This window comes from Mixta tenebrionis, assembly GCF_006517625.1.
Taxonomy (GTDB): Bacteria; Pseudomonadota; Gammaproteobacteria; order Enterobacterales; family Enterobacteriaceae; genus Mixta; species Mixta tenebrionis.
Genome location: NZ_VHQI01000002.1, coordinates 115,005 through 230,347, shown reverse-complemented (window position 1 = coordinate 230,347; position 115,343 = coordinate 115,005). Strand labels below are relative to the sequence as shown.

General features: G+C 52.5%; 100 protein-coding genes, 1 tRNA gene and 1 pseudogene (2 of these 102 cut by a window edge). 53 read left to right on the top strand and 49 right to left on the bottom strand.

The features are described 5' to 3' along the window. A protein-coding gene (locus FKM52_RS03980; RefSeq protein WP_141174899.1) for an amino acid permease crosses the window boundary here: on the top strand, positions 1 to 66 show its 3' end. 1,323 nt of this gene lie to the left of the window's left edge; only the last 66 of its 1,389 coding nucleotides appear in the window; the start codon falls outside the window, past its left edge; the stop codon is at positions 64 to 66. Positions 67 to 68: 2 nt separating this feature from the next. Here the strand turns inward: FKM52_RS03980 and FKM52_RS03975 are convergent, their stop codons facing one another. From FKM52_RS03975 to FKM52_RS03960, 4 genes are all read right to left on the bottom strand, one after another. Beyond that, entirely contained in the window at positions 69 to 3,671 is a 3,603-nt protein-coding gene (locus tag FKM52_RS03975) for an AAA domain-containing protein (RefSeq protein WP_141174898.1), read from the bottom strand. 443 nt (positions 3,672 to 4,114) lie between these two features. Next, positions 4,115 to 7,078, bottom strand: coding sequence for a type III restriction-modification system endonuclease (locus FKM52_RS03970; RefSeq protein WP_141174897.1), 2,964 nt, complete (start codon positions 7,076 to 7,078; stop codon positions 4,115 to 4,117). A 9-nt stretch (positions 7,079 to 7,087) separates the two neighbouring features. Continuing rightward, positions 7,088 to 9,019: a site-specific DNA-methyltransferase gene (locus tag FKM52_RS03965; RefSeq protein WP_141174896.1), complete on the bottom strand. Its 1,932-nt coding sequence runs from the start codon at positions 9,017 to 9,019 to the stop codon at positions 7,088 to 7,090. 288 nt (positions 9,020 to 9,307) lie between these two features. After that, a complete protein-coding gene (locus FKM52_RS03960) occupies positions 9,308 to 9,913 on the bottom strand; it encodes a hypothetical protein (RefSeq protein WP_141174895.1) in 606 nt (201 codons plus the stop codon). 942 nt (positions 9,914 to 10,855) lie between these two features. On the opposite strand from FKM52_RS03960, the gene FKM52_RS03955 reads away from it, so the two are divergent. Beyond that, positions 10,856 to 11,092: a hypothetical protein gene (locus tag FKM52_RS03955; RefSeq protein ID WP_141174894.1), complete on the top strand. Its 237-nt coding sequence runs from the start codon at positions 10,856 to 10,858 to the stop codon at positions 11,090 to 11,092. Positions 11,093 to 11,320: 228 nt separating this feature from the next. Here the strand turns inward: FKM52_RS03955 and FKM52_RS03950 are convergent, their stop codons facing one another. Further along, on the bottom strand, positions 11,321 to 12,679 hold the full coding sequence (locus FKM52_RS03950) for an MFS transporter (protein WP_141174893.1): 1,359 nt from the start codon (positions 12,677 to 12,679) through the stop codon (positions 11,321 to 11,323). Positions 12,680 to 13,167: 488 nt separating this feature from the next. Between FKM52_RS03950 and FKM52_RS03945 the strand changes: the two genes are divergently transcribed. From FKM52_RS03945 to FKM52_RS03915, 7 genes are all read left to right on the top strand, one after another. Next, entirely contained in the window at positions 13,168 to 14,805 is a 1,638-nt protein-coding gene (locus tag FKM52_RS03945) for an FGGY-family carbohydrate kinase (protein WP_141174892.1), read from the top strand. Next, a complete protein-coding gene (locus FKM52_RS03940) occupies positions 14,799 to 16,448 on the top strand; it encodes a signal transduction protein (RefSeq protein ID WP_141174891.1) in 1,650 nt (549 codons plus the stop codon). Before FKM52_RS03945 ends, FKM52_RS03940 begins: the two co-directional genes overlap by 7 nt. A gap of 154 nt (positions 16,449 to 16,602) precedes the next feature. After that, entirely contained in the window at positions 16,603 to 18,060 is a 1,458-nt protein-coding gene (locus FKM52_RS03935) for an MFS transporter (protein ID WP_141174890.1), read from the top strand. A gap of 61 nt (positions 18,061 to 18,121) precedes the next feature. Beyond that, positions 18,122 to 19,225: a mandelate racemase/muconate lactonizing enzyme family protein gene (locus FKM52_RS03930; RefSeq protein WP_141175202.1), complete on the top strand. Its 1,104-nt coding sequence runs from the start codon at positions 18,122 to 18,124 to the stop codon at positions 19,223 to 19,225. A 24-nt stretch (positions 19,226 to 19,249) separates the two neighbouring features. Further along, positions 19,250 to 20,077, top strand: a complete 828-nt coding sequence (locus FKM52_RS03925; protein ID WP_141174889.1) for an SDR family oxidoreductase — start codon at positions 19,250 to 19,252, stop codon at positions 20,075 to 20,077. Continuing rightward, the gene (locus FKM52_RS03920; protein WP_141174888.1) at positions 20,071 to 20,982 is read left to right on the top strand and encodes a dihydrodipicolinate synthase family protein; all 912 of its coding nucleotides are present in this window, start codon (positions 20,071 to 20,073) and stop codon (positions 20,980 to 20,982) included. Before FKM52_RS03925 ends, FKM52_RS03920 begins: the two co-directional genes overlap by 7 nt. Beyond that, entirely contained in the window at positions 20,969 to 21,400 is a 432-nt protein-coding gene (locus FKM52_RS03915; protein ID WP_141174887.1) for a GlcG/HbpS family heme-binding protein, read from the top strand. Before FKM52_RS03920 ends, FKM52_RS03915 begins: the two co-directional genes overlap by 14 nt. A gap of 29 nt (positions 21,401 to 21,429) precedes the next feature. On the opposite strand, the gene FKM52_RS03910 is transcribed toward FKM52_RS03915, so the two are convergent. Continuing rightward, on the bottom strand, positions 21,430 to 22,440 hold the full coding sequence (locus FKM52_RS03910) for a LacI family DNA-binding transcriptional regulator (RefSeq protein ID WP_141174886.1): 1,011 nt from the start codon (positions 22,438 to 22,440) through the stop codon (positions 21,430 to 21,432). A 174-nt stretch (positions 22,441 to 22,614) separates the two neighbouring features. On the opposite strand from FKM52_RS03910, the gene FKM52_RS22170 reads away from it, so the two are divergent. Further along, positions 22,615 to 22,887 carry a hypothetical protein gene (locus FKM52_RS22170; protein ID WP_377092337.1) on the top strand — a complete coding sequence of 91 codons (273 nt, stop codon included), beginning with the start codon at positions 22,615 to 22,617 and terminating at the stop codon, positions 22,885 to 22,887. Positions 22,888 to 22,984: 97 nt separating this feature from the next. Here the strand turns inward: FKM52_RS22170 and FKM52_RS03900 are convergent, their stop codons facing one another. After that, positions 22,985 to 23,911: a LysR family transcriptional regulator gene (locus tag FKM52_RS03900; protein ID WP_141175201.1), complete on the bottom strand. Its 927-nt coding sequence runs from the start codon at positions 23,909 to 23,911 to the stop codon at positions 22,985 to 22,987. Between the two features lie 159 nt (positions 23,912 to 24,070). Here FKM52_RS03900 and FKM52_RS03895 point away from each other — a divergent pair, with 159 nt between their 5' ends. The 16 genes from FKM52_RS03895 to FKM52_RS03820 all read left to right on the top strand — a co-directional run bounded on the left by FKM52_RS03895 (position 24,071) and on the right by FKM52_RS03820 (position 45,374). After that, complete coding sequence (locus FKM52_RS03895) at positions 24,071 to 25,138, top strand: 4-oxalomesaconate tautomerase (RefSeq protein WP_141174885.1); 1,068 nt, start codon at positions 24,071 to 24,073, stop codon at positions 25,136 to 25,138. Between the two features lie 134 nt (positions 25,139 to 25,272). Next, the gene (locus FKM52_RS03890; RefSeq protein WP_244316876.1) at positions 25,273 to 26,493 is read left to right on the top strand and encodes an MFS transporter; all 1,221 of its coding nucleotides are present in this window, start codon (positions 25,273 to 25,275) and stop codon (positions 26,491 to 26,493) included. Between the two features lie 70 nt (positions 26,494 to 26,563). Next, positions 26,564 to 27,427, top strand: a complete 864-nt coding sequence (locus FKM52_RS03885; RefSeq protein ID WP_141174883.1) for a fumarylacetoacetate hydrolase family protein — start codon at positions 26,564 to 26,566, stop codon at positions 27,425 to 27,427. Positions 27,428 to 27,484: 57 nt separating this feature from the next. Beyond that, the gene (citC, locus tag FKM52_RS03880) at positions 27,485 to 28,558 is read left to right on the top strand and encodes a [citrate (pro-3S)-lyase] ligase (RefSeq protein WP_141174882.1); all 1,074 of its coding nucleotides are present in this window, start codon (positions 27,485 to 27,487) and stop codon (positions 28,556 to 28,558) included. 23 nt (positions 28,559 to 28,581) lie between these two features. Continuing rightward, entirely contained in the window at positions 28,582 to 28,875 is a 294-nt protein-coding gene (citD, locus tag FKM52_RS03875) for a citrate lyase acyl carrier protein (RefSeq protein ID WP_141174881.1), read from the top strand. Next, entirely contained in the window at positions 28,872 to 29,747 is an 876-nt protein-coding gene (citE, locus tag FKM52_RS03870) for a citrate (pro-3S)-lyase subunit beta (protein WP_141174880.1), read from the top strand. Before citD ends, citE begins: the two co-directional genes overlap by 4 nt. Before the next feature lie 32 nt (positions 29,748 to 29,779). Next, positions 29,780 to 31,300, top strand: a complete 1,521-nt coding sequence (gene citF / locus FKM52_RS03865) for a citrate lyase subunit alpha (RefSeq protein ID WP_141174879.1) — start codon at positions 29,780 to 29,782, stop codon at positions 31,298 to 31,300. Continuing rightward, positions 31,297 to 31,845, top strand: a complete 549-nt coding sequence (gene citX / locus FKM52_RS03860; protein WP_141174878.1) for a citrate lyase holo-[acyl-carrier protein] synthase — start codon at positions 31,297 to 31,299, stop codon at positions 31,843 to 31,845. Before citF ends, citX begins: the two co-directional genes overlap by 4 nt. Continuing rightward, positions 31,820 to 32,692 carry a triphosphoribosyl-dephospho-CoA synthase CitG gene (gene citG, locus FKM52_RS03855; protein ID WP_141174877.1) on the top strand — a complete coding sequence of 291 codons (873 nt, stop codon included), beginning with the start codon at positions 31,820 to 31,822 and terminating at the stop codon, positions 32,690 to 32,692. The genes citX and citG overlap by 26 nt, the downstream gene beginning before the upstream one ends. Positions 32,693 to 32,718: 26 nt before the next feature. Beyond that, on the top strand, positions 32,719 to 33,291 hold the full coding sequence (locus tag FKM52_RS03850; protein WP_141174876.1) for an RBBP9/YdeN family alpha/beta hydrolase: 573 nt from the start codon (positions 32,719 to 32,721) through the stop codon (positions 33,289 to 33,291). Positions 33,292 to 33,348: 57 nt separating this feature from the next. Next, the gene (locus FKM52_RS03845; protein ID WP_141174875.1) at positions 33,349 to 35,958 is read left to right on the top strand and encodes a bifunctional aconitate hydratase 2/2-methylisocitrate dehydratase; all 2,610 of its coding nucleotides are present in this window, start codon (positions 33,349 to 33,351) and stop codon (positions 35,956 to 35,958) included. 107 nt (positions 35,959 to 36,065) lie between these two features. Further along, a complete protein-coding gene (locus FKM52_RS03840) occupies positions 36,066 to 37,499 on the top strand; it encodes an anion permease (RefSeq protein ID WP_141174874.1) in 1,434 nt (477 codons plus the stop codon). Between the two features lie 553 nt (positions 37,500 to 38,052). After that, complete coding sequence (locus FKM52_RS03835) at positions 38,053 to 39,759, top strand: class I SAM-dependent DNA methyltransferase (protein WP_141174873.1); 1,707 nt, start codon at positions 38,053 to 38,055, stop codon at positions 39,757 to 39,759. After that, positions 39,749 to 41,035: a restriction endonuclease subunit S gene (locus tag FKM52_RS03830; RefSeq protein ID WP_141174872.1), complete on the top strand. Its 1,287-nt coding sequence runs from the start codon at positions 39,749 to 39,751 to the stop codon at positions 41,033 to 41,035. The genes FKM52_RS03835 and FKM52_RS03830 overlap by 11 nt, the downstream gene beginning before the upstream one ends. Beyond that, positions 41,028 to 42,224: a DUF4268 domain-containing protein gene (locus tag FKM52_RS03825; RefSeq protein ID WP_141174871.1), complete on the top strand. Its 1,197-nt coding sequence runs from the start codon at positions 41,028 to 41,030 to the stop codon at positions 42,222 to 42,224. Before FKM52_RS03830 ends, FKM52_RS03825 begins: the two co-directional genes overlap by 8 nt. Before the next feature lie 15 nt (positions 42,225 to 42,239). Beyond that, positions 42,240 to 45,374 carry a type I restriction endonuclease subunit R gene (locus FKM52_RS03820; RefSeq protein ID WP_141174870.1) on the top strand — a complete coding sequence of 1,045 codons (3,135 nt, stop codon included), beginning with the start codon at positions 42,240 to 42,242 and terminating at the stop codon, positions 45,372 to 45,374. Between the two features lie 74 nt (positions 45,375 to 45,448). Here the strand turns inward: FKM52_RS03820 and FKM52_RS03815 are convergent, their stop codons facing one another. The 17 genes and pseudogenes from FKM52_RS03815 to FKM52_RS03725 all read right to left on the bottom strand — a co-directional run bounded on the left by FKM52_RS03815 (position 45,449) and on the right by FKM52_RS03725 (position 56,227). Beyond that, positions 45,449 to 46,327, bottom strand: coding sequence for a phosphorothioated DNA-binding restriction endonuclease (locus tag FKM52_RS03815; protein WP_141174869.1), 879 nt, complete (start codon positions 46,325 to 46,327; stop codon positions 45,449 to 45,451). Between the two features lie 214 nt (positions 46,328 to 46,541). Beyond that, a pseudogene (locus tag FKM52_RS21885) lies at positions 46,542 to 46,825 on the bottom strand (integrase); the annotation flags it as partial. 320 nt (positions 46,826 to 47,145) lie between these two features. Next, the gene (locus FKM52_RS03805; RefSeq protein WP_141174868.1) at positions 47,146 to 47,943 is read right to left on the bottom strand and encodes a helix-turn-helix transcriptional regulator; all 798 of its coding nucleotides are present in this window, start codon (positions 47,941 to 47,943) and stop codon (positions 47,146 to 47,148) included. Between the two features lie 114 nt (positions 47,944 to 48,057). Continuing rightward, positions 48,058 to 48,333, bottom strand: a complete 276-nt coding sequence (locus tag FKM52_RS03800; RefSeq protein WP_001683517.1) for a type II toxin-antitoxin system RelE/ParE family toxin — start codon at positions 48,331 to 48,333, stop codon at positions 48,058 to 48,060. 3 nt (positions 48,334 to 48,336) lie between these two features. Beyond that, the gene (locus FKM52_RS03795; protein WP_141174867.1) at positions 48,337 to 48,585 is read right to left on the bottom strand and encodes a CopG family ribbon-helix-helix protein; all 249 of its coding nucleotides are present in this window, start codon (positions 48,583 to 48,585) and stop codon (positions 48,337 to 48,339) included. A 76-nt stretch (positions 48,586 to 48,661) separates the two neighbouring features. Then, positions 48,662 to 49,495, bottom strand: coding sequence for a DUF4942 domain-containing protein (locus FKM52_RS03790; protein ID WP_141174866.1), 834 nt, complete (start codon positions 49,493 to 49,495; stop codon positions 48,662 to 48,664). Positions 49,496 to 49,609: 114 nt separating this feature from the next. Then, positions 49,610 to 49,951: a TA system toxin CbtA family protein gene (locus FKM52_RS03785; RefSeq protein ID WP_141174865.1), complete on the bottom strand. Its 342-nt coding sequence runs from the start codon at positions 49,949 to 49,951 to the stop codon at positions 49,610 to 49,612. A 57-nt stretch (positions 49,952 to 50,008) separates the two neighbouring features. Beyond that, positions 50,009 to 50,365, bottom strand: a complete 357-nt coding sequence (locus tag FKM52_RS03780) for a type IV toxin-antitoxin system YeeU family antitoxin (protein ID WP_141174864.1) — start codon at positions 50,363 to 50,365, stop codon at positions 50,009 to 50,011. Between the two features lie 22 nt (positions 50,366 to 50,387). Further along, positions 50,388 to 50,609: a DUF987 domain-containing protein gene (locus FKM52_RS03775; RefSeq protein ID WP_000691982.1), complete on the bottom strand. Its 222-nt coding sequence runs from the start codon at positions 50,607 to 50,609 to the stop codon at positions 50,388 to 50,390. After that, positions 50,593 to 51,102 (bottom strand): RadC family protein, encoded by a 510-nt coding sequence (radC, locus tag FKM52_RS03770; RefSeq protein ID WP_104868305.1) that lies wholly within the window; start codon positions 51,100 to 51,102, stop codon positions 50,593 to 50,595. Before radC ends, FKM52_RS03775 begins: the two co-directional genes overlap by 17 nt. Before the next feature lie 11 nt (positions 51,103 to 51,113). After that, a complete protein-coding gene (locus FKM52_RS03765; protein WP_181407892.1) occupies positions 51,114 to 51,509 on the bottom strand; it encodes an antirestriction protein in 396 nt (131 codons plus the stop codon). A 332-nt stretch (positions 51,510 to 51,841) separates the two neighbouring features. After that, the gene (locus FKM52_RS03755) at positions 51,842 to 52,660 is read right to left on the bottom strand and encodes a DUF932 domain-containing protein (protein WP_141174862.1); all 819 of its coding nucleotides are present in this window, start codon (positions 52,658 to 52,660) and stop codon (positions 51,842 to 51,844) included. Between the two features lie 82 nt (positions 52,661 to 52,742). Continuing rightward, on the bottom strand, positions 52,743 to 53,084 hold the full coding sequence (locus FKM52_RS03750) for a hypothetical protein (protein ID WP_141174861.1): 342 nt from the start codon (positions 53,082 to 53,084) through the stop codon (positions 52,743 to 52,745). A gap of 20 nt (positions 53,085 to 53,104) precedes the next feature. Then, entirely contained in the window at positions 53,105 to 53,569 is a 465-nt protein-coding gene (locus FKM52_RS03745; protein WP_141174860.1) for a hypothetical protein, read from the bottom strand. Positions 53,570 to 53,694: 125 nt separating this feature from the next. Beyond that, positions 53,695 to 53,853 (bottom strand): hypothetical protein, encoded by a 159-nt coding sequence (locus FKM52_RS03735; protein ID WP_141174858.1) that lies wholly within the window; start codon positions 53,851 to 53,853, stop codon positions 53,695 to 53,697. A 211-nt stretch (positions 53,854 to 54,064) separates the two neighbouring features. Continuing rightward, positions 54,065 to 54,952: a GTPase family protein gene (locus FKM52_RS03730; RefSeq protein ID WP_141174857.1), complete on the bottom strand. Its 888-nt coding sequence runs from the start codon at positions 54,950 to 54,952 to the stop codon at positions 54,065 to 54,067. Positions 54,953 to 55,048: 96 nt separating this feature from the next. Beyond that, the gene (locus FKM52_RS03725; protein WP_141174856.1) at positions 55,049 to 56,227 is read right to left on the bottom strand and encodes a hypothetical protein; all 1,179 of its coding nucleotides are present in this window, start codon (positions 56,225 to 56,227) and stop codon (positions 55,049 to 55,051) included. Positions 56,228 to 57,453: 1,226 nt separating this feature from the next. Between FKM52_RS03725 and FKM52_RS03720 the strand changes: the two genes are divergently transcribed. From FKM52_RS03720 to dndE, 7 genes are all read left to right on the top strand, one after another. Continuing rightward, positions 57,454 to 58,029 (top strand): inovirus-type Gp2 protein, encoded by a 576-nt coding sequence (locus FKM52_RS03720; RefSeq protein ID WP_141174855.1) that lies wholly within the window; start codon positions 57,454 to 57,456, stop codon positions 58,027 to 58,029. A 102-nt stretch (positions 58,030 to 58,131) separates the two neighbouring features. After that, the gene (locus tag FKM52_RS03715) at positions 58,132 to 58,338 is read left to right on the top strand and encodes a helix-turn-helix transcriptional regulator (RefSeq protein ID WP_141174854.1); all 207 of its coding nucleotides are present in this window, start codon (positions 58,132 to 58,134) and stop codon (positions 58,336 to 58,338) included. Between the two features lie 262 nt (positions 58,339 to 58,600). Further along, positions 58,601 to 59,050 (top strand): putative zinc ribbon protein, encoded by a 450-nt coding sequence (locus tag FKM52_RS03710; protein WP_246085491.1) that lies wholly within the window; start codon positions 58,601 to 58,603, stop codon positions 59,048 to 59,050. A 311-nt stretch (positions 59,051 to 59,361) separates the two neighbouring features. Then, positions 59,362 to 60,447, top strand: a complete 1,086-nt coding sequence (gene dndB / locus FKM52_RS03705) for a DNA sulfur modification protein DndB (RefSeq protein WP_141174853.1) — start codon at positions 59,362 to 59,364, stop codon at positions 60,445 to 60,447. Continuing rightward, complete coding sequence (dndC, locus tag FKM52_RS03700; protein WP_141174852.1) at positions 60,444 to 62,078, top strand: DNA phosphorothioation system sulfurtransferase DndC; 1,635 nt, start codon at positions 60,444 to 60,446, stop codon at positions 62,076 to 62,078. Before dndB ends, dndC begins: the two co-directional genes overlap by 4 nt. Then, positions 62,068 to 64,077, top strand: coding sequence for a DNA sulfur modification protein DndD (gene dndD / locus FKM52_RS03695; RefSeq protein ID WP_141175199.1), 2,010 nt, complete (start codon positions 62,068 to 62,070; stop codon positions 64,075 to 64,077). The genes dndC and dndD overlap by 11 nt, the downstream gene beginning before the upstream one ends. Beyond that, positions 64,077 to 64,430, top strand: coding sequence for a DNA sulfur modification protein DndE (gene dndE / locus FKM52_RS03690; RefSeq protein WP_141174851.1), 354 nt, complete (start codon positions 64,077 to 64,079; stop codon positions 64,428 to 64,430). Before dndD ends, dndE begins: the two co-directional genes overlap by 1 nt. A gap of 70 nt (positions 64,431 to 64,500) precedes the next feature. On the opposite strand, the gene FKM52_RS03685 is transcribed toward dndE, so the two are convergent. The 7 genes from FKM52_RS03685 to FKM52_RS03655 all read right to left on the bottom strand — a co-directional run bounded on the left by FKM52_RS03685 (position 64,501) and on the right by FKM52_RS03655 (position 75,924). After that, positions 64,501 to 65,664: a DGQHR domain-containing protein gene (locus FKM52_RS03685; protein WP_141174850.1), complete on the bottom strand. Its 1,164-nt coding sequence runs from the start codon at positions 65,662 to 65,664 to the stop codon at positions 64,501 to 64,503. A 5-nt stretch (positions 65,665 to 65,669) separates the two neighbouring features. After that, the gene (locus tag FKM52_RS03680) at positions 65,670 to 66,212 is read right to left on the bottom strand and encodes a hypothetical protein (RefSeq protein WP_141174849.1); all 543 of its coding nucleotides are present in this window, start codon (positions 66,210 to 66,212) and stop codon (positions 65,670 to 65,672) included. Beyond that, positions 66,205 to 71,292 carry a DNA phosphorothioation-dependent restriction protein DptH gene (gene dptH / locus FKM52_RS03675; protein WP_141174848.1) on the bottom strand — a complete coding sequence of 1,696 codons (5,088 nt, stop codon included), beginning with the start codon at positions 71,290 to 71,292 and terminating at the stop codon, positions 66,205 to 66,207. The genes FKM52_RS03680 and dptH overlap by 8 nt, the downstream gene beginning before the upstream one ends. After that, the gene (gene dptG / locus FKM52_RS03670; protein ID WP_141174847.1) at positions 71,273 to 72,595 is read right to left on the bottom strand and encodes a DNA phosphorothioation-dependent restriction protein DptG; all 1,323 of its coding nucleotides are present in this window, start codon (positions 72,593 to 72,595) and stop codon (positions 71,273 to 71,275) included. Before dptG ends, dptH begins: the two co-directional genes overlap by 20 nt. Positions 72,596 to 72,599: 4 nt before the next feature. Further along, positions 72,600 to 74,249, bottom strand: a complete 1,650-nt coding sequence (dptF, locus tag FKM52_RS03665; protein WP_141174846.1) for a DNA phosphorothioation-dependent restriction protein DptF — start codon at positions 74,247 to 74,249, stop codon at positions 72,600 to 72,602. Between the two features lie 125 nt (positions 74,250 to 74,374). Next, a complete protein-coding gene (locus FKM52_RS03660) occupies positions 74,375 to 75,640 on the bottom strand; it encodes a tyrosine-type recombinase/integrase (RefSeq protein WP_141174845.1) in 1,266 nt (421 codons plus the stop codon). A 199-nt stretch (positions 75,641 to 75,839) separates the two neighbouring features. Further along, a tRNA-Leu gene (locus FKM52_RS03655) sits at positions 75,840 to 75,924 on the bottom strand. A 240-nt stretch (positions 75,925 to 76,164) separates the two neighbouring features. Here FKM52_RS03655 and FKM52_RS03650 point away from each other — a divergent pair. Next, positions 76,165 to 76,683, top strand: a complete 519-nt coding sequence (locus FKM52_RS03650) for a YjjA family protein (RefSeq protein WP_141174844.1) — start codon at positions 76,165 to 76,167, stop codon at positions 76,681 to 76,683. Positions 76,684 to 76,755: 72 nt separating this feature from the next. Here the strand turns inward: FKM52_RS03650 and FKM52_RS03645 are convergent, their stop codons facing one another. From FKM52_RS03645 to FKM52_RS03630, 4 genes are all read right to left on the bottom strand, one after another. Then, positions 76,756 to 77,700 carry a fimbrial protein gene (locus FKM52_RS03645; protein WP_141174843.1) on the bottom strand — a complete coding sequence of 315 codons (945 nt, stop codon included), beginning with the start codon at positions 77,698 to 77,700 and terminating at the stop codon, positions 76,756 to 76,758. A gap of 26 nt (positions 77,701 to 77,726) precedes the next feature. Next, positions 77,727 to 80,201: a fimbria/pilus outer membrane usher protein gene (locus FKM52_RS03640; RefSeq protein ID WP_246085490.1), complete on the bottom strand. Its 2,475-nt coding sequence runs from the start codon at positions 80,199 to 80,201 to the stop codon at positions 77,727 to 77,729. Between the two features lie 78 nt (positions 80,202 to 80,279). Continuing rightward, positions 80,280 to 80,948, bottom strand: coding sequence for a fimbrial biogenesis chaperone (locus FKM52_RS03635; protein ID WP_141174841.1), 669 nt, complete (start codon positions 80,946 to 80,948; stop codon positions 80,280 to 80,282). Positions 80,949 to 81,001: 53 nt separating this feature from the next. Continuing rightward, positions 81,002 to 81,520, bottom strand: a complete 519-nt coding sequence (locus FKM52_RS03630; RefSeq protein WP_141174840.1) for a fimbrial protein — start codon at positions 81,518 to 81,520, stop codon at positions 81,002 to 81,004. Positions 81,521 to 82,117: 597 nt separating this feature from the next. On the opposite strand from FKM52_RS03630, the gene FKM52_RS03625 reads away from it, so the two are divergent. Further along, complete coding sequence (locus tag FKM52_RS03625; RefSeq protein ID WP_160250855.1) at positions 82,118 to 82,600, top strand: winged helix-turn-helix domain-containing protein; 483 nt, start codon at positions 82,118 to 82,120, stop codon at positions 82,598 to 82,600. 96 nt (positions 82,601 to 82,696) lie between these two features. Further along, on the top strand, positions 82,697 to 83,965 hold the full coding sequence (locus FKM52_RS03620) for a DUF445 domain-containing protein (protein WP_141174838.1): 1,269 nt from the start codon (positions 82,697 to 82,699) through the stop codon (positions 83,963 to 83,965). A 27-nt stretch (positions 83,966 to 83,992) separates the two neighbouring features. Here the strand turns inward: FKM52_RS03620 and FKM52_RS03615 are convergent, their stop codons facing one another. The 4 genes from FKM52_RS03615 to lptF form a co-directional block, all read right to left on the bottom strand. After that, positions 83,993 to 85,180, bottom strand: a complete 1,188-nt coding sequence (locus tag FKM52_RS03615) for a YsnF/AvaK domain-containing protein (protein WP_141174837.1) — start codon at positions 85,178 to 85,180, stop codon at positions 83,993 to 83,995. Between the two features lie 28 nt (positions 85,181 to 85,208). Beyond that, positions 85,209 to 85,616, bottom strand: a complete 408-nt coding sequence (locus tag FKM52_RS03610; RefSeq protein ID WP_141174836.1) for a DUF2382 domain-containing protein — start codon at positions 85,614 to 85,616, stop codon at positions 85,209 to 85,211. A 408-nt stretch (positions 85,617 to 86,024) separates the two neighbouring features. Beyond that, on the bottom strand, positions 86,025 to 87,101 hold the full coding sequence (lptG, locus tag FKM52_RS03605) for an LPS export ABC transporter permease LptG (RefSeq protein ID WP_141174835.1): 1,077 nt from the start codon (positions 87,099 to 87,101) through the stop codon (positions 86,025 to 86,027). Continuing rightward, positions 87,101 to 88,201: an LPS export ABC transporter permease LptF gene (gene lptF / locus FKM52_RS03600; RefSeq protein ID WP_141174834.1), complete on the bottom strand. Its 1,101-nt coding sequence runs from the start codon at positions 88,199 to 88,201 to the stop codon at positions 87,101 to 87,103. The genes lptG and lptF overlap by 1 nt, the downstream gene beginning before the upstream one ends. A gap of 261 nt (positions 88,202 to 88,462) precedes the next feature. Here lptF and pepA point away from each other — a divergent pair, with 261 nt between their 5' ends. The 4 genes from pepA (at position 88,463) to FKM52_RS03580 (ending at position 94,150) form a co-directional block, all read left to right on the top strand. Next, positions 88,463 to 89,971 (top strand): leucyl aminopeptidase, encoded by a 1,509-nt coding sequence (pepA, locus tag FKM52_RS03595; RefSeq protein WP_141174833.1) that lies wholly within the window; start codon positions 88,463 to 88,465, stop codon positions 89,969 to 89,971. Positions 89,972 to 90,090: 119 nt separating this feature from the next. Beyond that, on the top strand, positions 90,091 to 90,549 hold the full coding sequence (locus FKM52_RS03590) for a DNA polymerase III subunit chi (protein ID WP_141174832.1): 459 nt from the start codon (positions 90,091 to 90,093) through the stop codon (positions 90,547 to 90,549). Between the two features lie 5 nt (positions 90,550 to 90,554). Continuing rightward, positions 90,555 to 93,410 carry a valine--tRNA ligase gene (locus FKM52_RS03585; protein ID WP_141174831.1) on the top strand — a complete coding sequence of 952 codons (2,856 nt, stop codon included), beginning with the start codon at positions 90,555 to 90,557 and terminating at the stop codon, positions 93,408 to 93,410. 236 nt (positions 93,411 to 93,646) lie between these two features. Continuing rightward, the gene (locus FKM52_RS03580; RefSeq protein ID WP_141174830.1) at positions 93,647 to 94,150 is read left to right on the top strand and encodes a GNAT family N-acetyltransferase; all 504 of its coding nucleotides are present in this window, start codon (positions 93,647 to 93,649) and stop codon (positions 94,148 to 94,150) included. 59 nt (positions 94,151 to 94,209) lie between these two features. On the opposite strand, the gene miaE is transcribed toward FKM52_RS03580, so the two are convergent. Both miaE and rraB read right to left on the bottom strand, forming a co-directional pair. Continuing rightward, the gene (gene miaE / locus FKM52_RS03575) at positions 94,210 to 94,983 is read right to left on the bottom strand and encodes a tRNA isopentenyl-2-thiomethyl-A-37 hydroxylase MiaE (RefSeq protein WP_141175198.1); all 774 of its coding nucleotides are present in this window, start codon (positions 94,981 to 94,983) and stop codon (positions 94,210 to 94,212) included. Positions 94,984 to 95,051: 68 nt separating this feature from the next. After that, on the bottom strand, positions 95,052 to 95,471 hold the full coding sequence (rraB, locus tag FKM52_RS03570) for a ribonuclease E inhibitor RraB (RefSeq protein WP_141174829.1): 420 nt from the start codon (positions 95,469 to 95,471) through the stop codon (positions 95,052 to 95,054). A 161-nt stretch (positions 95,472 to 95,632) separates the two neighbouring features. On the opposite strand from rraB, the gene argF reads away from it, so the two are divergent. The 5 genes from argF to treC all read left to right on the top strand — a co-directional run bounded on the left by argF (position 95,633) and on the right by treC (position 100,929). Beyond that, the gene (gene argF, locus FKM52_RS03565) at positions 95,633 to 96,652 is read left to right on the top strand and encodes an ornithine carbamoyltransferase (RefSeq protein ID WP_141174828.1); all 1,020 of its coding nucleotides are present in this window, start codon (positions 95,633 to 95,635) and stop codon (positions 96,650 to 96,652) included. Positions 96,653 to 96,889: 237 nt separating this feature from the next. After that, positions 96,890 to 97,822 carry an aspartate carbamoyltransferase gene (pyrB, locus tag FKM52_RS03560; RefSeq protein WP_141174827.1) on the top strand — a complete coding sequence of 311 codons (933 nt, stop codon included), beginning with the start codon at positions 96,890 to 96,892 and terminating at the stop codon, positions 97,820 to 97,822. A gap of 10 nt (positions 97,823 to 97,832) precedes the next feature. Further along, a complete protein-coding gene (gene pyrI / locus FKM52_RS03555; RefSeq protein ID WP_141174826.1) occupies positions 97,833 to 98,294 on the top strand; it encodes an aspartate carbamoyltransferase regulatory subunit in 462 nt (153 codons plus the stop codon). An 80-nt stretch (positions 98,295 to 98,374) separates the two neighbouring features. Beyond that, positions 98,375 to 98,761 (top strand): 2-iminobutanoate/2-iminopropanoate deaminase, encoded by a 387-nt coding sequence (gene ridA, locus FKM52_RS03550; RefSeq protein ID WP_141174825.1) that lies wholly within the window; start codon positions 98,375 to 98,377, stop codon positions 98,759 to 98,761. 500 nt (positions 98,762 to 99,261) lie between these two features. Further along, positions 99,262 to 100,929 carry an alpha,alpha-phosphotrehalase gene (gene treC, locus FKM52_RS03545; protein ID WP_141174824.1) on the top strand — a complete coding sequence of 556 codons (1,668 nt, stop codon included), beginning with the start codon at positions 99,262 to 99,264 and terminating at the stop codon, positions 100,927 to 100,929. Positions 100,930 to 101,067: 138 nt separating this feature from the next. Here the strand turns inward: treC and celB are convergent, their stop codons facing one another. The 4 genes from celB to FKM52_RS03525 form a co-directional block, all read right to left on the bottom strand. Continuing rightward, complete coding sequence (gene celB / locus FKM52_RS03540; protein WP_141174823.1) at positions 101,068 to 102,441, bottom strand: PTS cellobiose transporter subunit IIC; 1,374 nt, start codon at positions 102,439 to 102,441, stop codon at positions 101,068 to 101,070. A gap of 44 nt (positions 102,442 to 102,485) precedes the next feature. Then, complete coding sequence (locus tag FKM52_RS03535) at positions 102,486 to 103,787, bottom strand: 6-phospho-beta-glucosidase (protein ID WP_141174822.1); 1,302 nt, start codon at positions 103,785 to 103,787, stop codon at positions 102,486 to 102,488. Continuing rightward, positions 103,780 to 104,106 carry a PTS lactose/cellobiose transporter subunit IIA gene (locus tag FKM52_RS03530; protein ID WP_141174821.1) on the bottom strand — a complete coding sequence of 109 codons (327 nt, stop codon included), beginning with the start codon at positions 104,104 to 104,106 and terminating at the stop codon, positions 103,780 to 103,782. Before FKM52_RS03530 ends, FKM52_RS03535 begins: the two co-directional genes overlap by 8 nt. A 99-nt stretch (positions 104,107 to 104,205) precedes the next feature. Next, positions 104,206 to 104,511, bottom strand: a complete 306-nt coding sequence (locus tag FKM52_RS03525; protein ID WP_141174820.1) for a PTS sugar transporter subunit IIB — start codon at positions 104,509 to 104,511, stop codon at positions 104,206 to 104,208. A gap of 327 nt (positions 104,512 to 104,838) precedes the next feature. Between FKM52_RS03525 and FKM52_RS03520 the strand changes: the two genes are divergently transcribed. The 3 genes from FKM52_RS03520 (at position 104,839) to nrdG (ending at position 108,766) form a co-directional block, all read left to right on the top strand. Further along, positions 104,839 to 105,960, top strand: coding sequence for an SIS domain-containing protein (locus FKM52_RS03520; RefSeq protein WP_141174819.1), 1,122 nt, complete (start codon positions 104,839 to 104,841; stop codon positions 105,958 to 105,960). Positions 105,961 to 106,175: 215 nt separating this feature from the next. Further along, positions 106,176 to 108,296 carry an anaerobic ribonucleoside-triphosphate reductase gene (gene nrdD, locus FKM52_RS03515; protein ID WP_141174818.1) on the top strand — a complete coding sequence of 707 codons (2,121 nt, stop codon included), beginning with the start codon at positions 106,176 to 106,178 and terminating at the stop codon, positions 108,294 to 108,296. Next, positions 108,293 to 108,766, top strand: coding sequence for an anaerobic ribonucleoside-triphosphate reductase-activating protein (gene nrdG / locus FKM52_RS03510; protein ID WP_141174817.1), 474 nt, complete (start codon positions 108,293 to 108,295; stop codon positions 108,764 to 108,766). Before nrdD ends, nrdG begins: the two co-directional genes overlap by 4 nt. Before the next feature lie 72 nt (positions 108,767 to 108,838). On the opposite strand, the gene FKM52_RS03505 is transcribed toward nrdG, so the two are convergent. Continuing rightward, positions 108,839 to 109,486, bottom strand: coding sequence for an NAD-dependent epimerase/dehydratase family protein (locus FKM52_RS03505; RefSeq protein WP_141174816.1), 648 nt, complete (start codon positions 109,484 to 109,486; stop codon positions 108,839 to 108,841). A 153-nt stretch (positions 109,487 to 109,639) separates the two neighbouring features. Between FKM52_RS03505 and FKM52_RS03500 the strand changes: the two genes are divergently transcribed. Then, the gene (locus tag FKM52_RS03500; RefSeq protein ID WP_141174815.1) at positions 109,640 to 110,161 is read left to right on the top strand and encodes a type 1 glutamine amidotransferase domain-containing protein; all 522 of its coding nucleotides are present in this window, start codon (positions 109,640 to 109,642) and stop codon (positions 110,159 to 110,161) included. A gap of 50 nt (positions 110,162 to 110,211) precedes the next feature. Here the strand turns inward: FKM52_RS03500 and FKM52_RS03495 are convergent, their stop codons facing one another. Next, complete coding sequence (locus FKM52_RS03495; RefSeq protein ID WP_141174814.1) at positions 110,212 to 110,643, bottom strand: YhbP family protein; 432 nt, start codon at positions 110,641 to 110,643, stop codon at positions 110,212 to 110,214. An 89-nt stretch (positions 110,644 to 110,732) separates the two neighbouring features. Between FKM52_RS03495 and FKM52_RS03490 the strand changes: the two genes are divergently transcribed. Next, a complete protein-coding gene (locus FKM52_RS03490; RefSeq protein ID WP_141174813.1) occupies positions 110,733 to 111,035 on the top strand; it encodes a GIY-YIG nuclease family protein in 303 nt (100 codons plus the stop codon). Here FKM52_RS03490 and FKM52_RS03485 read toward each other — a convergent pair. Next, the gene (locus FKM52_RS03485) at positions 111,016 to 111,525 is read right to left on the bottom strand and encodes a GNAT family N-acetyltransferase (protein ID WP_141174812.1); all 510 of its coding nucleotides are present in this window, start codon (positions 111,523 to 111,525) and stop codon (positions 111,016 to 111,018) included. The two genes, FKM52_RS03490 and FKM52_RS03485, sit on opposite strands and share 20 nt — an antisense overlap. Next, entirely contained in the window at positions 111,519 to 112,043 is a 525-nt protein-coding gene (ubiT, locus tag FKM52_RS03480; RefSeq protein WP_377092339.1) for a ubiquinone anaerobic biosynthesis accessory factor UbiT, read from the bottom strand. Before ubiT ends, FKM52_RS03485 begins: the two co-directional genes overlap by 7 nt. A gap of 214 nt (positions 112,044 to 112,257) precedes the next feature. Here ubiT and ubiU point away from each other — a divergent pair, with 214 nt between their 5' ends. From ubiU to FKM52_RS03465, 3 genes are all read left to right on the top strand, one after another. Continuing rightward, positions 112,258 to 113,253 carry a ubiquinone anaerobic biosynthesis protein UbiU gene (ubiU, locus tag FKM52_RS03475; protein WP_141174811.1) on the top strand — a complete coding sequence of 332 codons (996 nt, stop codon included), beginning with the start codon at positions 112,258 to 112,260 and terminating at the stop codon, positions 113,251 to 113,253. 10 nt (positions 113,254 to 113,263) lie between these two features. Continuing rightward, positions 113,264 to 114,142, top strand: coding sequence for a U32 family peptidase (locus FKM52_RS03470; RefSeq protein WP_141174810.1), 879 nt, complete (start codon positions 113,264 to 113,266; stop codon positions 114,140 to 114,142). Positions 114,143 to 114,340: 198 nt separating this feature from the next. After that, positions 114,341 to 115,343: the 5' portion of a luciferase-like monooxygenase gene (locus FKM52_RS03465; RefSeq protein WP_141174809.1), read on the top strand. Its footprint extends 8 nt past the window's final position; the window shows 1,003 of its 1,011 coding nt (coding positions 1-1,003); it begins with the start codon at positions 114,341 to 114,343; the stop codon falls past the right edge of the window.

Sequence of the window (115,343 nt, the reverse complement as noted above, 5' to 3'; positions counted from 1 at the left end):
CTGCTGATGCTGCTGATTATCGCTTCGTGGTTCTGCTTCCGCCCGGATTTGAAAAGCAACGGATAAAACTACGCCAGCTTCAGCCGCGCTTTCAGCTCGCTGACCAGCGCGGCGTCATCCAGTTCAGCGCTGATTTCATGGCGAATGGCGAAGTTAAACGCCTCGCCTTGCTGGCAGGCGCGGCTATAGCTATGGGAGAGCCAGTTCCAGCTGCCGAGTACGATGTAGCGCCCATCGATCATTAACACTTTTTCATGGGTGCCTTCCGGCAGGCGGATAACATTCTCCTTACCCAGCCTTTCCCTGTATTCCGCCACCAGCGATTCGTCATTATCGCCTGGGCGTTCGAAGCGCTGATGGTAATAGCCATAACAGACTTTCACCCTGACGCCGCGCTGCTGCGTCGCCACCAGCTGCGCCAGCTCGGAACGCTGGTATTCGTTACCGCTACGTCTGATCCAGGGAGTAATGATAATCAGCTCGTTTTCACTCTGCGCCGCCAGCGCGCCGAAGGCGGCAATATGCTCGCAGTCGCGATAATAGCGCTGTAAGCGCGGCGTCTGGCTCAGGCTATCAAACTGCGGATGCTGGCTGCCCTGCTCCAGGAAAAAATCATCCGCCACGCTATCGGCAAGCGTTTTAAGGAACCCGCCCGCCTGCCGCAGACGATGATAATTGCCCACCACAATAAACTGCTGCTTAGCCCGCGAAACCACCACGTTGAGCATATTCGGCACCGTGTTTTGAAAGCTTGCGCTGTCAAGCGGATGGAAAATAACCGGGCTGTAAATAATGACCTCAAAGCCCACGCCCTGGAACTGGTGCACGGTGCCGATACAGTTTTTCTGTTGGTGATTCATGCGCCCGGCCAGGCGTTTAATCAGCAGCGCTTTTTGATTAGCGTAAGGCGTCACGATGCCGACATCCGCGCTCAGGTTGTAACCCGCCTCCTCCAGCTTATCCAGCAGCTGTTCGATCGCCTCAACCTCATCAAGATTGGTATTAACCACATCGCCTTTGCGCCCTTCCACGCTGTAGAACATCAGATGATGGCCGCCTGATTTTTCAAAGGCGCGGGCAATTCGCTCATCAGGCGCCGCCGTTTCCACCGTAACGCCGCGATAGCCGGCCAGACGGATAAACAGGTCGGCAATCGGCTTCTGGCAGCGTCGGTGCTCATCGAGAATAATGCCGTTGCCGATCTCATCCGGCCTGCCCGTCAGCGTGCCGGCAGCCCGATGCCAGCCGGTAACGGTGGCGGGAGAGACGCGTTCATACAGCGCGTCATCATCGGCGAAGTAGCGCGCGTGCAGCCTTATCTGCACGCTCTCCGACAGGTTGCGAATCGGTTCGATCTGCAGGGGATCGCCGACGATCATCGCTTTTTCACTGCGGCTTAATAAGGGCACCAGCGATTCCACCGAGATCATGCCGGCTTCATCGCACAGCGCCAGACGCCAGGGCTTATGGCCCTTAAGCTCTTCCAGCTTACGGTAGCCCGCCATCTTCCAGGCGGAAACCAGCGTCGTCGCCATCACCGGATAGACCAGCGACAGCGCCCGATAAAATTCATCCAGCTTAGCCAGCCAGCTGTGGTAGCCCGCGCTGCGCCGCCCGCTTACCAGCGCCCGCCAGTGGGTGACGACCTCTTCCAGTTCGGTTTTGCGCTTTAGCTGCTCCTGCCACAGATAGCCGATAGCGGCCTCAAACATTTCGCGATGCTGGCTGATAAAACGCTTGCGCAGAATGTCGCACCAGCTGCCTTCCGGATAGCGCTGCTGATGGCTGGCTACCGTGCGTTGCGCATAGGCGATCTTATGCCGCAGCGCCTGCAGCATGGCCGCTTCTCTGACCAGATCCGGCAAATATTCATCTTCCTGGGTATCGCTTGCAGGCTGCATAAGCAGTTTCAGCAGCTGCAGGTTATCGTCTTGCCGGGAGAGCCGCTCTGCGGCATCCGCCAGAGCGGCAAGCTGAGAATGAGTAAGCTGATTGAGTTTGAAATAGAGAAAATCTTCCGGCACGGCGGCCTGCATCTGCTGTAAGCGATCCCGGTATTTTTCTTCAAACATGCGCGCCAGATAGCGCCTGATGCCGCTACGCGGATAATCGCGGTAGTGCAGCTCAAGCGCCGGGCTTAAAGGCGAGGCCAGCCAGCGGAAAATCTGCTCCAGATTATGCGGCTGCGGCCAGGTTGCCTGCAGGGTTTGCCAGATTTTTTCCGCCTGCCGACGCTGCGTTTTTTCCTGCTGCCTGGCCTGCAAACGCTGCTGCAGCTGGCGGGCCAGCGCATCAATATCGCCCGCGCTGTCGGGGGAAAGCTCAATGTTCCGCCGCGCTATGCCGGCGGCGAACCCGGCAACCTTATCAGCGAAACGCTGGGGAAGTTCTTCAACCCTGGCGGTATTCAGCCCGCAATCAACAATGCTCTGTTGCGCAACCGCCTTCCCTTCGCGGTAGGCCTGATAGCAGCTATCCAGCGTATTACGATGCAGCAGCAAAACCGTTAAGTCGCGCTGCTGCGCCTTTTCGTCGTAATCCTCCTGCCGCCAGCGGCTGATAAGCTGTTCCAGCCGCCCGAATTCATTCTGTACCTGTTCCTTAGAGCCGCCGTGGAACCAGAGCCAGTCCAGCTTTTGCGTAAGCGGATCGTTACGCAGATCGTCGATAATGTTTTCAACCGCTTTGATTGCGGTGGAGGTGACCAGCATGCCGAAATTGTCATCTTTACCCGCAGCGATAGCGAGCGCGCGGGCAACCAGCTGCTGGGCAATCAACGATTTAAACAGCGTCGTTTTGCCGGTGCCGGGCGCGCCCTGCACCGCAATCAGGCGCTGCTGCTGGTTAATCGCCTGGATGGCCGCCATCTGTCCATGCCCAAGCGGGTAGTGCGTTTCAAACAGCCCGCCGGTAACAATTTCAGCCTGTTCGGCAACGCTATTTTCATTGTGAGCCTGATTAAGGTATTGCTCCAGCAGGGGAAAGCGATCTTCGGCATGCCTGCACAGCCAGTCATAATCCTCCGCATCACGTTTCAGCTGGTAATCTTCATTATGCAACGGCGCAACCAGGGCGTTAAAGGCGGTTTCCAGTGGCCGCTGTTTGCCGCCCGTTCGCTTACCAATCCACGTCTGCAGCCCGGCGAACGCCTGCAGGAAGGTGTCATATTTTTCTCCGGTCAGCGCGCTGACGATGCTCATCATATGACGGTTTTCGCCCAGCTCGGCCAGCTGAATGCCAAAGACTTCCCGAAAAGCGAACGGCAAAGCGCTAATCTGCTGGCCGTCTTTCACCGGCAGCAGCAAAGAAGGCTGCCCCTGCATAAAAAACGCTTTAGGCAGGGGAAAAGAGAACAGCGGCAGATATTTCACAATATCTTTGCCGCGTTCCTGTTCAACGCAGCGTATCAGCGGAAAGAGTAAATTAACCGGTTTAATCTGCGTTATTTTTCCTTCGTCGTCATATTTTACGAACTGCTTGCGCCAGCTATGATAAACCTGCGACGGAATGGCAAGCTGCACGCCGTTTGGCATCTCCTGGCAGTTATTCCCGCTCAATACCAGCTGATGATCCTCATGTACCTGGCTGGCCGATATTTTACTTTTTTCTGCGCCGCTACATTTCAGATAATCTTGCCATGCGGTAAGGATTTTTTTCGAACTCTTTTTCATTATTGAGGGTAAGCCTTATCGTTCCAGAGGATTTCGCAACAGAAATAGAAAGAATAATATCGCCACGCAGTTATTTACTTTCGGTTCCGCAATTATGTTCGTTATTTTAATTTCTGTTTTATTGGTCAACCCGTTAAAAATAAAGCAATTGCCGCTCCCTTTTCCACTTTTCGGCATAAAGTTAACTCAGGAACAAATTAAATATTTATCAGCAGCGCTGGCTGGCAATAAATTTTTACGAGGCATGCCAGGGACGCAGCATGGTTGCTAAAGCTGCTGGCGGGATAATGAAAATAACGGGGAAGGAAATTGCGAACCGGCGGCGGCTTGCGCTCCTGAGCAAAAGCCGAAGCGCCTGAGATCATCTGTTGAAAAAATCGCAGTACAGGTAGCGTACCGCCCGGCTGATAGCGGACAAATAAGGGCTAAACAGCCCTTAACTGTTACAGAGTGCCGGAAATATCGCTAAGCGCCGTCACATGTCGGTAGCGCGCCGGATTAGCCTGTTCGGCGGCCAGTGAAGCAAAATGCGCCGCGCCGCAGCGGATTTTGGCGGCCTCTTCCTCTCTTAAACCGAAGTGCGCACTCTTGGTTTCAGCGACGAAGTAAAGCTGCTCTTCATTATCATGCTCAATAACTAACGCCCAGTCGGGGTTATAGCTGCCAAGCGGCGTCGGAATTTTAAACCAGCCGGGAAGCTTCACATACACCCTGACCTCATCCTGACGATCCAGCGCGCGGGCGAACCGCTCTTCCGTCTCAGAATCCTTCGGCACATATTCATACAGGGACTTTTCTGAGGTTTTCAGCAGGTTGCGCGCGTAGCCGGTAAGCTCTTTATCGGTAAATAAACGCTGCGCCCAGGCTTCTCCCGGCAACGGGTAATATTTAATTCCCTCCACCATCGCCAGCCGCCTGCAGTAATTAATCCGCCCGATCGCTTCGCTGATAAACTGCTGCGGATTTTTAGCAAAGTCGGCCAGCCGCCCGCTGTTTTTCAGGATAACGCCCAGGCTGCGCCGCGTTAAACCGGTTTTCTCCTGCAGCACGCCAAGAATATCGGGCAGCGGCAGCGCTGTTGTTTCCACCAGCCCGTTGGTGGCGCCGTTAGCCTGGGCGGCAACCTCCAGGCCAGCCTGGGTTTGCGTCAGGATCGCTTTGCTGAAGCTGACCATCGCTTTTGCTGGCGGCGGCATCTCCGCCAGCGATGCGGTGCAGGCCGCGATCAGCTTATGTTCGTCAAACGCCAGGCAATAGCGCGTTTTCTGGCAGATACGCTGCCACAGCGCGGTAAATTCCGGGCTGTCGATCACGGCCTGCCGATATTTGATCGCAACGCGCTCGTCGGCGTTATGAATGGTTAACCGGCCCGCCGATTTGCGCAGAATCCCTGCAATCTGTTGCCGCAAAGCAGCATACCGTTCCGTTACGCACAACGTATCTTCGCGCAGCGCAGACTTTAAGGCTGCGGTGATGCGCCCCGATTTATCAAGATAGCCTTGCGCCAGCAGCCCGTTCCATATCTCCTCTGACGCGCCGCCGCCGATCGCCCCGGCCGCCTCATCGGATATCAGCAGATGGGCAAACGCATCCTTTTCGACGACGCCGAAACGGATCCCCGTTTCGTTCTCAATTTCGAGCTGTAAACGTTCGGCGTAGGCCTGGTAATTTTCACCGGCGATCACGGTCAGAACGTTAATATTCTCATCGCGCACGCGTTCGCCCTGCTGGTTAACGCATAAACGCAGGCCGCGCCCTAAAGTCTGGCGGCGCTCGCGCTCGCTGCCCATTTCACGCAGGCTGCAAATCTGGAAGACGTTGGGATTATCCCAGCCCTCTTTCAACGCGGAATGGGAAAAAATAAACCTTACCGGGCTGGAGAAGCTCAGCAGCTTTTCCTTGTTCTTCATAATAAGGTTATAACCGCGCTCCGCATTTTCGCGTCCGGCATTATTACTTTCGCTGGTTTCCGCCCAGGCGCCCTTTTTATCCACGGAGAAGTAGCCATCATGCACATCCTGCGCCAGCGGCGGATGAGTGGAAGCCAGCGCCTGGTAAGCCGGACTTTTTATCGCCTTCAGGTATTCCTCTTCGAATATACGCGCGTACTCGCCCGGCACGCGCGCGCCATCCTCGCCCGGCTGCCGATAGAGATCGACCTTATCAATAAAGAATAGCGTCAGAACCTTAATTTGCTGGCCGTTAAGGCGCAGCTCTTTATCCAGATGTTCACGAATGGTGCGGCGAATCATATGACGTTGGATCAACAGCGGATTAATATCGCCGACCACATCGCCGCTTTTTAAATAGTAAATCTCCGCCGGCGTTTCCAGCGTCATAAAACCGGCTTTACCGGCGCGAATCTCGCCAATGCGAAACCCCTGATAGATATCCCGCCCGGTTTCGCTGGCCAGCGAAGTGCCGTCATAAACCGTTATTTCAGTACGCTTAACCGCCTCTTTTTTATCCGCCCTGTCAACCAGCACGGTAGCGCTAATCTGGTTTTTCCTGCTGTTAATGCTAACCAGTTTTACGTAAGGGCTGTTGCTGGCGTTCTGCACCTCAAGACCGGCGATTTCAATCTGTTTTACCAGCTTCTGGTTATAAGCATCGATGGCGTCCAGACGATAAACCATATGATGCTTATGGATATGAGTCGCGGAATAGCGCAGGGTAAATAGCGGATGCATTGCGTCCAGCGCCGTTTTTCCCGCGCCGTTCAGGCCGCCATCCACGCTTTGCGGTTCATCCACGATAATCACCGGGCGCGTCGCTCTGATAAGATCGATCGGCTTATCCAGCTCGTCAACGGTGGTTTTTTCGCTGGACTGATAGAGCTTATTTACATCCTTTTTATTTATTGCGCCAACGGTCATCACCATAATCTGCATAACCGAACTGGTGGCGAAATTACGCACGTCAGCCGGCTTTGCCGAATCATAGAGATAATATTCACAGGGCACGCCGCCATACAGGTTTTTAAAATGTTCCCTGGTAATCTGCAGCGTTTTATACACCCCTTCTTTAATGGCGACGGAGGGCACCACGATAATAAACTTGCTCATGCCGAAGCGTTTATTCAGCTCCATGATGGTGCGCAGATAAACGTAGGTTTTACCCGTACCGGTTTCCATCTCAACGGTAAAATCATGACTATCCAGCGACGGCGATGGCGGAAGCTGATTACGCAGCTGCACCCTGTTCAGGTTGTTCAGCAGCATCGCATCGGGCGGAATGGGCGGGTTAACGGGCATGGAGCCGGCGGCGCCCTCAAACGCCAGCGCTCCCTGCGCCGGCGCCAGCACGGTGGTTTCGCTTTCCCACTTTTCCAGGCCGGTAAACAGATCGCAGACGGACGCTATCGCCTCCTGCTGATAAGCGAGGTCAGATTCAAAATGTAATTTCATAGTAAGCTCTTACAGACTGTGCAGGTTGGTCAGCCCCTGCTGTTCCAGCGCGGCGCAAAGATTGATTTTGGCGACGTTATCTTCAAAGGCCTCATCAAGGAAATAGCAGACCGTATCTTTAGCCGCGTGCAGCTCGCGCTGCCAGCTGATAATCCCCTGCGCCAGCTCTTCCACCGACGAGGCCGGGATGGTTTTAGCAAAGCAGGTAAAGAGTTTGCCGTTATCGGCGCAGGAAACCGTTAAGCCGGCAAACTGCCGCTGCTCAACGTTGACGCTGAGATCGATACCGCGCTTAAGCAGCAGCTCGGTCAGCAGGTCATCCTCGCTACGATCGTTGAGGATCGGGCTGATATGCGCCTCCAGCTCCTGTAATAACGAATCAGCCGAGGCCTGCCAGGGACGAATGTTAGAGCTGTCCAGCCTGAACACGCGGAACCCGGTATCGCCCTGCCATTCGGGATTTTCCTGACGCAGCTTTTTCCCCGCCCGACGCAGGCGCTCTTTGGTTAGCTCGGAAATTTTCGCCGGCACGCCCAGCTGTTTGCAGTAGTCGAACGCCGTTTTTTGCTCTTTATTACTTTCAATTAAAGGCTCAGGCAGCTGTACCAGAATAAAGCGACGCGATTTCAGCTCGCCGGCGCAGGCTTTCATTACGGCATGGCCCGTGGTGCCGGAACCGGCAAAGAAATCCATAATCAGATCGCCCTCGTTGGTCATATTTTTAATAAAAAATTCAATAAGGGAGACCGGCTTGGGATAGGGAAACACCTGAGATTCGAAAAGGGCCCTGATATCTTTGGAGCCATGTTCCGTTCTTCCCACCTCTTTTTCCGGCAGATAAGTCGAGACGGACATTTTCAGGCTGTCAGCGCCATATTTTTTCATGGCTTTTTCTTTATCTTCGCGTTCGAAAACGCGGAAGGCGGGCCGCGATAATTTCAGAAAATCGTAATCGCCGGGGAAAACAATTTTCCCCAAGGCTAAATATCCAGGGAGGGTATCTGGCGTAACCGACCAGGTGCGGGTGGCGCTGGCTGGATATCGATCGCCGTTTTTCGGGTTGACGATAGTGAAATAGGAATTAGGGCGCTGCTCTCTGGTGGTATTTTTAGTTAAATCCTGCAGGCGCCATCTGTCTGCGAAATCATCGGACTGATAATATTTCCTTTCGCCCTCTCTGCCGGCGATAAAGCCTTTATTGGCGAAGGCGATAATCCATTCCACATCGTTAGAGACGCCGTAGGGCACGTCGGCTTTTGCCGTCCTCGAACGCCAGGGGAAGATCCCGACAAAGCACTCCTCGCCGAAGATTTCATTTAATATCAGCCTGAGGTTAGAGGCTTCGACATCATCAAGGCTGACTAACATCACGCCGTCATGGCTTAAAAGGTTTTTAGCCAGCTTTAAACGCGGATAGATCATATTTAACCAGTCGGTGTGATAGCGCCCGCTGGTTTCGGCATTAGTGCTAAGACGGGCGCCGCCTTCCGACTGCCCGGTTAATTCGAGGTAATTTTTTATATTGTCCTGGAAATCATCGGGGTAGACGAAATCTTTACCGGTATTATAGGGCGGATCGATAAAGATGAGTTTGACCTCTCCCGCGTAGCTTTTTTGCAGAAGCTTCAACACCTCAAGATTGTCGCCCTCAATCATGATGTTTTGCGTGGTGTCCCAGTCAACGCTGTCAGCCTTACAGGGGCGTAACGTACCGCGTGAAGGCGTCAGGGCAAGCTGCCGCGCCCGGCGTTTACCGTGCCAGTTCAGGCCATAGCGCTCTTCTTTGTCGCTGACGTTATCACCTAAAAGCTGTTGCAAAACCTCAAAGTCAATTTGATTATCGGTAAAAGCTTCAGGAATTATATTTTTGATTTTTTCCAGCGTTTCATCGGTTAAATTTATTGACTGTAGCTCAGGCATGTCAGGTGATATTTTTTTCATAGGAATATTCCGCTATTAACCGCTAACTGTGAACACCAGATTCACGACCCTCTCTTTTACCATGAATATTATTTTTTTTCAATTGTTATTATTTTTAAAACGCAGTTTATTACGCCGCCGGGGGAAAATTAATGGCTGCCATCAGCTTTTTTCGGCGTTAATAAGCAATAAAAACCGATTTCATTCACCAAACCTGACAAAGCGCCACAATATTGGAAAAACGCTGTGAGTTTAATAAACCTCTCTCTTAGCAGGTTAAACTGGCGACAATAATCGCAGAACACCCCGTTAAGTTAAATGTACTAAAAGGCTATTCATCGACCTTGCGCTTTGCAGCGAGAGAGCAGGAACTTCTCTTCTTTCATGATTATAGGTGGTAAATTTAGTAAAATCATTTTTACCAAACCAGCCAATAATCGCCGCCTGCTTCAGGCTGGGAACCGTTACCCGGTTCTGGTTATTTCCATTAGGATCAATGGTTAACCAAAAATAGACCTGTATATTAACGGCTGTAAGCTCGCTTTTCTTGGTTGCCAGTTTGAAGTTATTGATGATGTTCGTTAAATCATATTTTGCCGAAAGCGACGATTTAACCGAGCAGTAAATATCCTCGCCGTGTTTATTTTTAACTAAAATATCGTGACCGCGATCCGGCCCCTGAGATCCCTTATCAACGGTTGATACCGCAAATTTTTGCTGTGTGTGCAGCCATTTTATTACCATCTTTTCGGCGACTTCTCCCATCAGGATATTATTAAATCGCTCAAGGATATCACGCTTATGTAAATCTGCCCTGTCCCGGATATGAAAACAGATATCTTTGGCGTTATTGACGCACGCTGCAAATTCGTCCGTGTTCAAATTAACATAAACAACATCGTGTTCAGTAATCATAATAAATTAAGCTCATTAAAAATGATTAAGGTAATGTTTAAGGCAGTTATTTAACCGGTGCCTGTTCACTTTTTATACTGAAAATTTTTGTTAGTTATAGCATGCCAGTAGCAGCCAGCTAATGCCGCTGAAACAGCAGAAACTACAACAGGAACAGGCCTTCCTGCCTTTTTCCCGCTTAGCCACGGCTACCGCACCAACCATGTTTAGCGCCGGTTTGTTAAGCTCTGCGTTATGCAGCAAAGCACATGATAACAGCAACATGCAACCCATGAAATGGGCTGTACAGCAGTGAATATCAGCAAATACGCCATACCATAGCCATCGTCTATCGCGTTATCCGCATGAACGAAAAAAATATTTTACTCGCCCAGCCAGGTACTGTTCATCAACTACATCGTAGGTAGAAACTTCCCATCTATTTTCGCGATCCACTTAGTAACGTCATCATACAAAACAAACAGTACCTGATACTTAATTAAATAAATAATCTCAGCTATCAAATCACTTGCCATTTTTACTGTTCTTATGTTTATTAAGTTTATAAAAAAGGCATTATTACAGCTAGCTGAGAGTCAATCTGAACAACCCGTTAATTTAAAATTTTCCCGCTTCCAGTCTGAGATTATATTAGCGACGGTAGCGAATAAAGAGCCGCTAAATCAGGAAAAAATAACTTATGTTCCTCATGCAAGTTGGTTTGCGCTTTATCGGTACGACGGCATAATTAACGATCATACATGGATTGACATATATGCGTCGGGGAGCATTCAGACTGCATCCAGGAACAATATCAGAGGAGCGTATCATCCTTGCTCACGTTACCGATTTTATGGCTATTCGTAATGCCTTACTGCGTACCCGCTCTATTTCTGTCCGAAACAGTGATTTACAAGCCTACGGCACGACTGATGTTATCCACGCAGGAGCCAAAAATTACTTATGAAATCACCGCTACGGATGATACTGAAAGCCCTGTTATTTTTCGCCATCTTCATAGTATGTGCGTTTCTCATTCCCTATGGCTGGGCTGTTGATCGGCTTACCGGTGAGATGAACCTTGATACGGCAATAAATCTGTCGCGAATATTATTAGGGGAAGATTACCCGGAACCTTATGATCTTATTGATAGCCTGGTGAAAATGGGACTTAATATTCTGGTCACTGTTGTTGTTTAATGGATTATTACGAAAGGAATTAAATGCAGGAAATTATAATTAACACTCGCTCACAGATAACGAAATAAACTCAGAATAATTAATCCGGGCAGCTCCGGCTATTCTGTCGTTCTGTATTTCGGGTTTTGCCTTTCTTCCGGAAATAAAAGTTCACTAAGTATTTAGTATCGTTTACCGCGCCGGCAGCCTGTTGCCTTTAAGCTGCCGGACAGGTTTCTTCGGTAATCGCTATTTCTTCAGCGCGTTAAGCTCATCGTTATAGCTTTCTCGCGTCATACAGACGCACAGAATAGTAACCAGCGCCATGCAGGCCAGGAACAGCGAAATCGGCCAGGATGCGCCGCCGGACCAGGCGATCAGCAAGGTGGCGATCATCGGCGTCAGCCCGCCGACGATATTCGCCAGCTGAAAGCCCAGCGAAACCCCGGTATAGCGCACGCTGGTATCAAACAGTTCGGAGAAAAAGGCGGGCTGAACGCTAAACATCATGCCGAGACCGACGGAATAGCAGAAGGTGGTGGCAAACATAAACATCTTCACCGAGCCGGAATCAATCATCCAGAACAGCGGAAAGGCAAAAATCAGCGTAATGGCGGCGCCGGCGAGATAAACCGGGCGACGGCCAATCTTATCCGACAGCCAGCCGAAAAACGGAAAGGTAAAGATACCGACGAAGCTCGCCAGCAGCAGCCCGTTCAGCGCCGTTTCGCGGGTAAAGTTCAGCTCACGCGTAACGTAGGACATAAAAAAAGCCACCGTTAACCAGCCCAGCACAATTTCACCCATGCGCATGCCCATCGCCAGAAAAACCGCTTTACGGTGGTGCTTCAGCACCGTCAGAACGGGAAACTTCTGCGTGACGCTTTGCGCCGCCTGCCGCTGCTGGTTTTGTTTAAATACCGGCGTCTCTTCAATGCGCGAACGAATAAACATACCGACAAACAGCAGCGCAATGCTTAGCAGAAACGGCACCCGCCATCCCCACGACATCAGATCCTTTTCCGGCAGCATTACCACCAGCGCAAAAACAGCGGTGGCGATAAACAGCCCCAGCACGTTGCCCAGCTGCACGAAAGTGCCAAAAAATCCGCGCCGGTTGCGCGGCGCATATTCAGTGATCAGCGTGGTTGCGCCGCCCCACTCGCCGCCAATGGCAAACCCCTGACACAGGCGCAGAAAAATCAGGATTAACGGCGCAGCGTTGCCGATGGCGTGATAGCTGGGGATCAGGCCAATCAGAAAGGTGGAAATTCCCATAATCATTAACGACAGCACCAGTGATTTTTTACGCCCGATCTTATCGCCGTAGTGACCAAAAACGATGGCGCCGATTGGACGGCTGACAAAGGTGATCGACAGGGTCAGAAACGAAACCAGCAGCGCCATCAGCGGCGAAAGATTCGGGAAGAACAGCGCCGGGAAAACCAGCGCGGCGGCCGTGCCGTAGATAAAGAAGTCATAGAATTCGATAGTGGTGCCGGAAAGCCCGGAGCCCAGCACGGTAATCAGTTTTCTTCGTTCTTGTTTATGCAGCGATAATGGTTCGTTTTCCGCAGGGGTAATGGCTGGCGAGGTAAGCATAGTCATCTTTCAATCCTCTGTCCTGAATAGTTACTGTCGAATCGGTCTGCACCTGACTAACAACGGCGACGAGGAGCTATTGCCACTAGCTAACTCGAATTAGCTAATTATATCAGCCAATAAATATTCACAACGTAAATAATAATAGAGTGTGAGCAGGATCGGCTAAAATTTGTCAGCCCGTTGTACTTCTCGCTACTATCTCCTTAGCGGGCGCCTGCTGATAAAAATCATAATTACAAACAGATAACTAAGAAAGCGCCGCCTGTTTTCATCTGATAAGCCCTTATTGCCCTGCCTTCAGGCGCCGCCGATGTTGTTCGCTCTTATCCACATGACGATCCTCCACTAAAACAGTCCGCATAAAATAAATTTTAAAAATCAAGATATTAAAAAAAGCATCTTGATAGCCATCACAAATTCCTGGTAAAGCAATTGTTCCTGCTTATCTTTTAACCTAATTTGCTAAGTCGAGTTAGCAAAGAGAAAAAATCATGAGCGGATATGCGTATCTTGGCGTTGACGTCGGCTCCGCCAGCGTCAGGGCAGGAATTTTCGCCAGCACCGGGGAAAGGCTGGCTTTTGTGGTTAAACCTGTCAGTCAGTTTCATGGCGCTGACCAACATGTGGAGCAATCCTCCGGCGAGATCTGGCAGGCCGTCTGCGACGCCGTCAGCGAATCTGTTAAGGCTTCAGCTATCGATCCGGCGCTGATCCGCGCCGTCGGCTTCGATGCCACCTGCTCGCTGGTAGCCGTCGCCCACGACGGCAGCGGCATCTCCGTCTCGCTGGAGGGCGCCGCTGAACGCGATATCATCATGTGGATGGATCACCGGGCGCAGCAGGAAGCGCAGACGATCAACCAGACGCACGACGACGCGCTGCGCTACGTTGGCGGTGAAGTCAGCGTCGAGATGGAGCTGCCGAAGATCCTCTGGCTGAAGCGCCGTTTTCCCGATCGCTACCGGCGCATCTGGCGCCTGTTCGATCTGGCGGATTACCTGGTCTGGCGCGCCTGCGGCAGCGATGTCGCCAGCGTGTGCACGCTAACCTGCAAATGGAACTATCTGGCGCATGAGCGGCGCTTCAGTCTCGCTCTGCTGCGCGCCGTCGGCCTGGAAGATGCGATCGATAAGATCCCGCCTGCCGTGCTTAACCTCGGCGAAAAAGCAGGCCGCCTGCAGCCCGCTATCGCCTCGCAGTGGGGGCTGGGCGACGATGTGGCGGTCGCCGGCGGCATTATTGACGCCCATGCCGGCGCCCTGGCGCTCAGCGGCGCCCAGCCGGCGGGCAGCCTGGCGATCGTCAGCGGCACCTCGAACTGCCATATGATCGTCAGCCGGCGGCCGATCGAGATCCCCGGCGTCTGGGGGCCTTACTGGGGAGCGATGCTGCCGGAGTGGTGGCTAAACGAAGGCGGGCAAAGCGCCGCTGGCGCGCTGGTGGAGTGGACGCTGCAACAGCACGCTTACTGGCCGGCCCTGCAACAGGAGGCCAGCGCCCAGGGCGCTTCCGTTTTTCAGCTGCTTAATCAGTGGGTGGAAAAGCTGGAGGCGCAGGAACGCTGGCCGACTCGCCAGCTGCATGTGCTGGGCGATCACCACGGCAACCGCTCTCCGCGCGCGAATCCGCAGGCGCGCGGCGCCATCTACGGCCTGACGCTGGAAAGCGGCCCGTCAGGGCTGGCGCGTTTATACCTCGCCACGCTGCAGGCGATCGCCTACGGCACCCGCCAGATTATTGAGGCGATGCGCACCGCGGGCCATCAGGTTTCACGCATTATGATGTGCGGCGGCGCGACGAAAAACCCGCTGTGGCTGCGGGAATACGCCAACGCCACCGGCTGCGATATCCACCTCGTCCGTGAAGATGACGCCGTGACTCTCGGCGCCGCGCTGCTCGGCAGCGTCGCCTGCGGCGATTTCGCCACCCTTCCTCAGGCCGCAGCCGCCATGAGCCGCCACGGGCGCACCGTCCAGGCCAGCCGCGATCCTGACGTTCAGGCCTTCCATCAGGCGAAATATCAGGTCTGCCTGATGATGTACCAGCAGCAGCAGGCCCGGCAACGCTTTAATGAAATCATGAACCCGACGCGACAAGACCCGCCCCTACAGGAGAACGTCTTATGCTGAATTTAACCCTGCCCGATGCAGCCGAAGCCATTACGGCGCAGCCCGGCGAAGTATTGATGGTAACCAATGCCGATTTACGCGAACCGGCCAACGTTACCTGCTGGCCGACACAGCAACTATTCGAACAGCGCCTTGCCAGCGCGCTGGAAAAGCTGGGATACCGCCTGCGCCGCGCGCACCCGATCAGCGAAAGCCGCGGCCACGGTTTTATCAGCAGCCAGCAGGAGGGCAGCGCGCTCTTCGCCAGAATCGATCCCGATGCCCCGGTTATCGTGCTGCTCACCGCCTGGCAATATTCGCACCATATCGCCCCTTCGCTGGTTCACCACCGCGGCCCCGTGCTGCTGCTGGCGAACTTCGACGGCACCTGGCCGGGGCTGGTGGGGATGCTCTGCATGGCGGGATGCCTGACCAGCCTTGAGCGCCCTTATTCGCGCCTGTGGTCGGAAACCTTTAACGATGAAGCCTTTATGCGCGGGCTGGAAACCTGGCTGCGCGACGGGCAGCTCAGCCACCGGCTCAGCTATCTGCATCCCGTCGCCGCCAGCGCGCCGCTGCTGGCCAGCGAGGCCGGGCAGATCGGCGTTAAAGTCGGCCAGTCGATCCTGAAACATAAAGCGATTATCGGCCTGTTCGATACCTTCTGTATGGGGATGATCAACGGCGTTTTTCCGCAAAAGGCGATGATCGATATCGGCATGCCGGTAGAGTCGCTGTCGCAGTCGGCGCTGCTGGTGGAGATGAATAACGTGCCGCAGGCGCTGCGCGAAGCCTGCCTGGCATGGTATGAGAGCCGCGGCATGCAGTTTCATTTCGGTCAGGATAGCGCAAAAGAGCTGACGCGCGAGCAGGTGCTGGAGCAGTGCGCGATGATGATCGCGATGGCGCGTTTCGTCCGTCGCTTCGGGCTGTCGGCGGTAGGCGTACAGTATCAGCAGGGCCTGAAGGATAGCTGCGCCGCCTCGGACTTTGCCGAGGGCGCTATCGGCAACGCCGAGCGCTTCCCGATCCCGGATGAACAGGGCGAGATTATCTGTCCGGGCGCGCCTATTACCTGCGTTAACGAAGTGGATATGGGCAGCGCTATCCCGCAGGTGATGCTGGCGAAACTGCTCAGCGCGCTGGGGATGGCGAGCGAAACCACCCTGCACGATATCCGCTGGGGCAGCGACTATAACGGCACCTTCTACTGGGATCTGGAGATTTCCGGCGCGGTTCCCTTCGCCCATCTGAAGGGCGGCATTGCCGGCGCAACCGGCTACCGTCAGCCGGCGATGTTCTTCCCCTACGGCGGTTCCACCATCGCCGGCCAGGGCAAAGCCGGACGCTTTATCTGGGCGCGCGCCCACTATGAAGGCTCGCAGGTGATTATGCATATCGGCACCGGCACCGCGGTCGAACTGCCGCAGGCGGAGTTTGAGCGCCGCCGTAAAGCAACCAACTATGAGTGGCCGCTGCTTAACGCGGTGCTCGATGGCGTATCCCGCGACGACCTTATGGCGGGACACCAGAGTAATCACCTTAGTCTGGCTTATACCGAGGAGGATTTATTACCCGAAGTGCTGAACGCATTTATTGCTCAGGCGCTGACGCAAAATATCAAAGTTTTTATCGCAGGCGATGCGCATTTATTAATGAAATAAAATCTGATTCGCTTATGTAATTTTTACGTTGTTAGCGATCCTGGCAAACATCCGGTTAATCCGCCGCCTTAAATAACAGGCAGGCGCGGATCGACACATATCTGTTCTGGCGCCAGCGGGGAAAATCCCCGCCGCCGGAATAAGAGAGGATTATATGTACCAGCAACAACATATTGAATTTATTATTCAGAAGGCAAAGAGACGGCTCGATTTGCAGGAAGCGCCCGGCTGCACTAAAGCGGGCTGGTTAATGATCACCGCATTATTAATCGAATCATGGGATATCTATTCCATGGCCTTTATTTTATTCGCGCTCAAAGATATTTATGAACCCAGCAGCTGGCTATTAGGTTTTACCGCAGCGGGCACCCAACTCGGCGCGGTGGTCGGCGCGCTGCTCGGCGGCTGGCTGACCGATAAGCTGGGGCGGCGTAAAATTTTTCTCTGGTCGATGATTCTGTTTGCCATTTTCGCCGTACTGCAGGGGCTGGCGCCCAATATGTACTGGCTGGCGATCATTCGCTGCCTTGCCGGTATTCCGGTAGGCGCCGATGTCGCTAACGGTTTCACCTATATCATGGAAGTGATGCCGAAGGGCAAGCGCGAGGTGATGGCAAACCGCTGGCAGTTTATGTTTGCGCTCGGCATCATCGCCGCCATTCTGCTGGTGACGACGCTGGTTACGCTGGGCGTTCATCCAGATTATATCTGGCGCATCGTGCTGGCGGTTCCCGCTATTCCCGCCTGCCTGCTGCTGTTTATGCGGCGCGAGCTGCCGGAAACGCCCGTCTGGTTCGTGGAGCGCGGACGTTTTATCGAAGCGAAACGGGCCTCGCGCGAATATTATGGCGCGCAAGACGGACGTTTACTGGACGATATTCTGCCTGATGAAAACGTCGCTATCGCCGATCCCACGCTAAAAGAGACGCTGCACGATCTGTTCCGCCGACCTTTTACCCGCCGTACCACGCTGTTCGGCTGGTTCTCCTGCGCTGTGCAGTCGTTTGAAAACTACGCCTTCTCTTTCTTCCTGCCGCTGATCCTCGTCACCATCGGAATTTCCGGGCAGGTGCAAAACAATCTCGCCCTGCTGGCGGTGAACTGTATCGCGGCGCTTTCGGCATTTGTCGGGCCGCTGCTGCTGCCGAAGCTGGGGCATAAAGGGCTGAGCAAATATGGTTTCCTGCTGGTTACCATCGGTATTTCGATTTCGGCGTGGGGCGTCTATAGCAGCAGCTTCGCTTTTATCATCTTCGGCGCGGCGCTGATGCTGTGGGGCCACTACTGGGATTCCGAAAGCGGAATGACGGTGATTTCTCTGGTGGCGAAACCGCGCTATCGCGGCGTGGCCTCCGGTATCGGCTACACCATCGTCAAGGTGACCGCTTTCGTCACCACTCTGGTGTTCCCGGCGCTGTTTGAAGCGCTCGGCGTGCCGCTGGCCTCGATGATTATCGCTATCGCGCCGTTCTGCGCTTTCCTCGCCTCCATCTTCCTGCTGCCGGAAGTCTTCGGACATACGGTGGGCGACGAACCGGAGCCGCAGCCGGCGGCAAGCGCCCAGCCTGGGCTACAGCCCCGCCAGTCTTCGATCTCCACCTCCAAACAGTGATCCCTGACCGCCGGCGATGCGTCACAGCAACCATCGCCGCCAAAAAAAGGAAGCCTTAATGATGAACAGTAGCAAAATGCCCGTGATTGAAAATATCGAACTGATGACCGCCCGCGTTCCGTTGCCGGAAGGGCCGTGGGGCGATCAGATCCATCACGTTACCGATATCGAAGTGGCGATTGTCGATGTGTATGGTTCAAACGGCCAGGTCGGCACCGGTTTTAGCCATACCTCCGGCTGGTGCGGTAAAACCATTTCGGCGCTGATTGCCGAAATTATCCCGGATGTGATCGGCCAGCCGCTCTCGCCGCGCGGGCTGTGGCATCGCGCTTATAAATATATTCACGACGTCGGCGGCGCCGGAGTGACCACCCATGCGCTGGCGGCGCTGGATATCGCCTACTGGGATCTGCTGGGTAAAACCCTCAATGCGCCGATCATCGATATTATCGGCCGCGTGCGCGATCGCGTACCGCTGTACGGCAGCGGCATTAATCTGCATCTCTCCATTGAAGAGGTGATTGAACAGGTTAAGCGCTGGAAAAGCGCCGGCTACCTGGCGGCGAAGGTCAAAGTGGGCAAACCGACGCTGGAAGAGGACGTGGAGCGGCTGCGTAAGATTCAGGAGGCGGTGCCGGGCTTCCCGCTGGCGGTAGACGCCAACCAGGGCTGGAACTTTCCGCAGGCGCTGCGCGCGTTCAGGCTGTTTGAACCGCTTAATCTGCTGTGGATCGAAGAGCCGCTGCCCTCCGACGATATCACCGGCCACCTGCGGCTGCGCGAACGCACTACCACGCCTGTCGCGCTGGGAGAAAACGTCTATAACTTAAACCAGTTCACCCAGTATATCGAAAACGGCTGCGCCGATTACATCCAGGCGGATCTCGGACGCGTCGGCGGTATTACCGGCTATCTGGATATCGCCGCCGTCGCCCGCGCGCATAACCTGCCGATGACGCCGCACTTCGTAATGGAGCTGAGCGCCAGCCTGCTGGCGGCGGTGCCGAATATCTCCTGTGCCGAGATGACCGACGGCGGGCGCTGGAAAGATCTGCGCATTATCGCCGAAGCGGGCGAAGAGGTGGATGGCTACTACGTGCCGAGCGAACGTCCGGGCCACGGCATTATTCTCGATCGTGATTACCTCGCATTACACAAAATCTAACCAGGCAGTGAGGGGGAACAGGCAATGGAAGAGACGTTATTCTCGGTTAAAGACAAGGTTATCATCGTAACCGGCGGCCTCGGCCAGCTGGGCGCGCAGTATGTGCAAACCCTGCATCAACGCGGGGCCAGGGTGGCGGCGCTGGCAACCCATTTGGATGAGGCGCGTATCGACCGCGTGCTCGGCGGGATAAAGGATTCCCCTCGCCTGTTCTGTGCCGAAATCGACATTACCGATCGGGCCAGCATCAATCGCGTGCTGGATGCGATCGAGGCCAAATGGGGCGTGCCGGATGGCCTGGTTAATAACGCCGGCGTCGATACCCAGCCCAGCGCGCCGCCGGAGGTCTCCGGCCCGTTTGAAGATTTCCCGGAAGAGGTGTTCCGCGAAGTGGTTGAGGTAAACCTGGTCGGCACCTTTCTGATGACGCAGCAGGTGGGCAAAAGGATGCGGCAGACGGGCAAAGGCGGCTCTATTATCAACGTCGGCTCTATCTACGGCGTAGTGTCGCCGGTGCAGGATATCTACAACTACAAAAAAGAGGATAGCGGTATTCCGTTTGTGAAGCCGGTGGCCTACTCCGCCGCCAAGTCAGGGCTGTATAACTTCACCCGTTATTGCGCTACCTACTGGGGACGCGACGGTATACGCGTCAATACCCTGACGCTATCCGGCGTTGAGCGCAGCGATCAGGATCCGCGTTTCCAGAAGAACTACACCAGCCGTATTCCGATTGGGCGCATGGCGAAGCCGCACGAATATAACGGCGCGGTGGTGTTTCTGCTATCGGACGCCTCGGTCTATATGACCGGCTCCAACCTGGTGGTCGATGGAGGCTGGACGGCATGGTAAGCGATAAATGGCACACCTTTCGCGGCATTATCTCCGCGATAGTGACCCCGATGCACGCGGATGAATCCGTTAACTATGCGGCGCTGGAAACCCTGGCCCACGCCCAGCTGGCGCGCGGCGTCGAAGGCTTTTACTGCTGCGGCTCCTCCGGGGAGGGGCCGCTGTTGCGCTTTGATGAACGCCGCCAGGTGCTTGCCGCGCTGGTGAACGCCGCCGCCGGCAGAGTACCGGTTATTTCGCACGTCGGCACGCCGCGCACGCTGGACGCCGTGGCGCTGGCAAAAAGCGCCGAGCAGGACGGCGCCAGCGCGGTTTCGCTGGTGCCGCCCTACTACTACAAATACAGCCGCGAAGAGATTATTGCCTACTATCGCCGCGTGCTGGATGCCATCTCAATACCGGTAATTTTATATAATATTCCGCAGTTTACCGGCGTTGAGCTCGATAGCCGGAGCGCGGAGGCGTTGCTCGACGATGAGCAGGTGCTCGGCGTGAAGCACACCTCGCATAATCTTTATTCGCTGGAGCGCATGATCGCCCGCTATCCGCATAAGGTGTTCTTTAACGGGTTTGATGAAATCTTCCTCTCCAGCCTGGCGGCGGGCGCCACCGCCACCGTCGGCACCACGGTCAACCTGCAGCCGGAGCTGTTTCTTGCCCTGCGCAGCGCCTTTCAGCAGGGAGATATAGCGCGCGCGCAGCGTCTGCAGCAGCAGATTAACGAGGTGGTTGCGGCGCTGGTCGCGCAGGGCGTGTTCCAGTCGGCGAAATATCTGGCCGGGAAGGAGGTTGTGGATACCGGACCGATTCGCGAACCTTTTGTCGCGCTGAATGCCGCGCAGCGCGTCGGGCTGGACGCGCTGCATCTGCGTTTACGGGGGTATATCGCCGATGCCCGCCAGTAACAGCCTGGCGCTGCATAAGCGCCTGAACGATAGCGAGATATGCCGACAGGTGGCGCTATTTTTAGAGGAGACGGAGAAGCAGCCGTCAACCTGCGGCCTGGCGCTGGCGGTTATGGGCCCTGATGGCGAGCCGATCGCCTTCGGCGCCCATGCCCGCTGCCCCGCACTCCCCCGCCAGCTGGCGCAGCGCAAGGCCTGGAGCGCCCTGCGCTTTCGTCGCGCCACCGCGCGCCTGGCGCTGGAAGTGGAGGCCGGTACGCTACGGTTAGAGATTTTTAACGATGCGCGCCTGCTGGCGATGCCGGGAGGCGCGCCGATTATCGTCGATGGAATAACTATTGGCGGCGTGGGCGTCAGCGGGCTGCCGCCGGAACTGGACGTTGAGATGGCGGAGCGTTTTATCGCTCGCCTGCTATAAGCGGCGCCGGGGCTGAGAGGCTGCCGGCGTTACGCTTTATGCCGCTCTACCGAAAGCGGGCGATGGATCAGCGTCATCGGCACGGTGATTTTGACATCCGCGTTTTCCCCCTGCAGCTTCTGCTGCATCAGGTGGAAGGCGTGCTGCGCCCAGGCATCTTCATCCTGACGCATCGACCACAGCGCATTCGGCAGAAAGCCCAGCATCTGATGTTCATCGAAGGTGCCAATGGAGATATTCGAGGGGATAAAACCGTAGGTTTCCCGCAGCGCGCTGAGCGTGCCTTCCAGAATCGGCAAGGATGAGGCGATAAAGGCTTTGGGCGGCGCCTGGTGCGCTTTCAGGAAATCGAGCATCAGCTGTTTCCCCTCTTCCTGGCGGTTATGGCTGGCGGATAAGATCCACTCGTTGCCCGTCGGCAGCTCGCTCAGGTAGCCCTGCAAACGACGCTGTATCGATGGCTGCTGCGTATCGCCGGCGATAAAAAAAATCGGCGACGCCTGCACCGCCTGCGTCATCGCCTGTACCAGCTTCTTGCTGCCGTTATAGTTATCGCTTACTACCAGAGAAATATCGCTTTCGCCAAAATCACGATCGAGCAGCACCAGAGGCCGTTTACGCGCCACTTTTTGGTGGTGAAGCTGGGTTTGCAGAGTGGATGGCGCCACAAACAGGCCATCAACATTGCGCGCCAGCAGCCCTTCCACCAGGCTGTTTTCATGCTCGCTGTCGCTGTAGGTGCAGGCAATCATCAGCTGATAACCCGCCTGACGGCAGCAGGATTCCAGCTTTTCCGCCAGGGTAGAGAAAAACAGGTTCGACAGGCGCGGAATAACCAGCCCCAGGGTTTCGGTTTTATTCAGCTTCAGGCTACGGGCGATTTGATTAACCACCAGTCCATTTTCAGCAATGTAATCGTTAATACGCTGCTGCGTTTTGACGCTGATGCGATAGCGTTCAGCCTTTCCCCCCAAAACCAGACGCACGGTGGTAATTGAAATATCCAGCGCCCTGGCGACCTGCTCAACCGTCTTAGCCATAAAATATCATTTTCCATAACGAACAGAACGTCTTAATCATAAACTAATTCGAGTTAGCAATATATTAGCAGCACTTTTAATTTCAACCTACAGCACATTTCGCCACCGCCATAACGGCATATTTTCCCTGGCGATGTTTGTTGCCGGGTAAGAGGTTTTGTTTTTAGGCGGGCGATGCCCCTGAAAATTATTGCGATAGCCGTCACGCTTTTACATCAGCGGCTATGTCAGCTCATCGGTGTAATTGTGAAGCCTGCCGCTATTGTAGTAGTTCAATATATAGCCGCCTGTTTGTCGCCGGGCGTCGTTCTTGCATCAGTGCCGTATCTTGCTTCACTGGCTTTCCGATATGAGCAACCTTTATCAACCGCATTCCAGCCTGAATCCGGGAAAGAAGGTGCGCTTTGCTTTCCTGATCATCAAGCCGCCAGCTTTGTGTTGGGGTGAGGTTATCACCTCTAAGCGGGCAAACAAATTCACCAGCCCGGTATAAACTTCTGTCTAATCAGCCGTATAAATTAAAAACACAGAGTGAAGCCCTGGCTTATGTTGTAAATTTTCCAATCCACGGGCTATTTGCGTCCTGGAACCAAAGTTGTAAAAGCATTTCTCTGAACTTTTCGGCCGCCGGGCTCAGCGCCGTTTCCCTCCGCTGGGCCAGCCCTAACGTGCGGCGAATAACAGGTTCAATCAGGGGGCGACTGACAAGAATATGATGTTCATCGGTTGGCATCGCCAGGCTCGGCACCACCGCGACGCCCAGCCCAGCCTCCACCATACCGAGTGAGGTCGACAGATGCCGGACTTCGTAAAACCAGTTGGGTTTCCATTCGGCCCCTTCCAGCGCCTGGTCTACCAACGACCGGTTGCCGCTGGAGCGCCGAACGCCAATCAACCTTAACCCAGCCAAATCTTCCCATAACACCAACGTTTTTTGTGCCAGCTCGTGGTCGCGCCGACAGGCCAGAACGAAAGGCTCATTCACCAGCGGTGTAAAATCGATATTCGGATGTGTGATGTTAATCATGTTTATACCAAAATCCGCATCACCATTTAGCACTGCTTCAAGGCAGTCGCTGGCGCTGTGCTCCAGAATGCGGATGCGGATATTGGGGTAATAATTGTTATAATCTCTGATAACCGAAGGCAAGAAATAAAACGCGGCTGTAGGGAGGCATGACAGGGTAATTACTCCACTCTGGTGTGTCGCCATCTCCTTAATACTCAGGATAGAGCTTTCATAGAAATCAATTAAATTCTTTGCCTTAGGTAAAAATTCCCTGCCTACCGCGGTGAGCTTTACGTTTCTCGTCGAGCGTTCAAATAAGGTTGCGCCCAGGCTCTCTTCCAACTTTTTAATTCTGCGCGTTAACGCCGGCTGTGATATGTGAAGAAAATGAGACGCTTTTGTAAAACAACCAATTTCTGCAATTTTAACAAAGGCTTGTACACCCTGAAGCTCATGCCGCATGAGATTCCATTCCAACTTTTTTCCGTGTAAAAACCACTCTAGCTCAGTATGTATTTATGCGCAAAGCGTATTAATCATTTGTTTTTTGACATTAGAGTTATCGATTGGCTTATGAAATCCTGACCCTGTTCTTACCAATAAGGGAAACGGAAAAACAAAATGTTGAAGATTCCTTGCGTACTGATGCGTGGTGGTACTTCTAAAGGCCCGGTTATTCTGGCCAGCGATTTACCGACAAAGGTTGAGGAGCGCGACGCAGTGCTGCTTGATCTAATGGGCGCAGGCCATGAACTTGAAATTGATGGGATTGGCGGGGGCAGCCCCCAGACAAGCAAAGTCGCCATTGTTAGCCAGTCGGACAGCCCTGATGCGGATGTCGACTATTTATTCGTACAGGTTATGGTTAATGAGCGCCGCGTGGATACGACTCCCAACTGCGGCAACATGCTGTGCGCCGTTGGCCCCTTCGCCATTGAAAAAGGCCTCGTTAAAGCCAATAACCCCGTCACCACAGTGCGCATCCGTAACCTCAATACCGGAACGCTGGTTGATGCCGAAGTGCAAACGCCTGACTTTTGCGTAAATTACGAGGGCGATACCAGTATTGACGGCGTACCCGGCACCGCCGCGCCTGTTGGCCTGACATTTCTGAACTCAGCGGGCTGCAAGACAGGTAAATTGCTGCCCACCGGTAATGTGGTTGACCTTTTCGATGATATAGAAGTGACCTGCATCGATATGGCAATGCCGATGGTACTGATGAATGCCGCGCAGATGGGAAAGACCGGCGGCGAAACCCCGGCAGAGCTTGAGGCGGATCGGGCGTTTATGACGCGGCTGGAAAACATTCGCCGCCAGGCCGGCGCCGCAATGGGGTTTAGCGATGTCAGCGATAAAGTGATCCCCAAGCCGGTTCTGCTAAGTAAACCGGGCGCGGGCGGTACGCTCAGAGTGCGTTACTTTATGCCGCATAACTGCCATAAATCACTGGCAATTACCGGTTCGATTGGTATTTCAACGGCCACTCTTATTGAAGGCTCCGTAGCACATAAGATTATTACAGAACAGCCCAGGGCGCCTGACACTAATATCATTAATATTGAACATCCAAGCGGGAAAATTTCTGTTGCGTTACTTAAAGAGGGAAATGAAATTGAGAAAACACGCGCGACGGTAATTCGGACATCCCGCAAGCTGTTTGAAGGGATCGTGTGCGTTCCTGAATAAGTTTAACAGCAGTGGTTTAAAAACATTTTTACTATTGCAATTAATAATACCCCTGGCTCCATGGAGCTACTGTACTCTGCCCCTAAAAAAATAATATTGAGGATATTATGCCTGTAACACATAAGATAAATAATATGAACGGTCCGGACCCGGCTAAAGTCAGTAACTATATACGTGTCATCCTGGCGCTGGCTTTATCCGGGCTGGCGGAATTAGCCTCGCTTTTCTTTATTCAGCCGCTATTGCCTGTTCTGGCCGTTGAATATGATGTTCCGGTCAGCCAGGTTAGTATTATTCTCTCCGCAGAGACGGCTCTGCTGGCTATCGGTCTTTTATTTACCGGCACGTTATCCGACCATTACGGCAGAAAAAAACTGATTATTGTTTCCCTGCTCCTGGGCGGCTTCCTGACCCTGCTGTGCCCGCTGGTGGAATCATGGGCGATGCTGGTTGCTTTGCGCGCCGTTATCGGGCTGGCTCTTAGCGGTATTGCTGCCGCGGCGACCGCTTATATCAGCGAGGAGGTCGCCCCCGTTGTAGCCGGGGTTGTCACCGGCTATTTTGTCTTCGGTAATTCGATGGGCGGAATGTCCGGGCGTATTGTCGCCAGTCAGTTAATTGAACATATTTCAATAAATACCATCTTCTACGGTTTTGCCGCCAGCCTGATTGCGGTGGCGATTCTGGTTAACTTCCTGTTACCAGCTTCTAAAAACTTTAAACCTACGCAAAATCTGAACGTACTGCGCGTAGTGAAAGGCGGCGCGGCGCATTTTAAAAATAAAAAACTGGCTCTGGCCTTTATTATCAGCTTCATTATATTTGGAGTATTTACCTCCCTGTATAACTACCTGGCCTTCTTCCTGAAAGGCGAACCGTTTCATATTTCCCCGGCCAATGCTGGTCTGTTATCGTTTAGCTTCGCACTGAGTTTCTTCACCGCGCCTCAGGCGGGCCGGCTGTCCGCCAAATATGGCAGCATGAACGTTCTGCGGGTGCTGTTCATCCTGATGGCGTTGGGTATGCTGCTAACGCTGACCCCGAACGTTATCACCTTTATTATCGGTTCGGTTATCTTCACCGGCTGCTTCTTTGGATGCCACTCCATCGGTCTGAGCTGGGTCAGTAAAAACGCCGCTCAGGCGCGTGGTCAGGCCGTTGCCCTGTACCTGTTCTTCTACTACATGGGCGGTTCGGTTATCGGTTTTGTGAACGGTTTCGTTTTCCACTCTATGGGCTGGCAGGGTATGACGGCATTCATCATCGCCTTACTTGGCGTGGGAGCTATTGTCGCGACCTGTCTATCCTCCAGTGAAAGAAAGGCGCTGGTCGCCGCTGAATCTTTAAATAATTAACCCCTCGTTCACGCCGCGCCTGCGCGGCGTGAACAAAAACTGAATGAGCAAGAGATAAACAGGTTTCATTATGAAATTAGCAAGCTACCGCTATCATGGTCGTAAGAGCTACGGCATCTTTACTGATAAAGGTATTATTGATCTCGGTAATAAGATTGGTCATCAATACCCTTCTCTGAAAGATCTGCTGCAGTGGAATGCTATTGACGTTGCCAGACAGTATATCGATTCTCCTGTTGATATCCTGGCTGAAGATATTACCTTTCTGCCGGTGATTGAATCGCCAGGAAAAATATTCTGCGTGGGCATGAATTATGCCGATAAGCGTAAAGAGTTTGCTGAAACCAACAACGCACCCACCCTATTTATTCGCTTTCCTGATTCGCAAACCGGCCACGGTATGCCCGTGGTTAAGCCCGCCTTATCAAACGAATTTGATTATGAAGGAGAGCTGGCCGTTATTATTGGCAAGCCAGGGAGCAATATCGACGCAAGCGTCGCCCTGACGCATGTCGCCGGATACAGCTGCTATATGGATGGCTCAGTACGCGACTGGCAGCACGCCTGGTTTACCGCCGGGAAAAACTGGCCGCAGACGGGAGCATTTGGCCCGTATATGACTACGGTAGATGAAATCCCCGATCCGCATGCCTTATGCATTCAGACCTACCTGAACGGCATTCTGGTACAGAATGATTCAACGGCCAGCATGATCCATAAAGTAGCGGATCTCATTAGCTACATTAGCACCTTCACCTCGCTCAGCGCAGGTGACGTCATTATTACCGGCTCTCCCGGCGGCGTCGGAAAAAAACGAATCCCTCCCCTTTTTATGCGCGAAGGCGATCGGGTCGAAGTGGTAATTGAAAATATTGGGCGCTTAACGAATACGATTGTGGAATCTCAGCCTCAGCAGGACCTGCTGGCATCGTAATACCCGGCGAAGCCGGCATATTAAACAACCCGTAATAATATTTTCAGGAGAGATAAGATGTACACCGACCAGCCGCTGGAGTTCGAAACAATTGAAGCTAGCAACGGTGATCACAGAGAGGAGATTATCTTTTTTCTGAAGAGCAATGGATTAGACATCGATGAAGATATTGAGCTATTCGTCATTGCACGCTGTCATCGGCAACTGGTCGCCTGCGCGGGCCTGGCAGGAAACACTTTAAAATGCATTGCCGTCGCGAAAGCGTGGCGTGGCACCGCTTTATGCCTGAAGATTGTGCATGAAGCGGAAATTCAGGCGGCCCAGAACGGCGAGCATCATCTGTTTCTTCTGACCTGTCCGGAAAACGTTAAAACCTTCCAGGGATGCGGATTTTACCCGCTGGTGACGCTCAATAACCGGGCGACGCTGATGGAGAATACGCCCGTTGGCATTCAGCGCTACTGTCGGCAACTGCGAAGCCAGCATCTGGTGCCGGTTGAAAACGTAGGCGGAATTGTTATGAATGCCAACCCCTTCACCCTGGGGCACCAGGGTTTGATTGAACAGGCGGCAAAAGCCTGCGACTGGCTTCACGTTTTTGTCGTTGAGGAAGATTTGTCCGCATTCTCCTTCCGGGAGCGTTTCGCAATGGTGCGCGAAGGTTCGCGTCATCTGCCAAATATTACGGTTCACCCTGGTTCGAAATATATTATTTCGCGCGGAACTTTCCCAGGATATTTCCTCAAAGACAAACAGATCGTTAATGAAGTGTATGCTGCTATCGATCTGATTATATTTCGTCGCTACATTGCCCCGGCGTTAAATATTACTCAGCGCTTCGTTGGCACCGAGCCTTTCTGCAAGGTGACAGCACAATATAACTGCGCAATGCATCGCTGGCTGGAAGATGAGACAGCAATACCAACCGCCAGCATCAAAGTTAACGAGATCAAGAGAATAACCGATGATAATAATTTCCCTATTTCCGCCTCTGCGGTCAGGAAATTATTGAGCACAGAACACATTGAGACCGTTAACAGTATGGTGCCAGCCAGCACTATGCCTTACCTGCTTAAATGGCTATCGGCGAATCAATCAAAGCAGCCAGATTTAGATTTGGCCGGTGCTTAATAAATATTTTTAGGGAAATCAATATGAAAATAGTAAAAGCGGCAATAGCCGGAACGCTGGAATCAAGCGATCTGATAGTCAAAGTCAGCCCCTGTGAAGATGGCCTGGATGTCACTATTAATAGTGAAGTGTACAAGCAATTTGGTGAACAAATTGGCGCAGTCGTGTGTGAGACGCTTCGCGCGTTTAGCGTTACCCAGGGGCAGATTATTGTTGAGGATAAAGGCGCGCTGGACTGTGTTATCCGCGCCAGAATGCAGGCGGCGATCCTCCGTGGAACGGAAAGCCAGCACATTGACTGGGGAAAATTAAAATGAATAAATTACGTCGCAGTATGCTTTTTATACCCGGCTCCAGCGCCGCCATGCTCTCTACCGCGTTTATTTATAGACCCGATTCTATTATGTTTGATCTGGAAGACGCGGTCTCCCTGAAAGAAAAAGACAGCGCCCGATTATTAGTTTTTCATGCTTTGCAGCACCCAATGTATAAAGATGTTGAAACGGTGGTGCGAATTAATCCGCTGAATACCCCTTTTGGTTTAAAAGATCTTGAAGCGGCGGTGCGGGCTGGCGTTGACGTTATTCGTTTGCCCAAAACTGATACGCCGGAAGATATTTATCAACTTGAGCGTGAAATTGTCCGCATTGAAGAAAGCTGTGGCCGTCCGGTTGGGTCTACGCAATTAATGGCGGCCATCGAATCTGCGCTGGGCGTTATTAATGCCGTCGCTATCGCCAGATCCTCTCCACGTCTGATGGGCATTGCGCTGGCGGCGTTTGATTACGTCATGGATATGCAAACGGAACGCGGGGACGGCACCGAACTTTTTTATGCCCGTTGCGCTGTATTACACGCCGCGCGCGCTGCCGGTATTGATGCTTTTGATGTGGTTTACGCCGATATCAATGATGAAGCAGGCTTCTTAAAAGAAGTGGATTTAATTAAGCGTATGGGCTTTAACGGAAAGTCTCTGATTAATCCACGGCAAATTGAAATTCTGCACAACGCCTATGCCCCAACGCAGGAAGAAGTTGATTATGCAGAACGCGTTATCGCGGCGGCGGAAGAAGGCGAACGTAATGGACTTGGGGTCATTTCACTGAACGGAAAAATGATCGATGCGCCAATCATCAACCACGCCCGCGTAGTCATCGAACGCCGCAATGCCTCCGGCATCCGTCAGTAATTTCTATTCAGCCTAACGCAACAGGATTTTAGATGAACAACGTAACCGAAGCACTTTTAACCTTAGCCGACACCCAGCGTCAATATGAGGTATTTAGCGGCGCGAATACGCACACGCCCTACCTTGCGGATAGCCAACAAAAATATCAGCGCAAAGTTTTCGCCACCTTAGATGACCTGTTAAGCTGCTGCGAATTACGTGACGGCATGACCGTTTCATTTCATCACGCTTTCCGCGAAGGCGATAAAGTCATTAACTACGTGATGGCGAAGCTGGCGGAAAAAGGCCTGAAGGGGTTAACGCTGGCCTCCAGTTCGTTGATGACCTGCAACTCGCCGCTGGTCGAACACATTAAAAATGGTGTTATTCGCAAAATTTATACCTCCGGGATGCGCGGTGAATTAGCCGATGCGATTTCACACGGTCTGATGGAGGAGCCGGTACAGATCCATTCCCACGGCGGCAGGGTCAACCTGATTGAAAAAGGCGAAATAAATATCGATATCGCCTTTTTAGCCGTCTCCTGCTGCGATGAATACGGCAATGCCAGCGGCAGCGGAGGCAAATCCCGCTGCGGCTCGCTTGGCTATGCAATGGTGGATGCCAAGTACGCTAAAAAGGTGGTGTTGCTGACCGAAAGCATTGAACCGTTTCCCTATATGCCCGCCAGCATTATTCAGGATCAGGTAGATTATATCGTCCGGATCGACAGCGTGGGCGATCCGGCCAAAATCAGCGTCGGCGCCGCCCGTGTCACCAGCAACCCGCGCGAGCTGATGATTGCCCGCTCGGCCGCCGATGTCATAGAGCATTCCGGCTACTTTCGTAACGGCTTCTCGCTGCAAACAGGATCGGGCGCGGCTTCTACCGCCTGCACGCGCTTCCTCGAAACGCGGATGCGCAAAAAGAATATTGTCGCCAGCTTTGCCCTGGGCGGCATCACCGGCAGCATCGTGGATCTGCACGAGAAAGGACTTATCACCAGGCTGCTGGATACCCAAAGCTTTGATGGCGCTGCCGGGGATTCGCTGGCGAAAAACCCAAACCACATTGAGATTTCAACCAGCGTTTATGCTAACCCGGCCGCTAAAGCCGCCTGCTGCGACCGCGTTGACATCGTCATCTTAAGCGCGCTGGAAATAGATACGGCGTTTAATGTCAATGTGCTGACCGGCTCCGACGGCGTAATGCGCGGCGCATCCGGCGGCCACTGCGACGTTGCCGCCGCTGCGAATTTAACCATCGTGGTCGCTCCCCTGATCCGCAGCCGCATTCCTACCGTCGTTCGTCGCGTCACCACGCGCGTTACCCCAGGCGAAAGTATCGACGTACTGGTTACTGACCACGGTATCGCCGTCAACCCTGCCCGTCCGGAGGTGAAAGAGAGGCTGGTCGCCGCTGGTTTAGCGGTGATTGATATCGAAGCGTTGTACCAGAAATCGCTGGTCATTTCCGGCGAGCCTAAACCCATTGAGTTTACTTCCCGCATTGTCGGCGTGGTGCGTTATCGCGACGGCAGCGTCATTGATGTGGTAAGGCAGGTAAAACAATGATTAGCGAAACGACAAAGGCGTCATCCGCAGCCGTCACCCTTGAGGATGTTCTGCTGGCCAGGGAAGCCCGCGCCAGCGTGCAGCAAAAGTGGCTGGACCGCTTCGCCCAGCCGTTGGTGTCCGCCACCCTCGTCTGGCCGGGAGAGATAAAAGATACGCCTCTCGCCCGGCAGGTAATGGCGCAGGCGATTGAAAGCCTGAACCAGCTGCTGCGTAAACACTGCTGGCGGGTCACCAGACAGGAAACACGTTTTCTGCCAACGGGGCCGGAGGCGTTCTGGTCTGTCTCTGCACCCGCCTGGATGATCAAACATGTTACGGCACACCTTGAAGATAACCACCCTCTTGGCCGTCTGTGGGATATCGACGTGTTTTGCCCCAGCGCCGGACTGGTTAAGCGCAGCGCGATAAACCAACCGATGCGCCGATGCTTTATCTGTCATGAACCCGCTCATGTCTGCTCCCGTATGCGCCGGCACTCTCCTCAGCAACTGGCGCAGGTGATTGAGGATTTAACCTATGGCTACTTTAGCGGTCAGCGTTAAGCGGAACGAGCCGGTAGCCGACATCGCCGGGCTGGCTGGCGAGGCGATGTACCGGGAAGTGATGCTTACCCCGAAACCGGGGCTGGTTGATGGCGCCAATAACGGCGCGCACCGTGATATGAATCTCGCGCTCTTTATGGCCAGTATTGCCGCCGTCTCGCCCTGGTTTGCGCGCTTTTTTGCCCAGGGGAAAGCCACCGCACACTTTCCTGCCCCGCAAACCCTGGCGGCTATCCGCCCGGTTGGGCTGGCGTGCGAACAGGCGATGTTCAACGCCACCGGCGGCATCAATACCCATAAAGGCGGCGTGTTTTCACTGGGTCTGTTGTGCGCTGCCGCGGGCCGTCTTGCCAGCGGCGGCAGGCCGCTTAATCAGCGAGCGCTGTGCCGGGAAATCAGCGCGATCTGTACAGGGCTGGTTGACGGCGAGCTCAAAAAATCCACCCAGGCAAACACCAAAGGTGAGCATATTTTTCAGACTCTGGGGCTTACCGGCGCGCGGGGCGAGGCGGAAAGCGGCTTTACCACCGTCACGCGTTTCGGATTGCCCCAGTGGGAAAAGGCGCTGCGGGATGGGTTAACGGAACAGGATGCGCTGCTCAGAATGCTCCTCGCCCTGATGGCGCACAACCCCGATACCAATGTGGTTTCGCGGGGCGGGCTGAACGGGCTGAAGTATGTGCAACGCTACGCCGGGCGGCTCCTGCAGATACGCAACCTGTCGGGCGAGAGGCTCAGAAAGGCGCTGATCGATATGGATAACGCCCTGATTGCAAAAAATCTTAGCCCTGGCGGCAGTGCGGATCTCCTTGCCGTTGGCTGGGTACTTTCCCACTACCCGGCCTGATGGAGTGTACTGAAGAGGATGACATTATGACGACACAACGTCTGGAACAGTTAAGCGAGCAGTTCACGATTATTCTGGTGCCGGGCCTGAGAGACAGTGACGAGCATCACTGGCAAAGTTGTTGGGGGCGTCGTTGTCCTTTTCTGAAGCGGATAATGCAACGCAACTGGCTGGAGCCTGATATCGAAACATGGATTTCCGCGATTCGTCGCGAGCTGGCTACCTGCCAGCTGCCCGCCATTCTGGTTGGACACAGCTTTGGCGCGCTGGCTTCCTGTCGGCTGGTGCAGACGCAAAAAATGAATATTGCGGGCATCGTTATGGTTGCCCCGGCCGAGCCATCCCTCTTCGAACTGGATGAGGCGGTGCTTCCCGAAAAACTGCCGACCGCCAGCCTGATGTTTGCGAGCCGCAACGATCCGCTAATGACCTTTAAGCGCGCGCAGTTTTGGGCGCAGTGCTGGGGGGCGCGCGTCATTGATATTGGCGAAGCCGGGCATATCAATACCGAGTCCGGATTTGGCGAGTGGAATTATGGTCTGGAGCAGCTGGCAGAATTTGGTGAAAGTCTGCAGCACGATATTAAAGAACATTTTTAAAACATCAACTATTAGGTGACCACTATTCAGGTAGGCAATATCTGATTCGGAGAGCATATGTTAGACGCTTATAATAAGCATGTACAAGAACGCGCTTTGCAAAATATTCCGCCTAAACCGTTAACGGCTGAACAAACGTCGGCATTAATTTCGGCGCTAAAGCACGGCGACGGTGATAATACAGGAACGTTGATTGAATTATTAATGCATCGCGTACCGCCGGGCGTCGATCCTGCGGCGAAGCTGAAAGCAGAATTCCTCGCTCAACAGATTAAAGATGAAACTTCGACAGGAATTATTGCTCCGCAACAGGCCATTGCTCTGCTGGGCACGATGCAGGGCGGTTATAATATTCAGCCGCTCATCGATTTGCTCGACCATCCGCAATGGGCCAGCCAGGCGGCAGAACAATTATGTACCACGCTGCTTATTTTCGAAAAGTTTAAGGACGTTGAAAAAAAAGCACAGCAGGGTAATGTCCATGCGCAAAAGGTTATTCAGTCGTGGGCCAATGCCGACTGGTTTACCCGCCGCCCGGAACTGGCTGAAAAAATCACCCTGAAAGTGTTTAAAGTCACTGGTGAAACCAACACCGATGATTTATCCCCTGCCCCGGAGGCCTGGTCACGCCCGGATATACCGCTGCACGCGCTTTCAATGTTAAGCAACCCACGCGACGGCGTAACGCCAGATGCGCCCGGTAGCCGTGGGCCGATAGAACAGCTGGCAACGTTGAAAAAAGCGGGTTACCCGCTGGTCTACGTTGGCGATGTTGTGGGTACCGGATCTTCACGTAAATCCGCCACAAACTCTATTCTCTGGCACATCGGCAACAATATTCCCTGGGTGCCCAATAAGCGAAACGGCGGCTTTGTCTTTGGCGGAAACATCGCTCCTATCTTTTTCAACACCCTTGAAGATTCCGGCGCGCTGCCTGTTGAAATGGACGTTTCCGGGCTGGAAACGGGGATGCTTATCGATCTCTATCCTTACCGGGGCGAGGTACGCGAAACCACCAGCCAGCGCCTGCTTGCCTCATTCTCCCTAAAAACGGACGTTTTACTCGATGAAGTCCGCGCCGGGGGGCGTATTCCGCTGATCGTTGGCAGAAGCCTGACCGCAAGGGCGCGTGAGTCGCTAAAGCTGGCGCCGTCCGACGTCTTTCGGCAGCCAAAAGCGCCGGCGCCGTCCAGTGCGGGCTTTACGCTGGCGCAGAAGATCGTTGGCCGGGCATGCGGCGTGGACGGAGTTCGTCCTGGGCAATACTGTGAGCCGAAAGTTACCACGGTTGGCTCTCAGGATACCACTGGCGGGATGACGCGCGATGAACTAACCGATCTCGCCTGCCTGAGCTTTTCCGCCGACCTGGTGATGCAATCTTTCTGCCACACTTCGGCCTATCCCAGGCCGGTAGATGTGAAGCTGCATGAAACGCTGCCTGAGTTTATCAGCCGCCGCAATGGCGTTGCGCTCAGGCCCGGCGACGGCATTATCCACTCCTGGCTTAACCGAATGCTGATTCCGGATACGGTCGGCACCGGAGCCGACTCCCACACCCGCTTCCCGCTGGGGATCTCTTTCCCCGGCGGTTCCGGACTGGTGGCTTTTGCCGCGGCTACCGGAATTATGCCGCTGGATATGCCGGAGTCTGTGCTGGTGCGTTTTACCGGTGAGATACAAAAAGGGATCACCCTGCGCGATCTGGTGCACGCCATTCCGCTCTATGCCATCAAACAGGGGTTACTGACGGTGGAGAAAAAAAATAAGATCAATATCTTTTCTGGCCGTATCCTGGAAATCGAAGGGCTGGGCATGCTGAAGGCGGAACAGGCTTTTGAACTGGCCGACGCCTCCGCCGAACGCTCTGCCGCCGCCTGCGTACTGCGTCTCGATGAAGAAAACGTGGCCGAATATTTGCGCTCCAATGCCGCCCTGCTGCGCTGGATGATCAGTCAGGGTTATCAAAACGCAGCGACGCTGGCGCGGCGTATCGCTGAAATCGAAGCCTGGCTGGAAAACCCGTCATTGCTGGTTGCCGATGACAACGCCGAATATGCTGCGGTAATTGAGATCGATCTGACAGAGATTACCGAGCCTGTCGTCTGCGCGCCCAATGATCCGGACGACGCCCGCCTGCTCTCCGACGTGGCAAATACCCCGATAGATGAGGTATTTATTGGTTCCTGCATGACAAATATTGGTCATTTCCGCGCCGCCGGAAAAATGCTTGCTGACGTCAGCAAAATTCCTGGCCGGCTTTGGCTGGCGCCGCCGACGAAAATGGATGCGCAGCAGCTTTGCAGCGAGGGATATTTTAATAAGTTTATTCATTCCGGCGCCCGCATCGAACCTGCCGGATGCTCGCTGTGCATGGGCAATCAGGCGCGGGTACGGCAAGGAAGCTATGTCGTCTCAACATCGACCCGTAATTTCCCGAACCGCCTGGGTACAGATGCGAAGGTATTTCTGGCATCGGCTGAACTGAGCGCCGTGGCGGCTATTATTGGCAAAATGCCGACCGTTAAACAATATTTCGAATATATGGATAAAATTCACGAAACGCGCGATGATACCTATCGCTATTTGAATTTCGATCAATTACCAGAGTATCAGTTAACCCCTCAGAAAAATAATATTATTAAAAGTTTTACCGAGCGGGATTTTTAAAGTAACAGATTAATTAAGCGTTAGTAAACCGCACTATAATACAGCAGAGACTTCTTTTGCACTGAAGCATCTGCTGCCAATGGCATAGCTTTTAGCTGAGGTGACTCATGTTGAAATCTAAAAAAGTTAAAATCATTATTCTGGTTTTTATAGTTTCATTAGCATTAATAATCCCTCCACCCGATGGATTAACGAAAGAAGCCTGGATTCTGGCGGGGATTTATCTGGCAGCGATTGTCGGGCTGGTAAGCAAGCCTTACCCGGAGCCGGTTATTATACTTTCGGCGATGGCATTGTCCTGTTTTACAGTAGGGCGCTTTGCCGATTCCCCCGTAAAATCGACGGATGTGTTGAGCGGTTATGCTTCAGGCACTACCTGGCTGGTTTTTAGCGCTTTTACGCTAAGCGCCGCCTTTGTGACAACGGGACTGGGAAAACGTCTGGCTTACTGGTTTATTTTAAAATTTGGTGGTACAACCCTGCGGCTGGGATACGTCACGGCTTTATTGGATTTAATTCTCTCCCCGGCCACGCCATCAAATACCGCGCGCGCTGGCGGCATCGTCTTCCCGATTATTAACAGTATTGCGCTGGCATTAGGCTCCACACCAAATGAAAGCCCGTGTAAAGCCGGACGTTTTCTTATGGTGAATGTTTATATGGTCACCAAAACCACCAGCTATATGTTCTTAACTGCTTTTGCCGGAAATGCCCTGGCGCTACAGTTAATTTCTGATATTTTCCAAATTCACCTGAGCTGGGCTGGCTGGGCGATAGCCGCTGTGCCGCTGGGACTATTGATGCTGGCAATTATTCCCTGGGTTGCTTATAAAATCGCGCGTCCGCAATTAACCAGCATCGATAATGTACAAATCGCTACGGCGGGTCTGAATGCACTGGGGCCGATAAGCGGAAAAGAGAAAGGACTAATTGTGGTGTTCATCTCAGCGCTGTTGGGATGGATCTTTTGCCGTTATCTGGGGCTTCATGAATCTTCCGTTGCCGTCATCGCCATGGCTGGAGCGCTTATTTTTAGTATCATTTGCTGGAATGATGTTCTGCAAAATAAGGGAGGATGGAATACGCTTATCTGGTACGGCGGAATTATTGGTCTCAGCGCCACCCTGAGTAAAGAAGGCTTTTTTAAGTGGCTGGCGGCGTTTATGTCTGAGCGCCTGGATTTCCTCGGTGCGGGGAACAGCACCATCGTCATTATTGTTTTTATAAGCATTATTGTGCGCTATATGTTCGCCTCCGGTGGCGCTTACGTGGCCGCAATGGTTCCCGTATTTGCCACCGTCGGACTGGTGACCGGAACCGCTCCCGTCCTTCTTGCTCTGGCAATTCTGTTTTCTAACTCCTACGGTGGTTGCATTACTCACTACGGCGGCGCGGCCGGCCCTATTATCTTTGCTGCAGGGTATAACGATATTAAATCATGGTGGATTATTGGTACTATCACTGCTTTACTGACGTTTATTCTCCATATGCTGATTGGTATTCCATGGTGGAATTTTTTAATAAACAATAAATTAATTTGAGGATGTAACCTTTTTCCAGGGTTATGTATCCGTTCGATATAATATAATTCCTCCACAAAGAATAAGCATATAAAAAGTAACGTAATTACAGTTAAAATCAAAAAATATTAATTTAATAGTGCTGATTAAAATGATTGATATGTTAAAAAAATGGGATTATTTTGATCACAGAAAAATTGAGATATTGCTGTGTCTGTTTGTTAAATCAGAATGCTTCCTGAAGAAGAGAGCGAGCTGGCAAGCCTGTGGGCAACCTTGAGATATTAAGCCTGCAACAGGCGGCGATTTACTACCGGCTTAAATGGAGTCAGGTTGCATCTATGGCTATCGCAAGATCTACCTCGACCTGCACAATACCAGGTAGCGAAATAAAAATACCGACATTTTGCGCTGAAAGTGCAAAAGAATAATCCTCCTTATCACAAGGTGTTGGTTCGGAATCTTGCCCTGCATCTTGGTATCGCGCTGACGTCAGGGTATGATCTCTGGCAATTTCCCTGCTTCTCCGCAACCTGGATCCCGAACCAGACACAAATGATTTCTTGAGGTTTTGATGAACAACGCTGAACAGCAATTTCTGAACGATCTGGATACTAAGTTCTGGAAAGCCGCAGATAAGCTACGCGCCAATATGGACGCGGCCAACTACAAGCATGTGGTGCTGGGGCTGATCTTTCTGAAGTATGTTTCAGATGCCTTTGACGCCCGTCAGAAGGAGCTGAGAGGGCTGTTTGAAGACAAGTCCAACCCGGACAACATTTACGCGCTTTCTCGTGATGATTACGACACGGAAGAGGCATACCAGCAGGCGATCGCAGAAGAGCTGGAAGTTCAGGATTACTACACTGAGAAAAACGTCTTCTGGGTGCCCAAACTGGCTCGCTGGGAAACGCTCAAAACCAACGCAGCTCTGCCTGTAGGGACGGTTCTGGGGAAAGACGATAGCGGCAAAGATATTGTCATGACGTCAGTATCGAAGCTGATTGATATCGCTCTGGATACTATCGAAAACAGCAACCCGAAACTGAAAAACATCCTTAACCGTATCGGGCACTATCAGCTTGGCAATGACCTATTAATCAGCCTGATTAACGTTTTCTCCGATACCAGTTTCAGCGAACCTAAATACAATGGCGTGAAGCTCAATTTGAAGAGCAAAGATATTCTCGGTCACGTTTACGAGTATTTCCTCGGTCAGTTCGCGCTGGCGGAAGGCAAGCAGGGCGGCCAGTACTACACGCCGAAAAGCATCGTCACGCTGATTGTTGAAATGCTTCAGCCCTATAATGGCCGTGTTTATGATCCAGCGATGGGTTCCGGTGGCTTCTTCGTTTCCAGCGATCGCTTTATCGAAGCGCATGCTGATGAAAAGCATTACAACGCTGCCGAGCAAAAGCGCAATATCTCCGTTTACGGGCAGGAGTCCAACCCTACCACCTGGCGTCTGGCTGCAATGAACATGGTGATTCGCGGCATCGATTTTAACTTCGGTAAACAGAACGCCGATACGTTCCTGAACGATCAGCACCCGGATTTACGTGCCGATTTTGTTATGGCGAATCCGCCATTCAACATGAAGGAGTGGTGGAGCAAAACGCTGGAAGAGGATGTTCGCTGGAAATACGGCACCCCGCCGCAGGGCAACGCCAACTTTGCCTGGATGCAGCATATGATCCACCATCTGGCCCCGAAAGGTTCAATGGCGCTGCTGCTGGCGAACGGTTCGATGAGTTCCAATACCAACAGTGAAGGTGAAATTCGTCGGGCGATTATTGAGGCGGATCTGGTGGAATGTATGGTAGCGCTGCCGGGTCAACTGTTTACCAACACCCAAATCCCGGCCTGTATCTGGCTACTGACCAAAGACAAATCAGGTGGTAACGGCAAAGCGCACCGTAAAGGTGAAGTGTTGTTTATCGACGCTCGCCAGATTGGCTTTATGAAAGACCGCGTATTACGCGACTTTTCGTCGGATGATATCAGGAAGATTGCCGATACTTTCCATGCCTGGCAGACGGATAAGGATTATGAAAATGAGGCTGGGTTCTGCTTTGCTGCCACGCTAGATGATATAAAGAAAAATGATTTTGTCTTAACCCCTGGGCGCTATGTTGGTGCTGCCGAGCAGGAAGAGGATGATGAGCCGTTTGCGGAGAAAATGACGCGACTGACGGCGCAGCTAAAAGAACAGTTTGAAAGCAGTGTGAAACTTGAAATGCAGATTAAGGCAAACCTTAAGGGACTTGGTTATGAATGCTAATTGGGAGATAAAAAAACTTGGAGACATAATAACATTACAGAGGGGTCATGATCTTCCTTCTCAGGATCGAACACATGGTCAAATACCAATTATGGGATCTTCAGGGATCACTGGTTATCATAATCAATTCAAAGCGAAAGGCCCCGGAGTAATTATCGGACGCAGTGGTAATTCCATGGGGCAGGTTTCTTATGTCTCAGAAAATTACTGGCCTTTGAATACTTGTCTTTATGTTTCTGATTTCAAGGGTAACTGCCCAGAGTTTATTTATTATTTTCTTAAACAAATAAATTTTGAACAGTTTAATTCTGGAAGCGCCCAGAAATCTTTGAATAGAAATGCTGTTTACCCTTTCGAAGTTAAATTCCCTACTTCCTACAAAATTCAGTCAGAAATTGCATCAACTCTCTTTGCTTTAGAGAATAAAATAAATTTAAATCAAGATATTAACCAAACCCTCGAACAAATGGCACAAGCCCTTTTCAAAAGTTGGTTTGTCGATTTTGAACCGGTAAAAGCCAAAATCGCGGTGCTGGAAGCAGGTGGTTCGCAAGAAGATGCAACGCTTGCTGCCATGACGGCGATTTCCGGAAAGGATACTGATTCATTGGCTGTATTTGAGCGAAAACATCCTGTAAAATATGCTGAACTTAGAGCTACAGCAGAGTTGTTCCCATCTGCAATGCAGGAAAACGAGTCAGGAGGGATTCCTGAGGGCTGGGCGTTAGAAAGCCTAGGGACAATCCTTGAACCTAAGAAAGGGAAAAATATAACAAAAAAAACTATCGAAGAAGGTGGTATTCCTGTCGTCGCTGGAGGTTTGGTACCAGCTTACTACCATAGTAAATATAATGTTACTGCGCCTGTGATAACTATAAGTGCTTCTGGAGCCAATGCTGGCTTTGTTAATTTATATCATTGTAATATTTGGGCTTCAGACTGTTCATATATAAATAAAATTCAAACACAGTTTGTATATTGTTTTTATACTCTACTCAAAATTAGACAGAAAGAAATTACCCATATGCAACAAGGAGCAGCCCAGCCTCATGTTTATCCTAAAGACATTATGAGGTTGAATATTGTGACACCGATAACAGCGCTATGGCAAAAACTAGAGGAAATTCTAACCAGTATCTATGAGAAGGTTGGTGTTAATACAACTCAAAATATGTACTTGGAACAACTCCGCGATACCCTACTCCCCAAACTCCTCTCCGGTGAAATCACCCTGCCGGAAGCCGAAGAATTAGCAAAGGAAGCTGACTATGTTTAAAGTCGATCAGCCCAGCAATAGCCTACAACCGCTCCAGGAAACCACTTTCACTAACGCGGGTTTCACCGAACGCTATCACTTGCAGGAATGGCTGGCGAAGCATCCGCAGGCATTGACTCGCAACAGTGATGATGAACTACTTATCATCCAGAAAGAGTTTGCCGGGTTTGACGACACCAAAGAGCGGCTTGATCTACTGGCGATCGATAAAGACGGTAATCTGGTGATCATTGAGAACAAACTCGATGATTCCGGGCGCGATGTCGTCTGGCAGGCGCTTAAATATGCGGGTTACTGTGCGAACCTGCGCAAAGAACACATCGTAGAGATCTTCCAGCGTTACCTTGATCAGAACGAACCAGAAGAAACGCGTCCTGCGGCTGACGTGCTGGCTGAATTTCTTGAGCACGATAGCCTGGAAGAGGTGCAAATTAACCAGAATCGTTCACAGCGTATCATGATGGTCGCAGCAAATTTCCGCAAAGAAGCAACCAATACCGCACTCTGGTTAATGCAGTTCAATATTCGCGTGCAGTGCTTTAAGGTCACACCTTACCGTTATGGTAACGATGTATTTATTGATATCAAGCAGGTTATCCCAACGCCGGAAGCGGAATCTTACATGATCGATATGGCGCAGAAAGAGGCTGAGGAGCAGTCCACGACTGGAGAATCCAAAGCTCGCCACCATTTACGTAAGGCGTTCTGGACCCAGGCTCTGGAGAAATTCCGCGTTAGCTCATGTTCACTCTACAATAATATCAGCCCATCAACCGACCACTGGTTAAGCGCGGGTTCTGGCATCAGTGGCGTTTCGTACAATCTTATCTTCAGCAAAAAAGAAATGAGAGTTGAGCTTTGGATTGCCAAACCTTCTGCGCAAACCAATACATTCGCATTTGACTGGCTTCATGAACGCAAATCTGCTATCGAAAATCGTTTTGGGCATGAAATAGTTTGGCAGGCCTTACCGGATAAGAAATCCTGTCGTATTACTTACAGAAAACCCATCAATGGCATCGCAGATCAGGAAAAGTGGCCGGAGATGGTCGACTGGTTGGTAGAACATATGACGACATTTGAAAAAGCCTTTTCAACATGTCTACCGGAACTTAATCAGTTGATTAAGCAGACCTTTAACGGGCATGATGAAGCTGAAATTATCACTGAAGAAGCCGAACACGTTTAACACAGGACGTTACCGATGCTAACCGAAGACGACTTAGAACAGCTTTGCCTGGGCTGGTTTGCCGAACAAGGCTGGGAAATTAATCACGGGCCGGATATTGCCCCGGATGGCAGTAACCCGCAACGCGCCAGTTATCATGATGTGTTCCTCACGCCCGTGTTGGCCTCCTGCCTGCAAAAAATCAACCCGCATCTGCCCGCAGACGTCTTCGAACAGGTTATCTCCCGTATTACTCGCGCTGAAAGCCCTGATCTGATTGCCAGTAACAAAGCCTTCCATCACTGGCTGCTGGAAGGGGTTCCGGTACAATACCGCCGCGACGAAGAACTTATCCACGATCACGCTCTGCTGGTGGATTTTAACCAGCCGCAAAACAACCGTTTTATGGTGGTCAATCAAATGACCATCAGCGGGACGAAACAGCCTCGTCGCCCGGATATCATCTGCTTTATTAACGGACTGCCGCTGGCGGTGGTGGAACTGAAAAGCCCCATCGACGACAAAGTAGATATCTGGGATGCCTACCACCAGTTACAGACCTATAAAGATGAAATTCGCGATCTGTTTATCAGCAATGAAGCGCTAATTGTCAGCGATGGCTATCTGGCGCGTGTGGGTTCCCTGACGGCCACGGAAGAACGTTTTATGCCGTGGAAGACCATCAGCAATGAAAATGATAAGCCGTTGCTGGAATGGCAACTGGAAACTATGGTGCGTGGGTTCTTTAACCGGGAGCTGCTGCTCGACTATATCCGTTACTTCGTCCTGTTCGAGAACAACGATGAAAGGCTGATTAAAAAAATAGCCGGTTATCACCAGTTCCATGCGGTGCGCGAGGCCGTGCAGGCGACAATTGTCGCTGCTACCGGTAAGCAACTGGCCCTGCACAGCAACATTCAGCCTGGCAGTAAGAAAGCAGGTGTGGTCTGGCATACACAAGGTTCCGGTAAAAGCATCTCCATGTGTTGTTATGTCGGCAAACTGCTACAACAGCCGGAGATGGGCAACCCAACGATTGTGGTCGTAACCGATCGTAACGATCTGGACGGCCAACTTTACGGCACATTCTGCCAAGCGCAGGAACTGCTCAAACAGATGCCGGTGCAGGCGGAGGACCGCGAAGCACTGCGTGAACTGCTTGCGACCCGTGATGCTGGTGGCATTATTTTTACCACTGTGCAGAAGTTCTCCCCGGAGGAAGTGGAAAACGCCCATCCGGTACTCAATGGACGCAGTAACATCGTTGTTATTTCCGATGAAGCGCACCGCAGCCAGTACGGCATGAAAGCCAACCTGGACCGGGAAACCGGCATCTATAAATACGGTTACGCTAAACATATGCGCGACGCGCTGCCTAACGCCTCGTTTCTGGGATTCACCGGAACACCGGTTTCGGCAGAGGATCGCGATACCCGCGCTGTATTTGGTGATTACGTCTCAATTTACGATATTCAGGATGCGGTGGACGATGGAGCAACGGTGCCTATTCACTACGAATCCCGGCTGGCGAAACTCGATCTCAATCATGAAGAACTGGCGGCGCTCTCCGATCAAGTTGATGAGTTGATTGAAGATGATGAGCTGGACCTGCGTGAAAAAACCAAAGGTGAATGGAGCCGTCTGGAGAAACTGGTTGGTGCAAAACCACGGCTTCAACAGATTGCCGCCGATCTGATTTCCCACTTTGAGAAGCGCAATACCGTAATGGACGGCAAGGCGATGATTGTCGCGATGAGCCGAGAAATCTGCGTCCATCTTTACGATGAAATTATCGCGCTACGCCCGGAGTGGCACAATGACGATCCTGAAAAAGGACAAATCAAAATCGTGATGACCGGTACAGCGTCCGATAAGGCAATGCTGCAACCGCATATCTACAACAAGCGAACTAAAAAACGACTAGAGTCACGCTTCAAGAATGTGAACGATCCGCTGAAGCTGGTGATTGTGCGCGATATGTGGCTGACCGGCTTCGACGCCCCTTGCTGCCACACTATGTATATCGACAAACCAATGCGCGGACATAACCTGATGCAGGCCATTGCCCGCGTCAACCGGGTATTTAAAGATAAACCCGGCGGGCTGGTGGTTGATTACATCGGAATAGCCAATGAACTGAAACTAGCGCTGAAAACCTATACCGATGCAAACGGTAAAGGCGATGCGACCATTAATGCCGAAGAAGCGCTGGCAATCATGCTGGAAAAGCTGGACATCATCCACGGTATGTTTGCCAAAACAGCAACGTCAGCGGGTTTTGACTACACCGGCTTTGAAGCTCACGCACAAAAGCTGTTGGTGCCTGTTGCAAACTACGTGCTCGGCCTTGAGGACGGTAAGAAGCGTTTTCTTGATAACGTACTGGCAATTACTAAAGCCTGGTCGCTTTGCTGTACGCTGGACGCGGCGCAGCCTTATAAACTGGAGATTGCTTTCTTGTCTGCGGTGAAGGCCGCTATCAGTAAATTCACCAGCGTGGACAAAAAAATAAGCCAGGCCGAGAAGAACTCCGCACTGAAACAGATTCTGGATAATGCCGTAATTGCTAATGGCGTGGATGATATTTTCACGCTAGCCGGGCTGGATAAGCCCAATATTGGCTTACTTTCTGATGAGTTTTTGCAGGAAGTCCACGATATGCCATATCGCAACCTGGCGGTAGAATTGCTGGAAAAACTGATTAATGATGGTATCCAGTCCCGAACTAAAAATAACGTAGTGCAGGAGAAGAAGTATTCTGAACGTCTTCAGGCAGTGTTGATTAAATACAACAACCGAGCTATTGAGACGGCGCAGGTGATTGAAGAGCTGATCCAGATGGCGAAGGATTTTCAGTCCGCAATGGCGCGTGATGATGCACTTGGCCTGAATCCTGACGAAATCGCCTTCTACGACGCACTGGCAGAAAACGAAAGCGCCGTTCGTGAGTTGGGGGATGAGGTACTTAAGAAGCTGGCGATAGAAGTGACGCTGAAGCTGCGGCAATCCACAACGGTGGACTGGCAAGTGCGCGAAAGCGTTCGTGCAAGGTTGCGTATTCTGGTTCGACAGACTCTGCGTCGGTATAAATATCCGCCAGATAAAACAGCGGGTGCGGTGGAGTTAATTTTAAAACAAGCGGAAGTTATTTCGAATCATTGGACGATGTGAATTTCAGGTTGACAGCATCTTGCTGTCAACCTCGTTACTGACCTAATAATATAACGAAAAAAAATCAGTCCATTTCAGATTCTCTCTCCTCTGAACACCTCTTCCCTATGCCACTCCACAAACCGCTCGCCCGGATAATTTTCTTTAATCGGTGGCAACGCAATCGCCTTTCCCGCAAAATCCCAGAACAATCGCTGTACCACCCCACCACCATTTACCGCGTCGGAAACCATCACACGCATATTTTCATCCAGGCCAATCGAGCCACGATCAAACGCTTTATGATGGATCGCACACAGTGCCAGGCCATTGGATACTTCACAAGGGCCATGATGTTGCTTCCATCTGATATGGGCAGCTTCAAGAGCAATCGGCGCATTATCGTGACGCATGTTGAAGCCGCAGATCGCGCACTGATAATTGTAAGCACGTAGCACCATCTGGCGGAACTTTGGATCACGTTTACGGAGAGAGGTGCGAATATCAAAACCCATCTCATCAGCGATGTCTTCCTGAATACTGGCCGGGAAATGCTCCTCCAGGAGCTGCTGCGCCAGCGTATCAATTAACCTGTGATTTTTTGCCACCAACGCAAAATTATCGGCATCAAACCCACCCGCGACATTATATTCGATCAGTTCACGTCGGGGCGGCTGGCGGCTACCATTGGTTGAGCACAGTTCCGCGTTTTGTAGTTCCCAGAAGCCATCGCCCTTCAGACGCCAGAACGGCATGTCTGGGCGCTGGTCACGGCGCTGCGGTCCATAACGTTCCAGGAGATCCAATAGGGGCTCGTAGATTTCAGAACCATAGTTAAACAGGCGATCGTGACCCTGCCGATAGTGTGAGAGGACGTGCAGCAGCAATAATGGCTTATGTGGCGCACGCTGTTCGCCTTTGCGCCAAATAGTAATATTTGATATCGCTTGCTTTAGGGTTTTGTCAGAGGTCATCGCGTTGGAGAATCCATGAGCACATATTTGCGATGATGCTTGCAACTATATGTACATTCAAGGCGTTATTGCAGACATCTTTTTTGTCTGTCGGCTCTTTACCTGGCAGGTAGTTTTCTGATAACACGGTAAAAAATACTGTTACCAACCAGTCCTAATTGGGCAGGTTGGTCGTTTTTATTTAAGCATCAACCGAGAAATAAAGGCACTCAACTCATTCGTCATTACCCCGGTTGCTCTTCAAATAGTCAAACGGCGTAATCCCTTTTTCCCGGTTCGCATTCAGAAAATCAGCCCACCACTGCAACATTAACTTGCGCTCATCCAGATGTTCCGCTTTATGGATACGCTGCCCTCACCGAATTGCATGCCATATGGCTCATCTGCCTTTCCAAAACATCTCTTGACCACACCCCCTGACTCAATCAACGAACTACAGGCCATTGTGCGAAAGCCGTAACCGCAAACCTCAACTTTAGCGTCATGGCCCATCACCTGAGCGCACTGTTTACTCCCTGTTGGTACAAGCATTATCGAACCGGAAATACCATCATCTGTACCAACATGTGTTGGCGGATGTACGTTGAAGCCGGTTGATCTTGAGAGAGTTAATATAGCGAAAAGATAGGTAACTGCTGGATTTCAGGCACAAAAAAAGACGTCCGTTGACGTCTATTGATGTTCCGATGGTGCGAAGGCCGCACCGCGATTATCAACATAACCCGTTGAAGTAAATAAGATTACAAAACAAGAGAACCGCTACATATACTCACATGTATACTCATGCGCGATTCTCTGAAAACGCAGCTAACTTAAAATCACTCCTCATCTTCTTCCACAGGCTCCAACGCATCAAATGCGACTCGCACCATAGCGATTGAACCAATACGGATAAAAGCATCCTCTCCATCTTCGTCGGTTATCATATAACGATCCGTTGTTTCAGGCTCACAATCCAGCGTTTCAAAGAACGCATTCAACTGACCGATTTCGTCCATCTCTTCATTTTCTGCCACATCAGGTTCAACACTCAGCGGTATCTCTGGTCCACCGTTTACCAGCGTGATATGGACATTAAAATAATCGTCTTCGTAATCCTCATCTTCTTCGCTCACAATAGGGGCAAAGCCATCAGACAGGAACTGATGAAATACCACTTCACGCATATTTAACGCATAACGATACTCAGAAGAATCAAAAACGAAGAAGCGTTCTGTGTTTGGGGCGGCTTTTTCCTGAAAATAATAATAAAACCTCCGTTTATCCGCAGCTGAAATGGGCAACAACAAATAGTCCTGTTGTCCCTGTAGCCAAAGTTTTACGGTCCAGAGACCGCTATCCATTTCAATGCCGCTTGTGGCTATCACCTCAAGATCTTCATCGGTTTTACGGCGCTTCTTGCGGAAGTCGTTTATCAACCGATCGCTTTCCGGAAACACTACATTTAGAGGCTTATCCAGGGCATTGGATATTGCCTGTGCGAGACTCAGCTTTGCAGCGACTTTCCCGGTTTCGATACGCTGTATTTGCTGCTGGCTGGTGCCAACCATAAACGCCAGCTCGCGCTGGGTGATAGATAGCTCGGTACGGAGCTGTTTGATGTTGTTCTGTAACATGGCATCCATCCTTCAGAAGGAGTAGAAAGTGCCATTAAAACACAAAATTGAGTAAAAACACAAAACCGTGTTTTTACTCGCTAATCAACACTCGTGGACGAAAAGAAAATCTTTTCATCGTTCTTCTCTGGTATGCCAGAGATCCACAATATAGATATCATTGTCACGGAGTTCGTAGTGAACCTCGTAATCATCGAATAATACTTTTCGAACTTCCCGAGGTTCATACCGAGTCTGCTGTACGCCGATTGCCGGATGCGCTGTAAGGCCAGCGCAGCCAGTAATCAGGCGATCCAAAACGTCATCGGCGTGCTGGCGGCTATACTGAAGGGCGAAACGGTAGATACGTTCCAGGTCATCCTGAGCTTTAAGCGTCCAGTAAATTTCCATCTATCAGGCTTTCTTTAAACGGTTAGCGAAATCCACCATGTCCGAATGACTCACCACACGACCGGCATCCACATCGGCAAGACCGGCCTGGATGCTCTGGTGACGCCGTTCTCTTTCGGCCAGCATACTGGTCAACGCTTCCTTAATAATCCAGCTTTTAGAACGATCTAACTCAATTGCCAGATTTTCAACGGCAGCAGCCAACTCAACGGGTATCTGTGCGCTGATGGTTTGTTTAGTAAGCGAACCCATAGGGATTACCTCCTTTAATAACATTTAATAACTCCTATTAAGATTAGCATAGAGGTGCCTATAAAAACATCACATCTCATTTCGCAGGCAACATCCCCGGAAAGTGCTTCGCCACGATGTCATTCATCTTCTCCACCAGATCAAGGCGTTTAAACGTGATATGTCCGCTGCCCTTCTGAAAGTAGCGAATAGTAAATAGCTCATCCTCAAAGACCTGCTGATGCGGGTTATCGCGAATAAAATCCATCAGCCGGATAGTCACATCGTGCCGGTTATCGGGAATGGTTTTACCATCCAGCAGGAACAACATGCGCTCCAGATCGGCTAACTGATCGCGCCGCCAGCCCCAGTTCAGACTGAAGCCCCATCTGTCATACTTCACCAGATTGTTGACGATAATCTTCTTACCGAAACAACAGGGATTGTTGGTTTTGTAGTCCCAGCTTAACCCTTTAAATACATTGATAATCCCACGTTCGAAAACATCCTGCTTATTGTGGTGGAGTTGTTCAAATGTACTCAGGATGTTGGCTTCGCTAATAGCCGGGAGATCGCCCTCCTCCAGGTTCTTCGCCCACTGACTGCGGGCCTCGGCATCCATCAGAGTCAACAACCCGGACTTCAGCATGAGATCGCGCCAGATACTGCGGTCGATATTGCGGGTAATCACCGGCATCGCTTTATCTACTGGCTGCATCAGCCAGCAGTCAAAGGAATGGCCCTGTCGCATCGCCCAATGCTCCGCCACATCACCACCGATGCTGGAAGTTAGCCGTGAGATATCATCAAGCTTATGGATCAGGATTTCTATCAGACTCAGCGCAGCATCACGTCCTGTGACGATGCGTTCAATACTGGTTGAGCAAATTAGCTCATTATGGTCAGTTAAGACTTCAGCTTCTGTTTGCATGATTTTTGTCCGTATAAAAGCAAACACGCCTGCCGGGAGTGGCAGGCGCATTATGCAATGAGTAAATAAGGAAGACAGATCGGGAATGTAATTCGGGAAGGAGGCTCGCAAGATTTACAATGCTGCGATGTTACGGCTACGCCGTAACAGACCCGTTGCCTGTCGCGCCCGCAAAATGTCTACAGCCCGCAGGTAGGGCGATTGTTCCTGCCAGCTAAATCCCCTGCGATCGATACGAACCAGCTCGTACTTTTCCACCAGAAAGTTAACGGCATCAGCCAGTGTGATACCGGCGTCGATATGCTCCTGAATCACGCCGTCGTTGCCAAACGGCGTGTCGTTGAGCGTCAGACCGTAGTGGCGATCCAGCAGGTGGCCCAGAAGCCGTTGCCAGATCTCTACGGGGGACGGGCGTGAAGAAGCCTCCCGCGTTGGGGATAATGACTGGGTTTGCATAAGGTAATGCTCCTGAATTAAGGCGGTTTGAAAAGAGTGATGGTTCAGGGAAAGGGATTAACGGGTTACGCTGTTGCCTGGTGTTGGATAAATCGCGATATAGATATAGCCTTGCGAGCCGAGCGAATCGGCCTCACAGGTCAACCCTTTCGCATATAGCGTGACACAATGCTGATGGCGTGGAGTCAGCTCACCGGTGGTAAGCATCAGCTCCATCTGCTTCAGCAGAAGAGGAAACGACTGGTCGAGATGGCGTAAATCCGCATCACTGAATGTTCCGGTGATACTGGACCGGTCAGCCAGATAATGCAGCCGGTTGCCTTCCTGCACCAGTCGTGCGCCAAAGCACGGCGTGATGGTGGGTTTAAGTCCCCACCAAGGTTCGGCAATATCATGGTTTTTGGTGTTTTTCATTTAGGTAATCCTCAGGAATAGATTAATTCAGGGTAACGCTGCGCAATACGACATACGGGCCGTTGCGGTCCTGGCGGCGTTCAGCGAATACGGCCAGTACACCACTGATATCCTGCACTTCCCGACCGGCATAGTGGCAGATACTGCCTGACCACTGATACCGGCCGGTACAGAAGCGAAACAGCCTGGACTGCGGATGCTGACGGTATATCGCCATCGCCTGGCGCTTACTGATGATTTTCATCAAGGCTTATTCCCTGTAACCAGCCGCGTTCGGCAAACGAGGCGATATCCATTCCGCCGATAACCAGGTGGTCCAGCAGACGAATATCGACCAGCTCAAGCGCCTGCTGCAGGCGCTCTGTAATCAGCCGGTCGGCTTTACTCGGTTCTGCCTCACCCGACGGGTGGTTATGCGCAAGAACGACAGCGGCGGCATTATTTTTCAGACCGGATTTAACGACCTCACGTGGATAAACGGTGACAGCGTTGACCGTTCCCAGAAAGAGCGTGTCGTGGGCTATCAGGCGATGCTGGTTATCCAGCCACAGGACGGTGAAGGCTTCACGGTCAAGGGTGGCAAGCTGTAGACGCAGCCAGTCCCGGACCGCCTGACTGGACGTGAATGACGCGCCGGGTTCACGTAGCTGGCACGCCAGCAGGGTTAACGCATCCCTGATAGTCTGCTGTGCGGATGCCGGTAGTGCGGTGGCAAACAATGGTAGCTGTTGTTCCATAGTGGCTGGCCTCAGTCGATGATGTGCATGATGGCGTTGCATTCAGGATGATTCAGCGCGTAATCGCGCAGGCGGTAATAGTGCTTTGTCATGGCATCGCATTCCGTCCGGCAGGCGTGATGGCTGTAAGCCATAAGGCAGACCGCAATCCCTGCCGCTTCGGCGCTGAGTTCACCGCCGTTACCGTTCATGCTGTTAAACAATGACCACTGTTCATCGCTGCCGGCATCGGGAGCCATGAACGCGCCACCGTTGCTGAGTGAGTAAAAATTCCAGATACCGCCGCTGTAATCCGCGCAGAAGCGGTCCATCCAGGCAAAGATTCGCGGCTCAAGGGTTATCCACAGCGGTATGCGGCCAAAGTGCTGCGGCCAGAAGGCGGCACGCTGCTCATCGGGTACGGGCATGCATTTGATGCGGTCTGCATCAGTACGTGGTGAAGTGAGAGATTCAGTCACCGGGCTGGTCAGGGTGAGTATGTTGTTCATTTGGTTTCCTTTGTATTTTGATGTGGGTTGTTGTGAAGAAGTGAAGGACAGAACTGCACATAGCCATCATCATCACAGCGCGAGGGCCAGTGCCCCTCAGGGATGCTTAAGCTGCACAGGCTGAGTTCACCGGGGCGATAAAAGAGATGAGGCGCACAGGTCGTCGTCACAGATGGAGCGGCAACCAGACTGGTGGCTCACGGAACATTAATGTGGCGTGACCTGAATCACGCCATCGGGGATGTGCGGCATTACTTCAGGCTCTCCAGCAGGCTTTCTGCCATCACCCACAGGGCACGGTTAAGCTTCACGTCACCGTCGATACCTTTAACCGCACGGGTGTGGGCCCGTTTACCTTTCGTTGTTCTGCCCGGCAGGCCGCCTTTAATCAGGTTCTCCTGAATGCGCTGGTATGTCGTCCACAGGTCACCGCTTTCGTCCTGCCAGCGGCGCGGAGACAGGACTTGTGTTTCCGTCACCGGCTGGTGCTCTTCACCAAAGCGGTATGTCAGCGCGGCTTTTGCCAGTGCCTGCTGCGCTGGTGGAGGTAATATCAGCGACTGCATGGCGTCGCGTTTCTCTTCCACGCGGTCAAATATCCCCAACACTTCGTAAGCCCCTTCAATAACCTTCTCTACTACGTTGCCTTTATGCGGCACACGCACCTCCCCGAAAGACTCACCGCAAATCAACCCATTTTGACAAACCGATCTGAATAATCCCGGCAACATCTGGTAAGAGCTGGAGCCGTCGTGACTGTTAAGCAGGATGATTTCCGGCACCTGCTTGCCGGTGATCTGTCCTGCGCGGCGAAGTCGCAACATGTGTTTGGTGTGTTCGCGCTTATCGGGATTACGCACTCGGGTCTGGCAGGCAAAGAATGGCTGAAAACCTTCCCGCTGCAGATTATCAAGCAGGGTGATGGTGGGAATGTATGTGTAGCGTTCTGAGCGTGATTCATGTTTTTCCTCGCTGAACACACTGGGCACATAGTGTGCCAGTTCATCACGGGTCAGGGGGCGGTCACGGCGAACCAGGTTCACCGCGCCAAAACGGCTGGCTAAACGCATGGTAGTTTCCTTTCTGAGAGACAAAAGAAAACGCCCCGCTCGGATGAGCAGGGCGTTGGTAAGTGGGGAATTAAAGTAAGTGTTACTGGCTGGTATTAAAGGACCAGGAGCCCTGGTCAGTATCTACTGCAATTTCCAGTATTCTGCAGGCCGACATAAACCCTTTACCGACGAACAGCCGGTCCACTGAATTACCGAATCCCAGCCTGACTGGTTTCCAGGGCATGGCTTCGGCATCCTGGCAGTTGCCACGGTTAACGATAATTTTCTTTATCACCACCGAATCTGACCGGGAAGTGATATTGACCTTGCTGTAAAGTGCCCCCGCATTGCTGGGACCGGCACTTACTGTAAAAGGTGCTTCAGCCGCCACAGCAGAATACGAAACCAGGCCGAGTAGTGCGGCGAGTAATATACGTTTCATCAGCAATTCCTTCAGCGATATCAGCGGGCGAATTCAGCTACACAGGAAGAATCTTTATATGCAGGTAAAGTTTTGCCCGCGCCTTTCAGGGTAAAGGTGGCAGGCTTCACGCCATCGCCGGAGACAGTTACTTGTTTACCTGTGCGTAGTTTGTCCCACATCCAGGCAAAATTATCCGCCCCTACATGACTTGCTGTTTCACTGACGTCAGCGGCCTCTTCCCTGTCAATTTTCACCATGATGCGCTGATTACTGTCCGTGCTGACCTGTCGCCCGGATTCATCAGTAAAAATGAGCATTTCAGGTTTGTCACCGTAGCTGTCGCAGGCCAGGTAAAGCTGTGATTGCCATTTTCCGAGGATGATGTATTCCGCAGTGCCCTGTGCATAGCCGCTGACCCAGGCATCACGGTTGCCAAAAGCCTGAGAGACAACAGGCATCAGAGCTGTAGTCACCAAGGTTGTAATTAAAAGTGCTTTTTTCATGAGCTATTCCTGTCAGAAACCCGCCATATCACCAAGAGTGGTGATAATGAACAGCAGGCAGGCCATAAAGATGATGAGAGTGATGTACCAGCGGGTTGCTTTTCCAAACAGTCGCAGAAGGGTTTTCATGTGCGGTCCTTAGCTATAAGCCAGTACAACAGTCCGGCCAGTATCGGGTCGATAATCAGCCCAAGAATAAACCAGCCCCAGAATGAACGACCGTTACCGGACGCAATAAATCCCAGCAGCAGGGCCAGTCCGACCCACAGAAGAATTAATGGCATATGCCTCCCTGAATACGTGAAGAACCCTGCGATTCATCGCATTGATTTATAATGAATAAAAAGGTGAACAAAACAGTCCCTGAGGGATTCTATAACCTGAAATTGATTGGGGATAATGAATAAACCCGATCGGTTCGATCGACAAAATCGATCGTCATTAAGCAAAATGACTTATCGATACAACCATTCTGGTTGTCCGGCCGAGAGGTGGTTAACTGAAGAAAAATCCCCAGAGAGAACGGGCCGCACGGGCGACGGTATGAGTGACGGCCTGCAGTGCACTACGGGCCATCTGCGGTAAAGGAGCCAAATCAATGATCTGGTCAATTACGTTCACTACGGCATCACCGAAACTACTGCTGGCAGTGCTGATGACAGCTTCCGTGCGATAGCCAGTCTGCAGGTGGGGAACCAGCGGGCTACGGGCCTGCTTTGGGAGCCGGGTTATCATCGCCTCTACCAGACGTGACAGGTGATAACGCCCCCGGACCGAGACCGGCAGAATACCGGCTTCAGTGATCTTTAACTGCCGGGCGACGACTTGTACCTTTTGTGTAATACGTTCAGCCTGCAGTGCCGATGGTTGAGCGGAGGGCCAGTTCCATTGCTCAGCAGGTTCAGTTTTGTCCACTTGATTGAGTACCCATAACACCGGCGGCAGCGGTCCGCAGTACTGCGCGAATACGTCCTGATAAAACTGCTCTTCAACCGCATAAGCCCGGTCATCAGCTTTGAGCACCCACAGCACCATATCGAGCTGCGGCAACAGTTCACGGTAAAGCTCACTATATTCACCGTCCCGGGCCTGACTCTCGCCCACCCCGGGCAAATCGACCAGTGTGAGATAGTGGTTGCCAAAGCGTAGCCGCACACGCTGAGGCTGTCGGGTGCAGGCCTCCACAGCATTGACGGCGCAAATTTCACTGCGGAACAGGGCGTTGCAGAGCGAAGATTTGCCGACGCCAGTCTTCCCCATAATGCCAATTACAGGTTCATACATGACGAGCTGGTTAAGTTCCTTAATTAAATGCTGGCGTAGTGAGCGTGGGTAGCGCCTGAGATGGCGTCGAATAAGGGCATAACCGGAAGGTTTTTTCATGATAATTTCCAGAAAGCAAAAAGGCCATCCGGATGGATGGCCTATTGAAGTTAAATGGAAGGAAGTTCAGTAAGGTGATATATGACTGTAATTTTTTTAAAATGAATGCTTTTTCAGATGCCGGAGATGTTCTTCCATATTGGACGGCATTATTTCATCAAATAAAACACCACCACTTTCCAGAGAAGAATTTTCATTCTCTTTAGCCGATATTTCCCCTGGTGGTATGATATTTTTCAGCTTGTTACGTTGATTTTGTAACCGGGATTTTTTCGCATTCTTTTTTAACTTCCTTTTTTCCCTTTTCTCCGCATTTAGATAGGTAAACTCTGTCGAGCTTGAAAGGCTGCGAACACCAGGGATAGCATTATATATTTGAGACTGGAGGCGAATAAATCTTAGATAACCTTTGCGATTATTTCCCTCAGAAAACCCATTAGTGTTTTTTGTTAAAATTAAAGTGATATCATCCGGAACTGCTCGACATGACTCCAGAAAAGCCTGTGACGACAAAACAAACAACCTGTCATTATTTTCAATCTCAGGACGGGAGGCATTTTCAAAAAGACAATAATAAACTCTTTCATGCTGACGATTTTTCTTTTCTCCTGAATCAATCCATTTGTCATAAATATCCAATGGGATATTACCGTCAACAATATTATCTTTATTTTTTCTGAAAAAGAAATTCACAAGATAATAAGGTTCAAACTTATCGTTGATTAAAATGAGTCTTGAATACCCACAAGCAACTTCGTACAGGCGATCTGATATGATTTTTTTCTTTAATATCGTAAAACGCCGTCTCAGTTCGTTAAGTGCCTGGGGGAAGAGCTCATATTGTTTTACCTTGGCTCGTATTTTTTCCTCACCCTGCCAGTTGTCAGGCAGACAGAAAGCAAGCGTAAGCATTTCAATCGGGCGAGATTTTTTATCCATCTCATGGTAATGCGTGGTCAGATACGTAAGTGCCTGTCCCTTATCATTAATGGATGAAGCCAGTAGTTTTTTGTTCTTATTTGTTATTTGTTCACTCTTTATTTCTTTTTTGTCACGGAAACGGGCATGAGGTTTGGCAAACTCTCTGTTACCACTGACTGCCTGCTCTTTGTACATCAAAGTAAGAAGGTCATGGATTTCGCAGGGAAGTTTTTTTCCTGAAAAAAGAAAAAAACTGTACTGTGCGTCTACCTCTCCCCAGTTTTTCTGGGGTTTCTCATAAGCCCGATCTTCACGTCGTAAGTCAAATACCCGAAAGTCATCCCACATACTCATAGCTTCCCGCTTTTCCTCTGATGAATTTTTACCATGAAATGTTGACGCTGTGCGGCAAATGCAGAAAGACGTCTGGATGTCTTTTTGCAGTTAGATTTTTATCACCAGCAGTAGTTTTATTACCATATTTTCATGGTTTTTTAATGTCTATATCATGGTTTTTTATTTTAAATCAATCTCTGCGTCCCTTGAATATACTGGATTCTTAGCAGTTTAATGGGGTACTCAGCTATCCATTACCGGATGTATGCTAAAGAACATGACAAGAACCAAGGGCACGTGTTTGCTGGCAGGACAAACTTAGCACCCGTGTTAGCTGAAAATCCGTGGCTAACCCCTATCGGTGACTATCAGGAATAACTGTTCCCAGGAAATAACATTCCTGTCTACTGTACACACCGATACTCAGGAGCCCACGCTTCCTGCACATCAAAACTATCTTAGGGATGCAGAGGAGCACAATTTGCCAGTGTAACCAGTACATTAACCGCACTATCTCTCCAGGCATTCAGCATTTTTTACATCCTGCTTTTATTATACGAAACTTGATTTTACAAAGGTTGGCACTGGCATAACGATTGCGCCAATACAAATAACAAGAGGTAGAACACACACCCTTCTGCATCCCTTTTGGCGAGGTGATATGCGATGTGGAAAAGATAAGTGAGCGTAATGAACGGTATATTCGGAGAGAATTAACATTAGCGACAACAACGTGTCTTTAACGTTACGCCTGTACGGAGACTCCAGTAATTCGCGGTGATGTTAATCGAACATATCTGGTTTAACCCCTACCGATAAACCAAGCGTATCTGTAGCCATACATCACGCTTGAAGAAAAGTAGCCGAATGAGGATTAAAACCTTAAAATAAATTAATTTAGGTTATTAGTGTTATTTTATAAAGAAGCATTTTCCCCACCAGTAACACCATCCAACAAGACATTCACTCGGCAAGATATTTACCCGCAGAGTCTAGCCGCATAACTTCAACGTGATTAATCTCATCACCCGTCTGATCCTGATGCGCTTATGCTAAATAATAGTCCCAGGTATTACCCCTGAGGATTACATGAACAATATCTCCCTTTATGCTGATCAAGCAATGCAGTTTGTATGAGCTGTAGCTATTAGCAGGAGCCTACCCGATAAACTGATTCATTCCATGCAGTAAAAAATAATAATTTTCTGTAATCCCATGACTACTTTTCATCACGGGATAACATCATGCTCCACAATACCAACCGAAACCACGTACCTGACAATACTCTACAGAACGTATTATTCGATCATCAGAAGGAGTTATTCGAACGGTTTTCAAAACTACTCATGTTACGTATTGATTTTGCCTATCGTAAAGACAGCGAGTCGTTTAAATCTGCTGATGTTAATCAACTGGTCGCGGATATGATCTGGTTAACTGAGCAAAGCGCATATATATCAGGGCTGGTAGGTTATGCCTGGGTACTGGAATATGGAGAAGATCACCGTTACCACATCCATGCTGCGTTTTATATTAATGGTCAACGTCACAGTAAGGTCTGGGCTTTTTGGGAAGCGATAAGAGCACTATGGGAGGACATAACGGATGAAGAAGGCTATGCGCATAGGTGTGAGCCTAAGGGGCATTACCGTGTGCGGGGAGAGCGCGTGGTGAGTTTTACCGACAGCAAAGGACGAGAAGGAATGGAATTTATTCTGAGCTACTTGGGGAAACAGTCCCAACGCACAGCGCACCGGATCTACAGAGTCAGCACTGTCCCGGCACCAGTAGTCAGTGGCAGGCGGCGTAAGCTGAGCTGACGCCCATCCGGTAAAAAAATACGTCGGCCAGTTATCGTTTGAAGAAGTCTGCATCATCCAGTTACCCGGCTTCTTCTCCCATATACTCAAGGAGAAAAAACGATGACCACACCCACCAGCCTTCTCAACGATAAGTTTGTCGATATGGAATTTATCACTAAGCTCACCGGCTTAACGGACAAATATTTCTATAAGCTCATTAAAGACGGCAGGTTCCCAAAGCAGATTAAGCTGGGCAGAAGCTCCCGGTGGCTTGAAAGCGAAGTGGAAGCCTGGTTGCAGCAACGTATCACTGACTCCAGGGGCTGACCCATGCACACCACGACAATTCCTCCACGCTGGATATGTGACAAATGCAGACGCCAGTTCTGCGGTGTGATGCCCTGTCCGTACTGCTACCGGATGGCTCTGTCCACCGCTACGGCATTTCGCTGAAACCATTTGTCTGATTTAACCCACGTCTTATTCCCATACCCCTGACCTCATTTCATTTAATTCCGGATACCGCATGCATGTCTGCCCTTCACGGGAAGGATGACGCCTGCGCGTCGTCCGGCAAAGGACCATTATTATGACGATTCACAATTTGCAATTTCGCATCATTCGTACCACCCTGAACCATGTGGGCAAAGTCATTCATACCAGAGATTTAACACCTCGCTCACGGGGAATCTGGTATTGCCGTTCCTGCAATAATCCCTTGCGGCTACGCTGGACGCATGACAGCGGCGGCTATTTTGAACATAACCTGGAAGAAACTGAAGAACTTAGGTTAAGGCATTGCGAGTATCAGGTCATTCCCCAGGAGAAACCAGTATCAGCTTTTGAGCAGGCAGTGAATGCACTGATGGAACGTGATGACACACCATCTACAGGCCCCTCAAAAAAGGATTATTTCTGCGTGCTCTGTCAGCATGAATATTACGGCCTCCGGGGCTGTCCGGAATGCAGGCAGCATATCTACAGTACGGAAATGAAACTCTTTGATATTCTCACTGTTCCTGAAAAATTTGCGAAATGACAATGTCTCACACCAACCTCACCTTCATGGAAGAGGAACATATTTCAACTCCAAACTTGACCACCCGCTAAAAGTGAACATTAAGATCAGTCCCCAGCACGCATAACGTGTTCATTATCAATAGAGCGTCAGTCCCAAAAGCCATTAATTACAGTATGGAAAAGACAGATATAACCTATTGCTTTGTTTTATCGCAATATTTTTGACAAAATCAAAAATTGTACGCAAATTTTCACGTACCACTATAATTTTTATCGCACATTACGTAAAATATTGCGTATCGAATTCATGAAATTTTTACGGATTATAGCATGGCTAGTATTGATGCAGATTACTGCTATTCGTTTCCAGCTATACGTGGTATCCAGGCTGGTCGTCCTTTCTACATCGCCACATGCCCGATGCGCATCATACCCAAAATATTCAGCTTTGATGAAAATGACGTCCCTCCTGAGCTACGCGCACAACGCACGCTGAATAAATCACGCATCCCCGAAATGGTGCGTTATCTGCTGGAGAATCCAAAAGATTATGTGTTTTCAGCTCTGACAGCGTCCATTGCGGTTGACGTTCAGTTTGATGAGTTTCCCAACTCCAACAACCTGGGGACGTTACGCGTGCCAATGGATGCACAAATTCTGATCAACGACGGTCAGCATCGCCGTAAAGCGATTGAAGACGCTCTGGATGCTCGCCCGGAGCTGGGCCAGGATAATATTCCGGTGTTGTTCTTTGTTGATGAAGGCTTAAAGCGTAGCCAGCAGATGTTCGCCGATCTGAATAAATACGCCATTCGCCCCAGCCCGTCGCTGGCGTCTCTATACGATCATCGCGATGCCAGTTCAAATCTGGCACGTTACCTGGCGATGTCCATAGAGCCGTTTGTTGGGATGACAGAACTGGAAAAATCTGGCATCAGTCAGCGGTCGAATAAGTTATTTACGTTGAGCAGCATCAAGCAGGCTACCCGCGCATTGTTGGGTAAAGATCCCAAAGAGAACAACTTTGAGGAATGCACCCAAATTGCTACCCAATATTGGCAAGCTATTTTTAGCGTGATGCCGGATTGGCAGTTAGCGGCTAAAAAAGAGGTTTCACCGGTTCAGTTACGACAAGATTATATTCACGCTCATGGCATTGGATTGCAGGCACTTGGGCAACTGGGATATACCCTGTTAACGGGTTATCCTGAGCAATGGCCTGAGAAAATAGCTGCACTTAAAACTTTTAACTGGCGCAGAAACAACCCGGATCTCGTCAAACGTGCGATGCAACACGGCAAACTGAGTAAAACCAGTACGGCGATCCAGCTCACCTGTAATGCGCTAAAAACCGCGCTCTCAATCCCCCTCACTCCTGAAGAACAGGAGCTTGAAGCTCAAATGGTTGTCTCATGAGTAAATTAGTTCAGGCCTACGATTTGGCCGAATACGAAGATTTTATTAATCAGGAGCAGTTCGCTGGACGCCCTCTGGCCGAATATGTTGCTGAAGTTCAAAGAATTTATTGTGCGGATAAGCGTCCGTGGGTAATTGGCTATAGCGGTGGGAAAGATTCTTCCGCCGTGATCACGCTGGTGTATCTGGCCCTGCTCGGCCTGCCCCCGGAAATGCGCAGCAAAGATGTATTTGTGGTGTCATCCGATACGCTGGTCGAAACGCCAGTGGTAGTAGATTTAATTAAAAAAACAATGTTGCAGATTGAAGCAGGCGCAAAGCGTAATGGCCTGCCGATCACTCAACATGCGGTAACGCCTAAAACTAATGAAACCTTCTGGGTCAATTTATTGGGGAAAGGTTATCCGGCCCCAACCCGTAGTTTTCGCTGGTGTACCGAGCGTATGAAAATCAATCCGGTGAGCGACTTTATTAAAGATAAGGTCAGCCAGTTTGATGAAGTGATTGTTGTCCTCGGCTCACGTAGTAGCGAAAGTGCCTCCCGTGCGCAGGTCATCGCAAAGCACAAAATTGATGGCTCACGCCTGGCCCGGCATACCACACTGGCAAATGCGTTTATCTATACCCCTATTGATACTTGGGATGTAGAAGACGTCTGGAAACTTCTGCGCGGCGCGTTCCGCTATGCTCCTGAAGATATCGACGAATGGGAAAGCCCGTGGGGTGGAAACAACCGTCCTCTGTGGACGCTGTATATGGACTCTTCCGCGCAGGGTGAGTGTCCCTTGGTGATCGACGAAAGTACCCCCTCTTGCGGGAACTCTCGCTTTGGCTGCTGGACCTGTACCGTAGTCACCAAAGATAAAGCGATGGAAAGTCTGATCAAAAATGGCGAAGAGTGGATGTCGCCATTGCTGAAATATCGTGATCTACTGGCTTTTACCACCGATCCGGTGAATAAAGACACCTATCGCAACTATAAACGCCGCACCGGTAAGGTGAGCTATCAGTACGCTAAAGACGGCGAAGATCGCAATGCAGAGCGTAAGCATGTTCCTGGCCCTTACTGGCTCAAATACCGCCAGCAGTGGTTAAAAGACTTACTGGAAATTGAGCGTGATTTAAACGCTCAAGGCCACACGATTACGTTAATTACCCAGCCGGAGCTGCACGCTATCCGTCAGGAGTGGTTGAAAGATCCTAACGAGCCAGACTGGTACGATACATTGCCGGGGATTTACCGCGAGGTATATCAGCAGGATCTGAATTGGGTAGTTGACGATCAGTCTCGCTTTGATGCCAGCGATGCTGATTTGCTGGTACAAATAACGCAAAGGTTTGATGTAGTACCTGAAATGGTAATGAAACTAATCGAGCTGGAAACCTCGATGGAAGGGTTAAGTCGTCGTCAGGGGATTTTTGACAAGCTCGGCACAATTTTGAAGCAGGACTGGGGCAGCCTGGAAGAGATTCAGCAGCAACAGGCAACGCTGCAAAAACGCAACGATCGGGATATTCATCAGGACGAGGTGGATAAGCTAGAAGCTGAACTCCAGACGTTACAGCGCAGAATTATCGATGCGGGCGAATCGTCTGTGCTTATCGATGAGGAAAATGAACGTGCTCATTAAGCAATTAGTATTACATAATTTTCGCGTATTTTGCGGCACACACACCATCGATCTGGCTCCCAGAAAGCGTCCGCATGAAGTAAACCCTCGCCCGATTGTTCTATTTGGTGGTTTAAATGGTGCAGGGAAAACATCTATTTTGTCGGCAATTCGGCTGGCACTATATGGGCGTTTAGCGTTTGGCTCGGCAATGCAGCAGCAGGAGTATGTTGAACAACTCGGTGCAATGGTGCACAACGGGACATATACAGCAGAGCGTCCGGATGAGGCCGCAGTAGAACTGACCTTTACCTACAACCAAAACGGCCATGAGACTGAATTCACCGTCACGCGTAGCTGGAAGAAAGGAAAGAAAGATCGTATCTCTTTGCAGCAGGACGGACAACTGCGTAGTGAACTCAGTTATGACCAATGTCAGGGGTTTTTGAATGAATTAATTCCTCACGGTGTTGCCGATCTTTTCTTTTTTGATGGAGAGAAAATTGCAGAGCTGGCGGAAGATGAATCCGGCAATATTCTGCGTACAGCGGTGCGTCGTTTGTTGGGACTGGATCTGATCGCCAGACTGCAAAATGACCTGATGATTTTTGTCAAACGCCAGCAAACCGCCCAGTTGGCTGGCTCCCAGCAACAGCAGGTTGAAGCACTTGAGGCAAAGATTAAAACGCTTGCCGGTCAGGCGGAGAAATTGCTGGAAGAGGCCGATTTCGTCAACTCGCGGATTGAATTTTTATCCCAAGACATTATTCGCCATGAGGGATTGTTAAATGCGCAAGGCGGTGCATTTGCCCAGACCAAAGCACAGGAAAAACAGAAAGTTGAAACGCTGTTAAAAGAAAAAGAGCGTCTGGAAAAAGCGTTACGGCAAGAATGTGATGGATCGCTGCCCTATGCGCTAGCGCCTAATACGTTGTCGCGGTTGCTGGAAAAAATTGCCAATGAAGCACAGATCAAGCAAGCGAAAATTTTTGAGGCGGAGTTAAATCAATTTTTAACTCAACTCAAAAATGATATCGCGTTCCGTTCCAGCAGTGAGAGCAATACCAGAGCCATTGCTACCGAAGCGATTACCAATAATTTGGACGCATATATGGCAGCCAAACCAAAAGGTGATTTGCTGTTTGATATTTCTGAACGTGAAGCCGGTATGCTCCAGCAGTCCATTGAGCAGGACAGCAAAAAAGCATGGCAGCGTTTTGATATGTACCGCCATCAATTAGCGGATATTGAACAACAACTGGAGCAGGCCGCTGCTAATATTGCTCGCGCCCCGGAAGACGAGCAATTAATGGATCTTTTTGCAGCATTACGCGATCTCGATCATAAACGTGAAAAACAACGGCAAAAATATCGCTCGCTGCTGGAAGAGGCTAAACGGACGAAACAGCAGCAACTGGACTGTGTTCGCCAGGTACAGAAAGCACATGACATCACCCGTAGCCAACATGGTCTTAGCAGTGCGTTTAAAAATGCGCAGGAGACCATTAACCTGCTCGATTACTACAGCGATGTGTTAACGCAGGCGCGAGTGAAAAAGTTATCCGCTAACTTTGAAATTGCCTACCATAAGCTGGCTCGTAAAGAGGATTTACAGCTTAATGCGCACATAAATCCACAAACATTTGATGTTGAACTGGTGGATGAAAAGGGTTCGGTGATTAATCGTAAGCTGCTTTCTGCGGGTGAAAAGCAGATTTATGCAATCGCTATTCTTGAGGCGCTGGCAAAAACCTCTGGGCGTGATTTCCCGGTGATTATTGATACACCGTTAGGCCGTCTGGATTCTCAGCACCGGGATAAGTTGATTAATCATTATTTCCCGGAGGCCAGTCATCAGGTTGTGTTGCTATCCACCGATACTGAAGTGGACGAGCGTTATTTCGTCGATCGGCTGCGTGATGATATTTCTCATGCTTATGAGATTGTGTTTAATGCGCATACCAAATCATCTGCGCTGAAACCCGGTTATTTCTGGGAACTAACCAAGGAGGCTGTCTGATGCTCCCGAATCGAATGGTACTTAGTCGTCAGACTGAAGACCAGCTTAAAAAGCTAAAAGGATATACGGGGATTACGCCCAATATCGCGGCTCGACTGGCATTTTTCCGCTCGGTGGAGAGTGAGTTTCGTTATTCACCAGAGAATGATAATAGGAGATTGGATGGTGCGATGACGCTGGATAAAATTACGTGGTTGGGTGATACACTCCAAGCTACAGAGTTGGTACTAAAGATGTTATATCCAAAACTAGAGCAGAAAGCATTGATTAAAGCATGGGCTGCACATGTTGAGGATGGAATCGCAGCGCTAAGGAATTATCGCAATTTAAAAGATTTCTCTAATGGCATTTAGTTAAGGCAAAGCGCCACTCTTCTACTTTAATTAAAAAAGTGGCGCTTATTACATTTCACTCTTGACAAACTTAATTAATTCCGCACTCAGATTTTAAAAAATCTCTAATCTGTGTACGACCCACTCCTGAGTAGTTAATATTAAAACCAATTAGCTTATCAGGTTCAATTCTTTTCAAATATAATTCAACCTGTTCAGATGAAATTTTTTGGTCATGTTTATTTATATAATTAAGAATATATTTCAAAAAATCAAACAATGCTTGAATGCCTATTGTTTTTCTCATAAACGAAATATCGCTTCGTCTCCAAAACATTTCATCACAGCAAGTGAAATAATCCCTCACTAAATCATAAACCTGACCATCTTTATTTTCAATATAATAACTCCGTAATGGTGGGGTTGTTTTCATTTCTATATCACTCAGAATTTCACGACTTCTTCTTATTATTCTCTTTTTATGCAAATAATATCTATCCTTAGACGGATTAGTAGTTATCAACGATGAAATACCCTGCACCATAGTTGATGTGGATACATACCATTTATCAAAAGAATCTTCCCCCCCTTCATCTTGAATAGCCAGGTCCATTTTTTTCATTCCAAAATCGACATGCCCTTTAAATGGGGAATCATCTTCTTTGTCTAGCAACCTGGTTAAATAAATAGCGAGTGTATCAGGGGACCAATATTTGCTTTCAACAGAATCCAAATCGTAACCAAACAGCTGATAAGCTAAACTTTTATCAACTTTCTGTTGATTAAAATTAATTGTTGCAAAAACTTCAGCTTGTTTTGGTGCTGGTAATTCGAAGTAAATGGCACAAACAATATCAAAGTCAGCTGATAATTCATTTTTCTCTAATGCTTTTTTAAGTCCTTCAACTCTATGCTGACCATCTACAATAGATGCAATCTCATCTGAAGTTGGGATAACTAATTTAGAATCATCATTAATATACCAAGGATGTAATGGTGATTCTCCATTCTCATCAAGGTTGACCGATAAAATTACTGACGTTGGAAACATAGCATCACTAGTCGCACAGAATTGCGCTATCGCTTTAACTCTATTTTCATTAATTCCGCGTTGCACTCCCGACAAGACATCGTTACCATATCTTGCTGCAAAAGAATAACAAACTTGAACTAATAATTTAGCCGGAATCGAAATTATATAAAAGTCGCCAAAAGGCTGTTTGACTTTTATTGTTTGACCTTCATAAAATGGCATTTTCATCACCTATTCAAAGAACTAGCTGAACCGACTTTAGCACCACCAGATGCAGACTTTGAATCAGCATTCATTGAGTAACTAGGGTTCTCGATGTTAGCAACAGCCCAATATATTAAAGATATAATCCATGCGAATAATGAACACCATGAAAAATAACTTCCGTTACCGGAGCCAACACTATACAGTACGATAATAGCTGAAATTGTAACCACTGTACCTAATAGTAACCAAAGAAGCACTGCAATATTATTACCATCGACTTCATTGCGATTTATAATAATATTAACTGTTTTCTCAAAAATAGTAGTAGCTAATAGCGGAGCAGAAAACGCGAGAAAATTAAGCGTATTCATATTTACTATCAATCGGTCAAGCCTTCCCGGTGAATTGTTAAAAACAGCAGTAAACCAAATACTTATACTACCTAGAACTACCACAATTAAAATAAAAAAAACCAAAAAGTAATGATTACTGAATACCAATTTCAGTCTACGCCAAAGCTCGCTAAAAAGCGTGCAGATATTTTGAGGTGTTGAATCATTCATTTCCACTCAACTCCCAAAATGCTTTATCGCGCATTTTTCTCACCTTTTTTTCCCCATCAACATACAGGCTAAAATGCTTCTCAAGCTGCCGAATCTCTCCCATCAAAGACTCCTGCTCACCCTTATCATCGACGTTAAATACCGCCTTAATATCCGCATTCCTAATCTCGGAAACACGATGGATCACCCAAGTTAAGATATATGAGGCATAGTTATGTTCACCGGTCTTAAAGTGGGTTATCTCCTGAGTTGACAGGATCGCACCAACGCCATACTCACGGCCCTCTTTAAGGATCTTACGCAGACTGGAAAAATCCTGACGCATAAAGTTATCGGCTTCGTCCACCAGAATCATTTTGGTGAGCTGACGATAATCCCCCCTCACGACTGGTTTACCGCGCTTTTGCATCTGCGCGTAAAACAGATCCAGCGTGAGCGCGACTACCAGGTTTTGCACTTCTGGCGGGTATCCAGCCAGTTCGATCACGGTGACGCCGTCAATCAATTCGTACAAACTGGTCATCTTCTCCGGGATAGTCTCGAATATCTTGTAACGCGCCAGTTTTGAAAGAGCTGCGTAAAGCGAATCTTCTTCAACCTTATCCTGAGCGAGGAAGCGCTGCCATACATCTTCAATTGTCGGCGCAGTCCTTGACCATGTTGTCGAATCTTCCGCCGAAATACCTGCTGCTTCGTAGCATTCTAAAATCAGATTTTCTAATTTGAGCTGCTGTTTATGGCCTAGCCCATAGGCTTTCGCCATCGTTTCCGAGAGTCCACCAGCGGTGTGGATTGGTAACATTGGCGTGTCGCCAAACAGAGATAGGGGGTTGTAAGGCAGCTTGAATAACTTGTACTTTTTGGCCCCCGTAGCATCAATAAAAGCCTCGTCCACATAGTCTGATTTGTAGTCGAAGATCATCAAACCAATAGGTTTGCCATCAACGTTACAGGACTGATTACGCATCAACTGTGTGACCAGCGATTTTGTAAACTGGGTTTTACCGGTGCCCATCGTTCCAATAATGCCGGTATTGGTATTCATGAACTTCGCGGTGTTGGTTGGCTCCCAATATAATGGGCTCTGACGCGCAGCATCATGACCAAACAGGATCTGTAATGGAGTGTCGCTAATATCAGAAGTCGCCACCGGTACAGCTGACTGTAACGACTCCGGTTCCGAAATGGACCGTGCAGTAGCCAGCATCGTGACTTCTACCACGACTTCAGGTTGTGACGGAGTGGCATCACTTTCTGGCTTAAGCCGGTATTTTTCCGGCACTCGGTAACGTTCCGCCAGCGGTGGTTCATTCCCCTGCGCAGCAATTAGCGAAGACAGCAGTGAATAAGGGATTTCGATCTGTAAGATATTCTCCGCAGTCTCTTTATAAGAGAGATCGAAGCAGGTTGCGCTGTCCACATGCGCCACGACGAAGCCGTGCGCATAGTCGGTCAATTCTCCTAACTGATAGTCACCCGTTAACCACCATTCGCGTCGATCCAGCAAGGGAGCCAGTTTGTTGCTATCCAGCACACCGTACAGATGCAGTTTCTCCACCTGCATCAGCACCTGACGAATAAAGAGCGCCCGGTACAATTGTGATGCCAGCGTTTGCGGTTCCAGAATGTCCTGCTGTAAATAACGTTTCAGCTCACGAGCCTGTTGGCCCGCATAGCTGTAGTCAGGCCGCGCCCCGGTTTTAACTTCCAGCGGCAACAGATAGAGGCGGTTTTCTTTGAAACCAACAAAGAGCACATCATCAGAGATCGCACCTTTACGATAACCCTGTAAATTTCTCGATAAATCGCTCTCTTTCATTTTCAGCCCGACATTGCCGGACACGCGGATCATTTCGGCTACCGATAGCGGAATCCAGCAAATATCGGACTGGTGCAACATGGATTGCACAAATTTGTACGCCCCAATAATACCGTGCTTCTCTTTACGCTCCCTTTCACTGGAACGCAGCATTTTCAGCAGCCATTCGCCGTTAAAGGCGTTAAATTCAGCCAGCAAATGCTGACTGTCAACGGCGGGTTGCCCGGGCTGGCTTCCGATCTGGAGCAGCCGCAGGAACAAATCAACCTGCTTCGTGACGGTGACGGCATCGTAGCCTGCGCAACTGGTGTACTGGTCAGAATAGTGGATAAGAACCACATCTTTCTGGCTGGTGAAAAAGTCGAGGGTGACCTTAGGATCAATGATGGTGGTCCAGAGCGCACTATTGTAGGAGTAATTGAGTAGCTGTTTAAAATTGCCGCTCACGGCCAGGCCGATCCCTTGTCCATGATACTGGCTGTTGCTTTGACGCGCGGGTTGCCACAGGCTGCCAACTAATCGGGCAAGACGCAGTGCGCAGTAGGGTCCGACATCCACATCACGCAGGCCAAACGCGGTAAAGTAGGCATCCCCCTGTGTTTCAGCACCTTCCCCAGCGATCAACCCATGACAAAGTACCCCACTGGAAGCATCTTCAATGCGGATCTGACGGCAATCTACCGGTGCCGTATTAGTGAAAAATGCCAAGTGTGCATAGGCCAGCTTGTCGCTTTCTGACGGCAGGACAAACTTGCTGAACGTTAACCGGCTGCGCAGCAGGTCAATCAGCATATCGGCTTCCGCCCGCCATACACCGCTGTTCAGATCGAGATCGTTTTTAAGCTGCTCATAGCTGCCACTTTCGGCAAAGTGATCGAACATATTGGGCAGCAGACGTTCATCGTAGCAATTCACATGCACCGAAATAGAGTGCTCTTTTTCCTGCTTAAAATATTCCACTAATCCCAGAAACAGCTCTTTGGCATTCCCCTGATTGATGGCATTGATAATCAACGCATTGTTTCCGGCACTCTGGAACAATCGGGCGTAGGCATCCGTGAACTCATTGAGTTTGTCTTTTACCAGACGCTTAACGTATTCATGGCTGACCTGGCACTGGGGAACCACATCAATCCAGAAGCGGTTCTCCTCCACTGGCTGTAGCTGCGCGTATTCATGCTCACTGTGATAAACAAACGGCATTAACCCAGAAACCATCAGGCGATTGAGAGTAATCGGTGGTAGTGTGGCAAATGAAGCCGAATCGTGCTGTTCCGACTCTGCAACGATAGTTTCTGCCAGTTGTAGATGGTAGGCCAGCACTAATGGGTGCAGTGGTGAAAGACGCTCATGGCTATCATTGCGGCAGATCCCCAGATGCAGAAGACGTTTCTCGTGCGCTGTCAGCGCTCTGCTCTGGCCGATTTGCTGGAGTGACTGCTCAAACGTGGTGACAATGTAGTTGACCAGCGTGCGATATTCTGATGACCACGACACCAAACTCGGCAGGGTATTACGCCGATGATAGTAGGCAAATAACTGCTCATAGGCGTTATGGAGTTCGGGGTAGCTGGCAAGAAGTTCATCTAGCACAAACTCGCGATCGTCACTTCCCGTACCCAGCAGACGTCGCTCAATTAATGAGGCTTCTAGTATCAACAACTGCTGACGAACACCGACAACCTTGTGTTCAGTATTATCGAGTATGATGCGCCCTTTTAGTCGGTTCCAGGTTGCATTGCCCTCTTCTTTGAACAACTTATTGAAACGACTTTGGTCAAAAAGCAGCGGCAGCGTTAGCCCTTCTTCTGCTCCCGGCCCCTCGATGTTAAACGACAGTCGGGAATCGCCGGAAACGAGCGCAAACTGCACCAGATCACTTTGATTCGCCAGCGTCTCAAAATTCACCTGAGCATAATGCTGGCAGTCGATGTCTTCGCTTTCGTCATCCAACGAACAGGTCAGGTTCCCAGACTCGGCAATACGCAGTGTGTTATCTTCCAGTTGCAGGGTTATTTGATCTTTACCTGGCTCAATGCGGTAACAGTGCTGAATATCGTTTAGCCAAAATTGCCCTTGCTCGACCAACAACAGGCGAAATTTATACTCTTCGGCTGAATTATTGCGGTTGGTTAGTTCGAGACTAAAGAAGCATGGATGCCCGTCAAAAGGCACTGATGCCATAATGCGGGAAGTCTTGCCTCCCGCCCGGCTGGTGCGCCAGAAAGGCATGTTCTTTAACTGGCGATGATGGGCAATCTTTATCTGGTTATCCTGAAGATCGTTGCCCTGAAAGCTGAACTCCAGCTCCGCCTTTGATTGCCCTGACTGCACATGCACCAGCAGGCTGATGTCACGTTTGCCTGCCTTACTGGCGCTTTTCGCCCTTTGCCAAACCTCGCCGTTTTCGACGGAGACGTTCTCCAGCACCAGTTTTTGTTCACTATTCTGTTCTTTCTCTTTCCTGTAGTCGGAAAAATCAAGCTCACGCCAGTCATCTTTATCGTAAAAATGCTCCTGGATGAACTTGGTACTAAACTCAGGTAGCACATTTTCCAGCTGTCCACTGTAGCGTTCAACGCTGTCTTCTATCTGGCGATATAATTTCCGGTTTTCATTCAGTCGGGTGCGTAGCTGTTTCTGGCTATAGTTCAGTAGTTCATCATCTTTAAACAGATGAAGTTCGGAGAAATCCAGATTGCCATCATCCAGCAGGCGATACAGCGATGAGAAACCAAATACGGTCGCACCTTCATCCAGTACCGTTGCCAGTTGATCCTCTAGCAAACAACGGGACAATTCCGAACGGTTACTGTCGGTGGTAATGAGCTTTTCTAGTTGATGACTGAAGGTTTGTGGATACCAGATAGCATCCGGTGCCGACACGTCTTTCGTGCTGTTAATCAGGGTATCAAGCATACTGTTGTGAATAATCAACAGCGCTGTTTTGGCAAAAACGCCGCTGCGCCCTGCAACTTCATCGCGCAGATGGGAAATATAGTTTTCCGTGAATGCTGGAGCCGCAGTGCCATGCAGTACCGGAATAAGCTGAACGCCATTGCAGGGGAGGCAATCAATATATTGCCCTGCCGCAATTTCCAGCTGGTTGCCGTCTGCCAGAGAGACGAATGCTTCCCAGAGTTTTAAGGCATTATCGGGATCGGGAGATTTGAACTGGTAGCGCTCACCCGGCTGTATGATGCCGCCTACCCATTCAATAAAAGTTTCCGCCAGATAGGTTTCATACTGTTTTACGGACATACACGGCGTCTCCACTGTCACTCATTCGCTCTACATTTCCCATGCGTTCATAAAACGCCACCAGCGTTTGCGCCGACTGGCTATCTAAATAAAAACCGCGCTGTTCAAAACCGCGAAGCAATTCGTGCAGGCGGAGTTTATCATTTTTGCCTACGGTGAGATTGGTCAGTAACAGCAGACGATCCTGATTAAGCACCAACACTTTCCCCGCCCGACCACGCACCTGAATAAAGTCAGTGCAAATCTGGTTTTCCAGTTCATTAACGTATTTACGATTTACCGTCGCGCGGTCAGTCTGTTTACCCTGGAACTGCTCTACGGCAACGGATAAGAGCTGTTTGAAGGCATTTTCCAGGTTTGTTGCGCGTTCACGAAGCGGGAGGCCTCGATCCACAATAAAATCCTGCAAATAAACATTAAGGTCATTTAGTACTTGGGCAGATGAGTCTGAATCATTCAGAGTGTCTTGATAAATCTGCCATAACGGACGCTTTTTCTGTCCTTTTTCCCACTGCAAAACCTCTAGAGCAGAGAGCACCGGGAACAGTTTTTCGCTCTGGCTGGCGAACAGCTTATAGCCATAACGTTTCACCTTTTCCCGTTCAGAGCTGGCTCTTTCGCTATCAAGAATAAAAAATAGTGATTTGCTTTGTGGCTCGCCGTCCTGCCAGTTGTCAAGATTGAGCGCCAGTTGAGCGCACCAGCTAAAGGCGTACAAACGTAGGGTGTTGGTCAATTCTTGTAAAAGGTATTGTGGGTGCTCCGCCAAAAACGCAAGATCGGCCTGAAAACACGTGACCATATACGGAAGGTAGGGTTGCTCTTCGGCAAAAGGTCCTTTCCCCAGCAATTTTATTTTTTCATTGAGCTTATTCAGCATTTGCTGCTCAATGAAGTTCAGTCTGTCCTGTATGGGGTAGCGAAGGCTGAAATCGCCCATCAAATTGGCAAACAGCGTACCAAGACGTTTATCTGCCGTAGATCCCGCGCTTATTTTTTCGCCCACAAACTGAGCATGAAATAGTAAAAAAAGAGGGGATACACGGAAAATATCCTGACTGGAAAAATACATCCGTTCCAGCACGGACCAGAATGCAGGCTCATCAAGTAGTTCCTGCAGATGTGTTTTACAATCTTCACGGAATTGTTCGGGATCGTAAGCTTCGATTTTGCGTTTCAGGGCGTAGCTAAGGACCAGACCGGTGACGAATTGCCAGCTAATATCGTTGTTTTTATTGCGCACAGGCAGGTAACTATCCAGTTGATTGTTACCCACTTTTAACTCGGTTGCGATAGGGTACATTCTGCTAACCCTCCATACCGCTAATAGTGATCATATCGTCATCCGCCTTTGCACGATAAACCCGTTGTCTGCCATCATAAAATTTGATTTCGCTACTTGATTTAGCCTGCTCTGCAATCAACTCAACAATTTCATCCAGTAACACGATGGCATTTTTATCGTATTTATTCGGACGATAGCCATTATTCAATTTGTCCAATAATTCAAACAAATTAAGTCCGATATGAATACACGGTAGTGGATTTTGCCCCACCTTTAAATAGACATCAAAGCCTGTTGGATGAGCCGTGTGTTTATTACGAATAGAGTCCCAGTCAGGCTTTATCTCTACCGGTGCGGTTATTTTAACACCACCGAACTCACCCAAAAAGAACTCTTCTTTTTGCATACTTAATTCAGGCGCTTTGCGGTTAGCATAGCGCTGGATACCAGCAATAAGCTCAAAAGCATAAAAGCGATTCAGTGACCTTTTTTGCTCCGGATCTGCTGTGTAATTACTATGCAAGTGCCAGATTTCTGAGTAACGTTCAAACAGCGATTCGTTAAAGAACGCGGAAAATTTCCGATGATAATCATTACCTAATGACTCGTACTGTAACAGCCAGAAAAGCCGGATCAAGGAGGTTGCGTCACCAGACTTAACGTTCTGGCGATCAAACTTAATGTGCAACGGCTCAAGTGCGGCTAAAAAATCATCGAGATCAGCGTCAACCAGCCCCAGTTCATAGCGCAAAACAAATTGATCAAGTTCATAGGTGTGCAATCTGGCGGGATCAAAATCGGAAACTTTTTTAATCAGATCATTTTCTGCACCGGTGAAGAGATTATCAAATAAGTAGCCAGGCCCCATCAGCAGGTGATGCAAAAAATCCAGCAGCGTTCGGGTCGTTACAAACTGGTCTTTAATTAATCGCGCTTTAAAGAGCTGCGTAATTAACACATTCTGCACACCAGGTGTGCAAAGCAATTTAAAATTTGCGACCTCTTTTAGATCTGGATTAACTGACTCATCGCGCCGAAAGATAAACTGAAATAAGTTATTATCATCATCGCGAGTTAAGTTATCTAATAAGGTTTTAATAAATGGTGAATAGTTTTTATTTTCGTTAAACTGGAATTTAGGGTAGTGTTCAAAATCAAAAAAGGAACAATTTTCATTACGGTAAGGACGGCTTGCGTCATGCTGCACCGATAAAAATGAGTCTATCGCCGATCGGATCACCTGATGGCATTTAGCACCTTCTCTGGCAAAATTGGCGAGCATTCCGGTATTGATACCAATAAGCAATGGAGATGATTGCTGATGATGTTTAGCAAATAAATCATTCAAAGCATCAATGGCTGATTGCCGAGGGGCAAAGCTATGTGTGGCATCCAGATGAAAATTAAATCGCCGTTGATAACGCGGATCTGACTGGCAACGGGTTAAAATTTCAGACTTCCCATCCCCGCTACTACCGCACAAAAAAATGATTTCCCCAGGTTTGGCAACATCTAAATAACGTTGCAATTCAGTTTCAATCTCTTGTTTAACAAAGAGTTGTTCCTTCAACTGGTCGAACTCATCCTTCTGGCGGTGTGTCACGGTGGTGACGGAAAACGAAGATGACTTCGCAAGTACACCCAACGCTTTACGTAATGTGATTGCGCTCATAACTTCATGTTCTCTAAAGTAAGAATTCACCTATTTTATACAAGCTTCTCCTTGATCTCTATAGGCTCTTTGACACATTCAAAGGTGGCTGGTTAATTAGTTTTATAACTAATTAACCATATGCATTAAATATTACCCCGATTTACCTTCGCATAATCAAACGGCGTAATCCCCCTCTCCCGATTCGCATCCAAAAAATCAGCCCACCATTGCAGCATCAACTTGCGTTCATCCAGATGTTCCGCTTTATGGATATATGCTGCGCGTACCGAGTTACGTTCCATATGGCTCATCTGGCGCTCCACCGCATCCTTCGACCATAGCCCTGACTCAATCAACGAACTACAGGCCATTGTGCGAAAGCCGTGACCACAAACCTCAACTTTAGTGTCATAGCCCATCACCCGTAATGCACTGTTTACCGTGTTCTCGCTCATGGGCTTACGCGGATCGTGATCGCCGATAAAAATCAGTTCATGTTCCCCGCAGAACTGTTTTATCTGCTTCAGGATCGCCAGCGCCTGCTTAGAAAGCGGCACCAGATGAGGTGTACGCATCTTTGAACCTCGCTGAGAATGTTTCACGCCGGGAATAGGCTCTCGCTCAGGCGGGATCGTCCACATTGACGTTTCAAAATCGATCTCTGACCAGCGAGCAAAACGCAACTCACTGGACCGAATAAAGATAAGTAGAGTGAGTTCGGTTGCCCAACGGGTTAGTGGCCTGCCGGTATAGTCATCTATTTTCTGGAGTAATTCAGGGATGCGCTTTAACTCCAGCGCCGGACGATGCTGCCGATTACTGGAAGCTACCGCCCCCGCCATCTCTTGCGCCGGGTTGTAATCTATTAACCCGCTTTGCACTGCATAGCGCATGATAGCCGTGGTGCGCTGTTGAAGACGGGAAGCCACCTCAAGACGTCCAGATGTCTCTACGGCTTTGATGGGAATTAACAGATCGCGAGTACCCAATTCAGCAATGTTGCGAGTACCAATTGCCGGGAAGATATTGTCCTCCAGGCTCTTTTTTACGCGATTAGCATGATCTTCTGACCATTTTTGGTTAGTTGCAAGCCACTCTCTGGCAACCTTCTCGAAAGTAATGATCTCTTTCGCCTGCTCTTCTTTCACAGCTCGTTTATGCTCACGAGGATCGATACCAGCAGCGACCAGCTTTCTAGCCTCTTCCCTTTTCTTCCTGGCATCTGCTAGTGAAACTTCGGGATAAACACCGAACGCCATCAAATGTTGTTTACCGCCAAAACGGAAACGAAATCGCCAATACTTGGAGCCGTTAGGCTTTACAAGTAAGAGCATGCCGTCGCCGTCAACAAGTGAATACTCTTTCTCCTCAGGTTTTGCAGAACGAACTTTAGTATCCGTTAGGGCCATAATGGTTCTCCTTCCATTGTATCCCGTGAGTATACAAGCAATATCGAATCGGCAAATATACTCATTAGTATACTCACAAGCTTGTTGATGTGGGTTGACTCAGATTGACTTCAGTTGAGGAGAAAAGCTGGAAAAACCTTGTATAGCGCGGGTTTCAGGCATAAAAAAAGACCTCAGTTGAGGTCCATTTACATACTTGTGGTGCCGAAGGCCGGACTCGAACCGGCACGTATTTCTACGGTTGATTTTGAATCAACTGCGTCTACCGATTTCGCCACTTCGGCACTGAAGGGTATGCGGAAAACGTTGAGGATTATACCCTTACCTGTCACCTGTGCAACCTCAATCGTCGCTAACCGGCGCCAGATGACGAAAAATTCGCCTGATTATACGGACTAATCCCAAACGCGGCCTTTTGCGGCGCGCGGCGGCGCGGCGGGCGGAACTCTGACCGTTGCGGGAAGTCCTACTGGCGGATAGCAGGCGCGCCGTGGATGGCGGGCCGGATACACATCGAGGTTAAAATGAAGAAAATTTTACAGCGTCTGACCCTGACAACGGGCGTGCTCTCTTTTATGGTGGCTGGAACCGCGCTGGCGGCCAGCTGGCAGGATCAGCTGAGCAGCGCGGCATCGCAGCTAAGCCAGCAAAACAGCAACAACGGCACGGCCCAGAACGACGCTAACGCTCAGGGCGGTTTGTCGCTCTCTTCCCTTACCGCACTGCTGAACGGCGGCGATAAGGCGGTAAGCAGCAGCAGCATGACCAACGCCGCTGGCGTGATGGAATACTGCGTTAAACATAACGTGGTGGAGAATAATGCCAACAGCATCAAGGATCAGGTGCTGAGCAAGCTTGGCCTGCAGGACAGCACCACGCAGGCGCAGCAAACCGACTATCAGCAGGGGCTGATGGGCCTGCTGAATACCGGCAACGGGCAGCAGCTAAACCTGAAAAGCCTGAGCAACACCCCGCTCGGCGAAAAGCTTAAAACTAAAGCCTGCGATGTCGTATTAAAGCAGGGTAAAAACTTTATCTCCTGATGCCAGCTCTCTCTGCGCCCTGCGATTTACCACGGCGCAGAGATCCTTTCCTTTATTCATCGTTTAATAACGCTAGTCCTGCGTAATGGTAAACGTCATCGCCCCGCGCGCGGTGCCGGGAGTAACCTTGATGCCGGTTGGCGTATAGGAAGCCAGCAAGGGAATAGAGATCTCCGGCTCGCCCGCCAGATGATAGGCTTCCGGCGTATCGAAATGCAGCGGCCTGCCGTCGCGATGCATGACCTTAATCGCTATGCCGCTGGCGGCGCCGGCGCCATCCTGTATCGGCACGATGCCCGGCTCCGGCGAAGGCGCGCCGCCTGCGGATGAGAAGCTTACTTTCACCGGCAGATTGCCCTGACAAACCAGCTCAACCGCAAAAGCGGTGGGCGCCACGGTGCTGCCTACGCCGGTAAAGGAACTGCGGTTCACGCTGCCTAACTGTACGACCAGGTTGTTGGATTTGGCGTAGCAGCTTTTCATACGCACGCTGCCGGAAGCGGCCTGCAGCGTTAAGGCGGTAGCAAGATTGCCTGAGCTGTCGGTAAGCATAAAGCGCGCCACCTCGCCGCCGGGGAAGCTGCCCGGCGTAATATCGCCGGTGCGGTAAAACAGCAGCTGAACATCAGAGCCGATCAAAGGTCTGCTGCTATCCGGCGTCAGCGTCGTATTCACCGGCATAAAGCTATCGGGCAGCAGCGCATCAGATACCTTTACCCCTACGCCTGGAATCCCGGTTTCATAAACGTCCGGCAGCACGCCGCTTGGGCTGGCCCAGCTGCCGGTCAGCACCGACTGCCAGTTAACGCTGCCCGTGCAGTTTTGCGCCAGATCGCCGGCAATGGCGATGGTTTTACTGCCGATCACGCTGCCTGGCGGCTGGTTGGGGTCCACCAGCAGATCCGGCAGGGTGAACTGCTGCGTTCGGGGCGTGCCCAGCTCGCAGCCTGCCGCCTGTACGCAGGCGGGCGCCGCGGCACACATCATAATTACACCAGCAACCGTTAAGTTCTTCATTGCAGTATCCCTTCTTCCGAGCCGATTTACCGGCAGATAGCCTTCAGCAGGTGCATATCCTCACCGCTGTCAGGCAACGCGAAGCTGGCGCGGCACTGCTTGTCGGCGTCGCTTCCCCAACTCACCAGCAGCGTGCCTCGCGACTCCAGGCCGCTCAGCCACACTTCGCCATCACTGCCGACGATGCTGCTGTAGTCTGAGTTATCGTCTTCCGGCCTGACCGTGGCGCCGAAAGGCACCGGCTGACCGTTGCTGCGCGTCAGGGTAATCAGGGCGCGCTGCCCTAACCTGCCGCTGAAATCCGCTCTGACCACCGCGCCGCGGGTAGGGATCACCTGGCTGGAAGTCTGCGCCAGCTCAACCGTATCCGGTAAGGTCAACGGATCGAGCGTCAGCTCACTTATACGATAGGGCCTGACATAGGGAACCAGCGTATAGCCGCGAAAATCGGTGATGACGCCGGTCTGATTCTCTACCGATGCGCCGCCTATGCCGGGCGATTTAACCAGCGCGACCGTCTCGCCAAGCGGCTGGCTGAGCGTTATCCCGTCATGATGCGCCACCAGCGCGCCGCTGATGCCGTAGTTTAACCGGCGGCTGTTGCGATCCCAGGCATAGCCCGCATCCGCCTGGCCGTAGCCGCCGCGATAATCGATATCGGCGCTGCCGAGGCTGCCGCCGTTACGATTGGTATAGCCCTGACGCACGCTCCAGCTGAGATTTTTATCATCCAGCAGGGTGCCGTTCAGCCCTACCGACTGGCTGCTGCTGCCGTGACGCGTGCTGTTCAGCTGGTAGTTCGCCCAGGTATTATTGCCCTCGTCGCTCAGCGGCATATTGAGAGAGAGCGCCATAATCTGCTCCTCGCGTCCGCTTTTTTTGCCGCTGTAGCCAAGCTGGGTATTGCGGTTATAGCTGTAGTTCAGGTTAATGCTGATGCCTCGCCAGCTGTTGTTGTAGCCGATATTCATCGAGCGCACGCGCCGATCGTTATCCCAGAATGATTCGTTAACCGCGCTAACCGTCAGCGATCCGGCGCCGGCCCACAGATTTTGGGTAAGCGACAATTCCGCCCGCTGCCGGCGACGCTCCCATATGGCGCTTTCGCCGTCCTCGTAGCTGTCCAGCACTTCATCAAGGCTGTAATAGTCCTTTGTGGCATAGCGGAACCCCGCCAGCGCCAGGTTAGTACCGGTGCCGATAAAGTTTTTACCATAGCGCAGCCGCCAGACGTGTCCGCGCTGCGTGCCTTGCCGATCGGCCAGTTTGCTGCGCGCGATGGTCGCATCCAGCGACAGCGCGCCGATCTGACCAAAGTTTCTGCCGACGCCCGCCACCAGCGAGTGGTAGTTCTCCGCCTGTTGCGTGCCGCTATAGAGAGTAAAAGCCTGCGGCAGACCCACGATCCCGGTGCCCTGAATGAACATCTTGTTGGTAGTGTTGTTCCTGCTGTTACGGTACTGGCCGCCGGTCAGGCTGTATTTGATATGGCCTTCACGCTGTAATACCGGAACGGAGGCAAAAGGCACCACCAGCTGCTGTTCGCTACCGTCCGTTTCACGGATAGTCACGTAGAGATCGCCGCTGCTGCCGGTTGGATAGATATCGCTAATGGCAAAGGCGCCCGGCGCAACGTAGGTCTGATAGATAATATTGCCGTTCTGATAAACGTTAACCTGAGCATGGCTGCGCGCGATGCCGCGTACTATCGGCGCATAGCCTCTCAGACTATCCGGCAACATATCATCGTCCGAAGCGAGCTGTACGCCGCGAAAGGAGACGCTGTCATAAATATCCGTCGGTGAAGTGCTCTCCCCCAACGTAAGCTGCGCCTGCAGCGGAATAATACCGCGCTGCGCGCGGGTGTAGAGGCGATCCCACTTCGCATCGCTCTGCCGGTTGCGCGACCAGGTGCTGTAGTTACGCAGCCGCCACGCTCCCAGGTTAACCCCCGGCTGCAGGCTAAGAAACTGGCTGTCGTTATTACGACGATGCGCCTGTAACGCTTCGCTGTGCGCGCCGCTGAAGCGGTAGTTGAGCAGCAGCGCGCTAATCCCCTCGTCCCAGCGCGTTGACGGCACCGCATCACGCGCGCTGTGATTTAGCTCCGCCTGAGGGAAGCTAAGTATCAGCTGCTGCGTGTTAACATCCAGCCGGGCGCGGGCGTCAGCGATCTGCGACAGATCGGCGCAGCCGTTCTCCTGCTGAAGCAGGGGATAGCGCGCCACGTTAACCCCATAATTTGCCAACAGGTCAGCGCTCAGGCAGGGCTGCAGCGTTTGTTTCCCTTCGCCATCATCCTGCTGAAAAAAGGTGACATCGCGCGTCTCCTGCCGACGGTTATTCAGCACGACCTCGACCCGGTAAGTGCCGGGCAGCTGCTGCATCTCCTCAAAAGCCGAAAGATCAACGTTGCTGTCTCCAGGGCTTTGTTTTTCCAGCATCGCCGGGTTAAAGCGCACCTTAGCGCAACCGTTATTGATCTGAATCAGAGCTGGCATAAGGCACAGCAGCAGTAAGCGGCGTTTCCCTGCGCCCGTCATGGCATTTCCTTATTCAATAACGTATTTATGCAGAACTCAGTAGGCCGCCTCGAACGTTGCCGTCGGAGCGCCAAAATCATTAATCACCCGCCAGCTCACTTTGCCCGACGCCGCCAGCTGGGGTATGTCGTAGGTTTTACTGGCGAAAGGCGCCACCCACTCTGGATAATTAACGGCTTTACCGTTGACCACGACAGAATGAAAATTCATATAAAAAGGCGTCGGGTTATTAACCTGCAGCCGGCCCTGTTGCTGGCTCCACTGCAATTTTTCATAAATATCGGGTTTTAAGGCTTTTTTGATCGCCGTTGGACGATAGATCAGCTTAAGCTGATTCTTAATCGCTATTTGTAAAATGTTCTCATCATCGGTAGCGCCGGGAATCGATTTAATATTTGCCCAGAACAGGCTTTCCCGATCTTCCGGCAGGTTGCCGCCGGTAAATAAAAGGCGCAAAACGTTTTTTTGCTGGCCGTCGAGGCGAAATAACGGCGGCGAGAAAATAAAGGGGGCTTTACCACCGTCCAGGCTTTCCGTCCATGACTGAACCAGCCAGGAAGTCGCATCGGTATTGTTGACGCTGATAGTGGCCTCTTTGCGATCGCCGTGAAAAATAATACGCGTTCCGCCGATAACCACGCCCGCTGATGCTTCGCTGCTGACCAGCGATAAAAGCAGCAGAAAGCTGAAAATCCATTTATACATTTCCGCTATCCTGAGAAAAGCAATGGGCCGCCGGCGGCCCATTGCGGAGACGATTAGTTGTAGTTCATCGTAAAGGTGGCTACGGCATTGGCCGTACCTGGAGTCACGTTTTGATTCATAGCAATGTAGCTGGCATAGAATCTCAGCGGGTTATCTACGTCCGCCTGCATTTCATACGCGCTGGACGCTCTGAACAGCGGCAGCCTGTCCATATTCTGATCGTAGAGCTGAATAGCAACGCCCGTGGCCGCATTCGCGCTTGGACTCAGCGCTAATACGTCGTTATTACCTTCATAACCGGCGCCATCAAATTTCACTCTGGCAACGCCAGCCGGGCATTCGCTCAGCGTTAAAACAAACTCTGTGGTAGAGGCGGTAGAGCCTACGCCGGTAAAGCTGCTTTTATTTACCGATCCCATCGGTACTACCAGGCTGGGGCCGCCATCCAGTGACAGTCGGCAGGTATTATCGATAATTTCGCCATTAAAGTTGACGGTGCCGTCATAAGCAAGCACGGATGCGGATGCAAACAACAAAGTCATGCCTAATGAGATTTTGTTAAAACGTTTCATATATATCCTTATCAGCTATTGTAAGCGAAATAGTACTCGTATCTTAAAAACGAACGGACACGATTCCTTTTATTCTCTGAATTACAGAGAGTTTCATAAACAAACGTTCTCAGAGCAAAACAGTAGATAAAATCAGGCGTTAGGTTACGAAAAGTCTCCCTTGCAACTTCTTATCAAAATAGTGCCGTAAGGTTATTAACCCGCCAGCGCATTATTTGACTCCATATTATAAGGGCGACTAACGCCTTACTCTCACACCGTCTTGTCGGCATTAAAATTACAATAAAAAAAGATGAGAGAAAGTGAAGAATCAACAATTCAGGAAAAGTAAATAAAACTTCACATTATCAATGCGCTGTTGGCAACAACCACGCCAGCAACCGTTGCAAATATGATTGAAATCAATAAATTAAAAGCAAAAGAATACATAATTAAAAATTACAAGATTTAAAGAATATAATAAATAAGATTATGTATCGTCTGGATCTCATCCGTTTCCCAAGAGCGTTTGAATGGATAATGCTGTTATGTTAGCTTGAGCCGCTACCCGCCAGCTACATGTTGTTACTTATGGACTCTATCGACGAGGAATTAACCATGTTCTACTGCATTAATAACAACGCTATCTTCGATCCGATAAATCATACATTAACTTCAAGTAAATTTTATCCGGGAAACGATACAAAAATTAATCAGCCTGCCAGCCGTTGTCTGACATTACTGATTGAGCGCAAGGGCGACATAATTACCCAGGAAGAATTTATGAACGAGGTCTGGCGCAAGCACGGGATGGAGGTAACGGTTAATACGCTTTACCAGAACATCTCTATTTTACGGAAGAATCTGAAACGCGTAGGTATTGATGACAATATCATTATTACCGTACCTAAAAAAGGTATTACCCTTTCAGCAACGGTAGAAGAATGCGATGGAAAGCCGGTAAATATTTCCTCATCAGACTTTTCTTCAGAGAAAACATCTTTCTCACTATTTAATAAAAGAGGCAGCGTCCGTTTGCTGGTAGCGTTGTGGATCATATTGCTCGCCGCCCTGCTGGCGCTGTGGTTCGTTTTTACCTGAAGCGGCGCCATCTCTTCATGCCGATGAGGGGCCTTCCTGAAACGCCATCGTCAAGGGAAGCACGATTTTCTTAACGCGCTACGCTATGCTGGTAGCATGGAGAAAATAAACGAACTGAAACGAGCTAAGCGCCTGGCGCTTTCCCTGCTGCTGATTGCGGCAGCCACCTTTATATCCACCCTGTTTATGCCGCCCTGGCTATGGGTTAGCGCGCTGAAAGCGATAGCGGAAGCGGCAATGGTTGGGGCTTTAGCTGACTGGTTTGCCGTCGTCGCCCTTTTCCGGCGCGTTCCGGTGCCTTTCATTTCACGTCATACCGCCATCATCCCCCGTAATAAAGATCGCATCGGTGAAAATCTTGGGCGTTTTGTCCAGGAAAAATTCCTCGGCACCGATACGCTGCTGGCGTTAATCCGCCGTTACGATCCGGCACAGCTGGCCGGCAGCTGGCTGAGCGCGCCGGATAACGCCCGGCGCGTGGGCCTGCATCTGTTGCAGCTGATGCGCGGCTTCCTTGATTTTACCGATGACGCCCGTATTCAAAATTTTATCCGACGGGCGGTGCATAAAGCGCTGGATAAAGTCGATCTGACCCGCTCAAGCGCGCTGTTGCTGGAAAGCCTGACGAAAAATAATCGTCATCAGGCGCTGCTGGATGCGGCTATCGGGCAGCTGCTACGCCTGCTGAACCGCGATAGCACGCGTGAGTTTATTGCGCTGCAGATTGTGCGCTGGCTGAAGCGCGAGCATCCGATCAAGGCAAAAGTTTTGCCGACGGAATGGCTGGGCGAACACAGCGCGGAGCTGGTTGCCAGTGCGGTTAACTCGCTGCTGGATGAGGTAAGCCAGGATCAGGGCCACGAGCTGCGTCTGGGATTTAACCGCGCGGTAGAAAAACTGCTCACGCGTCTGAAGGCCGATCCCGATATGGCGGCGCGGGCAGAAACTATTAAAGGCTACCTTAAAGAGGACGAGGCGCTAAATCGCTATATCGGCGAACTGTGGCACGATCTGCGCGGCTGGCTGAAAACCGATCTCTCGGCTGATGATTCGCGCGTCGGCCAGCGAATAACCGAGGCAGGACTGTGGCTGGGCGAAACGCTGGTTAACGATCGGGCGCTGCGCGCCTCGTTGAATCAGCATCTGGAACAGGCGGCGCAAACTATCGCCCCGGAGTTTGCGGCATTTTTGACGCGTCATATCAGCGATACGGTAAAAAGCTGGGATGCCCGCGAGATGTCGCAGCAGATAGAGCTGAATATCGGCAAGGATTTACAGTTTATTCGGATCAACGGAACGCTGGTGGGCGGGTGCATCGGGCTGCTGCTGTGGCTGATAACGCAGCTGCCCGCGCTGTGGCAATAGCTCAGCGCGGGCGAGGAGAACAACGAATTACTTCTTCAGGCCGCCCAGGCGATCTTTATCGCTGGAGCCGGTGAGGCTGTCTTTTTCAAAACCGGAAGTGGTGGTGCCAACCGGGCGATCGTTGCCGCTGGCGCCAGTAACCGGATCGTTATTCAGGCCGCCGGTAACGCCAGCGCGATCTTTATCAAGACCTTTGGCGCCGGTCTGCTCAACCTCAACCTCCTGCCGGCGTACGGTATCTTTCACTGTCTCTACCCGTTCGGTGGTTTCATTACGCACGCCTACCTCTTCTTTAATACGTGCGGTTTTGCTTACCGTCGGCACTTCGTGGGATTCCTCTACCTCAATGGTCTTATCCGACCAGTCGACGTCGTGCAGATAGGCTGGCTCGTTCACGGAGTTACGGAATACATCGGCATGCTGTTCAAACAGCGATACATCTTCCGCCACCTCATCTTCCACGGTATAACGGCGCAGACGTACGGTGCCGTCGCTGACCTGACGTTTGCCGATATCTACCTGCTCTTCCGCCAGCTTCAACGCTTCATGTTGCTCTTTACCGCTAAGGGAAGTGCCGGTGACGCCAGCGCCAGCCACGCCTGTTGCCGCCGTACCGGTGGCGCCGGTAGCGGAAGTCGCGGTTACGCCGCTCGTGGAGGTGCCGGTAACGCCGCTATTGTTCTTACCGCTCAGCAGATCGGTCGCACCGGTTTTGCCGGCGATAGATTTATCGCTGTCATGATCCAGAGTGCCGGGCACGCCAGCAGTGGGATCGGTTTTGCCGGTTACCCCAGCGGCGCCGGCGTTAAAACCTGCCGAAGTCGTGCGCCCGGAAAGATCGTTGGTTTCGCCCAGATGTTCGCGCTGATGGCCGGTGGTATCGGCACGCCGCCAGGAGGCGGAATAGTCATTAGCATATTGATCCAGCAGGGTTTCGATACGATCGGCATCTTCTTTGCGCGCGCGCACCGTCAGCAGCACGCCGCCGCCCTGAATCGCTTTGTTATATTCAGTGGCGTAGTCGTCATCGACGTCATCGCCAAACAGGCGCTGCCAGAAGCTGGGATGACGGATCTCTTTACCTTCCACGCGCAATCTTTCACCGGAAATAATATCAATATGGCTTTCCGCGATACCTTCGGCAATCAGTTTCTCTTTAGCGACTTCCGCCTGCTGTAGCTGATTAAAAGCAGTAACGATTTTTTCATGTGCCATTATAGTCTCCTCGTGCTTAGGTTTACGGTTAATTATCTTCCTTGTTGATCTCTATCTCCTGGCTACGTAATGTGACCTGCTGTTGAAAATGCTCGCGCTTTTTCAGTTTATGAATATGAACTTCTTCCTTCAGGATATGGCGCCGAATTATTTCCACCTGTTCTTCAATCACCGGCACAATTAATACCTCGCCTTCCTGACGAACCTGGGGAAAATAACCCTCTTCAACAGGCTCATTTTTTTCAACGCGCGTTATCTCCACCTCTTCGCGCCACAGCTCCGCTTCCAGCAGCTGCTCGGCGCTGGTGGTGGAACGCTGAATACGGATGCGGCGGTCTACCACGTGGGTAGTGCTGACCTCTGCCTGCTCTTCTGCCAACGGAATGCTTTCCTGCCGTTCCGCCTTTTGCTGCTGCGGCGCGATTTTTTTATCCATTGATTACCTCTGCAAATAGCGCCGTGTCAGAATATGCGTTCATTATCATGTCGGTGACCGATAACTTACCGTAATAGTTATAAAGCATAGACCAAACGGCGACTTAAGTAATAATCAGCCGTGGCAAATTGTTAAGAAATATAAATCCTGCTGACAGTAATGACTAAAGCGGCCCTGTTTTTATTACTTTTTATTTGGCGGGAAACTTTTTTCTCAGCGAAACAGCCAAAATAATATGCCGGGCGCGAACAATAACTCCTTCTCAGCATTACATTTTTAATTAACGCAGCGGTAAGAAAAATCGTAGGCGGGCGAATTTACAATAATTCGAACAGGGCCAGGCGCAATGCGGCCAGAAGAGAGCAGAAGAGATAAACGGGCGCGGCAATCGGCTGCCGCGCCGCAGGGTTAACGACGCTTCATCAGCATCCAGACGCTGATAGCGAAGAAAGCGGCGCTGGGCAGCACCGCGCCCAGTATCGGCGGCAGGCCGTATACCAGGCTAAGCGGACCGAAAATCTGATCCAGCACGTAGAACAGAAAACCGAAGCTGATGCCGGTCACCACGCGCACCCCCATGGATACGCTGCGCAGCGGCCCGAAAATAAAAGAGAGCGCCATCAGCATCATTACCGCCACCGACAGCGGCTGGAAGATTTTACTCCACATATTCAGCAGGTAGCGCCCGGATTCCTGGCCGCTCTGCTGCAAATATTTGGCGTAGTTATGCAGGCCGCGAATCGACAGCGCATCGGGATCGAGCGCCACCACGCCCAGCTTGTCCGGCGTCAGGTTGGTTTTCCATTCGCCGCTGATGCTCTGCTTGCCGGTGATCTGCTGTACATCGTTCAGATCTGATTCATCCACCTGCCCCAGTTTCCAGCGCCGCTTCTCTTTATCCCAGGTGGCGGTCGCGGCGTAGCGCACGCTCATCAGCCGACGCTGGTCATTGAAGTTGTAGATGCTGATGCCGTCCAGCTCATCGCTGCCCTTGATGCGTTCTATATAAATAAAGCTGTTGCCATCTTTCGCCCACAGCCCGGACTGGGTAGAGAGCAGCGAGCCGCCGAGGATCTGCTGAGCGCGGAAGTTGCGCGCCATCTGCTCGCCCTGCGGCGCGACGAACTCACCGATCGCCATGGTCAACAGCACCAGCGGAATGGCGGTTTTCATCACCGACAGAGCGATTTGCAGACGGGTAAAACCAGAAGCCTGCATCACTACCAGTTCGCTGCGCTGCGCCAGCGTTCCCAGCCCCAGCAGCGCGCCGAGCAGCGCCGCCATCGGGAAGAAAATCTCGATATCCTTTGGCACGCTAAGCAGGGTGTAATAGCCGGCGGAGAGCGCGGTATAGGCGCCCTGGCCGGTTTTGCGCAGCTGATCGACAAACTTGATAATGCCGGAGAGCGATACCAGCATAAACAGCGTCAGCATAATGGTGTTAAAGATGGTTTTACCGATATAGCGATCGAGTACGCCAAACATCAGACTGAACCTCCACGCGTAAAGCGGGCGCGCAGGCGCCGCATCGGCACCGTATCCCACAGGTTCAGCACAATCGCCAGCGCCAGGTAGCTCAGGTTAACCGCCCACATCCAGACCGCCGGATCGAGCCGCCCTTTCGCGCCGTTTGACTTCAGCGAGCTTTGCAACAGGAAGAAGATCAGATAGAGCAGCATTGCCGGCAGCATCGACAGCACGCGCCCCTGACGCGGGTTCACCACGCTCAGCGGCACCACCATCAGCGCCATCACCAGCACGGAAAAGACCAGCGTCAGCCGCCAGTGCAGCTCGGAGCGGAACTGCGCCGAATTTTGCTTAAACAGGCTGGGGAAGCTGGCCTGCTCCGCATCGTCAGGATCGAGCGTGGCGGTTTTATAGCCGACGATCGCCTGATAGTTGGTGAAATCGGTAATGCGGAAATCACGCAGCAGCGCGGTGCCCTCAAAGCGGGTGCCCTTATCCAGCGTCACCACCTGCGAACCGTCCGGACGCTGCTCCATATGGCCGCTGTCCGCCAGCACCACCGACGGGCGCGCGTTGCCTTTAGGGCGCAGCTGGGCAAGGAAAACGTGACCAAACGCGTTGCCCTTAACATCTTCAATAAACAGTACGCTGTTGCCGTCGCTGGACTGCTGGAACTGCCCGGCCGCCAGCGCCGCCGCGCCGGGGTTGGCCTTGGCGTTCTGCGTCACCTCGCTCTGGTAACGCGACGACCAGGGGCTGAGCCAGAGTACGTTGACCGCCGCCACCGCCGCCGTCAGCAGCATCAAAAACATCGCCGCTTTGACCAGCACCGCCTTGCTTAAGCCGCAGGCGTGCATCACCGTAATTTCACTTTCGGTGTAGAGCCGCCCCAGCGTCATTAAGATGGCCAGAAACAGACTGAGCGGCAGGATAAGCTGCGCCATTTCCGGCACGCCGAGCCCAAGCAGGGTAAGAACTAAGTTTGTCGGGATCTCGCCGTCCACCGCCGCGCCCAGGATCCTGACGAGCTTCTGACAAAAGAAGATCAGCAGCAGGATAAAGAGTATCGCCAGCTGGCTTTTTAGCGTTTCCCGAACCAGATATCTAATGATGATCACGCTTCGTATGCCTGTGAAAACTTGTCTTTTTGCTGGAAAATCGATAGTTTCAACGCTTATCCGCCATTTTTAATCATCAATGGCCGTGGTCATAGATCTATTGTATGACACAAGCGTTCAGGTGACGTAAAAAATAACAAAGTCACTGAAACACAAACTGACGTCCTTTTACTAAAACGTCGTACGCAACGGCGTAAGCGTTACGAAGCGGTACATTCTAGCCGCAGCCAGCGCCGTTGTCTTTAAGATTCAGGAGAGTGCATGGAGTTCAGTGTAAAAAGCGGTAGCCCGGAGAAACAGCGTAGTGCCTGTATCGTTGTGGGCGTCTTCGAGCCGCGCCGTCTGTCGCCGATCGCCGAACAGCTGGATAAAATCAGCGATGGCTATATCAGCGCCCTGCTGCGCCGCGGCGAACTGGAAGGTAAAGTGGGTCAAACGCTGCTGCTGCATCATGTGCCGAATATCCTTTCCGAGCGGATTTTGCTCATTGGCTGTGGTAAAGAACGCGAGCTGGATGAACGTCAGTATAAGCAGGTAATTCAGAAAACGATTAATACCCTGAATGATACCGGCTCGATGGAGGCGGTCTGCTTCCTGACCGAACTGCACGTTAAAGGGCGCAATACCTACTGGAAAGTGCGTCAGGCGGTAGAAACGGCAAAAGAGACGCTCTACTGCTTCGATCAACTGAAAAGCAATAAAAGCGAACCGCGTCGCCCGCTGCGCAAAATGGTCTTCAACGTACCGACGCGCCGCGAGCTGACCAGCGGCGAGCGGGCGATTCAGCACGGCCTGGCTATCGCCGCCGGCGTCAAGGCGGCGAAAGATTTGGGCAATATGCCGCCCAATATCTGTAACGCCGCCTATCTCGCTTCGCAGGCGCGCCAGCTGGCCGACGCCTGGAGCAATATCACCACGCGCGTTATCGGCGAGCAGCAGATGAAAGAGCTGGGCATGAACGCCTACCTGGCGGTGGGCCAGGGCTCGCAGAACGAATCGCTGATGTCGGTGATCGACTATAAAGGCAGCCCGGATCCGGAAGCGAAGCCGATCGTGCTGGTGGGCAAAGGATTGACCTTTGACTCCGGCGGCATCTCCATCAAGCCGGCTGAAGGCATGGATGAGATGAAATATGATATGTGCGGCGCCGCTTCGGTGTATGGCGTGATGCGCATGGTGGCGGAGCTTAACCTGCCGCTGAACGTGGTCGGCGTGCTGGCGGGCTGCGAAAATATGCCGGGCGGACGCGCCTTCCGTCCGGGCGACGTGCTCACCACTATGTCCGGGCAGACGGTAGAAGTGCTGAACACCGATGCCGAAGGGCGTCTGGTGCTGTGCGACGCGCTGACCTACGTTGAGCGTTTCGATCCGGAAGTGGTGATCGACGTCGCCACGCTGACCGGCGCCTGCGTGATCGCGCTGGGCCACCATATCAGCGGCCTGCTGTCGAACCACAATCCGCTGGCGCACGAGCTGATCGGCGCCTCCGAGCAGGCGGGCGATCGCGCATGGCGCCTGCCGCTGGCCGACGAGTATCAGGAGCAGCTGGAATCGAACTTTGCCGATATGGCGAATATCGGCGGTCGTCCGGGCGGCGCGATTACCGCCGCCTGTTTCCTGGCGCGCTTTGCCCGTAAATATAACTGGGCGCACCTCGATATCGCCGGCACCGCCTGGCGCTCCGGCAAAGCGAAAGGCGCCACCGGTCGCCCGGTCGCCCTGCTGTCGCAGTTCCTGCTGAACCGCGCCGGAATGAACGGCGACGACTAAGCTTGTTTAACCCGGACGCCGTCGTCCTACGGGCGCAGCGGCGGTGCCCGGATGCTTCACTACTGAACCTATTACTATTCAGCGTCTGGCAACGCGCCATACGCCGACAGGCATACATCATGAAAAAGGCCACTTTCTATCTTCTGGAAACCGATGCGCAGACGGACGGCCTGAGCGCGGTCGAGGCGCTGGTCTGCGATTTAGCGGAGCTGCGCTGGCGCGAAGGCAAGCGCGTGCTGATAGCCTGTGAAGATGAACAGCAGGCCGTGCGGCTGGATGAAGCCCTGTGGCAGCGCCCGGCGCAAGCCTTTGTGCCGCATAATCTGGCCGGCGAAGGCCCGAAATATGGCGCGCCGGTGGAGCTGGCCTGGCCGCAGCGTCGCGGCAATGCGCCGCGCGATCTGCTGATTAGCCTGCTGCCGCAGTTTGCAGATTTTGCCACCGCTTTCCATGAAGTGATAGACTTCGTCCCTTATGAAGAATCTTTGAAACAGCAGGCGCGTGAACGCTATAAAGCCTATCGCAGCGTCGGCTTCCACTTGAATACGGCAACCCCGCCACAGCCGCAAACGACATAGCAGAAATGGAAAAGACATATAATCCGCAAGAGATCGAACAACCGCTTTACGAGCACTGGGAAAAGCAGGGCTACTTTAAACCGAATGGCGATGCCAGCCAGGAGAGCTTCTGCATCATGATCCCGCCGCCGAACGTTACCGGTAGCTTGCATATGGGTCATGCCTTCCAGCAAACCATCATGGATACCATGGTGCGCTACCAGCGTATGCAGGGTAAAAACACGCTGTGGCAGGTGGGCACCGACCATGCCGGTATCGCTACCCAGATGGTGGTGGAACGTAAAATGGCCGCCGAAGAGGGCAAAACCCGCCAGGATTACGGCCGCGATGCCTTTATTGAGAAGGTGTGGCAGTGGAAAGCGGAATCCGGCGGCACCATTACCCGTCAGATGCGCCGCCTCGGCAACTCCGTGGACTGGGAGCGCGAACGCTTCACCATGGATGAGGGCCTCTCCAACGCGGTGAAAGAGGTGTTTGTGCGCCTCTATAAAGAGAATCTGATTTACCGCGGCAAACGCCTGGTGAACTGGGATCCGAAACTGCGCACCGCGATTTCCGATCTGGAAGTGGAAAACCGCGAGACCAAAGGATCTATGTGGCATATCCGCTATCCGCTGGCGGACGGCGCGAAAACCGCTGACGGCAAAGAGTATTTGGTGGTCGCCACTACCCGTCCGGAAACCCTGCTGGGCGATACCGGCGTAGCGGTCAACCCGGAAGATCCGCGCTATAAGGATCTGATCGGTAAATTTGTTCTGCTGCCGCTGGTTAACCGCCGCATTCCGATCGTGGGCGACGAGCACGCCGATATGGAAAAAGGCACCGGCTGCGTGAAGATCACCCCGGCGCACGATTTCAACGACTATGAAGTGGGCCGCCGCCACAAGCTGCCGATGATCAATATCCTGACCTTTGACGGCGATATTCGTGAAAGCGCGCAGGTTTATGATACCAACGGTGAAGAAACCGACGTTTACAGCACCGCGCTGCCGGCGCAGTTCCAGAAGCTGGAGCGTTTCGCCGCGCGTAAGGCGATGGTTGCCGCGGTGGACGAGCTGGGCCTGCTGGAAGAGGTTAAACCGCACGATCTGACCGTGCCCTATGGCGATCGCGGCGGCGTGGTGATCGAACCGATGCTGACCGATCAGTGGTACGTACGCACCGCCCCGCTGGCGAAAGTGGCGGTGGAAGCGGTAGAAAACGGCGATATCCAGTTTGTGCCGAAACAGTACGAAAATATGTATTTCTCCTGGATGCGCGATATTCAGGACTGGTGTATCTCTCGCCAGCTCTGGTGGGGCCATCGTATTCCGGCGTGGTATGACGCCGAAGGCAATGTCTACGTGGGCCGCAGCGAAGAAGAAGTGCGCGCGGAAAACCAGCTTGACGCCGGCGTAACGCTGCGTCAGGACGATGACGTGCTGGATACCTGGTTCTCATCCGGCCTCTGGACCTTCTCTACCCTCGGCTGGCCGGAGAATACCGAAGCGTTGCGCACTTTCCATCCCACCAGCGTGCTGGTGAGCGGCTTCGATATTATCTTCTTCTGGATCGCGCGCATGATTATGCTGACCATGCACTTCATTAAGGATGAGAACGGCAAGCGGCAGGTGCCGTTTAAAACCGTCTATATGACCGGTTTGATCCGCGATGAGGAAGGCCAGAAGATGTCGAAATCAAAGGGCAACGTGATCGATCCGCTGGATATGGTGGATGGCATTACCCTTGAGGCGCTGCTGGAAAAACGCACCGGCAATATGATGCAGCCGCAGCTGGCGGAAAAAATCCGCAAGCGCACCGAGAAGCAGTTCCCGAACGGCATCGAACCGGCGGGCACCGACGCGCTGCGCTTTACCCTGGCGGCGCTGGCTTCAACCGGACGCGATATCAACTGGGATATGAAGCGCCTGGAAGGCTACCGCAATTTCTGTAATAAGCTGTGGAACGCCAGCCGCTTCGTGCTGATGAATACCGAAGATCGGGACTGCGGGCAGAACGGCGGCGATATGACGCTGTCGCTGGCGGATCGCTGGATTCTGGCGGAGTTCAATAATACGGTGAAAGCCTATCGCGAAGCGCTGGACAGCTATCGCTTTGATATCGCCGCCAATATCCTGTATGAGTTCACCTGGAACCAGTTCTGCGACTGGTATCTGGAGCTGACCAAGCCGGTGATGCATAACGGCTCTGAAGCGGAGCTGCGCGGCACGCGTCATACGCTGGTAACGGTGCTGGAGGCGCTGCTGCGTCTGGCGCACCCGATTATTCCGTTTATTACCGAAACCATCTGGCAGCGCGTGAAGGTGCTGAAGAACATCAGCGCCGATACCATTATGCTGCAGCCTTTCCCGGCCTACGATGCAGCACAGCTGGATGAGGCGGCGCTGGCGGATACCGAATGGCTGAAGCAGGCGATTGTCGCGGTGCGTAATATTCGCGCCGAGATGAATATCTCTCCGGGCAAGCCGCTGGAGCTGTTGCTGCGCGGCGCCAGCGTTGATGCGCAGCGGCGCGTAAACGAAAACCGCAGTTTCCTGCAGGCGATGGCGCGTCTGAGCGAGATTACGCTGCTGCCGCAGGGCGATAAAGGCCCGCTCTCGGTGACCAAACTGGTGGACGGCGCCGAGCTGCTGATCCCGATGGCAGGTCTGGTGGATAAAGCGGCGGAGCTGGAGCGTCTGGCGAAAGAGCTGGCGAAAGTCGAAGCCGAGATGGAAAAAATTGAGTCGCGTCTGGGCAATGAATCTTTCGTCGCCCGCGCGCCGGAAGCGGTAGTAGCGAAAGAGCGCGCCCGCATGGCCGAGCTGGAGCAGGGCAAAGCTAAGCTGATCGAGCAGCAGGGCGTGATCGCCGCGCTGTAATCGCCACGCTTTTTGCCGCTACCGGCCGGCTTGCTTCCCTACCCCGTCAGCATTCGCCGACGGGGTATTTTTTTGCCCGGCGCACGGCGGTAGCCGCATTACGCTCTATTTGCGCTTAACGGCAAAGCTTTTCACTGATTACGCAGCCGCTGAATTTTTCTCAATGCCGCAGAGATTGCATCCCCCGGTCAGCGATGTTATTACACTGTTTTCGTTTCTCGACCCAGGCCAGACGTATGACTATCGCCACCGACACTTCGCTGCGCATTCGCCCTATCCGCGAGGCGGATAATCCCTTTGTTGCCCAGGTTATCCGCCACGTATCGGCAGAGTTCGGCCTGACCGCCGATAAGGGCTATACCGTTGCCGATCCTAACCTTGACCGTCTGTTTGAGCTGTATAGCGAAGCGAACAGCGCCTATTGGGTAGTGGAGCTGGAGGGCAGAATCGTTGGCGGCGGCGGCATTGCGCCGCTGCAGTGCAGCGCGCCTGATATCTGTGAACTGCAAAAAATGTATTTTATGCCGCAGCTGCGCGGGCGCGGGCTGGCCTGGCGGCTGGCGCTACAGGCGTTTGATTTTGCCCGTGAGCGTGGCTTTAAGCGCTGTTATCTGGAAACTACCGCCAGCCTGACCCAGGCAATCCGGCTGTATGAGAAGCTGGGCTTTCAGCATATCGATGGCCCGCTGGGCTGCACCGGCCACGTTGATTGTGAAGTAACCATGTTAAAGACGCTGTAAGAGACCTGCTCGCCTGCTGTCGGGCATCGCGCTGGCGCGGGCGAGAGGTTGCGCGCTTTTTACTGGGTCAGCCGCCAGGCGGGCACGCCGCTGTGGAAGCGCAGTTCGTGATCCGGCTCCTGGATCAGGCGCGCTTCCGTTGCGCCGATAAGACGCACGCGCGCGCTGATATCAAAGGGAGCAATGCGCGCCGCCAGCGCCAGATAATCCTGATAGTGGCGCGCCTCGGAGCGCAGCAGCGACAGATAAAATTTCGCCAGTTCCTCATCCAGATAAGGCGCCAGGCTGGCAAAGCGCTCGCAGGAGCGCGCCTCAATATAAGCGCCGCAAATCAGCTTATCCACCAGCGTCAGCGGCTCATGGGTGGTCACTTCACGCATCAAACCTTTGGCGTAGCGGCTGGCGCTGATTTTCCGATATGGGATGCCGCGCGCCTGCATAATCTCCCACACCTGATAAAAATGGTGCAGCTCTTCTTTAATCAGCAGCACCATTTTATCCAGCAGCTCATCGCCCCACGGGATATCGTTGCGGGCGATAATGCGCTTCGACAGACTTTTATGCGCTTCGATAAAGCCGCTGTCGCGATCTTCACGGTAAATAAAAGCTTCATAGGGCTGGAGCCAGGCGAGTATCGCGTCGCCGCTCGGCTTATCCGCCACATACTTACGGATCAGCCAGGTCGCGGTCTGGGCCGCCTTGAGTTCGCAAATCATATGATCGGTGAGCAACAGCGGGAGATGTTGCGCTTTACGCGCCTCATCAAGCCAGAGCTGAGGCGTGCGGCAGTGCAGAAACTGATGAATGGGAGCAAGCAGATCGGCGTAATTCATGGCATAGCTACGGTTAAAAGCGCGCCGCATCCACAGCGCGCCGGATTAATCAGGAAAGAAGCGGCAAATTAGTGGCGAACGCCATCGTCATCGGCGTCCAGGTAGTCGCCCTCTTCATCCTCGTCCTCGCCGTCCGGATCTTCGAAGTAGGTGCCCCAGCCGTCATAATCAACGTTGTGTTTGCCCGCCAGATTAACCAGCTGTTCAACCTGCGCGTCAATCAGATCGACATTGAGCGCCAGCTCGCTCAGGATATCCACGCACATCACCGTGGTGCCATCCTCCAGCTCCAGCTCTTCCGGCTCGGTCACTTCATAACCCAGCTTAAAGGCATCTACCGCCGCTTTTTCCAGCGCGTCGAAGCTGTCGCAGGAGAGATGATGCTCAATGGTATAAAGCGCATCAGGATCGCTGCCATCCTCCAGCAGCTCTTCAACAATCGCTCTGGTCTCTTCGCGCTGCTCTTCCAGCAATTCTTCATATGCCATGATGGGTTCCTCAGTATGTGGCAAACATTGTGATTATTTTCCCACACTGCCGTTCGCGCCACTACACAAAAGCGAAAGTTTATTGTACCTGGGGTTGAAAATGAATATTCATACGTTTAAATTGAATTTAAATTCATTCATCAACAGACAAGGAGTGCTGCATGAGCCAGTTCTATCAACGCCATTTTCTCAGGCTGCTCGATTTCACCCCGGCAGAAATCAATGCGCTGCTGGCGCTCGCCGCTGAATTAAAAATTGCGAAAAAAAATGGCGATGAAGTTCCGCAGCTGCGCGGTAAAAATATTGCGCTCATCTTCGAAAAAGAGTCGACACGCACCCGATGCTCTTTCGAAGTTGCCGCGTATGACCAGGGCGCGCGCGTCACTTACCTTGGCCCCAGCGGCAGCCAGATCGGCCATAAGGAATCGATTAAAGATACCGCTCGCGTGCTGGGGCGCATCTATGACGGCATCCAGTACCGCGGTTACGGCCAGGCGGTAGTGGAAACGCTGGCGCAGTACGCGGGCGTGCCGGTGTGGAACGGCCTGACCGATGAGTTTCACCCTACGCAGCTGCTGGCCGATCTGCTGACGATGCAGGAGCATCTGCCGGAAAAATCGCTGCGGGCGATGACGCTGGCCTACGTCGGCGACGCACGCAACAATATGGGCAACAGCATGATGGAAGCCGCCGCGCTGACGGGCCTCGATCTGCGCCTGGTGGCGCCGAAAAGCTGCTGGCCGGATGAGAGCCTGGTGGCGGAATGCCAGGCGGTCGCCAGCCAGAACGGCGGGCGCATTACCCTGACGGAAGATATTGCCGCAGGCGTGCGCCAGGCCGATTTTATCTATACCGACGTCTGGGTCTCCATGGGTGAGGCGAAAGAGCGCTGGCAGGAGCGCATCGCCCTGCTGCGCGATTACCAGGTGAATATGGCGATGCTGCAGCTTACCGGCAATCCGCAGGTGAAATTCCTGCACTGCCTGCCGGCGCTGCACGACGATCAAACCACGCTCGGCAAGCAGATGGCTGAACAGTACCAGCTGCACGGCGGTATGGAAGTAACCGATGAAGTCTTTGAATCGGAGCACAGCATCGTGTTCGATCAGGCGGAAAACCGGCTGCATACCATTAAGGCGGTGATGATCGCCACGCTGGCGAAACCGGTGGAACAGGCGTAGCGCAAACGATTAACCGGCGCGTTTTTTTGCTTGAAGCCGTGAACTGAATGCGTATAATGCCCGACAATTTGCCGGGAGGATCTATGCAGCTGAGCAGTAAAATACCTAGCGCTTTTCTGTGCCTGAATACAGGCGTAGCGCCCGTTTCCTTCCGTCAGTTACCGATCGTAAGAAAGCCCCTCATTGCAGGGGCTTTTTTTTCGTCCTTAATCCGGCATGCCTAAAGGAGAGCGACGCATGAACCCGCTGTATCACAAGCATATTATCTCGATTAACGATCTCAGCCGCGAGGAGCTGGAGCTGGTGCTGCATACGGCGGCCAGCCTGAAGGCCAATCCGCAGCCGGAGCTGCTGAAGCATAAGGTTATCGCCAGCTGCTTCTTCGAAGCTTCAACGCGTACCCGCCTCTCCTTTGAAACGGCGATTCATCGCCTGGGCGCGTCGGTGGTCGGCTTTTCCGACAGCAGCAATACCTCGCTGGGCAAAAAAGGCGAAACGCTGGCCGATACCATCTCGGTGGTCAGCACCTACGTTGACGCCATTGTGATGCGCCACCCGCAGGAAGGCGCCGCCCGTCTCGCTACCGAATTTTCCGGCAATATTCCGGTGCTGAACGCCGGCGACGGCGCGAACCAGCATCCGACCCAGACGCTGCTCGATCTGTTTACCATTCAGGAGACCCAGGGCCGCCTCAGCAACCTTAACGTGGCGATGGTAGGCGACCTGAAATATGGCCGCACCGTGCACTCGCTAACCCAGGCGCTGGCGAAATTCGACGGTAACCGCTTCTTCTTTATCGCGCCTGAGGCGCTGGCGATGCCCAGCTACCTTACCGATATGCTGGATGAGCAGGGGATTGCGTGGAGCCGTCACGACAGCATCGAAGAGGTGATACCCCAGGTGGATATCCTGTATATGACGCGCGTACAGAAAGAGCGCCTCGATCCTTCCGAATATGCCAACGTCAAAGCGCAGTTCGTGCTGCGCGCCGCCAGCCTGCAGGGCGCGCGCGACAATATGAAGGTACTGCATCCGCTGCCGCGCGTGGACGAAATCACTACCGACGTGGATAAAACGCCCTACGCCTGGTATTTCCAGCAGGCCGGCAACGGCATTTATGCGCGTCAGGCGCTTCTGGCGCTGGTACTGAACAGCGATCCGGTTCTGTAAGGAGGAGAAAATGATGCAAAGTAAATTACAGGTAGAAGCGATCAAGCGCGGTACGGTAATCGACCATATTCCGGCACAGATAGGCTTTAAACTTTTGACGCTGTTCCGCCTGACGGAAACCGATCAGCGCATCACTATCGGTCTTAACCTGCCCTCCGGCGCGCTGGGACGCAAAGATCTGATTAAAATCGAAAATACGTTCTTAACCGAAGACCAGGTCAATCAGCTGGCGGTTTATGCGCCGCACGCCACGGTTAACCGCATCGACGATTACCAGGTGGTAGCCAAGATCGTGCCGACACTGCCGGATCGCATCGAACGCGTACTGATCTGCCCCAACAGCAACTGTATCAGCCGCAGCGAGCCGGTCTGTTCCAGCTTTAAGGTAAGAAAGCGCGATCAATCCGTACTGCTTAAATGCAAGTATTGCGAGAAAGAATTTGCGCACCAGGTCGTGTTGGCAAACTGGTAATCACTTTTCGTCTCCCTATAATGGAGGCGAAGCGGCGGGCAGACCGCCCGTCCGCAACAGGTCATTAATCAGGAGAAGCTATGTCACGCGAAATCAGCACGGAAAATGCCCCAGCCGCTATCGGCCCGTACGTACAGGGCGTGGATCTTGGCAGCATGATCATTACCTCTGGTCAGATCCCGGTGAATCCGAAAACCGGCGCGGTTGCTGACGACGTTGCCGCGCAGGCGCGTCAGTCGCTGGAAAATGTTCAGGCGATCGTCGAAGCGGCCGGCCTGAAAGTAAGCGATATCGTGAAAACCACGGTGTTCGTAAAAGATCTCAATGACTTTGCCACCGTTAACGCCACCTACGAAGCGTTCTTCAGCGAGCACGGCGCGCCCTTCCCGGCTCGTTCCTGCGTGGAAGTAGCTCGTTTGCCGAAAGATGTAAAAATTGAAATTGAAGCGATTGCCGTACGTCGCTAAGCGTCTGTCCTGCTAAATGCGCAAGGCCGAGCCTGTTAAAGACGCGGCCTTGGATGCGCCATATCCTTGCTTCAACCGCCGCTTAGCTGCCGCCGCCCCGTTATCTTCCCGCGTTTTTTACCCGTCCCGTAGCCCGCGCGCCAGGCAAGGTTTAACCTTTTTTGCGGCATAAACAGGCTTTTTATCGCCGCTGCGGCCTGCTTATGCTCGGCAAAAGCGGCGTAATATGGCGCAATCAGCGGCAGCGGAAAATTTTTGCAACATCCCTACAGAGACTTTTACCCGCGCCCCTGAGCGGCGCAGAGGCGTTGCTACTTTATGAAGCGCCAGCCTTTTTTGCCCGGACGCCGGTGGCAAAAAGTGGCTTTTTCGGTGAATTCAGCTTTCTCCGGCGTGTGGTAATCGTAAGGAATAGCTAACCTTATGGTGGAAGAAAAAAAGAAACTTTTTCGATAAAACGGGCGGAGGTTTTCGCCCCGATAAGCAATCAGGACTGAGCAATGAATAAAACTCCACCATGGTGGCAGAACGGCGTCATTTATCAAATCTATCCCAAAAGTTTTCAGGATACGACCGGTAGTGGCACAGGCGACCTGGCCGGTGTGATTCAGCGTCTGGACTACCTGAAAATGCTGGGAGTTGACGCCATCTGGCTGACGCCCTTTTATATTTCACCGCAGGTTGATAACGGCTACGATGTGGCGAACTATACCGCCATCGATCCCGCTTTCGGCACGATGAGCGATTTCGATCATCTGGTTGAACAGGCGCACAAGCGCGGGCTGCGCGTTATCCTCGATATGGTGTTTAACCACTCTTCTACGCAGCATCACTGGTTTCACGAATCGCTGAATCCGGAAAGCCCCTATCGCGACTACTATATCTGGCGGGACGGCACGCCAACCGAACCGCCGAATAACTGGAAATCCAAATTTGGCGGCTCCGCCTGGCGCTGGCATCCGGAGAGCAATCAGTACTATATGCACCTCTGGGCGCCGGAGCAGGCGGATCTCAACTGGGAAAACGATAACGTGCGCGCCGAGCTGAAGCAGATCGTTAACTTCTGGGCCGATCGCGGCATCGACGGGCTGCGGCTCGACGTGGTGAACCTGGTTTCCAAACATCAGGATTTCCCGGACGATCCCGACGGCGACGGCCTGCGTCTCTATACCGACGGCCCGCGCATTCATGAATATATGCGTGAAATGAGCCGTGACGTGTTTCGGCCGCGCGAGCTGATGACGGTGGGCGAGATGTCATCCGCCACGCTGGAGCACTGCCAGCAGTACGGTTCGCTGGCGGGCGACGAGCTGTCGATGGTGTTCAGCTTTGACCATGTCGAGGTGGATTTCCGCAACGGTCAGAAGTGGACGCTGACGCCGCTGGATCTGGTGGCGCAGAAGAAGATTTTTACCCACTGGCAGCAGGGAATGTACAACCGCGCCTGGAACGCGCTGTTCTGGTGCAATCACGATCAGCCGCGCGTAGTGTCGCGCTGGGGCGACGATGGCGAATATCGCGTTGCTTCGGCGAAAATGCTGGCGCTGGTGCTGCATGGCATGCAGGGCACGCCCTATATTTATCAGGGCGAAGAGCTGGGAATGACCAATCCGGGCTTTACCCGCATCATTGATTACCGTGATATCGAAAGCCATAACATGTACGCCGAGCTACGTACCCAGGGGCGCGATAGCGAAAACCTGCTGGCGATTCTGGCCAGCAAATCGCGCGATAACGGACGCACGCCGATGCAGTGGGACGCCAGCGAGAACGCCGGCTTCACCGACGGCACGCCGTGGATCGGCATGAGCCGTAACTACGAAACCATTAATGCGGAAGCGGCCGTCGCCGATCCCGATTCAATCTTCTATACCTATCAAAAGCTCATTCAGCTGCGTAAACGCTACCCGATCCTGACCTGGGGCGACTATCTCGATCTGCTGCCGGCGCACGCTTACCTGTGGTGCTATCGCCGCCAGCATGAAGGCGAAACCTTAATCGTGGTGGCTAACTTCAGCCGCGATGCGCAGGCGTGGCACCCGGAAGAGCCTTTCGGCGAAGAGTGGGAGGTACTGATGAGCAACTATTCCGATGCTAAACCGGCGCCGGGCGAAATGATGCTGCGTCCCTGGGAAGCCGTATGGTGGTATCAGAAGAAAAACCACTGAGTTAAACAAGGCGACGGAAGAACGGCTACGCGCCGCTGGAAACCCCTGGCGGCATCAATAGAGAAACTGCCGGGCTAAACAAGGCGGCGCGCCTTTTGCCGCGCGCCGCCGTTAAGGATGAAGGTAACCTGCCGCCGGCTACGCCTGGCTTCCCTCCGCCATTACCGTCTCCGCCGCGCGCTTTTGCGCCGCCACGCTTGCCGCCGCCTGCTCTTCGCGCCATTTTTGCTTATCCCAGGCGCGGAAGAAGGGGTAGTAAATAACCAGCGAAATGCCGAGGTTAATCGCCTGCATCACGGTGCCGGAAATATGTCCGCCGGTGGCGAGATAGCCGCTGAAGAAAATCGGCGTGGTAAACGGCAGCGCAATCCCGGCGGGCGGCGCCACTAATCCCAGCGACATCGCGCTCCAGGTGACCAGCACCAGCACCACCGGCGTCAGGATAAACGGCAGGAAAAACCAGGGGTTCATCACCAGCGGAATGCCAAACACCAGCGGCTCGCTGATATTGAATAGCGCGCCCGGCGCGGCGATTTTTCCCAGCTGTTTCATCTGCACGCTGCGGCTGCGTAACAGCATAAAGATAACCAGCCCCAGCAGCGCGCCGGTTCCGCCTGGCGCAATCCACAGATCGTAAAACTGCTGCGTAATAATGTGCGGCACCGGCTGATTATGCTGAAAGGCGGCAAAGTTTTCCGTCATATTCGCCAGCCACACCGGCTGGATAAATACCAGCACGATAGCATCGCCATGCAGGCCCAGCGTCCAGAGCACGCCAATCAGAATTACCGAGAAGATCATCCCCGGCAGCGTTCCGCCAACGTGATGCATCGGAATACCGATAATGGTGCTGATCATGGTGTTGATATCGCCAAAAGGCGATGCCTCTACCGCCAGACGCAGCAGCAGCACAAAGGCCAGCACGCAGAAGCCGGGGATCAGCGCCAGGAAAGATTTCGCCACCGCGGGCGGTACGCCCTCCGGCATACGGATCACCAGATTGCGCGCGCTCACGAAACGATAAATCTCCGTCGACAGCAGCGAGATCACGATGGCGACGAACAGCCCCTGGCTGCCAACCAGATTCACCGGGATTACGCCATCGACGATTTTCTGCGCGGCGCCCTCTACCGGGGCGAACAGCGTATGCTGCGGGATGGTCATCATAAACGCCACCAGCGCCAGCGCGCCGCTGGTCAGCGGATCGAGCGTGCGGTATTTTTCCGCCAGCCGATAGGCGATGCCGAAGCTGGAGATAATGGCCATAATATCGTAGGTGGCCTTTACCGGATAAAGCAGCTTATCGCGCCAGGCATCGCCAAACAGCCCCGCCATCATCTGCGCCCAGGCGGGGATCGGCAGGTAGGCGAAAATTAAAAAGAAGGAGCCAATCAGCATAAACGGCATGTTTAAAATGATGCCGTCACGAACGGAAAGCACGTGCTTTTGCCCGGCAATCTTCAACGCGGCGGGCATGACGTAACGCTCTATCAACGATCTTTTGCCATTCATAGTTTTCCCTCTCGTGTTACGAGATGATGGTTGCCAGCGCGCGCTTACTGAAACTGCGGCAGCCAGGCCTTATTGATTGCCAGCACTTCCGCCAGCAGCGCCTCTGCGGTGCTTAAATCGCCGATCAGCGGGTTAGTGACCAGCGCCAGCAGCGCGCTGTCGCGATCGCCATGTACCGCCGCTTCAATCGTCAGGCGCTCAAAATCTTTTACCTGCTGCGTCAGACCGTTCATCGCGGGCGGCAAGCGGCCAAAGGCGAGCGGATGCGCGCCCTGCGCGTCGATCAGGCAGTTGGTTTCCACCACCGCGTCGTCGGGCAGCCCCTGGATAGCGCCGTTGTTGCGGCAGTTAACCACCATCTCCTCGCCGCTGTTGGTGTGGATGCTGCGGATGAGATTAACCGCCACTTCGGAGTAGAACGCTCCGCCGCGGAAATTAAGCTGTTCCGGCTTACGATCGAGCTGCGGATCGGCATACAGCTGAAACAGCTCCGTCTCTACCTTCATCACCTGCTCGGCGCGGGTGCCCGCGTTTTTCGCCGCCTCGATCTCCTCCGTCAGCATGGCGCGCGTTTGCCAGAAATAACGATGATAGGGACAGGGGATCGCCTGCAGCGCGCGCAGGAAACTGGCGGGCCAGGGCACTTCCTGAATATTGTTCATCGACAGCGCATGGCCGGCGCACAGCATATCGATAACCTTGCCGGTAACGTCTTTGCCCTGCTGCATCACCTGATGCACCCAGACCATATGATTCAGCCCGGCGAAGCGCAGCTTGATCTGCTCATGCGGCGCTTTCAGCATATCGGCGATCATGTGATGCATAGTGACCGGCACGTTGCACAGGCCGATAATTTTTGCCCTGCTGTAGCGAGACACCGCTTCGGTTACCATACCGGCGGGGTTAGTGAAGTTGATGATAAAGGCATCAGGCGCCAGCGCCTCCACGCACTTCGCCACCTCCAGCAATACCGGAATGGTACGTAACGCTTTGGCGAAGCCGCCGACGCCGGTAGTCTCCTGCCCCAGCATCTGATATTTCAGGCCGAGACGCTCATCCGCCGCCCGCGCCGCCAGCTGGCCGACGCGTAGCTGGGTCAGCACAAAGGCGGCGCCCTGCACGGCGCCCTCCAGCGCGAAATGCACGCTGACTTTCACCTGCTCCAGGCCGTTGCGCTTCAGCATACGCCGCGTCAGCGCGGCGATAATTTCCACCTTCTCGCGCCCCGTTTCGACATCCACCAGCGCCAGCTCCGTAACCGGCAGCTGCTGATAATGACGGATAATGCCTTCCATCAGCTCCGGCGTGTAGCTGCTGCCGCCGCCAATAACCGCAATTTTAAGCATGCTGCTCTCCTGAAGTAGGTAAACGACGGTACAGCTCGATCAGGTCAGCGCTCAGATCCTGGATGAGCATGGCGTTCATCAGGTGATCCTGCGCGTGCGCCAGGATCAGCGTCATCGTCAGCTTACCGCTGCCCTCATCCATACCGATTAGCGTGGTTTGTATACGATGCGCCTCGCTGACCGCCGCGCGGGCGGCCTGCTGCGCCTGTTCCGCCGCGGCGAAATCCCCCGCCCGCGCCTGGCGTAAGGCGGAAAGCGCATGGCTGCGCGCGCTGCCGGCGTGAACCAGCAGTTCCATAATGATATTTTCCTGCTCCATCTTTATCTCCATGCTGAAACTGGCATGCAGGAAGCCCCGCGCCGTTAAGGCGCGTTTGCTTCACTGGTTAAGCAATTTACCGGCGGAGCGCCGGACTCATCAGGACGGTAGCAGCGCCAGCGCTTTATCCAGCACCTTATCGCCGCGCATGGTGCCGTAATCCATCATATCGATTACCGCAACCGGCTTGCCGAGCGGCGCGGCCAGCTCGCTCAGGCGCGCAGCCTCATACTGCACCTGCGGCCCCAGTAAAATAACGTCGGCATCGTCGATGATGCTGTCAAACTCGGCAACCGGTACGGCATCAATCCGCACCGTCAGCTGCCGTTTTTCCGCTTCCGCTTTCATTCTGGCCACCAGCATGCTGGTAGACATACCCGCAGCACAGCAAAGAACAATATGCATAGCGTTTCCTCCCTTTAAGGTGTGCTCAAATATAAGCCAGAGAGCGCCAGCGCTGTAAATACCCCGCGCCGCAGGTTTTGTATGCTGAAAATTTCAACCTGATGATTATTAAAGAATTTAATAAAAATTCTTATGAAAATAATTTTCATAGCTGTGATCGAGGTAGCGTTTATCCTGCCAGTCGTTCTTATTCATAAAATTAAATTACAGTAAAATCAAAGAGATAACATACCAGGTATAGCTGATGAAAAATTCTTAATGAAAATAATTTTCATAACGCTATGCTGCTAAGATCGTTAATACAGCACAACAGGAGTTTCTTCCCCTATGGATCTGGTGTGGCAACTGGAGAACAGCCTGCAAGGGCTGCCTCAGCAACAATCACGCGTGGCGCGCTTCGTGCTGGAGAACCTGCAATTTTCCTGCAGCGCTACGCTCGAACAGCTGGCGCAGCAGGCGGGCGTCAGCGCCGATACCCTCTCCGCCTTTGCCCGTTCCGTAGGTTGTCGCGATATAGACGATTTTGTGCAGCAGCTGCGCGCACTTCAGCACCACAGCCCGGAGACGCATCGGGTACAGCCGGCCATCGCCGGCGACGTTGATTACGCCGGCACCGCTTCGCTGGAGAAGCTGGCGGCCAGCGCGGGCGTCAGCGCCGATACCGTGAAGCGCTTCGCCCGCTCTATCGGACGCGAAGATTTTGACGATATCCTGTTTCAAATCGGTAAGCGGCTCAATGAGCTGAGCCAGCAGGAAGCGCGCGTGGCGCGCGCGGTGCTGGCAAACGTCAGCTTTGCCGCCTCGGCGACCATCGACCAGCTGGCCAGCCACGCCGGCGTCAGCCCGGCCACCATTACCCGCTTCGCTAAATCAGTCGGCTGCGAAGATATACGCGAGCTGCGCATGAAGCTGGCGCAGGCTTCCGCCAGCCATTCGCGCTATATGGCGCCCGGCGCCGCGCCGCTTTCCGCCGGCGAACGGCGGCTGGCGGAGGTTCAGCAGGTTCTGCAACAGCAGCTGCAGCAAACTCCCCCTTCAAACTATGCCGAAGCGGCTCAGCTGCTGCGTCAGGCGCGCAACGTCACTATTTTCACCGCTGGCGGCAGCGAGACGATATATGGCCTTCAGGTGCAGCAGCAGCTGATGGCGCAGGGCGTTACCAGCACGCTCAGTCAGGAAGCCCATTTAATCGGCATTAACGCCGCGATGCTTAGCGCAGATCAGGCGCTGTTGATTATCTCTCTGAGCGAATCGGATGCCAGCTTACGCAACGCGGCGCTGCTGGCCCGCAGCCGTAATGTTCCGCTGGTGGTACTGGCCTGCGCCACGCATCCGCTGGCGGCCCTCGCCGATATCCTGCTGGCGCTGCCGGAGGATCCGTTGCTGGCGCGCTACGGGCTGTTGATGACGCTCGATCTGCTCAGCGCGCCAGCCGCCAGCGCCCGCTGAATTTCTCTCCGGCAACCCGCGTCGCCGTTTATTTTTTAATCAAAAGCGGCGAGGGTAATCCTTTTCTGTGATTACCGTTTAAGTTTTCAACCGCCATCGGCGATCTTTGTCCTGCGTCAAAAAAAGCACGGTTAAATAAGGCGAAAACACCATATATAGCGTTTACTATTCACCACCTATCCAACATATAGTAATTGCGTCGAAGGAGATCGGTGGTGACAACGACGGTAATAAAACGAGACGGCTGTCAGGTAGCCTTTGATCAACAGCGTATCGCCGAGGCGATTCGCGCTGCGGCCCGCGCCGCCCGGATTGAAGATGACGCCTACTGTGCCGACATCGCACAGCAGGTTAGCGAAAAGATGTGCAGTCGCGATCGGGTTGATATCCATGAGATCCAACAGGCGGTGGAAGATCTGCTGATGGCGGGCCGCTATCCGCAGCTGGCGCGTCAGTATATTGAATACCGGCACGATCGCGATCTGGCGCGTGAACAGCGCGGCAAGCTGAGCAAGGCGATTCGCGGTCTGGTCGAGCAAAGCGATCCGGCGCTGCTGCATGAGAACGCCAACAAAGACAGCAAGGTCATCCCCACCCAACGCGACTTGCTGGCGGGCATCGTCGCTAAACACTATGCGCAACAGCATATGCTGCCGCGCGATGTGGTGCGCGCCCACCAGCGCGGGGAGATCCATTACCACGATCTCGATTACGCCCCCTTCTTCCCGATGTTTAACTGCATGCTGATCGATCTGAAAGGCATGCTGACCAACGGCTTTAAAATGGGCAACGCCGAGATTGAGCCGCCGAAATCGATCGCCACCGCGACCGCCGTAACGGCGCAGATTATCGCCCAGGTTGCCAGCCATATTTATGGCGGCACCACCATCAACCGCATTGACGAAATCCTCGCGCCTTTTGTCGAGGCCAGCTATCGCAAACATCTGGCGGTAGCGCGTGAATGGCAGATTGCCGAAGATGAACGCTACGCGCGCGAACGTACCGAGAAAGAGTGTTTCGACGCCTTCCAGTCGCTGGAGTATGAGGTCAACACGCTGCATACCGCTAACGGCCAGACGCCGTTCGTTACCTTCGGCTTCGGCCTCGGCACCAGCTGGGCGGCTCGCCTGATCCAGCAGTCGATCCTGCGCAACCGCATCGCCGGGCTGGGGAAAAACCGTAAAACCGCCGTGTTCCCTAAACTGGTGTTCGCTATCCGCGAAGGGCTGAACCGCCGTCCCGGCGACGTCAATTACGATATTAAGCAGCTGGCTCTGGAGTGCGCCAGCAAGCGGATGTATCCCGATATCCTCAACTATGACCGCGTGGTTAGCGTTACCGGCTCTTTTAAAACGCCGATGGGCTGCCGCAGCTTCCTCGGCGTCTGGGAAGAGAACGGCGAGCAGGTGCACGATGGCCGCAATAACCTCGGCGTAATCAGCCTTAACCTGCCGCGCATCGCGCTGGAGGCAAGAGGCGATGAAACCCGCTTCTGGCAGCTGCTGGATGAGCGTTTGGCTATCGCCAAAAAAGCGCTGATGACGCGCATCGCCCGCCTTGAGCATACCAAAGCGCGCGTGGCGCCGATTCTCTACATGGAAGGCGCCTGCGGCGTGCGGCTTAACGCGGACGATAACGTGGCGGAAATCTTCAAGCACGGGCGCGCCTCGATCTCTCTCGGCTATATCGGCCTGCATGAAACTATCAACGCCCTGAGCGGCGGCGAGACTCATGTGTATGATGATGAAGCGCTGCGCGCCAAAGCGATAGCGATCGTATCCCGCCTGCGCGCCGCCGTGGACGAATGGAAAGAGGAAACCGGCTACGGCTTCAGCCTCTACAGCACGCCGAGCGAAAATCTTTGCGATCGCTTCTGCCGCCTGGACGCCGCCGAATTCGGCCAGGTGAAAGGCGTAACCGACAAAGGTTATTACACCAACAGCTTCCACCTCGACGTGGAGAAGAAGGTTAATCCTTACGATAAGCTTGATTTCGAAGCGGTCTATCCAGCTATCGCCAACGGCGGCTTTATCTGTTACGGCGAGTATCCTAACTTACAGCACAACCTGAAGGCGCTGGAAGATGTCTGGGATTACAGCTACGACCGCGTGCCCTATTACGGCACCAATACGCCGATTGATGAGTGCTACGACTGCGGCTTTACCGGCGAGTTTGACTGCACCAGCAAAGGCTTTACCTGCCCGGCCTGCGGCAACCACGATCCGGCCAGGGTTTCAGTGACGCGCCGCGTCTGCGGCTACCTGGGCAGTCCGGACGCGCGCCCGTTCAACGCCGGGAAGCAGGAAGAAGTGAAGCGGCGGGTTAAGCATCTGTGAATATCCACCAGTACTATCCGGTCGATGTGGTAAACGGCCCCGGCACCCGCTGTACGCTGTTTGTGGCGGGCTGCGAACATGAATGTCCCGGTTGCTATAACCAGCGCACCTGGCGACTCAATTCCGGCGTGCCTTTTACCATCGAGATAGAAGAGCAGTTGATTAACGATCTGAACGATCGCCGCATTCCGCGCCAGGGGCTGTCGCTTTCCGGCGGCGATCCGCTGCATCCGGCCAACGTGCCGGACGTGCTGCGCCTGGTGCGCCGCGTGCGCCGCGCCTGTCCCGGTAAGGATATCTGGCTGTGGACCGGCTATACGCTGGCGGAGCTAAGCGCAGCGCAGCGTAAGGTGGTCGCGGAGCTGGACGTGCTGGTGGACGGCAAATTTATTCAGGCGCTTAAAGATGCCAGGCTGGTCTGGCGCGGCAGCAGTAACCAGGTTATCCACTATCTGCGTAAAGCGGAGTAACCGCCCACTCCGGTAACCATCCAGGGGGCGCTGCGTCGCCCCACATCAGCAATACACAGCGCGGGCAGGCTTTTAGCCTGCCGCCTGTGCGCCATAGCGCGGAATCGCCGCCGACTCAATGATGTTCAGCTCGCGCCGGCCGGGAGAAAACGCCTCATGCATCAGCGCGGCGGCAACCTCTTTCGCCGCTACCGCTCGCCAGTTTCCCGGCAGCAGCTTAAATAACGGCGCAAGAAAAGCTTCGCCCGGTCGCGGCTGCTGACGATCGCCTAACAGCAGCGAGGGGCGAATCAGCGTCAGACGCGGCCAGTTTTGCCGCCGCAGCGCCTGTTCCATTTCGCCTTTTACCCGCTGGTAAAAAAAGAGCGAGCGCGCATTAGCGCCGTGCGAGCTGACCGCCAGCATATGTTTTGCGCCCAGCCGCTGTCCGGCAATGGCGCTGTCTACCACCAGCGTGTAATCAACATGCACAAAGGCCGCCTTGCTGCCCGCCTGCTTACGCGTGGTGCCGAGACAGCAAAAGACAATATCCACCGGCAGCCGCAACGGACGCAGCACATCGGTAAGATCCTCCTCAACCGGGTTGATCAGCTTTTGCATCGCCGGCAGCGGGCGGCGCGTGGGCGCAATAATTTCGCTGACGCGCGGCTCCGCCGCCAGCAGACGCAGCAGATGGCTGCCTACCAGCCCGCTGGCGCCGGTTAACAGTATCCGACTCATTTTTCCCTCCTTATCAGGATTGCCGGACCCGCGCCGGCCTGCCGCGGGTGAGATATAACGCTGAGATTAGCAGAGATGTCGCCGCGAAGAATTTGATTTTTCGGCATCCTCAACCAGACTTAACCGGTAATTCAACCCAGAAAGGAGGAAAAGATGAGCAAGAAAATAGCGGTACTGATTACCGATGAATTTGAAGACTCTGAATTTACCTCCCCTGCCGAAGCCTATACCAAAGCGGGCCATGAAGTTGTGACCATCGAAATGGAAGCCGGTAAAACGGTAACAGGCAAGCAGGGAAAAGCTCAGGTAAAAATCGATAAAGCTATTGATCACGTCAGCCCGGCGGAATTTGATGCGCTGCTGCTGCCCGGCGGCCATTCGCCAGACAGCCTGCGCGGCGACGATCGTTTTATCAATTTCACTAAGGAATTTGTCGCCAGCGGCAAACCGATCTTCGCCATCTGCCACGGCCCGCAGCTGCTGATTAGCGCCAACGGCGTACGTGGACGTAAGATGACCTGCGTGAAAGCGATCGCCATCGATCTGAAAAATGCCGGTGCGGATTTCTACGATAAGGAAGTGGTGGTGGATAACGATAAGCTGGTAACCAGCCGCACGCCGGAAGATCTGCCCGCGTTTAACCAGGAGTCGCTGCGCATTCTGAATATGAGCTAACCGCACCTGCCGCCGTGCTGCGCTGCCGCCGCACGGCGCTTCTCCACAAGTTAGCCCGCCGCACGCCGCCAGTGCTGCTTGTTGCCGAAGCCGAGCGCGTTGTCGGTCATTTTTATCTCATCCAGCCTGATTTCCCATAACGGCGCCGCAACCGCGCGCGCTATCGGGAAGCGCCGGCAGTAGGCCGCACGCGCGATCCGCTCCGACTCGCCGCTCAGCCGCCGCGCCGTGCCGCAATACTGCACGCCTTTAATCAGCATGACCGTTTTCGGCTGGCCGTTAATCGTGCCCGCTACCTGCGGCTGCTGCGCCATCAGCGCGCCGTGACGCGTTTTCTCTTCGGTCATGATCCAGAACGCCATACGCGCTTCGTCGAATACGTAAAAACAGTTGGCGCACCAGAGCATTTCCGCATCGCGGCAGCAGAGCGACAGCACATGCTGCTGGTTTAAAAAGCGCGTAATGGCGCTAACGTCAGACAAACTGCGCTCCATGGTTAATTCAGCCGGCCGATCATGACGGACGCAGGCGAGACGGCTACAATGCCACTTCTGAAACGAAGAGGATGAGCATGAGTGAGATCGTCGCTGCGCCCTGGCAGCTCTATATTATCCGCACCGCAGCCGGCTGGCTCTATACCGGCATCAGCAATAACGTGCCGCGCCGCTTTTTGCAGCATCAGCAGGGCGCCGGCGCAAAAGCGCTGCGGGGTAAAGGGCCGCTGGAGCTGCTTTTTGTCTGCGAGGCGGGCGACCGGGCGATGGCTTCCCGCCTGGAGTATCAGGTAAAGCAGCTGCCGCGGCGGGAGAAGCTCAGGCTGGTCGCCAGCCAGCCCGTTTCGCTGGCCTGCTGGCTCAGCGAGCGAAGCGGTTAAAGTGCGCCGGATAGGCGACTTCTCCGCTCACATCAACAAACGCGTCGTCCGCCAGCCGGTAAACCTGGAAAGCGGCCTCCGTGCCGGGCCACGCGCAGCGCAGCTGATAGCGGGCCGCCGGCTCAAAGCCGCAGCGCCCGTACCAGGCGGGATCGCCCAACACCACTACCGCCGCATAGCCGAATTCATTCAGCGTATCGAGCCCTTCATAAACCAGCTGCTGGCCGATGCCCTGGCCGCGCACGCGCTCATCAACCGCCAGCGGCGCCAGGCCCACCCAGTTACGATCTTCATCCTGTACGGTAACCGGACTGAATGCCGCATAGCCAAGCACCTGCCCTTCGTCGTCAGTCGCAACCACGCCCAGCGTCAGCAGCCCATCTTCACGTAGCCGTTGCACCAGCTCCGCTTCGGCGCCGGTGGTAAAGCAGCGGCGCAGCAGGCTATCGATGCCGGCCGCATCCACCCCTATCTCTGTACGAATTAACATGAAGCACCTGCGCGATCTCCCGAAGATTTCGCGTCCTCGTTCAGGCCGGCCTCAACGAAATCAGCCAGCTGCATTAACCCAATGCGTAGCGGTGCTGGCATATGCTCCAGCTCGATCGCATCCATTAGATTTTTCACTTCCAGCCCCAGTTCGGTGTCGCCCTCAATTACCAGGCGGCGCTGGAAGAAAAGCGTATCCGGGTCGGTTTTACGTGCGGCGACCAGCAGCAGATCGTTGGCGGTGCCGCGGAACCAGACGTCGGCCTCGTCACGATTACTGATTTCCAGACGATCGTTTTCCAGCGTGACGGTCCAGCGCAGTGCGATATCGTGGATATCAATGCCCAGCCAGCGTCCCTGCAGAAAGTCTAACTCACCTTCCGCCAGCGCATGGCGAAACTGCGAATTTAATAGCTGTTGCAGCAACGCTTTTTTCAGTACAAACGGCGTAAACTGCACCGGCAGCCGCAGCAGCGCGGGCCCCTGATTAACACACCGAGCGCGAAGCATCTTTAACACAGTTTTACTCCTCAGACCAAATAAGCGCTATTACGCGCTATTTTGCCACAGCGCCGTTTTCTCCTGAGCGACTGGATCAATAAATCACGCTGCAAAATGAACAATTTTGTCACACTTATTCAATCAATACGTCATTCGCTGCCTTAAATCAAAATTTCCCGTGCCAGGGTTGACTACACTCGGCGCAAGTATTTTATTGCTTACAGGATATGTCATGGAACTCCTTTGCCCGGCGGGCAATTTGCCCGCGCTGAAGGCAGCTATCGAAAACGGAGCAGATGCAGTTTACATCGGTCTGAAGGATGACACGAACGCACGTCATTTCGCCGGCCTTAACTTTACCGATAAGCGTCTGAAAGAGGCGGCGCGCGTGGTGCATCAGCATCAGCGTAAACTCCATGTCGCCATTAATACTTTCGCGCATCCCAATGGCTTTATCCGTTGGCAGAACGCTATTGATATGGCGGTGGATAACGGCGCTGACGCGCTGATTATCGCCGATCTGGCGATGCTGGAATATGCCGCCAGCCGCTATCCCCATATCGAGCGACACGTGTCGGTGCAGGCATCGGCCACCAATCTGGAAGCGATTCGCTTCTACCATCAGCACTTTGACGTGGCGCGCGTGGTGCTGCCGCGCGTGCTCTCTATGCATCAGGTGCGTCAGCTGGCGCGTAATACGCCGGTGCCGCTGGAGGTTTTCGCCTTCGGCAGCCTGTGCATTATGGCGGAAGGCCGCTGCTATCTCTCTTCCTGGATGACCGGCGAATCGCCGAATACGGTCGGCGCCTGTTCGCCTGCGCGCTATGTACGCTGGCAGCAAACGCCCGCCGGGCTGGAATCGCGCCTGAACGAGGTGCTGATCGATCGCTACGAGCCCAATGAAAATGCGGGCTATCCCACCTTATGTAAGGGGCGCTATCAGGTCGACGGCCAGCGTTACCACGTGCTGGAGGAGCCAACCAGCCTGAATACCCTTGAGCTGTTGCCTGAGCTGTTAGCCGCCAATATCGCCTCGGTGAAGATCGAGGGACGCCAGCGCAGCCCCGCCTATGTTTCCCAGGTGGCGCGCATCTGGCGCCAGGCGATCGATCGCTGTAAAGCAGACCCGGAGGCCTTTGCCGTTCAGGAGAGCTGGATGGCGGAGCTGGGCTCGCTGTCGGAAGGCACCCAGACCACGCTGGGCGCTTACCACCGTAAATGGCAATAAAGGAAAGGTGATGAAATATTCTTTAGGGCCGGTGCTGTGGTACTGGCCAACGGAAGAGCTGGCTGATTTTTATCAGGCCGCCGCGGCAAGCAGCGCGGATATTGTTTATCTGGGCGAATCGGTTTGCAGCAAACGTCGCGCTACGCGCTTCCCGCAGTGGATGGAGTTTGCCCGCCAGCTGGCGGCAAGCGGAAAACAGGTGGTGTTCAGCACCCTGGCGCTGGTGCAGTCCACTTCTGAACTGCAGGAGATTAAGCGTTATGTGGATAACGGCGATTTCCTGATCGAAGCTAACGATTTCGGTACGGTCAATATGGCGGCGGAGCAAAAGCTGCCCTTCGTCGTCGGCCATGCGCTGAACTGTTATAACGCCATGACGCTGCGTATGCTGCTGCGGCTGGGCATGACGCGCTGGTGTATGCCGGTGGAGCTGTCGCGCGACTGGCTGATAAATATTCAGCAGCAGTGCCATGAGCTGGGTATTCACGGTAAGTTCGAAGTTGAAGTGCTGGCCTATGGCCATCTGCCGCTGGCGCTGTCGGCGCGCTGCTTTACCGCCCGTTCCGAAGACAAACCCAAAGATGACTGCGAAACCTGCTGCATTAAATATCCGCAGGGCCGCCGCGTGCTGTCGCAGGAAGATCAGCAGGTTTTTGTGCTGAACGGCATTCAGACCATGAGCGGCTACTGCTATAACCTGGGCAACGATCTGATCGGCATGCATGGCCTGGTGGATGTGGTGCGGCTGTCGCCGCAAGACAAAGGCACGCTGGAGATGATTAACCGCTTCCGCGCCAACGAGCAGGGCCAGGCGCCGTTAATGGTAGCCCAGCGCAACGACTGCAACGGCTACTGGCGCAAGCTGGCCGGTATGGCGCTACAGTCCTGACCATTAGAGTACGGCGCGCCGCTGCGCCGTACGCTCCACTTCCCGCCTCGCCAATATTTTACTTGCTTCGACGCTTTGCTCTCAGGGCATATTCTGGCTACTCTGCTAAAAGTGCAATACGGTAGAGTAAGTGCATGTTTTTCTGTCAGGCCGACGGCAGTTGACGTTCCGGCCTTGCAGCCAACAAAGTGAGCAGATATGTCTGAGAAAAAAAACGTTCCCCTGTCAGTGCTCGATCTGGCCCCGGTTGCGCAGGGCGCCACGCCGCGCGACGCCTTTGATGCCTCGCTGGCGCTGGCCCGGCAGGCGGAGAAACTGGGCTTTCATCGCTACTGGCTCGCAGAACATCACAATATGACCGGGATTGCCAGCGCCGCTACGTCGGTGCTGATCGGTTATCTGGCGGCCAATACCAGCACGCTGCGTCTGGGCTCCGGCGGCATTATGCTGCCAAACCATGCGCCGCTGGTGATTGCCGAGCAGTTCGGCACGCTGGAAACCCTCTATCCTGGACGTATCGATCTGGGGCTGGGCCGCGCGCCAGGCTCCGACCAGCGCACCATGATGGCGCTGCGTCGTCATCAGAGCGCCGCCATGGTTGACAGCTTCCCTGAAGATGTCGAAACGCTGATCGCCTGGTTTGACGCAGACCAGGATGCGCAGCTGCCGGTGCAGCCGGTGCCGGGGCTGGGATTACAGATCCCGGTCTGGCTGCTGGGTTCCAGCCTCTACAGCGCGCAGCTGGCGGCGAAGCTGGGGCTGCCTTTCGCCTTCGCCTCCCATTTCGCTCCCGATCTGCTGTTTCAGGCGCTGCATCTGTATCGTGAAAACTTCCGGCCTTCCTCCCGCCTGGCGCAGCCTTACGCTATGGTCTGCGTAAACGTCGTCGCGGCAGACAGCGAGCAGGAGGCGCGTTTCCTGTTTACCTCTATGCAGCAGCAGTTTATCAATCTGCGACGCGGTAAACCGGGGCCGCTGCCGCAGCCGGTAGAGAATATGGATGCGCTCTGGACGCCTTCCGAGCAGTACGGCGTACAGCAGGCGTTAAGCATGTCGATCGTCGGCGACGGCAGCATGGTGCAGCAGGGGCTGGCGGCGCTGATTCGCGAAACCCAGGCGGATGAAATCATGGTTAACGGACAGATTTTCGCTACGGCGGCGCGTCTGCGCTCGTTTGAACTGGCGATGCAGGCCGCGCAGG

Excerpts from the sequence above, each read along its gene's own strand:
- FKM52_RS03975 (WP_141174898.1), bottom strand. The coding sequence starts at position 3,671 with ATGAAAAAGAGTTCGAAAAAAATCCTTACCGCATGGCAAGATTATCTG.
- FKM52_RS03970 (WP_141174897.1), bottom strand. The coding sequence starts at position 7,078 with ATGAAATTACATTTTGAATCTGACCTCGCTTATCAGCAGGAGGCGATA.
- FKM52_RS03965 (WP_141174896.1), bottom strand. The coding sequence starts at position 9,019 with ATGAAAAAAATATCACCTGACATGCCTGAGCTACAGTCAATAAATTTA.
- FKM52_RS03960 (WP_141174895.1), bottom strand. The coding sequence starts at position 9,913 with ATGATTACTGAACACGATGTTGTTTATGTTAATTTGAACACGGACGAA.
- FKM52_RS03955 (WP_141174894.1), top strand. The coding sequence starts at position 10,856 with ATGAAATCACCGCTACGGATGATACTGAAAGCCCTGTTATTTTTCGCC.
- FKM52_RS03950 (WP_141174893.1), bottom strand. The coding sequence starts at position 12,679 with ATGACTATGCTTACCTCGCCAGCCATTACCCCTGCGGAAAACGAACCA.
- FKM52_RS03945 (WP_141174892.1), top strand. The coding sequence starts at position 13,168 with ATGAGCGGATATGCGTATCTTGGCGTTGACGTCGGCTCCGCCAGCGTC.
- FKM52_RS03940 (WP_141174891.1), top strand. The coding sequence starts at position 14,799 with ATGCTGAATTTAACCCTGCCCGATGCAGCCGAAGCCATTACGGCGCAG.
- FKM52_RS03935 (WP_141174890.1), top strand. The coding sequence starts at position 16,603 with ATGTACCAGCAACAACATATTGAATTTATTATTCAGAAGGCAAAGAGA.
- FKM52_RS03930 (WP_141175202.1), top strand. The coding sequence starts at position 18,122 with ATGAACAGTAGCAAAATGCCCGTGATTGAAAATATCGAACTGATGACC.
- FKM52_RS03925 (WP_141174889.1), top strand. The coding sequence starts at position 19,250 with ATGGAAGAGACGTTATTCTCGGTTAAAGACAAGGTTATCATCGTAACC.
- FKM52_RS03920 (WP_141174888.1), top strand. The coding sequence starts at position 20,071 with ATGGTAAGCGATAAATGGCACACCTTTCGCGGCATTATCTCCGCGATA.
- FKM52_RS03915 (WP_141174887.1), top strand. The coding sequence starts at position 20,969 with ATGCCCGCCAGTAACAGCCTGGCGCTGCATAAGCGCCTGAACGATAGC.
- FKM52_RS03910 (WP_141174886.1), bottom strand. The coding sequence starts at position 22,440 with ATGGCTAAGACGGTTGAGCAGGTCGCCAGGGCGCTGGATATTTCAATT.
- FKM52_RS22170 (WP_377092337.1), top strand. The coding sequence starts at position 22,615 with ATGCCCCTGAAAATTATTGCGATAGCCGTCACGCTTTTACATCAGCGG.
- FKM52_RS03900 (WP_141175201.1), bottom strand. The coding sequence starts at position 23,911 with ATGCGGCATGAGCTTCAGGGTGTACAAGCCTTTGTTAAAATTGCAGAA.
- FKM52_RS03895 (WP_141174885.1), top strand. The coding sequence starts at position 24,071 with ATGTTGAAGATTCCTTGCGTACTGATGCGTGGTGGTACTTCTAAAGGC.
- FKM52_RS03890 (WP_244316876.1), top strand. The coding sequence starts at position 25,273 with ATGAACGGTCCGGACCCGGCTAAAGTCAGTAACTATATACGTGTCATC.
- FKM52_RS03885 (WP_141174883.1), top strand. The coding sequence starts at position 26,564 with ATGAAATTAGCAAGCTACCGCTATCATGGTCGTAAGAGCTACGGCATC.
- citC (WP_141174882.1), top strand. The coding sequence starts at position 27,485 with ATGTACACCGACCAGCCGCTGGAGTTCGAAACAATTGAAGCTAGCAAC.
- citD (WP_141174881.1), top strand. The coding sequence starts at position 28,582 with ATGAAAATAGTAAAAGCGGCAATAGCCGGAACGCTGGAATCAAGCGAT.
- citE (WP_141174880.1), top strand. The coding sequence starts at position 28,872 with ATGAATAAATTACGTCGCAGTATGCTTTTTATACCCGGCTCCAGCGCC.
- citF (WP_141174879.1), top strand. The coding sequence starts at position 29,780 with ATGAACAACGTAACCGAAGCACTTTTAACCTTAGCCGACACCCAGCGT.
- citX (WP_141174878.1), top strand. The coding sequence starts at position 31,297 with ATGATTAGCGAAACGACAAAGGCGTCATCCGCAGCCGTCACCCTTGAG.
- citG (WP_141174877.1), top strand. The coding sequence starts at position 31,820 with ATGGCTACTTTAGCGGTCAGCGTTAAGCGGAACGAGCCGGTAGCCGAC.
- FKM52_RS03850 (WP_141174876.1), top strand. The coding sequence starts at position 32,719 with ATGACGACACAACGTCTGGAACAGTTAAGCGAGCAGTTCACGATTATT.
- FKM52_RS03845 (WP_141174875.1), top strand. The coding sequence starts at position 33,349 with ATGTTAGACGCTTATAATAAGCATGTACAAGAACGCGCTTTGCAAAAT.
- FKM52_RS03840 (WP_141174874.1), top strand. The coding sequence starts at position 36,066 with ATGTTGAAATCTAAAAAAGTTAAAATCATTATTCTGGTTTTTATAGTT.
- FKM52_RS03835 (WP_141174873.1), top strand. The coding sequence starts at position 38,053 with ATGAACAACGCTGAACAGCAATTTCTGAACGATCTGGATACTAAGTTC.
- FKM52_RS03830 (WP_141174872.1), top strand. The coding sequence starts at position 39,749 with ATGAATGCTAATTGGGAGATAAAAAAACTTGGAGACATAATAACATTA.
- FKM52_RS03825 (WP_141174871.1), top strand. The coding sequence starts at position 41,028 with ATGTTTAAAGTCGATCAGCCCAGCAATAGCCTACAACCGCTCCAGGAA.
- FKM52_RS03820 (WP_141174870.1), top strand. The coding sequence starts at position 42,240 with ATGCTAACCGAAGACGACTTAGAACAGCTTTGCCTGGGCTGGTTTGCC.
- FKM52_RS03815 (WP_141174869.1), bottom strand. The coding sequence starts at position 46,327 with ATGACCTCTGACAAAACCCTAAAGCAAGCGATATCAAATATTACTATT.
- FKM52_RS03805 (WP_141174868.1), bottom strand. The coding sequence starts at position 47,943 with ATGTTACAGAACAACATCAAACAGCTCCGTACCGAGCTATCTATCACC.
- FKM52_RS03800 (WP_001683517.1), bottom strand. The coding sequence starts at position 48,333 with ATGGAAATTTACTGGACGCTTAAAGCTCAGGATGACCTGGAACGTATC.
- FKM52_RS03795 (WP_141174867.1), bottom strand. The coding sequence starts at position 48,585 with ATGGGTTCGCTTACTAAACAAACCATCAGCGCACAGATACCCGTTGAG.
- FKM52_RS03790 (WP_141174866.1), bottom strand. The coding sequence starts at position 49,495 with ATGCAAACAGAAGCTGAAGTCTTAACTGACCATAATGAGCTAATTTGC.
- FKM52_RS03785 (WP_141174865.1), bottom strand. The coding sequence starts at position 49,951 with ATGCAAACCCAGTCATTATCCCCAACGCGGGAGGCTTCTTCACGCCCG.
- FKM52_RS03780 (WP_141174864.1), bottom strand. The coding sequence starts at position 50,365 with ATGAAAAACACCAAAAACCATGATATTGCCGAACCTTGGTGGGGACTT.
- FKM52_RS03775 (WP_000691982.1), bottom strand. The coding sequence starts at position 50,609 with ATGAAAATCATCAGTAAGCGCCAGGCGATGGCGATATACCGTCAGCAT.
- radC (WP_104868305.1), bottom strand. The coding sequence starts at position 51,102 with ATGGAACAACAGCTACCATTGTTTGCCACCGCACTACCGGCATCCGCA.
- FKM52_RS03765 (WP_181407892.1), bottom strand. The coding sequence starts at position 51,509 with ATGCCCGTACCCGATGAGCAGCGTGCCGCCTTCTGGCCGCAGCACTTT.
- FKM52_RS03755 (WP_141174862.1), bottom strand. The coding sequence starts at position 52,660 with ATGCGTTTAGCCAGCCGTTTTGGCGCGGTGAACCTGGTTCGCCGTGAC.
- FKM52_RS03750 (WP_141174861.1), bottom strand. The coding sequence starts at position 53,084 with ATGAAACGTATATTACTCGCCGCACTACTCGGCCTGGTTTCGTATTCT.
- FKM52_RS03745 (WP_141174860.1), bottom strand. The coding sequence starts at position 53,569 with ATGAAAAAAGCACTTTTAATTACAACCTTGGTGACTACAGCTCTGATG.
- FKM52_RS03735 (WP_141174858.1), bottom strand. The coding sequence starts at position 53,853 with ATGCCATTAATTCTTCTGTGGGTCGGACTGGCCCTGCTGCTGGGATTT.
- FKM52_RS03730 (WP_141174857.1), bottom strand. The coding sequence starts at position 54,952 with ATGAAAAAACCTTCCGGTTATGCCCTTATTCGACGCCATCTCAGGCGC.
- FKM52_RS03725 (WP_141174856.1), bottom strand. The coding sequence starts at position 56,227 with ATGAGTATGTGGGATGACTTTCGGGTATTTGACTTACGACGTGAAGAT.
- FKM52_RS03720 (WP_141174855.1), top strand. The coding sequence starts at position 57,454 with ATGCTCCACAATACCAACCGAAACCACGTACCTGACAATACTCTACAG.
- FKM52_RS03715 (WP_141174854.1), top strand. The coding sequence starts at position 58,132 with ATGACCACACCCACCAGCCTTCTCAACGATAAGTTTGTCGATATGGAA.
- FKM52_RS03710 (WP_246085491.1), top strand. The coding sequence starts at position 58,601 with ATGACGATTCACAATTTGCAATTTCGCATCATTCGTACCACCCTGAAC.
- dndB (WP_141174853.1), top strand. The coding sequence starts at position 59,362 with ATGGCTAGTATTGATGCAGATTACTGCTATTCGTTTCCAGCTATACGT.
- dndC (WP_141174852.1), top strand. The coding sequence starts at position 60,444 with ATGAGTAAATTAGTTCAGGCCTACGATTTGGCCGAATACGAAGATTTT.
- dndE (WP_141174851.1), top strand. The coding sequence starts at position 64,077 with ATGCTCCCGAATCGAATGGTACTTAGTCGTCAGACTGAAGACCAGCTT.
- FKM52_RS03685 (WP_141174850.1), bottom strand. The coding sequence starts at position 65,664 with ATGCCATTTTATGAAGGTCAAACAATAAAAGTCAAACAGCCTTTTGGC.
- FKM52_RS03680 (WP_141174849.1), bottom strand. The coding sequence starts at position 66,212 with ATGAATGATTCAACACCTCAAAATATCTGCACGCTTTTTAGCGAGCTT.
- dptH (WP_141174848.1), bottom strand. The coding sequence starts at position 71,292 with ATGTCCGTAAAACAGTATGAAACCTATCTGGCGGAAACTTTTATTGAA.
- dptG (WP_141174847.1), bottom strand. The coding sequence starts at position 72,595 with ATGTACCCTATCGCAACCGAGTTAAAAGTGGGTAACAATCAACTGGAT.
- dptF (WP_141174846.1), bottom strand. The coding sequence starts at position 74,249 with ATGAGCGCAATCACATTACGTAAAGCGTTGGGTGTACTTGCGAAGTCA.
- FKM52_RS03660 (WP_141174845.1), bottom strand. The coding sequence starts at position 75,640 with ATGGCCCTAACGGATACTAAAGTTCGTTCTGCAAAACCTGAGGAGAAA.
- FKM52_RS03650 (WP_141174844.1), top strand. The coding sequence starts at position 76,165 with ATGAAGAAAATTTTACAGCGTCTGACCCTGACAACGGGCGTGCTCTCT.
- FKM52_RS03645 (WP_141174843.1), bottom strand. The coding sequence starts at position 77,700 with ATGAAGAACTTAACGGTTGCTGGTGTAATTATGATGTGTGCCGCGGCG.
- FKM52_RS03640 (WP_246085490.1), bottom strand. The coding sequence starts at position 80,201 with ATGCCAGCTCTGATTCAGATCAATAACGGTTGCGCTAAGGTGCGCTTT.
- FKM52_RS03635 (WP_141174841.1), bottom strand. The coding sequence starts at position 80,948 with ATGTATAAATGGATTTTCAGCTTTCTGCTGCTTTTATCGCTGGTCAGC.
- FKM52_RS03630 (WP_141174840.1), bottom strand. The coding sequence starts at position 81,520 with ATGAAACGTTTTAACAAAATCTCATTAGGCATGACTTTGTTGTTTGCA.
- FKM52_RS03625 (WP_160250855.1), top strand. The coding sequence starts at position 82,118 with ATGTTCTACTGCATTAATAACAACGCTATCTTCGATCCGATAAATCAT.
- FKM52_RS03620 (WP_141174838.1), top strand. The coding sequence starts at position 82,697 with ATGGAGAAAATAAACGAACTGAAACGAGCTAAGCGCCTGGCGCTTTCC.
- FKM52_RS03615 (WP_141174837.1), bottom strand. The coding sequence starts at position 85,180 with ATGGCACATGAAAAAATCGTTACTGCTTTTAATCAGCTACAGCAGGCG.
- FKM52_RS03610 (WP_141174836.1), bottom strand. The coding sequence starts at position 85,616 with ATGGATAAAAAAATCGCGCCGCAGCAGCAAAAGGCGGAACGGCAGGAA.
- lptG (WP_141174835.1), bottom strand. The coding sequence starts at position 87,101 with ATGTTTGGCGTACTCGATCGCTATATCGGTAAAACCATCTTTAACACC.
- pepA (WP_141174833.1), top strand. The coding sequence starts at position 88,463 with ATGGAGTTCAGTGTAAAAAGCGGTAGCCCGGAGAAACAGCGTAGTGCC.
- FKM52_RS03590 (WP_141174832.1), top strand. The coding sequence starts at position 90,091 with ATGAAAAAGGCCACTTTCTATCTTCTGGAAACCGATGCGCAGACGGAC.
- FKM52_RS03585 (WP_141174831.1), top strand. The coding sequence starts at position 90,555 with ATGGAAAAGACATATAATCCGCAAGAGATCGAACAACCGCTTTACGAG.
- FKM52_RS03580 (WP_141174830.1), top strand. The coding sequence starts at position 93,647 with ATGACTATCGCCACCGACACTTCGCTGCGCATTCGCCCTATCCGCGAG.
- miaE (WP_141175198.1), bottom strand. The coding sequence starts at position 94,983 with ATGAATTACGCCGATCTGCTTGCTCCCATTCATCAGTTTCTGCACTGC.
- rraB (WP_141174829.1), bottom strand. The coding sequence starts at position 95,471 with ATGGCATATGAAGAATTGCTGGAAGAGCAGCGCGAAGAGACCAGAGCG.
- argF (WP_141174828.1), top strand. The coding sequence starts at position 95,633 with ATGAGCCAGTTCTATCAACGCCATTTTCTCAGGCTGCTCGATTTCACC.
- pyrB (WP_141174827.1), top strand. The coding sequence starts at position 96,890 with ATGAACCCGCTGTATCACAAGCATATTATCTCGATTAACGATCTCAGC.
- pyrI (WP_141174826.1), top strand. The coding sequence starts at position 97,833 with ATGATGCAAAGTAAATTACAGGTAGAAGCGATCAAGCGCGGTACGGTA.
- ridA (WP_141174825.1), top strand. The coding sequence starts at position 98,375 with ATGTCACGCGAAATCAGCACGGAAAATGCCCCAGCCGCTATCGGCCCG.
- treC (WP_141174824.1), top strand. The coding sequence starts at position 99,262 with ATGAATAAAACTCCACCATGGTGGCAGAACGGCGTCATTTATCAAATC.
- celB (WP_141174823.1), bottom strand. The coding sequence starts at position 102,441 with ATGAATGGCAAAAGATCGTTGATAGAGCGTTACGTCATGCCCGCCGCG.
- FKM52_RS03535 (WP_141174822.1), bottom strand. The coding sequence starts at position 103,787 with ATGCTTAAAATTGCGGTTATTGGCGGCGGCAGCAGCTACACGCCGGAG.
- FKM52_RS03530 (WP_141174821.1), bottom strand. The coding sequence starts at position 104,106 with ATGGAGCAGGAAAATATCATTATGGAACTGCTGGTTCACGCCGGCAGC.
- FKM52_RS03525 (WP_141174820.1), bottom strand. The coding sequence starts at position 104,511 with ATGCATATTGTTCTTTGCTGTGCTGCGGGTATGTCTACCAGCATGCTG.
- FKM52_RS03520 (WP_141174819.1), top strand. The coding sequence starts at position 104,839 with ATGGATCTGGTGTGGCAACTGGAGAACAGCCTGCAAGGGCTGCCTCAG.
- FKM52_RS03505 (WP_141174816.1), bottom strand. The coding sequence starts at position 109,486 with ATGAGTCGGATACTGTTAACCGGCGCCAGCGGGCTGGTAGGCAGCCAT.
- FKM52_RS03500 (WP_141174815.1), top strand. The coding sequence starts at position 109,640 with ATGAGCAAGAAAATAGCGGTACTGATTACCGATGAATTTGAAGACTCT.
- FKM52_RS03490 (WP_141174813.1), top strand. The coding sequence starts at position 110,733 with ATGAGTGAGATCGTCGCTGCGCCCTGGCAGCTCTATATTATCCGCACC.
- FKM52_RS03485 (WP_141174812.1), bottom strand. The coding sequence starts at position 111,525 with ATGTTAATTCGTACAGAGATAGGGGTGGATGCGGCCGGCATCGATAGC.
- ubiU (WP_141174811.1), top strand. The coding sequence starts at position 112,258 with ATGGAACTCCTTTGCCCGGCGGGCAATTTGCCCGCGCTGAAGGCAGCT.
- FKM52_RS03470 (WP_141174810.1), top strand. The coding sequence starts at position 113,264 with ATGAAATATTCTTTAGGGCCGGTGCTGTGGTACTGGCCAACGGAAGAG.